We start from the raw sequence: 88,298 nt of genomic DNA, 5'->3' as shown, positions 1-88,298 counted from the left end.
GTGATAAAATCACTTAATTTGAGCCGGAAAAGCGCGATAAGTGCAAGTTTGACGGATTATAAGTGCAATCCTCTATAGGTATCGGGTGTGATCAGGCCACCGGCAATTTCTTCGAGCCCGTCAACACCATCTGTATCCCCGGCAATCGCATAGACCCCGGACAAACCATTAAGCGCAACCGCCAACCCCAGCAGGAATTCCACATTGCGCCCGCCGCGCCCGTTGCCCTTTACCGTGACGGTTGTTTCGCCACCGGACAATAACAGACAAGGGCGTGCAAACGGCTGCCCGCGCAGCACGATCTGACGTGCGATACCCGACAAGACCGTTCCGACGTCAGATGCTTCACCTTCGATCGCATCGCCAAGGATATGGGCGGCAATTCCCATATCACGCGCCTTTCGCGCGGCAGCTTCCAGCGCCATTTGCGGTGTTGCAATCAGAACGGCCTCACATTTTGCAATGCGCGGATCGTCATGCTTGATGCTTTCGGTTTCGCCATTTTCAAGCATGGCCCGCACTGCATCGGGAAGTGCGATGTCATAGCGGTCAATAATCGCCAGCGCGTCCGTACAGCTTGTCGGATCAGCAACAGTTGGCCCGGATGCCACATCCAGAAGACTGTCCCCCGGCACATCGGAAATCGCCAGGGTCACAACACGTGCCGGATGGCACATCGCGGCCAGACGACCGCCTTTGACGTTTGAAATATGCCTGCGCACACAATTCATCTCGTCAATTGCCGCACCGGATTTCAACAGGGCACGATTGATGTCGCGCAACCCGGCAAGATCCAGCGGCGCAACCGGATCAACCAGTAACGCCGATCCCCCGCCCGATATCAGACAAATGACCAGATCATCCGCGCGCAGATCACGCACAAGTTCTGTGATCTTCCGTGTTGCCGCCAGTCCCGCGGCATCGGGGACCGGGTGGGATGCTTCGATGATTTCGATATGCCGGGTTGGCACCGCGTGGCCATATCTTGTAACCACGCATCCCGATACCGGCCCGGACCAGTGGTGTTCGAGTGCGCGCGCCATCTTTGCCGATGCCTTGCCCGCACCGATCACAATCGTGCGTCCGTCTGGCGGCGCAGGCAGATGCGCTGGCACGCAGATATCTGGATCAGCAGCACGCACAGCCGTTTCAAAAAGCTCCGTCAGGAACCTTTTGATCGCCGTGCTATCGCCAATGCCAGACATCATGTCATCCCCTGTCATCTGCCTGCCCCACGATCAGACGTTATCGCCATGGATTGCCGCAATCACGGCATCGGTCACCTGACGGGTGGTGGCTTTGCCACCCAGATCGGGCGTGTGCAGGGACGGATCAGCGGTAACGCGTTCCACCGCACGCATCAAACGATCCGATGCCGCCTTTTCCCCCAGATGATCGAGCATCATCACCGCACTCCAGAATGTTGCGACCGGGTTGGCGATGCCTTTGCCCGTAATATCAAACGCGGACCCATGGATCGGTTCGAACATCGACGGGAAATTGCGTTCGGGATTAAGGTTGGCCGTCGGTGCAATGCCAAGCGATCCGGCAAGGGCAGCGGCAAGATCAGACAAAATGTCTGCATGCAGGTTGGTGGCAACGATGGTATCAATGGTTTCCGGACGCAGGGTCATGCGCATGGTCATTGCATCAACCAGCATTTTGTCCCATTCGACATCCGGATATTCGGCCGCCACTTCCTTGGCGATTTCATCCCACATCACCATGCCGTTGCGCTGGGCGTTGCTTTTGGTGACCACGGTCAGTTTCTTGCGCGGGCGTGACCGGGCAAGGTCAAAGGCAAACCGCATGATGCGCGTGACACCGGCACGGGTAAAAATCGAAACTTCGGTTGCGACTTCTTCGGGAAGACCGACATGCGATCGACCGCCCTGCCCGGCATATTCGCCTTCGGAGTTTTCGCGCACGATCACCCAGTCAAGTTCGCCCTGTTTGACATTGCGAAGCGGGCTTTCAATACCCGGCAAAATACGTGTCGGGCGCACATTGGCGTATTGATCAAACGGCTGACAAATCGCAAGACGCAACCCCCAAAGGGTCACATGATCGGGAACATCGGGCGCACCCACGGCACCGAAATAGATCGCATCATGATCCTTGATCTGATCGCGACCATCGGCCGGCATCATGATGCCGTGTTTTTTGTAGTAATCCGATCCCCAGTCAAAGCTGTCGAAGCTCATGGTGAAGCCACCATCCCGCTTTGCCAGGACATCAAGTACTTCTACACCGGCCGCAACAACCTCTTTACCAATTCCGTCACCCGGAATGGCAGCAATACGATAGTTCTTCATCACAAGTCTCTTCAGTTTGCAGATTAATTTTATACGGGTTTGACGCGTGTCCTAGAAAAGCGCGCCGGTTGGCATTCTGATCAGCAGCACTTCGGCCATCAGAAGATAAAGCCCCCCGACAATCACAAGCCCGCCGACCGCTTCGCCAAGGATGCGCTTGGCCGACATATGCTCGTAACAGGCAACGCGTCCCAAAATCAGGAAGGCCAGAATGGCAGCAATGCCAAAGCCGACCATCGGGATCACCGCCACCCAGACAATCATGGCAATGACCAAAGCAACCCGGCGTGCGTTTGAACTGTTGTCAGCAACGCCCCCTTGCTCCGGACCTGCCGGTTTACGCAAAATATTGAGCCCCAGAAGCATCAGTGACATGACAATGATCGCCACCGAAATCGTGCTGGGGAAGACCGACCCCATCGGGGTCATGGCAGATGTTTCCGCAAATGCCCAGACAGCCACACCAATCAGCAATACAGACAGGAACATGCCCGCATGATCACGTGGTTTTGCCAGCTGTTTTTTCAATCCTGCCAGGGGTGCAAAGCCGCTTTTTGCAACTGGTTCGACGTCACCCACGGTGGTTGATCCCTGACTGTCGGCATAGCTGCGTGCCGCATCAAGCGCGCGCTTCTTGGCGTTTTCCTTGCGCTTGGAAAAGACAAGCGGATAAAGCAGGGTAAAGGCGGCAAGGGCGACAATCGCCAGACTGATCGGACGCCCAAAGAACATACCGACAAGATTATGGGTCGCATTGCCGATCAGATAGGACTGCACAAATCCCTGTTCGGCGATCTGACCGAGCACCAGACCGAGCACAATCGGCGACGGCGCAAAACCGCACCGATTCAAAAGCCAGCCAATCACGCCAAGCGCCAGCATCATCTGCACATCATGCAGGTTGCTGTGGATGGCAAAGCTGCCGACAACGGTCAAAAAGGCAATGGTCGGAACAAGAAGGGTCTTGGGGATTGATGCAATCGACTTATAGGCATAGCGCCCGATCAGCAAACCGGCCGGCAACATCAGGGCCGTTGCAATCAAAAGACCAAAGATAAAGGTGTAAACAATATCGCCCTGCTGGGAAAACAGTGTCGGACCAATCTTGATCCCCTGTACCAGCAACGCGCCAAGAATGACCGCATCGGGTGGCGTACCGGGAATACCCAGAACAAGGGTCGGGATGAAACCGCCACCAACTGTTGCGTTATTGGCAGATTCCGTTGCGATAATGCCATCGGGGGCGCCATTGCCGAATGTTTCGGGCTTTTTCGATGACCGGCGTGCTTCGGAATAGGAAACCAGTCCGGCAATCGATCCACCCGCACCAGGCAAAACACCGATCACAGTCCCGATGATCGAGCTGCGCAGAACGTTGAATTTGCTTTCCCAGGCGATGCCGAATGCTTCGCGCAAGCGAATGCCGCGGTTGCCTTGCTCTACCTTCAAATGCGGGTCAGGCGTTGCAACCAGATCAATCAGAACCGGGATGCAATAAAGTCCGATCAGTGCCGATACGATATCAAACCCGCCCAGCAACATATGGGTGCCCATCGTAAAGCGGATATCACCGCCCACCACGGCAACGCCCACCATCGCCAGCATCAGACCAATACAGCCGCCCAGCAATCCCTTGATGGTATTGCCAACCGACAGGGCCGAAATCAAAGTCAGTCCGAAAATCGCCAACCAGAAATATTCCGGCGGGCCAAAGGCAAGTGCCACCTTGGCCAGCGGTGGTGACAGCAGCAACAGGAACACACCCCCGACGAGCCCGCCTACAACAGAAGCAAGCGTCGCCAGTGTTACTGCAAGACTGCCATCACCACGTTTGGCCATCGGGAAACCGTCAAAGGTCGTGGCGATCGCCGACGGGGTTCCCGGTGTGTTGACCAGAATGGCGGCAAAGGCACCGCCATAAATGGCGCCGGTATAGATCGCACCCAGTGCAATCAAACCGGTCGCCGGATCCATGGTAAAGGTAAACGGGACCAGAACGGCCACCGCCATGGTTGCCGAGAGTCCCGGCAAAGCACCGATTACAGTGCCCAGAATGACGCCACCAAGTGCCATAAGAATGTTTAGTGGCGTCAAGGCATTCACAAGATAACCCAAGAGCTCCATGACGATGGACCTTTCCAATCCCAATCTTTTTATTGTCGCAGTTTCAAATGTTTCAGACCGGGCACTTACCGGTTGGCAATGCCCAGTTTTTCTGCGATTTCGCGGTATTCTTCGGATTTGGCCGCGACAAAGTCATTGATGAAGTCATAGGAAATGTCGGTCAGAACAAAGCCCGCATCTTCCATTTTTTTCTGGAATTCCGGGTTGTTGTTCACATCGGTGATCAGCTGCGAAATCTTTTCGCGGATCGGTTCCGGGGTTGAGCTTGGAACGGCAACACCACGGAATGCACCACCGACAATGTTGTAACCCAGTTCCTTGAAGGTCGGAACATCCGGGAATGCCTTGACGCGCTGTTCGGACGCAACAGCAAGCATACGCATGCCATCACCATTATTCACACCGGACGTGACATAGTTGAAACCACCGGTGGTCTGGCTGCCAAGGATCGCGGTAACCGCCGGACCGGTGCCGCTGAACGGGACATAGGTGGTCGTGATACCGGCCAGTTCATCAAACTGAACCTGACCCAGATGGTTGGCCGAATTCGATCCCGAACCGCTCAGAGTGACAAGGCCCGGATTGGCTTTTGCATATTCCACAAGTTCGCCAAGCGACTGGAATTCACTGTCCTTTGGAACGAAGAGGGCGTTCGGGGTGTAATGGAAGAAGTTGATATAGGTAAGGTCCTTGGTTTCGTACCCAACGTCCTTTTCCATCGGCTGAAGGATCGTATGGGGCAGGTTGATGCCCATGATCGTATAGCCGTCACCTTCCATGCCGTTAAGCTGTGACCAGGCCTGTGCACCGCCGGCACCCGCCATGTACTGGATCACAAAGGACTGGCCAGCCAGTTCTTCCAGATAGGGCTGCTGGAAACGTGCGGAAACATCAGACTCGCCACCCGCGTTGAACGGAATGATGTAGTTGATCGTCTTTTCCGGATATTCGGCAAATGCCTGTGTTGAAACCAGGGTTGCAGCCATGGCTGCCGCGATTGCGAGCTTACGCATTGGTATTCCTCCCGTAGAATGAACAGCACCAACTTTGTTGGCACCGGCTGGTCACGAAGGGACGGCAAAGCACACCCGGCCCCGTCACCAGCTGTTTCCCTGATGTCATTGCGGGCTTTTGTGGCGCAGTAGGACACGCGTATTTGGCTTGAATCATTTGCCCGAATGACTCTTGCAGTGTAGATTTTTTAGTTATTCATTATAATTTCTGATTATTCATTTCATTGTGTCGCACAGGTTAAGAATGTCATCAGACAGTGATCTCGGATTTTTCGTTCTTCTGGTCCGCAAGGGCAGCCTGAGTGCAGCCGCCCAGGAGCTGAACCTGTCGCCGCCTGCAGTCAGCAAACGGCTGGCCAAACTTGAAGATCGACTTGGGGTGCGTTTATTGAACCGGACCACCCGCCGGATCAGCATGACCAGCGAAGGCGAGGCCTATTACCAAAGCGCAATCCAGATCATGCGTGAAATCGAAGAACTCGAAGAACGGGTTTCCCATGCCAGCGAAACCCCAAGCGGGCTCTTGCGCATCAATGCAACATTCGGGTTCGGGCGCGAATATGTGGCCCCGGTGATTTCGGAATTTTCCCACCTTTATCCCGAGGTCGAGGTCCAGCTTCTTTTGACCGATGCACCGATGAACATGGTCGAAGAAGGCATTGATCTTGGTATCCGGTTCGGGGGATTGCCCAATTCGCGCATCACAGCGCGCAAGCTGCTCGCCAACAGGCGGTTTTTATGTGCGGCCCCGTCCTATATCGAAAAGCACGGCATGCCGCGCAGTCTTTCGGACCTGATCAATCACAATTGCATCATCCTGCGTCAGGACAATGATGTTTATGATGTCTGGAAATTACAGCGTGGTCAGCATTCCGAAACGGTCAAGGTGCATGGCACACTCAGCAGCAATGATGGTGAAATTGCACTGGGCTGGGTGATGGACGGGCTTGGCATCATGTTGCGGTCCGAATGGGATATCGCCCGCCACGTCAAGGCAGGCCGCCTGCAGCTCGTGCTGCCGCAATATGCCCATGTCGATGCCGATATTTATGCCGTGTATCCGGAACGTCACAACCTGTCTGCCAAGGTGCGCATTTTCATCGATTTCCTGCATCGCAAATTGCGCAAGCACACCAGCGACAACACCTAGGAATAGGAACAGGCACCACAGCGATATTCTCGGGTGCCTGTTGACGTTCGGCGCAATCAGCTATGTGCGCCGGCACCAAGACGGCGGGAAATATCCTTTGTCACTGCGATCAGACGTTCACGGCATTCTTCGACCGATGCCACCGACGTTCCCGACAGGCGCTGGATAAACGGTACGGTCAATGCCGCCACGACCTTGCCCGAAAAATCAAAGATCGGCGCCGAAAGGTTCAAGACCCCCGCAATGGTCAAAGACTGTGATTCACAATATCCCGCTTCCTTGACCTTGGGCAGGTCATCAAGAAATGCCTGATACTTGTCTGCCGGTTCGGTCCCGACATCCTTCATCAGATTATCAAGCCCATCCTGATCCATCCACGCCGCCAGCACCCGACCCGATGCCGTGTCAAAAATATTGATCTGCGCACCCAGGCGAACAGCGGTGATGTTGTTGTCCTGACAATCGACCTGCGCAATCACAAGCACCTTGCCCGAATGAATGATCGCCAGATGCATCGACTGGTTCACTTCATTTGCAAGACGCTGCATCGCATCGCCCGCGATCGAAGTCAGACGACGGATCGGCGGATGGCGGTGTGCAACTTCAAACATCTTGGTCGTCAGTTGATAACGGTCGTCTTCTTCGCGCTGTTCGATATAGCCGCGCTGACACAACACCATCAGCATCCGGAAGATTTCCGATGTGTTGCGGTTCAGCTGCTTGGCAATGGCGATTTGCGACAATCCGTCCACTTCAGAGGCAAGCAGTTCAAGGATATCGAGCCCCTTTGACAATGCCGGGGCACGGTATTTTTCCTGATCAATCTGGTCGTCGGTCTTGCCGTTCATATGTCCTCGCAGGCGGATAAAAACCGGTTGATTTCGGTCGGCGGAGTATATGCGGGCCAGCCTCATTGTGGCAACTGACCCCGTGATGCGCAAATCATAATATCAAATATAAAACATTCTTTCATTTATAAATGTTCAGCATTAAACTGCGGCAAGGAGGAAATGCAAGAATGACTGAACACAAGAAAATCAGGGGCATGACCTGGTCCGATCCGCGGGGATATGACCCGCTTGTCGCGGCCAGCCAAACATTCCGCGACCGGCATCCCGATGCGGATATTGTCTGGGACAAACGATCGCTTCAGGGGTTTGAAAGCACACCGGTCGAAGAACTGGCAGAAACCTATGACCTGATCATCATCGACCATCCCCATGTCGGGGCTGTTGTTGAAAAAAACTGCCTGTTGCCGATCGACAGGTTTGCCGAAAAAACTGCGCTTGAACGTCTGTTTGCCGAAACCGTGGGCAAAAGCTATCAAAGCTATGCCTATGACGGTCATCAATGGGCCTTGCCGGTTGATGCCGCCTGCCAGGTGCAGGCCATCCGCCCGGACCTTGTTTCTGCCCCCGTCAAAACATTTTCCGATGTGATTGCGCTGGCCAAAGACGGCCGGGTCGTATGGCCGCTTCTGCCCCCCCATGTTCTGATGTCATTCTTCAGCTTGCTGGCAAATTCCGGCGCGCCTTTTCCGGTAACCCGTGGCACGGCAATCAATCACGCCGCCGCCCTTGATGTGATCGGGGCGATGGCAACGCTTGCTGATCTTGTCGATCCTGCCTGCCTGACAATGGATCCGATTGCCGCACTTGATGCCCTGTGTGAGGACAATACATTTGCCCTGTGCCCGTATGTCTATTTGTACGCGCCCTACGCACGGGTCAATTATCGGGCCAATCGCATTGCTTTCCACGATATGCCGTCGCTTGGCGCGTCCGGCCCGCTTGGCTCCGCCCTTGGTGGCACCGGGATTGCGGTGTCATCACAAACCAAACATCCCGATCTTTGCGTTGAATTCGCCCTTTGGGTTGCGTCGGCCGATATCCAGCGCGGCCTTTATGCCACCCATAACGGTCAACCGGGCAATGCGGTTGCCTGGGGGGATCCGGCGGTCAATGCGCCGGTCGGGTCCTGTTACAGCAATACCCGCATGACCCATGAAGCCGCTTGGCTGCGCCCGCGCCATGACGGCTATATGGCGTTTCAGGAAGACGCATCGCACATCCTTCTCGATGCGCTGACCGGAAAAACCGATCCTAAATCGGCCCTTTTGGCCCTTGAGACACGTTTTGACGAAAGCTTTGACCATGAATGACATGCTGCCGCTTAAGGGACTTAAGGTTCTTGATTTCTCGCAGTTTCTTGCCGGCCCCTATTGCGCGCTGAAACTGGCGGACCTTGGCGCGGATGTGGTCAAGGTCGAACGATCCGGCCTTGGCGATCTGTCACGTTATCTGTATCTGACCGACACCAGGATTGCCGGTGAAAGCACGATCTTTCACGCGATCAATCGCAACAAGCGTTCGGTTGCGGTGGACCTTAAATCCGATGATGACAAGGCCCGCCTGACCCAACTGGTCCGTGATGCCGACGTCATCTTGCAGAACTTCCGTCCCGGCGTGATGGAACGTCTTGGCTTTGGCTATGACGCGGTTAAAAAAATCAATCCCGCGGTCGTGTATGGCACCGTAACCGGTTATGGATCGGATGGCCCGTGGGTGGACCTTCCGGGGCAGGATTTGCTGGCACAGGCACGATCAGGGGTCATGTGGTTGTCCGGTGGTCGTGACCATGGCCCGGTTGCCATGGGCCTTCCAATTGCCGATGTGCTGGCCGGATCGGCCCTGGCACACGGGGTTCTGGCCCTTTTGTATCGCAAGGCGACGCAAAATATCGGCGGCTATGTCGAGACATCTTTGATCGAAGTTCTGGCCGATCTGCAGTTTGAATTGCTGACCACCTGGTTTAACGACGGCAACCGCACCCCGGAACGGTCAAAAAACAATCCGGCCCATGCCTATCTGGCAGCACCGTACGGAGTTTATGAAACTGCTGACGGGCATATCGCCATTGCGATGGGCAAGCTTGACCTTCTGGCAACGATCACCGGCCTTGCGCCTGAAATCGCCGGACTGGACGCCTTCAAACAGCGCGATGAAATCAAGGCCGGTCTTGCCGCACAGCTTAAAACCAGAACCAGCGCAAGCTGGATGGATGATTTCGTTGCCAATGATATCTGGGCGGCCCCGGTGATGGATTGGGACGGCGTGGTTGCAAGCGGCGTCTTGCAGACACTTGATATGGTTCAGAATATCGAACGCGGCGATGTTGCAATGAAAACCACCAAATTGCCGCTGCGTATTGATGGTGTGCGCCCGTCATCATCCCGTGCCGCACCGGAACTTGGTGATGCGAACGGGTTGCTTGAAACCGGCTGGTAAGGCAAAACCCACGAAACAAAAAAAAGCGCGGCATCATCACAATGCCGCGCTTTTTATTTGTCATACAATTGGATCAGTCGTCGTTCACACAGACCTGACGCTGGGTGCCCAGACCATCAATGCCCAGTTCGACCACATCACCGGCCTTAAGGTAACGCGGCGGGTTGAAACCAAGACCGACACCCGGGGGCGTACCCGTCGAAATGATGTCACCCGGATGCAGGGTAAAGAACTGAGACAAATAGGAAATCAGGTGCGGCACACGATAAACCATGGTCGCGGTCGAACCGTCCTGAACCCGTTCGCCGTTCACATCAAGCCACATGCCAAGATTGTCAAAATCGCCAACCTCGTCGGGGGTCACAAGCCACGGACCGGTCGGGCCGAAATTGTCTGATGATTTGCCTTTGGACCACTGGCCGGCACGTTCGATCTGATAGGCACGCTCGGAAACGTCATTGATCAGACAGAAACCGGCAACATGATCAAGTGCATCGGCTTCGGACACGTATTTGGCTTTTTTGCCAATAACGAAACCAAGTTCGACTTCCCAGTCGGTCTTTTCCGAGCCGCGCGGAATAATGATCGGATCATTCGGACCACAAATTGCCGAGGTATATTTGGCAAAAATCACCGGCTCCGGCGGGACTTCCATACCGGATTCTGCGGCGTGATCGGCATAGTTCAAACCGATGCAGATGAATTTGCCAGTCTGACCGACACAGGCACCAAGACGCGGATTGCCTTCGACAAGCGGCAGGCTTTCCGGATCGATTGATTTCAGATCATCAAGGCGGGTCAGAATGTCACCCGCGATATCATCGACATGGGCCGAAAGGTCGCGCAGATTGCCATTGGCATCGACCAGTGCGGGCTTTTCTGCACCGCGCTCTCCGTAACGTGCGAACTTCATATTACGTCCAATCCTTTGTTCAAATTCTGATCAGGCGGTCCAGCCACCATCAACAACATGCACAGCACCGGTGGTAAAGCCGCTTTCATCTGATGCGAGATACGCAACCAGTGCTGCAATTTCGTCCGGCTTGCCGATACGACCCATCGGCTGGCGCGCGATAAATGCCTTAAGCGCGCCTTCGTAATCCCCCGTCGCCCGCAGACGTTCATGCAGACTGGGGCTGTCCACGGTTCCCGGTGCAATCGCGTTGCACCGAATGCCCTGGGTAACGTGATCATTGGCAATTGCCTTGGTCATGCCCGTAACCGCCGCCTTTGACGCCGAATAGATAAGACGGTTGACCGGCCCTGTTACCGGCCCCGCAACCGAGGCCATATTGATAATCGAACCTTTGCCTTTTTCAAGCATACCGGGCAGGACCGCACGGATCATGCGGAACTGGGATTTGACATTCAATTCAAACGCAAAGTCCCATTCTTCTTCGGTTGCTTCAAGAATGGTGCCGTTGTGAACAATCCCGGCACAGTTAAACAGGACATCAACCGGACGAATGTCATTGATCAATGCCGTGATCGCATCCTTGTCGGTGACATCAAGTTTGCGGGCCTCGATGCCGTCAATGGCACCAAGTTCGGCAAGGGCAGCGTCATTGACGTCAGTTGCAATCACACGACCGCCTTCGGCCGCAAGCCTTTCGGCCGATGCCCGGCCAATGCCCTGACCGGCAGCGGTGACCAAACACAGTTTTCCTTCTAGTCTTTTCATAATTCCTCCTCAGACCGCTGGCAGGCACGACGGCCCGATCGGATCAAATGATTTGTAGGTCAGAATAAATTCCCGATGACCAAGGGCCTCGGATTTGGTTTGCGCACCCTTGGCGACATTAACGACCAGATCGCGGATTTCCTGTCCGACCTCGGCGATGGATCGTTTGCCTTCGATGATATCACCGGCATTGACATCCATGTCGCCTTCCAGGGCGCGATAGGTATCGGGGTTTGCGCAAATCTTGATGACCGGGGATATGGCCGATCCGACAACCGATCCACGCCCGGTGACAAACAGGGTCATATGTGCGCCACTTGCGATCATCTCGACGATTTCGGCATTGTCCGAAATATTGGGGAATCCAAACCGGACTTCGCCATCCGGCACCACATCCATCAGATAAAGCCCGCCGCGCGGCGGCACATCGCCCGGTTTGATCAGACCGGAAATCTGGCTGTCACCTGATTTGACATAGGCACCCAGACTTTTTTCCTCGATCGTGGAAAGGCCGCCTGCGGCATTGCCGGCCGCAAATGACCCATAGCCAAGCGTTGCGTAATACCGTTCGGCCTTTTGCACCGCTGCGCGAAGTTCTTCGCCCAGTTCCGGCGTTTTGGCACGTTCGGCCATGATGTCTTCGCAACTGATCAGTTCGCCGGTTTCTTCAAAGATACAAGCAGCCCCTTCGGCGATCAGAAGATCAAATGCCTTCCCCGCCGCCGGGTTACCGGAAATGCCAGACGTCCCGTCAGACCCGCCGCAAATCGTGCCAATGATCAATTCATCGACCCCCATCGGGGCACGTTCGACCTTGGCGACTTCATCAAGTGCGGAACGCACCCAGGCGCGACCGGTTTCAACTGTTTTGGCTGTGCCGCCGGATCGCTGAATGACAAGGGTTTCAACCGGGCGCCCGGTGCTTGCAACGGTTCCCTTTGCGCGCACCTTGTCAAAGCTTTCGCAGCCAAGCGACACGAACAGAACCGCACCGACATTGGGATGGGTGCAAAGCTGCCCCATCACACGGGCGGCATATTCATTGGGGAAACATCCGGGAAATCCGATCAGTTGCACGTCTTCATCATCAAAACCGGCAACGATTTTCGATGCGACGAAGTGCGCACATTCAACCAGATAGGCAACAACGACTGTATTGCGGATCCCTTTGCGCCCGTCAGAACGCAAATAGCCTTGGAATTTTTCTGTCATTTGGGCGTCTCCGGGCTCTGCCCATCTGCATCCTGAAGCGCATGGGTCGGGGTATAGGCAGAACGGATATTGTGGATGTGAACATGCGTGCCTGCGGCGATATCAGCCGTCGCAATACCGATCGGCATCCCGTATTTCAGGATGCGTTCACCCGCCGCGATATCGCGAAAGGCAATCTTGTGGGCAAGCGGGATGGTATGGGCAAGCGTAACCGTGCTGTCAGCCAGTTTGACTTCCGTTCCGGCCGGGGCAGATGCCCGGGCCACCAGCACATTGTCATCGGGATGAAGATGCAGGAAGGGCGCGGTCATGGCTTCATCTCCACCATATAGATGTGATCGGCCACAAGGGCTGTTTCACCATTCTGCTTGGTCACGGTCAAACGTTCGGTCACCCGTCCGTAACCCGCGCGTTTTTCCATCACTTCCTTGGCGATGATTTCGACCCGCGATTTGATCGTATCACCGATAAAGACAGGTTTGACGAACCGCATACGATCATAACCATATGAAAACGCCACAGGATTGATAATCGTCGCGGTCAGACCGACCCCGATGGTAAAGACCATCGTGCCATGGGCGATCCGTTGTCCGAACGGCAAGGTTTTGCAGAATTCCTCATCAAGATGATGCGGGAAAAAGTCCCCGGAATGACCGGCATGAACCACAAAGTCCGTTTCCGTGATCGTACGGCCAACCGTGTCTCGCCCTTCGCCGATTTCATAATCTTCGTAATATTTGGTTTGCTCAAGCATCGGGTGCCTCCTTGATCGGATGCATCGGAAGGGCCGAACTTTCATAAGCGGCCTCGACCAGTGCCATGGTATGCCATGCGTCCTCGGCCGAACCTTCAAGCGCATCATCCATCCCGGCCGCAAAACGCTGTACCTGGGCAAAGCGCCCGTGGAAGGCTTCGATGAACCAGTTGCCGACGAGATCAATCTGGCGCCATTCACCATCGGTGTTCAGCCACAGTTCGTCAGGCTCGCCTTTCGGGTAATCAAGGTTAACGCCCATTTTCATATAGGCCGCCCCCTTGGTGCCGCAGATCCGGAATTCGCAGGCCTGGAATTTGCGCCCAAAGGCATGATTGTGATTGATCGACAGGTTGCAGCGAACGTCATGACCGTAATCAAGCATGATCGCGCTTCGGGTATTGGAAACCGTTGATGACGGATGGCCAATGGTGCGCGCATGAACGCCCGCCGGATTGCCCAGAAAGTCGCGGACGAAATCCAGATAATGGATCGAATGCAACAGGATCTCGACCCGTGGCAAATCGGCAAGAAACGCCCAAAGATGCCACGGCGTATCAAGTGCCAGCCATGCATCAAAATCAACGATATCGCCAAGCAGACCCTTGGCTATGGCATCCTTGATCGCAAGCGAATTCGGCGCAAAGCGAAGCTGGAAATTGACCGCGGCCTTGATGTTTTTGCGACGCAGGACCGAGATGATCCGGTCCGCTTCCCCCAGATCGGAACCAAGCGGCTTCTGGATCACGGCAATCGCACCATCGGGCAATGCTTCGAGCAATTCCGGAATGGCTGAGGGCGGCACGGCAAGATCAAAGACGACACCAGCCTGACTTGCGGCCTGTTCAAGCGTTTCAAAGGCAATTGTGCCCCACGCGCCTGCAACTTTCTGTGCCTTGGCGAGATCGGGATCATAAATCCCGGCCACCGGCACCTTCAAATCGCGATAGGCCGGAAGATGGGCATCGGTGACGATGGACCCAGCCCCAAAGATCACAACCGGTGTAACTTTTGCGGGCATTTCGACGGTTTGGCGCAGATCAGTCATGGTGGAAGACCTCCGGCATTTCGGCCCACCATTCGCCTTCGGCTCGACTGTCCAGCGGACGCTGAAGCGGCATGCAATGAGACCACCACCGCTGGGTTTCCGGGTCGGCGGCCATTTTCGCCATGTCGGCTTCGAAATCAGTGCCGACATATTCGAAATAGGCAAACAGCAGGTTTTCCGGTTCTTTGAGGAAAATCGAATAATTGCGGATATTGCAATCAGTTATCTTGGCAAGCACGCCGGGCCATACATCGGCATGCAGCCGTTTATATTCGGCAATGGCGTCCGCGCCGATCCCGATCAATTGTCCATGACGGGTCATTGATGTGCCTCCGTAATTTCGAATGCGCTTCCTGCGACCGTTAATACGGCAAGTTTGTCGTGATCCCATTCGATCCCGAGGCCCGGCGTCATCGGCGCAAGCGCATTACCGCCTTCGCGTGCCATCGGGGCTGCGATGTCTTCAAGCTGGGGGATGTATTCAAGCCAGGGCGCATTGGGCACCGCGCAAACAAGGCTTACATGCAGTTCCATAAGGAAATGCGGGCAGATCGCGATGTTATGGGCTTCGGCCAGATGGGCGACCTTGAGCCATGGCGTAATCCCGCCAATCCGGGCCACATCGGCCTGCACAATCTCACAGGCATCCTGTGCGATATAATCGGCAAACTGACCGGGGCTATACATGCTTTCACCCACAGCAATCGGCACGCGTGACTGGGACTGCAACCGGGCATGGCCCGCAATATCATCAGCCGGAAGCGGTTCTTCAAACCATGCGATATTCAGGCGTTCAAGCATCGGCAAGCGACGCTTGGCCTCACCCGATGTCATCGACTGATTGGCATCGGTCATGATTTCATAATCATCACCAAGTGCGTTGCGGACCGCCTCCAGACGTTCGCAATCCTGTGCCACGGTCGGCTTGCCGATCTTTACCTTGGAGCCAAGAAAACCGGCTTCTTTTGAGGCAATGGCATCTTCAACCAGTGCATCGGGTGACAGATGAAGCCACCCGCCTTCGGTCGTATACATCGGCACCGATGATTTCGCCCCGCCCGCCAGAATATGAAGCGGCAAGCCGGTTTTAACCCCGCGCATGTCCCAAAGGGCCGTGTCAATTGCCGCAAGGGCAAGCGACATGATCGGTCCGACCGCCGTGGCATGCGAACAGAACAACAGATCCCGCCAGATGGCTTCGATCCGGTCAGCATCCTGCCCCATCAGGCGCGGCAACAGCGTTTCTTTCAACAGCGACAGGATCGCAGGTCCGCCATCACCGATGGTGTAGCTGTATCCCATGCCCTTGGCGCCATCCGCATCACGCAAAACAACAAAGATCGTTTCCTGTGAATTGAATGACTGAATCGCATCCGTGCGCACGACCTTGGGTTCAAGATCGACCATAAAGGCATTTGCAGATGTAATGCGCGCCATTGATCAACCTCACGTACGAAGGGTTGCGCCGGTTTCGGCATCAAACAGATGGCATTTGTCGAGCATGATCTGGAACGTCATGCGCTCGCCACTTTGGACCGGACGCGGATTTAGCATCTTGGCCTGAACTTCGGTTCCGGCAAGGGTCGCAAACAACAAGGTCTCGGTACCAAGCGGCTCTGTCAGATCGACTGCCATTTCGACCTCCGCCATATGTTCACCACGTGGCAGGGCATGACCAACCGGCATGATATTGTCGGCCCGCACGCCAAAGGTCACAGCCTGACCGTCCTGTATTGCATAACCCGGCGGAACCGGCAGACGGGTGCCGTCAGCAAATTCCAGTTCATTGCCTTTCACCACACCATCGAGAAGGTTCATCGGCGGGGAACCAATGAAAGTCCCGACAAAGGTGTTTACCGGGTTTTCAAAGACATCCAGTGGGGTCCCGACCTGTTCGATATGGCCATCGCGCATGATCACAATCCGGTCGGCCAGCGTCATGGCTTCGACCTGATCGTGGGTGACATAGATGATGGTGGATTTCAGTTTCTGATGAAGCTTTTTGATCTCGACGCGCATCTGGGTACGCAGCTTGGCATCAAGGTTTGAAAGCGGTTCATCAAACAGGAAGACTTCCGGGTGACGGACAATCGCACGCCCCATCGCCACACGCTGGCGCTGACCACCGGACAAGGCGCCCGGCTTGCGATCAAGCAACGGCGTCAGGGACAGGATTTCGGCGGCTTCGTCAACGGCCTTGTCGATTTCGGCCTGTGACTGTTTGGCAATCTTGAGCGAGAAACCAAGATTTTCACGCACCGTCATATGCGGATAGAGCGCGTAGTTCTGAAACACCATCGAGATGTTGCGTTCACGTGGTGGCAGATCGTTTACAACACGTCCGCCAATTTGCACTTCACCGCCGGAAATGCCTTCAAGACCGGCAACCATGCGCAGTGTCGTCGATTTGCCACAGCCCGACGGACCGACCAGCACGACAAATTCGCCATCCGCGATATCAAGATTGATGGAATGAACAACTTCAAGCGGGCCGTATTTTTTGACGACATCGCGAAGGTGGACCTGAGCCATTTTATTATCCTTTCACACCGCCAAAAGTAAGGCCGGCAATGAGATGTTTCTGCACGAGGAATGTCAGGATCAGCGCGGGGATAATCATCAACACCGCAAGCGCACACATCCCGCCCCAATTCAGGGTAAATTCAGACGTAAAATCGAGAAGCCCAACCGGCATGGTCTTTGACGTGGTCGAACGGGTCAGCTGGGATGCCAGCGCATATTCGTTCCACGATGTCAGGAAGGCAAAGATGCCCGCCGATGCAATACCGGCACGAGCCACCGGAAATTCGACACGCCAGAATGCCTGCCAACGGGTACAGCCATCGATCTCGGCGGCCTCGGCAAGTTCCGGCGGGACCTGACGGAAGAACCCGTCAATCAGCCAGATCGTGAACGGAATGTTCAATGCGACATACGCCAGGATCAGACCAAAATGGGTATCGATGATCCCGATCCGCGCAAACAGGATGAATAACGGCAGCGAAAGCGCCACACCGGGAACAGCCCGCGTTACCATCAGACCGACAAACATGCCGCCCTTGAAATTGAACTTGTAGCGCGCAAAGGCATAGCCGCCTGCCATCCCGATCAAAATGGCAATCACGGTTGAGGTAACCGAAATAACCAGCGAGTTGGCAAAATAGGTCAGAACCGGCACCCCGCCCTCGCCAATACCGCTGAACATGGCGCGGTAATGATCAAGGTTAAGCTCGTTGGGAATCCAGACCGGTGGTTTGGCCATGATTTCGACCGTCGGGCGGAAAGAATTCAGAACAATCCACAGGCCCGGCACGCACAGCACCATCATGGCACTGAAAAGGCCAAAGAAATGCAGGCCCTTAAGGGTATAGCGGCGCATGCGATGATTAAGGTTACTCGCCATGATTTACGCCCCCATCCCGAGTTCTTTGCGCGACTGCGTCAGTTTCTTGAAGAAATAGATGGTGAAGAAAATCGCCAGAAAGATCGAAATATAGCCCATGGCATTGGCATACCCCATGCGGGCATCGACATAGCCGGTCCGCCCGATCAGGGTCCAAAGCAGCTCGGTACGACGTGCCGGGCCCCCATTGGTCATGATCTGCACAATGTCATAGGCACGTGCGACATCAAGGGACCGGATCGCCATCGCGATATAGATAAAGGGCATCAGGAACGGCAGGGTCACATAACGGAACGACTGCCATGCGGTGCATCCATCGACCTTTGCGGCTTCCAGCGGATCACGCGGGATCGCATACAGACCGGCAAGAATAAGAATTCCAAAGACCGAAGTTGCGGTCCAGATCTCGGCAAAGATGATTGAAAACATCGCCAATTGCCCGTCAACCAGCCACGGGATCGCCTGATCGGTGATGCCAAGCGACTGAAGCGCGTTATTCACCAGACCGACATTGTCATTGAAGATGAATTTGAACTGAAAGCCGACCAGGATCGGCGAAAACATCATCGGGAACATCATCATGGTGCGCAAAAGACGTTGTCCCTGCGTCACCTTGGACACCATCAAAGCCAGTCCCAGACCAAACAGCATCTCAAGATTGAGTGCCACGGTCAGCAACAAAACTGTTCGCCCGAAAGCCGCCCAGAACTTCACATCCGTCAGGGCCTTTTCATAGTTGAAAAAGCCCACCCAGTTGAAAATGCTGTCAGGCCGGGTCAGCCGATACGAGGTGAAACTCGAATATAATGACAGGACGAGCGGAATCAGCACGACGGCCGATAGAATAATGATGGCTGGCAACAAAAGAACCAACCACGGTGGAAGCTTCAAGCGATTCATCGGGATGTCCCATTGATCGGCACGGACCTGTGCCCGCGCATTTGGGTCAGAGGATGGTCAGGCGGCGCAACACCCGAAATTGCGAATTGCGCCGCCACAAGTCTGGCTTAGTAGACGCCTTCTTCCTGCATCAGATCGTCAACGGCCTCGGACGCATCCGCAAGCGCATCATCAACCGATTTATCACCAAGAATGGCGGCCTGAAGTTCAGGATAGATCAGGTTGGTTGCCTCGATCCAAAGCGGGGTCGGCGGGACGGCAAATGCAGTTGCCGCAGTTTCCTTGAATGCCGCCAGCACTTCACGACGATACGGATCGTCTTTGGCCTGTTCGGAAATGTAATCCCAAACTGCGGTGCGGGTCGGAAGCGGTCCGGCCGCACTTTCAAGCTTCTGGCTGTCTTCGTTGGTCAGGAATTTGACCAGCGACGCTGCGGCTTCCTTGTTCGCGCAATCTTCGGTCACGGAAAAACCGTGGAAGCCCGACCAGCCGGTGCGCACACCTGCCGATCCTTTGGGTGCCGGTGCAACACCGACATTGCCAGCCACTTTCGAAGATGACGGATCGTTAAAGAAACCAGCCCAACCCGGCCAATCCAGGTTCAGCGCAATGGTGCCCGACGCAAAGCCGTTGCCCAGGTCATCCCAGAGATAGTTGGTCGTGCCGGCCGGAACGGCTTTGGCATTATAAAGATCGACAAACCACTGAAGGGCGCGCTTGCCTTCTTCGGAATCAAAAGCCGGCGAGAAATCGTCATTAAACAGTTTGCCGCCTTCGGCAACGACCATTTCATAGTAACGACCGACAATTGCCTCATCCTTGCCCGCATACTGGGTGCCATAGAAGTTCGGCGGATCGGCAAAGAAGGTCGCCTGATCCTTTACCTGTTCCCAGGTTTCCGGCACGGCAAGCGGATAGCCGAACTTGGCTTCGAATGCCTTGGCCTTTTCGGCATCGTCATACAGGTCTTTTTGATAATAAAGTGCCGACACATCGAACTGTGCACGCGGCAACATCACAAGTTTGCCGTCAAAGGTCGCGGCCTTGATATTGGCCTGCACGAACTCGGCCACCACACCCTTGTCCACCAGACCGGTCAGGTCGGTATAAAGCGTCGGGTACTGGGATGCAAAAGACGAATGGTTCGATCCGACGCACCAGTCGGTGGTTCCGGCTGCGATGTCGGATTTGAATTCCTTGTCCAGCTCGAAATGGTTCTTTTTCGAGATGATATTTACGTTGGCACCGGTGGCGGCTTCCCATTCGGGAATGCGGGCATAAAGCGCTTCATATTGCTGACCACCGATAAGCTTTGCCTCGATGGTTACGCCGTCAAATTCACCCGCCTGCGCGGTGCCGAATGCAGAAATTGCTGCCGTCAAAGATGCAGTCGCAAGCACGGCACGGGACGCACCGCTCAATAACGTTTTCATTCTATCCTCCCTGAAGGAACGGTCTTTCCCGACCGACTATCACTTCCGAGGTCATTCTTGCTGTGACTTTCATATTCGGAAGCATCTTTTATATTTAAACTTGACTTGATCGGTGAGTCAAGTTGAACTCCACAAGAAATCACCTTACAGCTGAAAAAACATAAGATCGCCGGGACGCAAGGTAGCACCACCTGTCGCGTGACAACCGGGAAACGCCGAACCAAAGAGGAAACGCCATGTTCATCGACACGCATCTTCACCTCGTTGCACGCGACCGGATCACCTATCCCTGGCTTAAGGATGTCGCTGCTTTGGATCGTGACTGGACGTTTCAGGATTATGAAACCACTGCACGCCGGATCGGGATCGAGGGCGTTTTGCATATGGAAGTCGATTGCGCGCCAACCGATATTGCCGCCGAAAACACCTTTGTCGGGGAATTGATGGCACAGCCCGGCAGCCTCATGCGCGGCGCAATTTCGTCTGCAAGACCGGAATCCGGGGATTGTGAAGCATTCCTCGATACGCTTGATCTTGATATCGTCAAGGGCATTCGCCGGGTGCTGCATGTCGTTCCCGACGACCTGTCACAAGGATCCCTGTTCCGCGAGAATGTCCGACGGATCGGCAAAAAGGGGCTTCCTTTTGATATATGTGTTCTGCAACGTCAGTTGCCTTTGGCCCGCGATCTTGTCGATGCCTGCCCTGATACGGTGTTTGTTCTTGATCATTGCGGTGTTCCCGATATTGCCGGGGACGGCTTTGCCGATTGGGCACAATCCATTTCGGCACTTGCAAAACGCCCGCATGTGAATGCAAAGATTTCCGGTATCACGGCCTATGCCAAACCCGACTGGACACTCGAAACCCTGCGTCCCTATGTCGAACATATCATTGAATGCTTTGGCTGGGAGCGCGTGGTGTGGGGATCAGACAGCCCGGTTTGCACCCTGAATTCATCACTGGATCAATGGATGGCGGTAACACAGGCCCTGATCGCCGATGCGTCAGAAACCGAACGCGCATCCCTGACCCACCGCAACGCCCAACGCATCTGGTCGATCTGAACCGATAAGATGCCGTGATGTGCGGCCCGCAACCGATGCGCTGTTAAGGCCGCACATCAAATAATCCACTGAAACAATTACCATAAACACGCATGGTGTAAGTTTTCTTACACATAGCGCAAGCAGTGACTACCTGTTCGCCCGGATCGGGCCTCGATAATGTTTATCCAACAAACAAGGGCAGCAAGCTCTTTGGATAACAATTTGACAGGCGAAGGGTAGTAACTCCATGCAAAGCAAGGTCGTAGCAAGTGCGGTCCAACACCAACCCGTAGAGTTGGGTGGTATTGATGAAAATCTTGCTTTCATCCTTAATCAGATGCAGCTCGAAGCATCGAACGGTAGCGATCTTGTCGTCTTTCCAGAAGCCAATCTGACCAGCTTTTTCAAACATGAAGAAGGCGGCTTGAAACGGCTTTGGAATGAGGGATCGGTTGATGTTGACGGCCCGGAACTCAATGCGATTGTCGAAGCGGCAAAGACCCTTGGAATCTATACCGTCGTCGGTTTCAACGAACGTTCGTCGATGGTTGGCACCATCTATAACAGCGCGGCCCTGATCGGTCCGGAAGGCATCGTTGGTGTCACCCGCAAATGCTTCTTCCCGGGCATTGAAAAGCTGTATTACACGCCGGACTACAATCGCACGACCTTTGACTGCGCACTGGGCAAAATCGGCATTGTGATCTGCTATGAGACCCTGTTCCCTGAAATTGCACTTGAGCATTTCAGACAGGGTGTAGAAATTCTTGCAGTCACCTCTTCATTCTGGTCTGGCGGCATCAAAGGCGGCGCTGGTGACCCGGTAACCAAAAAGAAATTCTGGGAAACTGTCCCGACCGTTACCGCAATTCAAAACCAGGCGTTTGTCGTGTCATGCAACGCTTGCGGCTTCCTTGACCTTGGCAAAAAAGTCGGGACCTGGGAACGCCTTGGCCTGAGCCAGATTGTTTCCCCAAACAGCGGCATTCTTGCCCAAGCCGGACAGTTCGCAGCTGAAACCATTCGGGCCGAACTGAATGTCGATGATCTCATCGAAGCCCGCACCAACTACCCCCTGATGGCAGATCGTCTTCGGGGTCGAAAACTGGTCGAACAACCAGCAACAATCAGATAATTACCATCAGTACGGAGGCATCAATGAACAGCAAGTTCAAATTTGCGGCATTAACTGCAATCGCTTTGGCCGGCTTCAACGGACCAGCCATGGCACAGGAATTCACCTTTACCTTCGGGCATGTTCTTATGGAAGACACGCCCAATGGCAAGGCAGCACGCGCATTCGAAAAAGAAGTCGAAGAAAAATCCAATGGCCGCATCGAGATCAATGTGATCCCGGCTGGTGGCCTTGGTGGTGATGTCGATATTATCGAGCAGCTGCAAAACGATCTGGTACAGATTGCAATTCCGCCGACCGCGACCCTGGGCAACTTCGAACCGAAGCTTCAGGTTCTTGATCTTCCTTTCATCCTTCCGAGCGAAGAAATGATGGTCAAGGTTCTTGACGGCGAAGTCGGTCGTTCGATCCTTGATACCCTTGATCAGCACGGCATGCATGGCGTCAACTTCTGGGGTGCCGGTTTCCGTAACATCACCAACAATGTGCGTGAAATCACCTCGGTCGAAGACCTTGCCGGCATCAAAATGCGCACCATGCAAGCGCCGGTCATCCTGACCCAGTACAATGAATGGGGTGCAAACCCGACCGCGATGGCCTTTGCCGAAGTTTACGGCGGCCTTCAGGCCGGTGTTGTTGACGGGCAGGAAAACCCGATCGCCAACATCGTTGCGATGAAGTTCTATGAAGTTCAGAAATACATGACCCTGTCGTCACATGCCTATCACGGCTATGCCGCAGTCATGAGCGAAAATGCCTGGAACTCGCTTCCGGATGATCTGCGCGCCATTGTTGTTACCGCATTCGACAATGCCCGTGATCTGGCCCGCGAACTCACCAATGAGTATGAGGCAGAAGAACTGGCAAAAATCAGCTCGGACATTGCCGTCCATCGCCTGACCGATGCTGAAAAAGAAGCCTTCATCAAAGGCAGTTTCGCTGTCCATGAAGCCTTCGCCGATGTAGTTACACCGGAACTGATCAATTCCATTTATGCAGTTACCGGCGCAGGCCCCAAGTAATCTGCACATTTTGAAATGATGGACCGACTTGCAGGAACGCATTCTTGCAAGTCGGTTTTTTGACAATGGGACGGCAACATGTTCGAAAAATTTGACAAGGCTCTTGCCCGGCTCGAAGACGGATCCATGATCTTTCTGATGGCCGTCGCAATTTGTCTGACATTTCTTCAGGTGGTCATGCGCTATGTCTTCAGCGCGCCGCTTTACTGGGCCGAAGAAGTTGTACTCTATTCGATCATCGTAATGAGCTTTGTCGGCATCAGTATCGGCATCCGGCTTGGCAGCCACATCTCGGTCGACCTTCTTGATGCGCTTGTTCCGGAAAAACACATCCCCGTTCTTCGAATGATTGCCATTGTTCTCGGAATACTTTTTGCCGGTGCACTGGTCTATTTCGGCGGGAAACTTTTCCTCAATACGCTTGATCGTGGCCAGCTGTCGCCTGCCTTGCGCATCCCGGTCGCAGCAATCTACGCAATCATTCCCGTTTCCGGGCTCCTGTCGCTGTTTCGCTATGGCTATGCGTTCATGCAGTTGCGGCAGGGCAAGCAGATCGCAGCATCAGAAGAAAACCTTCGCGCCATGTAAGCTGCTTTTCGCGAAGCTGATTCCCGGTTTTTAACAGGGCAAAAGAATAATGTTATCAGGACTATTGCTTTCATTCGGCGGCCTTTTGCTATTTGGGTTGCCAATCTTTGCGGCACTGGCCTTTGCCGTTGTTGTTGCCGTCGGTTTCTGGGGACCATTTGATCCGGTAATTGTTCCGATGCGCATGTTCGCAGGCATGAACAATTTCTCGTTGATGGCCATTCCGTTCTTCATTCTTGCATCCGAACTGATGCGCATTGGCGGCCTGTCACAACGACTGGTCGATCTTGCCACCGTTCTGGTTGGCTGGATCCCGGGCGGTATTGCTGCGGCAACCGTTCTGTCCTGCCTGTTTTTCGGGGCGATTTCGGGATCAAGTCCGGCAACGGTCATTGCCATTGGCAGCATCATGTTCCCGGCACTGGTGGCCGCGGGCTATGACCGCTTCTTTGCTATCGGCCTGATCACGGTGGCCGGAACGCTTGGCCCGATTGTTCCGCCAAGTATCGGCTTGATCATTTATGGCTCTGTTACCGGGGCATCGGTCGGCAAACTGTTTGCCGGCGGTGTTGGTCCGGCCCTTCTGATTGGCGCGCTTCTGATTGCAGCCTGTGTGATTTTTGCCATCCGTCGCGGCTATCCGCGCCAAGATTTCCCGACACGCGCGGCCTTCCTTCTGGCCATTCGTCGCTCGGCATGGGGTCTTGGTCTGCCCTTCCTGCTTTTGGGCGGCATTTATTCCGGTATTTTCACCCCCACGGAATCCGCGGCAGTTGCCTGCATGTATGGCTGGTTTGTCGGGGCCGTCATCTATAAGCAGATTGGCGTTGACGAGCTTAAAAGCATCCTGAAATCGTCGGGTGCCATTGCCGCAACATTGCTTTTGATCACGGCCGGGGCTTCGGCCTTTTCGTGGCTTCTGACGATCACCGGGGCGCCGGGGAACCTGTCATCACAGGTTTTGAGCAACACAAGCGATCCCTTCACCATCGCGGCCCTGTTCAATGTTGTCATGCTGGTGACCGGCTTTTTCCTTGATAGTGCATCGGCCATCATCGTTCTTGCCCCGTTGCTTCAGCCGATTGCCGCCCAGGTCGGTATTGATCCGGTGCATTTTGGCCTGATCACGGTTGTGAACTTCTCGGTCGGCATGCTGACACCGCCGGTCGGCCTGAACCTGTTTGTCGCGATGGGGGTATCAAAGATGTCGCTGCGCGATGTCTTGCGCGGCTGTCTGCCGTTTATCGCGATCATGATTGTTGCCCTGATCCTGATCACCTATGTGCCATGGATTACCTTGTGGCTTCCTGACCTGATCTACGCGCAATAAGGTAAAACGATCCGAACAGCTGGCGGGGCCGGAGAAATCCGGTCCCGCTAATTTCCTTCAAAGAACAGTCGCCGGTCTTTTTGACAGGTTTCGAGCAGAAATTTCCAAACGGACATCAAACCGGGAAACCGATGAAGGTCGCTCGACGAGGAAATCCAGTATTTGCGCTCGAATGCAATTTCCGGACAGACCCGCACCAGATCAAATTCCGAAATCAGATAGATCGGGAAAATCCCCAGTCCCAGCCCGGCAGCCGTGGCAAATAATTGCGACACCATGCTGGTTCCGCGGAACGCATATTTCAGATTTGGTGAAAGTTCTTCGTGATAATTCAGGGTCTGGGAGAAAATATGATCCCGGACATATCCGACCCACATATGGTCAAGAACATCCTGCGATCCCTTAAGCGGGCCGTGTTCGGCAATATAGCCTTCACTGGCATAGATACCCAATGTGTAGGGAGTGAGAACCTTTTTGATGATGTTTTCACCTTCGGGTTCTTCCAAGGTTACACAGATATCAGCTTCTCTGTTTGTGATCCGGGCCTGCTTGGGCAGTGAAACCAGTTCAAAATCAATATTCTGTCCACGAAGCCACCAGGAAATCTTTTCACCGAGATACCCGTTCCCGATGCCTTCTACAACACCGACGCGGATTTTCAGGCGCGGGGCTGCGGGACTGTTCTGCTGCGCAAAAGCAAGCCGTAATTGACGTTCACATTCAAGTGCATAGCTGGCCAGATCACGCCCGTCGCGGGTCAGTTTATAGCCGGTCTTGTCCTGTGAAAACAGACGCACCCCCATACTGTTTTCAAGGTTGGATATCCGCGCCTTGACCGTTACGCGCGACGTATCAAGAACCCTTGCTGCTGCAGACAGGGTGCCTTCGCGTGACAATACCAGAAGATGCTTTAAGTCATCCCAGTTCAGATCAAAATGGGGTTCTTGCAACCGTCAAAATTCCTGTGGATTTGCAAAGGTTAAATACACCTGCTGCCAAGCAGACCGGTCCTTCTTCTGACGTTTTGAGGATACCGTAAATGGCAGTTTGTTGAAACGACTTATGCCCGGTTTCAGCAGGAAAATCGCATTTGTTTACCCGCGCAATTGACCGAAGTTCATTACACGTTATGATTGCATTGTGGCGCGCAGTTGAAACAATCGGGCTAATTTCGGTTGTGATGTTTAAATCCTTCTCAACAAACACAATCTATAGGCGAAGCCACCCAAACAAAGTCGCCCACATAAGGTGACTTGAGGAACCAATGCATGCGCAGCTTCGTGACAGGGAATGTGAAGGATACATCTCGGTGGCTTTTGCCGATATGCATTTTGTGTTTGCTGAGCGCTGCTTCGGGCTTCATCTTCTTTTACGAAAAGTCGGTTGAACAGGAAGTCTTCAGCGACACCAATCAGGACCTGCAACAGCTTCTTGCGCAGGGACGTTCGGTTCTGTTCAACGATCTTTACAGGTTTCGCGACAATCTGAGCTTCCTGCACGCGACCCCGCCTGTCTCGGGACTGACGCGTGCGGAGAGCAATGGCGGCATTGACCCGTTTGATGGCACCAGTTTTGACCAGTGGAAGCTTCGTCTTGAGACGATTTTCATCGCGATGCTTCACAACAATGCATCGATCGATCAATTGCGGATCATTCGGACCAATGATGCCGGATCCGAACTTGTCCGGGTGAACCGCAGGGGCGGCAATATTTATGCCGTGCCTGATCAAATGCTTCAGGACAAGGGCACAACCGACTATTTCGCCCACTCCGCCGCCCTCAAACCGGACGAGCTGTTTGTTTCACGCATCAATTTGAACCAGGAATTCGGCCAGATTGAATATCCGATCCGGCCAACCTTGCGGTTGTCGCTGCCGATCTTTAACGAAGACGGCACGCGATTTGGCTTTCTGATCATGAATATCAACGCGCAGAACCTTCTGGCGCGTCTGCAAAAAGAAGTCACCGGCGATTTCGAAATCATCCTGACCGATGATGACGGATTTTATATTGCCCATCCGCTTGAAGAATACCGGTTCAGCCGGGATTTGCTGCCGGAACATCGCTGGGATAAAGATTACGACACCCGCGAGAACGAACAAACCGGCCTGATTACCGCGACTGAACTCAGTTCGAATCGCCGATTTTATATTCAGGCATCCACCATTCAGTTTGCATCAAACCCGGCATCGGTATTGCATCTGTATGCCGCAATTGCATCGCAACGGGTCGCCGACGTGATCTGGAAAAGGCGCCTGTCGACTTACGGGTTTGCGGCGGTTTCCATTATCATTATGACCATCACGCTTTTGCTTTTGCTGCGTGGATACAGAAACAGCATTCATCTTGCCGATGCTCGCGCAGAACACGAAGCAATCATCCGCAGTTCTTCTGACGGAGTGATCGGGCTCAAGCGATCCGGAACGGTTTCCAGCGTCAATGAAACCGCCGAAAAGATGTTTGGAATAAACCCGAATGCAGTAATAGGGCGCAATATCGCCGATCTGAACATCCTGCCGGATGTCGATTTTTCTGACAAAATCAAACAGGTTGCGACATCAAGAGTACCTTTGTCCTTTGATGCCACTTTTTCTTCCTCGTCGTCGGCGGAGAAGAAAGAACTGTTATTGACCTGCTCCCCGATCGTAAGCGACAGCCGCGGGATTACCGGCGTTGCGGTGATTGCCCGCGATGTGACCCAGGAAAGGGTTGCCGAACGCCAGATCCGTCGCGCCAATGCCGAGCTTGAAGAAAAAGTCGCCAAACGCACGGAAGAACTCGCCGAAGCCCATCAAAAGGCACTGCAAGTCAGTGATATGAAAAGTGCCTTTATCTCGAATGTCAGTCACGAAATGCGCACTCCGTTAAACGGCATGGTCGGCGCCCATAAACTGATCCAGCGCGAACCGCTAACGGAAAGTCAGCAAAAATATTTGCAAATGGCAGAAACCAGCTGTTCAACCCTGACGACGTTGATCAATGACATCCTTGATCTGTCCAAAATCGAGGCCGGAAAACTTGAATTTGAAAACAAACCGTTTAACACGCTGGAATTGTTTGAAGCGATCGCAAGCTCATCCGCCATCCGGTCGCGCGAAAAGGGTATTGAGCTGATTCTCGATACGGTCGACCTTGAGCATATAGAACTTTACGGCGACACCACGCGCCTCAAACAATTGCTGAATAACCTTGTAGGCAACGCCATTAAATTCACCGATAAAGGCTATGTCGGGATCTACGTCGCCAGCAGGTCTGACGGGGAACGTGTCCGTCTGGATGTTTCCATTGAAGATAGCGGCATTGGCATTCTGGATAAAAACAAGGAAAAACTATTCACTGCTTTCACCCAGGAAGACACATCCATTTCATCCGAATTTGGCGGCACTGGGCTTGGATTGTCGATCTGCCGTCAACTTTGCGAATTGATGGGTGGTGCCATCAATTTTGATTCCAGTAAAGGTAACGGAAGTCGCTTTTTCTTCCATGTATATTTCGATGCAAAAACAGCCAAGGAACGATTCGTTCCCAGACTTTTGAAAGACAAATATGTCTTGGTAGACCTGAGTCACGAACAAACCTTTATCGTAGTATCGCGCCAGATCAAAAGGCTTGGCGGCGATATAATCAACATGAAAACAGATACGGTATCAGGCCATATCCACCCAATAATCGATATTGCAATTACCGATCAAACCGATGGTGGACTTGAAAAATTCTGTTCGTTCTTGGAAAGTCTGTCCCTGAATGGCACACAACTGCCACATTTGCTAATCGTGCAGAATTTCCGGCGTAACCAGTTAAAATATAAGGGCAAAACAAATTGGCTGTCCGAACCGATCAACTATTCCGAACTGGTCGCCAATCTGGATCCGAAACAGCGCCAGCAGAACACACTGTCGATGTCAGCACAGAGGAAAAAGTCCCCACCGGACAAAGTCGGAAAAGCACAACAAAGTACTTCAGAAACCACTGCGCTTCTGGACAAGGTCGCGACCATTCTTATTGTCGATGACAATGCCATCAATATCGAAGTCGCCAAGGGATTGCTGTCGGGTATGGATTTCACCCTGCTGACCGCAACCAACGGCGCCGAGGCACTCGAAATCATGCGCTATGCTTCCGAACCGATTCACGCGGTCTTGATGGATTGTCAGATGCCGGGCATGGACGGGTTCGAAGCCACCAAACAGATCAGAAGCGGCATTCTTGGCCCTGTCATGTCAAACATTCCGATCATCGCTATGACCGCCAATGCAATGTCGGGTGAAAAAGAAAAATGCCTGGATGCCGGAATGAATGACTATATCACCAAGCCGATCGAACCCGACCGCCTGGTGAACAAGGTCATGCACTGGGTCCAGAAGCAGCTTGCCAAAAGCCAAGGCCCTGTCGATCATTGATCAGCTAAAAGACTATTCCGCCGACGAAGACGAAGGGTTCGAAGCATAGGCATAGCTGCCCCAATTCCGATAACTGCGGCACAGAAAATCGCTGCATCTGTTGGGCGTTCAATGAAAATCATGACTGTCGATTTTTAGGGTCGGGGCAGTTTGCGTCTTTGATGCAGGTGAGGAGCCCAAACCATCAAGCCCGCTTGCCCAACGCAGATTGCGCGGATGGGTATTGTTGCTGCGCGCAATTCTGTTGTTTTCGGTCAATCCTTGCAACATGGGGGTCAGATCAACCAGCTTGTCGGCGATGATATGGGTCACGCCGTCTTCACGCTGAAGCTTGCCGGTTACCCCCATCACCGTGGCGGTCATGACTTCGCGTCGGTATTTTTCCATCACCTTGTTCCAGACCACCAGATTGGTAATGCCTGTTTCATCCTCAAGCGTGATGAACACCACCCCCGATGCCGTACCCGGACGTTGACGCACAATGGCAAGACCGGCATGACTGATCCGGTCGCCGTCGCGAACCCGGGCCAGATCCGTCGCCTTGCTGATACCGGCCCCGCCAAGGGCATCACGCAACATGCTGATCGGATGCCCCTTAAGCGACAAGCGCAGGCTTGCATAATCCTCGATGATTTCTTCGCCCGGCTCCATAACCGGCAAATCCACCGGGGCTTCCGGCCCGAATTCGGCTGATACCCCCATATTGTGGTTGAAATTCTGGGCTGCTTCAAACAAGGGCAAGGCAGCGGGTGGTTTGCGCCCCTTGCCAAAGCGCCGGACGGCCCAAAGCGCTTCGCGCCGCGACAGACCAAGAGATCCAAACGCATCGGCCTCGGCCAGTTTTTCAAGGGCCGCAGGTGACAGACCGGTCTGACGCGCCATCAGATAGATATCCTGAAAGCCGCCAGCCGGACGATTGGCCATCAGGGCAAGGGCATCTAGTTCGCCAAATCCCTTGATCTGGCGAAAGCCCAACCGCACCGCGTGATAGCCGCTGGCCCGGCCCATTTCACGTTCAAGCCGGTTGTCCCAGAAACTGTGATTGATATCGATTTCAAGCACCCGCACCCCGTGATTGCGCGCATCATTGACCAATTGCGCCGGGGCATAAAACCCCATCGGCTGCGCGTTCAAAAGCGCACATAAAAACACATCCGGATGATGGCATTTCAGCCAGGATGACGCATAGGCCAGAATGGCAAAGCTTGCCGCATGGCTTTCGGGAAATCCGTAATCGGCAAAGCCTTCGATCTGTTTGAAACAGCGTTCGGCAAACTCGATGTCATAGCCGTTTTTGAGCATGCCATTGATGAATTTGGTGCGATGTTCGCCGATCGTACCGGTGCGTTTGAAGGTCGCCATGGCCCGGCGCAGGTTATCGGCTTCTCCGCCGGAATAGCCGGCGGCAACAATGGCGATCTGCATCGCCTGTTCCTGAAACAGCGGCACGCCGCAGGTTCGCTTCAAAACGGCTTCAAGCTGCTTGGACGGATATTCGACCTTTTCCCGGCCCATGCGCCGCTGCAAGAAGGGATGAACCATGCCGCCCTGAATGGGACCGGGGCGCACAATCGCCACCTGAATGGTCAGATCATAGATGCTTTTGGGTTTAAGACGGGGCAGCATGCTCATTTGTGCACGCGATTCCACCTGGAAAGTCCCGATACTGTCGGCCTTTTCAAGCATCCGGTAGGTTGCCCGGTCTTCCTTGGGCAGGGTCGCAAGGTCATAATCAATATTCTTGTGCGTGCGCAAATCATCCAGTGCCTTGCGAATGCAGGTCAACATCCCGAGGGCGAGGATATCGACCTTGAGAATGCCCAGCGCATCAATATCGTCCTTGTCCCATTCAATCGTCGTGCGATCGGCCATCGCCGCATTGGCAATCGGCGAAAGCTCACACAGCGGCCCGCGCGTAATGACAAACCCGCCGACATGTTGCGACAAATGGCGGGGAAATCCGGTGAGTTCGCCCGCCAGATCAAGCACGGCCTTCAGCCTTGGCTCATCGGGATGAATGCCCGATTGGCGCATCATGGTGTCATGCGCACCCTTGCTGCTTGACCCCCAGATGGTTTTGGTCAGTTTGACAATGGTGTCTTCGGACAGGCCGAACACCTTGCCGACATCACGAATGGCGCTGCGCGACCGGTATGAAATCACCGTCGCGGTCAATCCGGCACGTTCACGGCCATATCGTTCATAGATGAACTGAATGACTTCTTCGCGGCGTTCATGTTCAAAATCAACGTCGATATCGGGCGGTTCGTTGCGGGCATTGCTGATGAAGCGCGAAAACAGCAACTCCACCTTGTTGGGGTCAACCGATGTGACATGCAGGCAAAAACAAACCGATGAATTGGCCGCCGATCCACGCCCCTGGCACAAAATCCCCCTGGACCGGGCAAAGGCCACAATGTCATGCACCGTTAGGAAATAGGGGGCATAGCCCAGCTCGTCGATCAGTTTAAGCTCGGTCTCGATCAGGTTTCTGACCTTGTCGGGCACCCCTTCGGGATAGCGTTTTGCCGCCCCTTCCCAGGTCAAACGGATCAGACGTTCCTGTGTACCTTCGCCTGATCCGTCATTTTCATCGGGATATTCATAACGCAATTCATCAAGACTGAAGGTGCATTGATCGGCAATCTCGACCGTGCGGGCAAGCCAATGGGGATGATCGGGAAACAGACGCGCCATTTCACGCGGTGACTTGATATGGCGTTCCCCATTGGGGAATAACCGATAACCGGCCTCCTCGATCCGGCAATGATGGCGGATACAGGTCAGCACATCCTGCAGGGGTTTGCGCGACCGAAGATGCATATGAACATCATTGGTCACGACCGCAGGAATGCCAAGACGGGTTTCGATTTCCTCAGTAAAGGCAAGGCGTTCGCTGTCGAACCCGTCCATAAACCGCCCGACAGACAGCCACAATCGCCCCCCGAACCATGATTTGAGCCGCACCAGATCGCTGCGAAATGCATCGTCCGGCACCTGTGGTGGCACGGCAATGAACAGCAACCCGTCCTTGTGATCGACAATATCGGCAAGATAAATCTCGCACGCCCCCTTGGGCGCACGGCGCTTGCCAAGGGTAAGCAACCGGCACAATCGCGCATAGGATACCCGATCGGTCGGATAACACAGCAAGGATGGGCCATCCATCGGATCAAGCCGACAACCAACAATGTAATTTAACCGGTCGGCATAATTACGATGTGCGCTATGTCCACGCACGACACCGGCCAATGTGTTGCGATCCGTCAGCGCAATGGCATGCAATCCCTTGGTCGCCGCGGTCAAAACCAGTTCCTCGGCATGGGATGCCCCGCGCAAAAAGGAAAAATTGCTGCTGACCTGAAGTTCGGCATAGACCGGTTCATCGGTGCGAATGGCTTGCTGTGTCATGGCATCATCCCCCGAAAATCCCGTGGATTGACCAGATATCCTGCCCCGCATGTCCGGTGCGCAGCAGCCACAACATCCGGCCTTTCTGATCGCGGATCCGGAAATAGTCGCGTGTCATTCGCGACAGGGCGTAATGATCGTCATCAAGATGCCCCCACCATTCCGGACAGATGCGTTCAGGCCCCTCGGCGCAGGCGATATCCACAATCATTTTGCGCCAGCGCAGCCGCGTTGGCGCGCCATTGGTACTGCGTGCGATGACTTCCACCGGTTCGGGGGGCTCGAGCAATCTGACAGGACGTTTTGGCAAGGGGGCATCTGGCAGCCGTGACGGCCTTGCCCCGCCAACCGGAGATTGGCGAATGGCGGCCCGTTCGGGCATGTAGCTTGCGTGATGGGCCGGACGATAAAGAATGTCATTTGGTCCAAGATGATGACAGATCCGGTCAATCAACTGCCCCAATGCAAGCCCCTCACTGCTGTCATCCTGCTGATGGTCAAGGCGGGCCTGGCGAAAGGCGACATGTTCTACCCACGGCGCATGGACAATGATCTGCTCGATACCGAAACCGGTATCGACACCGGGCATCTTTTCGCCCAGCAATCGCAAAATATGCGGTGCAGACTGACACGGGGTCCCGGTTGTCGTGGTGATGGTATGAGCATGACCATCCACCCGGATCGAACGGACACATATCCGCCGCAGGCCCAGATTTTCAGCCGCAAGCATCTCGCACAGCTTGCCGGTCATGTCTTCGATCGCCAGTGCCAGATTGGCCGCATCGCCAAGCGGTTCGCCAAAGCTTTGTTTGATCAGCCAGGGAGTATCGGGCAATTTGAAGTTCAGATGTTCGGGCAAGCGCCCATAAAACTGATCAAGACGGCGCAACACATCGGGTCCCAGCCGGGTGGTGATATTGGCGCGCGGCAAGGGTGTAATATCGCCCAGTTGCTTAAGGCCAAGCCGCGACAACAGGGCGATGATGTCATCCGACAGACGCAGGGCCGAAACCGGAAATCCTGCCGCGATTTCATGATCGGCGGGCAAGGACAGGATATGCTCGGTCGGCGCACCGGGATGATGGCGCGCAGCGGCCCAGGCGGCCCCGGCCGTATCGGCAATGGCAATTCTGGCGCCATAGCCCCGGGATTTCACATCACGCAAGGTCTGACCGATCATGGCGCTTTCCCCGCCAAACAAATGACTGCCGCCGGTAATTTCCAGCCATAATCCGCCATCACCTTGCAGGCCGTGCGCATGCAACTCCCGATCCGGCGCGACCCAGGGGCTGTATCGATCCATCAAACGGATCAATCCCGCCAGATGCATGTCATAAAGCGCCTCATCCTCGGGGCTGTCGTGCAAACCGGGAAGGATACTGCGCGCATCGGACAGACGCATGCCCCCGTATAATCCGGCGGCCCGGGCCCGGGCATTCAGCCCGCATACCAGAACCCCTTTGTGATCGGCACGCGTGATGACATGTGGCCCGTCAGCATCATCTGCCGGTTCGGTGGGGTTGCTGTTTTCAGATGACACGTCCTGGTCCGCCTTGTGGCGGGTATCGGCCGTGGTCCTGCTGAGTTTCTGACAATCCGTCTTCCAGTGGGTCAACCACAGATAAAGAAAACGTTGATGCATCGGTTTTGACTTTCCAGCTTCCCGGTCGGACCCCGCGTCCCCCGATCAGGCTGAGATGATGAATATTCCCTGTCTTGGTGTCTGACGAGCTTGGGGCCGGTTCGATCTTCCAGCGTGTCAGTGCACTTGATGGCATCAACCGCCCGCCATGCGATGCCCGGCGCAAAACAATTATCCGGGTTCCACCCGCCTCACAGGCCAGTTGCAGACGCCTTGCCGATGTCAGGTCGTAATCGGTGGTTTCCAGAATAATCGATGCGACCTGTCCGGATTTGGCGGCCTCCTCACAGCTCCATAAGGCGATATCCTGCTGATCGACTGTCATCATCAAGGGCGGGGGATCCGTTGCCTGCCCGACCGGTAAGGCCAGATGATAAAACCCGCCCTGATCAATCGCCCGTCTTTGCCGAACCCAGAAAACAGACCGGTTTGACTGGGCATGGTCCTGTGCGCTGTTTTGCGGTTTTCCTTGCGATCTGTCTTGCTCGCAGCCTTGTAATTTTCCGTGTCCTGCCCTCTGCTCTTGCGGAGCAATCCGGGCCAGATACCAGGCCAAAATCGACGCCGCCCCACCATCATGGGCACAGATCACCTCATGCATACCAACCGGCACAAAACCGCCGATGCTGATATTGCGTGACAAGGCCATACCACCAAACAGGCAGCCGACCACACCGCCTGCCTTGCCGGGGAAACAGGATACATTTCCCCTCCAACTTTTTTCGGCCCGTGCCAAGACAGCCCGGGCATCCCTGATCCGTTCAGCAAGCATCTTACCCAAACACAACAAATGTTCTCTATTTGTTCTTATTTAGGAACGCCCGATATCAGAGTCAAATCAAAAGCTTTCAGGGGAGCTGGAGGGGGGAAAGAGGAAACCGAGTATCACATAAGATGACCTTGCCCTTTAAAAATGGACGACCAGAAACCTTGTCTGGCCGCCCATTTCCGGGTGGTATTTCCCTAATAGACCGGGATGAAGATTATACCAAACCACCATTGGGCTGAACAATCTGACCCGCGATCCACGATGATTTGTCAGAAGCAAGGAAAGCAACAACTTCGCCAATCTCCTTTGGATCACCAACGCGGTTGAACGGACTCATCGCAGCAGAGCGCTGAACAGCTGCTTCGTCTTTGCCCGAACGGAACAGATCGGTATCCACCGGCCCCGGTGCCACGCCATTAACCCGTACACCACGACCTGCCAGTTCCTTTTGCATAGAGCGCAGCAAACATTCGACCGCGGCCTTGGTGGCACTATACGGACCAAGGCCCGGTGCAGCAAAGCGGACCAAGGATGTGGTCAAACCAATGATCGTACCGCCATCTGCGATATTGGCTGACGCGGCTTTGAGGATGTTGTAAGCGCCAACAATATTGACTTCGACAAGGTCGCGGAACTTTTCGTTACTGAATTGCCCCAACGGTCCCGGAGGCACGTTGATACCGGCATTTGCAACAACACAATCCGCTGCACTGCCAAAATCTGCCGCCACCGCTTCAAAGATATCCGAGACCGATTTCGGGTCACGAATATCCACCTGATAGGCCTTGATGGTTGCATCTGCGATTTCTGGCATCTGGTTAGGCTGACTGCTGACATAGGTCAGCGCGACATTATAGCCGTCTTTGGCCAATGCTTCGACGATTGCTGCACCGATACCGCGGGAACCGCCGAATACGATTGCTGTTTTCTTTGACATGATAATCATCCGTTTGCGTTTGATTTATTGTGTGATCAGACCTTTCAGGCCGTGATCGAGACAACCCGTTCTTCAGTCAGTTCGTGCACGGCATAATGTGGCCCTTCGCGACCAAATCCGCTTTCCTTCGTACCGCCATACGGCATCAGATCGACGCGCGAACTGGACGTTTCGTTGATATGGACACCACCAACATCCAGACGGCGCACCGCCTCGAATGCATCGGACATCCGGTTGGTAAAGATGCCGCTGGCCAAACCATAAGGCGTTGAATTCACACGTTCGATAGCTTCATTGAGATCATCAAACGGGATGATTGACACAACCGGACCAAACACTTCCTGACATCCAACGCGCATATCACGCGACACATCAACAAGCAGGGTTGGCGGCACCACCGCACCTTCGCGTGCACCACCGACAAGCTGACAGGCACCTTTTGCAACGGCTTCCTTGATCCATTCTTCAACACGGATCGCAGCATCCACCGTGATCAAAGGCCCGGTGACCGTTTGGTCATCAGCCGGGTCCCCGTACGGGACTGCTTTGACCAGATCGGTCATACGCGCGACAACCTCGTCATAGACAGATCGCTGAACCATCAACATCTGCACGGATGTGCAGACCTGACCGGCTTTGCGGAAACCTGCCGAAACGACCTTGGGCAGGGCAACATCAAGATCGGCATCATCATTGATGATGGTAAAGGCAATCGACCCCAGTTCCATTTGGGTGCGGCGCAAATCCGCCTTTGACTGAATGGCACGGCCGACCTCGGTACTACCGGTAAAGGCAATGAACCGGATACGCTGATCCTCAAGGGCCTTGGACACAACCCGTGCCCCGCCGTGCAGAACCGACAGGAACCCTTGCGGGACCCCCGCCTGCATCAGGATTTTTGCCATTTTGCATGCGGTGATTGGTGTGTTGCTTGACGGTTTGAGGATAACCGCGTTGCCCGCTGCCAATGCCGGAGCAACCTTGTGCATGACAGTGTTTAGCGGTGAGTTAAAGGGTGTCACGGCCAGAACCACGCCCAGCGGTACCCGCATGGTAAAGGCGATGCGATGAGCCTGACCTGGCGCGCCCTGGATCGGCACAACATCCCCGCTCAGACGCCGGGCTTCCTCGGCAGACAAACGAAGAGTTTGCAAACAACGCGATACCTCACCATTGGCGTCAGAACGGGTAAAGCCGGCTTCGGCCTGAATGGTTTTCGCAAGGTCATCGCGATTTTGCTCGATCAGAACCGCCGCCCGGTCAAGGATTGCACCACGCTCGTAATTGTCCGGGGCACCACGTTTGAAGGCGGCGTAAGCAGCATCAATTGTCTCGACAATCTGTGCATCCGAGGCCGAATTGGCCACAGCAATCGGGTTTTGGGAATATTTGTCCAGAACCGTGACGGTATCTGCCGCACCTTCCACCCATTCGCCATTGATCAACAAGTGGCACGTTACCGATGAGCTGGCCTCAGTATTATTTACGCTTACTGTGCTCAATTTCTTATCCTTCCTCATCTCTACAACCACAGAACTTCTTTTCGGTATTCAAGATCATTCAAAAGTTTTTCCGCTTTGCATTCGTGGAAGACCGAGCCGTTTTCGAGTGCGAAAACCCGGTCGGCCAATGCAAGAACAAGATCAAGGTTATGTTCGACAATCAGGATCGGCAGATGCTCGCGCAGCTTGTCGAGAACGAGGAAAAGCTCCTCGACGACAGCCGGCGCCAATCCTTCGAACGGTTCATCAAGCAGGAGCAAACGGACATTGCCTGAAAGCGCGCGCGCAATCGCCAGCATCTGTTGTTCCCCCCCCGAGAGATAATCTGCATGGCTGGAGCGACGTTCCTTCAGACGCGGGAAAATCTCGTAGATTTTTTCAAGCGTCCAAACCGTCCCGTTGCTGCCATCGGTGTCCCGGGCCAGTCGACCAAGTGCGAGGTTTTCCTCGACGGTCATTCCTGCAAAAAGCCCCCGCCCTTGCGGCACATATCCGACGCCCATGCGGGCAACCATGTGGGCTTCCACCCCGACCAGTTCCTGCCCCTCGAAATCAATTGAACCGGACTTTGCCTGAACAAGGCCGCAAATGGTTTTCAGGAAGGTTGACTTGCCGGCACCATTTCGGCCCAGCAAAGCAACGATTTCGCTGTGTCCGATTTCAAGGCAGGCATCATTAAGGATGTGACTTTTGCCATAGAACGTATTGAGGTTTTCAACCTTCAAAACCGTGCCCGGTTTTGCCGGGAAGGTTGATTTCATCGCTGCAATCGCAGCGGCTCCCGATCCGGTATAGATTTCCTGAACATGTTCATTTGCACGAATTTCGGCCGGCTGTGCTGTCACAAGATGCTGGCCGTCATTCATCACCGTAACTTCATTGGCAAAGCCAAGAATACGATCAATGTCATGTTCCACAATCAGGATCGGAATGTTTTCGGCCATCGTCTGGATCAGTCGACCGACACGTTCACGTTCAGCCGCCGAAAGCCCCGCAAGCGGTTCGTCAAGCAGAAGGATTTGCGGACGACTTGCCAGCGCGATGCCAAGATCGACAAGACGTTGTCCGCCATAGGACAGATCACCGGCACGGATGTCCTCGATACCTTCAAGGCCAAGGAACTTCAGAAGTTCTGCCGTGTCCTTGTTGATGTCATCAAATTCATCGATGTTGCGCCAGAAATTGAACCGCGCTCCATGTTTGGCCTGTGCCGATAGGCGCAGGTTTTCTTCAATCGTCAAACCTTCGAACAGGTTCGTAATCTGGAAAGATCGCGCAAGGCCTGAATGGCAGATTTCGGCTGGGTCTTTGCCCTGAATTTCCTGACCAAGCAAGGTGACCTTGCCTTCGGTCTGGGTATGTTGCCCTGAAACAAGGTTAAACAGGGTGGTTTTGCCGGCTCCGTTCGGGCCAATCAACGCGTGGATCTCGCGCGGACGGACCTTCAGGCTGACATTCTGAACCGCTTTGATCCCGCCAAAATTCTTCGAAATCCCGTCAACGTCAAGAACCGTGTCGCTGGCCGGTTTCGGGCGCAGATATTCCGGCAAAGACAAACCTTCGTAAATCTTGCGTCGGCTCATTGCCGCGGTTTCTTCAGGCAGTGGCTTCCAGATGCGCAGAAGCTTTTCACCAAGCCCGACCAGACCACCAGGCAGATACATCACAAAGGCAACGAATGTCAGCCCGAACCAGAACAGCCAGTCAGACGACCATTCCGAAAACAGTTCGCGGAACAGGACATAGAAAACAACACCGACAGCCGGGCCAAGGATGTTGGCATGCATGCCGCCAATCACCACCATCGCCAACAACTCGCCAGACATCTCGATCGAGGTCGACTCAGCGGTCACAATGTAATGCTGGAACCCGGACAATCCGCCGGCAAGCGCCGTGACCATTGAAGACAGCACAAACACCGCAAGTTTGTATTTCTGGACGTCATATCCCTGGAAAGATGCCCGTTGCTGATTTTCGCGGATCGCCACCAGAACATGGCCGAATGGCGACTGGACAACACGCAGCAGGAAATAAAGGGCGGCAAATCCGATAACCGCAACGAACACATAATAGTTCAGGTTATCGGCTAGATCGATCGGGCCGATCGATCCACGCTCGATACCACCAAGACCATCCTCGCCCCCGGTAACCTCGGTCCAGCGAAACGCAATCGAAAATGTCAAAGCAGACAGAGCCAGCGTCATCAAGGCGAAATAAACACCGCGACGGCGTAGCATCAATGCACCAAGAACGGTTGCCATAACACCGACAAACAGCATGCCAAATATCAGGGGAAGGATGATCTGCCCATCAAACCAGTGACGCTGCGAAAGGGCCGCAGCATAAGCCCCAATACCAAACCATGCGGCATGCCCAAATGACACCAGACCGGTATAGCCCATCATCATATTCAGGCCGAGTGCGGCAATCGCGAATATCACAACCATGGTTGCAGCACTCAGCGTCAGGCCAATCATCGGCAGTATGACCGGCAGAATAACGAGGGCTGCCAATCCGACAATTAATGTACGTGATTTCAGGATCATTTTCTTATTACCGCTCAAACTTCTGGATGGCTTCGCCAAGCAGCCCACGCGGGCGCAACAGCAAGACAAGCAGCATCAGCACATACATTGATGCTTCGGATGCGGCGGGGAGGAAGTGCACGGTCACTCCGCGCAAAACACCGACCAACAGGGCCGCAACAATTACGCCCCAAAAGCTGCCAAGCCCCCCAATAACAACCACAACAAAGGCAATCGTGATGATTTCCGCGCCCATGGCCGGATGCACCATGGTGATCGGTGCAAACAGGGCGCCACCAAGGGCAGCCAAACCTACGCCAAGCATCACCACCGCGGTCATGTAAGGCTGCAATCGGATACCAAGTGCCGCGACCATATCGGGCTGCTCGATCCCGGCACGAACCACACGACCGAATGATGTCCGGTGCATCAGGAACCACAATCCGGTCAGAATCAGAGCCACAACCAGCAACATCAGAAGACGATATTTCGAGAACAGGAAATCACCGACAATCACCGAACCCTTGACCCATTGCGGCAACACCGCCGACAGCGGTGCTGCCCCCCAGATCATGCGGATCGCCTGTTCGGCGACCATCGCCAGACCAAAGGTAACCAAAAGGCTCAGGATCGGGTCTTCACGGTAAAAGCGGCGCAGGATAAAACGTTCAAACGCAATCCCGAGAAACGCCACAAGGATCGGTGAAATGACAACAGCCGGCCCAAACCCGAACATGTTGACCAGCGTCACCGAAAAATAGGCACCAAGCGCATAGAACGCGCCATGCGACAGGTTCACAATTCCGCCAACGCTGAAAATCAGCGATAGACCCAAAGCAATAAGCAAGTAGTAACCGCCTTGAACCAGGCCGTTTACGACCTGTTCAAGTAAGAAAACGTATTCCATCGGTTTTCCAGGGTTAAGGGCTGTGCACGCACAGCAGGAGCAATTCGAAAGTTGGTCGACCCCGCAAATCGCAGGGTCGACCAAACGTCGTCAGGCTTTACAGGTCGCCATATCAGTCGACGGATAGATCGCCTCAAGCGGTTCATTCGGACCCGGAACAGCAGCACCAAGCTGCATCATGTCATGGACGTCGCTATAGGAACCCGACGGCTTGACCGCGAACGGATAGGCTTCCTGAATCAGCTGATGATCAGCAGCGCGGAAGTAAGCCGGGCGATCTTTCAGAATGTCGAATTTCGCACCTGATTCAAAATAGCTGACCATGTCGGCTGTGTTGGCACCACCGGTTTCAGTCATGGCCTGTGCCGCAATCTTGAGCGCTATATATTCGATCCATGCATGGTTTTCCGGCGTCTTGCCGTATTTGGTCTGAAACGCCTTGACGAAAGCCTGCGAACCCGGGGTTTGAAGGGTGTCATACCAGACGGTCGGCCAGGTTCCGGCAAGGTTGCCAACACCGGCGGCCCAAGCATCAGCAGTATTCAAGTTGAAGCCAACGGTCGGGAATGGCAGACCAAATTCCGCATATTGCTTAACAAAGTTGGTCACCTGGTTACCGGCAAGGTTCAAGCAAACGACATCCGGGCGGGCCTGACGGATTTTCAGAATGAAGGCACTGAAATCAGTCACATCGGTTGCAACCAGTTCATCACCGATCAGTTCACCGCCATTGGCACTCAGGAAGTTCTTTGCCGCAGCCAGAAGGTCATGGCCAAAAACGTAATCCGAGGTGATGGTAAAGAACTTTTTGCCATCAACCATGCCATCACGTTTAAGCGCACTGCCCACCGCATTGACCATTACGGTATTGGGAATGTCCGTGCAGAACATGTAGGGGCTGCACCGTTCGCCGCGCAAAACATCCGAACGCGGCCCCAGTGCCATAAACAGCTTTTTGTTGCGCGTGGCGACTTCGGAAATGGCCAGTGCCGAAGCAGAGCTGATTTCCCCCATCAGGAAGTCAACCTTGTCCCGTTCAAGAAGGCGCTGTGCCTTGGTCGCTGCGGTTTCCGGGTTGATTGAGTCTTCAGAGCTTACTTCGAGCATGCGGCCTTTGATGCCGCCAGCCGCGTTGATTTCTTCGGCTGCCATTTGGATACCCTCGACCGCCCATTGGCCAAGTGTCCCCAGAAAGCCCGTCATCGGGGTCAGATGCCCGATACGGATCGGACCTTCCTGCGCACGCAAAATGGCCGGCATGCCAATCGCAGAAACAGCGGCAAGACCAACACCCATCTTCAGAGCTGAACGGCGTGATACCGCTCCAAAGCCCGACTTCGTCTTCACGTCATCGTTATTCATGGTTTCCTCCCTAATGCGGGCACAATCTTGTTTGCCGTCAATTCACATCCCGCGATTGACAAATCTTTCGCCCATGTAAATTCTTACCCACTGAGAGGAACCGGGAAAAATACCGATTAGTGAACCCTGTATAAGTTCACCTTATAACCAAGTAGCCCGGCCAGGGATTTCTATGGATATTCGCCAACTCCGATACTTCGTCAAGATCGTGGAAACCGGAAGCTTATCAAAGGCTTCCAGGCAATTGTTTGTGGCACAACCGGCTCTTAGCCAGCAGATTTCCAAGCTTGAGGAATATGTCGGAAAACCGCTTTTGATCCGCTCATCAAAGGGGGTAAAACCCAATCAGAATGGGCAGGCGCTTTATCATCATGCCCGCTTGGTGTTGCGTCAGTTCGATCAGGCGATTTCGATTGCAAAGGCGGAAAACGAAACCGTTCAGGGGATGGTTTCCATCGGACTTCCGGCAACAACTGTGGCCGCGGTCGGGCTGGATCTGATCAAGCGTTTGCGTGAAAAATACCCGGGAATTCTGATCAATGTGGTCGAGGCCATGAGTGGCCATATCGCCCAGCTTATTCATCAGAACCAGCTTGATCTGGCCGTTCTTTTCAATGACGAACATGATGATGAGTTGATCATTGAACCGCTGATGGTCGAAGAATTGTTTTTATTCCTGTCCGAAGACAGCAAGTTGCTGCCCCCCGATCAAACAACTGTCACCGTGGCCGAGGCCGCAGCATTGCCCTTGATTGTCCCCACCAGCAGTCACGGCCTGCGCCGCCGTATCGAAACCGAGTTTTCCAAATACGGATTGGGTGTGAATGTTGTCGCAGAAATTGATTCACTGGCCCTGTTGATGAACTGCGTCCATCAGGATATTGCAGCAACCATCAAGCCACGAGGAGCCATCATGCAAGAAGCCGACGGTGGCCGACAGTGGCGCTGCCTTGCCTTTTCTGATGCACATCTGAGACGCAGCAACTTCCTGTATTCCTTGCCCCCGGAATCCATGACACCGGCAACAAACATTGTCGCTGCCGAGCTCAAAGGTGCCGTTCAGGACCTGATTGATAATCCGGCAATCAAGGGGTTCGAGCCCTTTCCGAAACAGGCCAAACTCGGCAATGAGCGCGCAATAAAATGATTGGAAAATGTTCGTCAGCATCAGCATGACGAAGCGGAAACTCTGAAAATAACTGACGAATTCAGGATGCCGCACCAAGCGCATTTGAAAGCTTCACCGCCGCGGCTTTCAATTCTTCGATCCGTTGGGGAATGATGCCTTCTGACATGCGCCATACCGGACCGGAAACCCCCATTGCCGCCACACATCTCCCGGCGAAATCATAAACCGGAACCGCGATACAGCGCACATCGGGGTCAAATTCGCACCGGTCATGGGCGACATTGGTTTTTCTTATATCACTTAGTTCACGTCGAAGCTTGGTAGCAGTTGTCAGCGTATTTTCGGTATAGGCCCGAAAATCAATATCCGCCAAAAGACGTTCGATTTCGGCATCATTGCATTTGCTGAGCAACATTTTACCTATTGCTGTCGCATGGGCCGGACGTACAACACCTGTACGTTCCGACATTTGAAGCATCCCTTTGGCCGCCATGCGTGCAACCAGAACAATTTCGCTGTTTGATCGGACTGCAAGGTGGGAAGCCTCGCCTGTCTTGGCGCTGAGTGCAGCAAGAACAGGCGTGCCTTCAAGCAACAACGCGTTTTCATTCATCGCACCGGCAGCAAGCATGAATATCTTGCTGCCGATCAGATAACGTTTGCTATCACCTTTTTTGGTCAGAAAACCTACATTCTCAAGGGTACGGATCAGGTGAAAGGCCGTACTGCTATGCAGACCGGAACGCTCGCTTAGTTCCGTTAGTGGCATTCCGTCCGGCCCGGCTGAGGCCACCAGATCAAGTAGCATCGTGGCACGTTCAAGTGACTGGATGCCGCCTTTTTCCGCCGGTCTATCATCGGCATTCTTTTTGGTTTTCGTCGAAACCGCCATTCCTGATCCGCCTTGATCGGTTATTCGTCTTTGACCGGTGTTGTTACCACGATGAATGTCAGATCGCCTAGACCGCTATTGACGATCGAATGCCAGGTGCCTGGCGCAATGAAGATAACGTCATTTTTGCGCACAACGCGCTTTTCATCATCAATCTCCATCAAGCCTTCACCATCAAGGATATGATAAACCTGTTCCTGAACCTTATGGACATGGCGTTCGACATAGCCCATCGGCTGATAGGTCGAAATGCGGTAATCCATCAATTGTGATCCGGTTGTCTCGGGTGCTACCAGCGCCTTTGACAATGCGGAACCGAAATGTCCGGGATATTGTTGCCAGGGTTCTTCGGCAATGTTGCGAATACAGGTTTTGCGTTCCTTTGTCATGACTTCCTCCCAGGTTGTTTGTGTCTGATCACGGCTTCCAAGGTTCACCAAATATCGGTTCTTTCGGTTTCAGTGGTGGCAGTTCCCACGAACCGGTTGATGGCGGACGAATATTGGCATCCACATGCACATCGATCAGAGCCGGCTTATTCTGCTTCACGGCGTCTTCAAGGGTTGCTGCAAAATCCTGTGAACGGGTCACGGTATAGCCCGCAACACCTGATGCGCGCGCCCATGCGGCAAAGTCCGGGTTGTAGGGCGTTTTGTTTTCGCCCTCATAAAAGCCGGTGCCATATTCCCGGCCATCAAAATAGGCATATTGCAGATCGCGGATGGCACCCCATGCAAAGTTGTTCCAAACCACCCAAACGACCGGAATGTTGTATTCAACAGCAGTACACAGGACATGCGGAACCATCGTAAAGCCGCCATCACCCGATACCGAGACGCAGACCTTGTCCGGTGCCGCCAATTTCGCACCCAGGATCGAGCTCGGTCCAAAGCCCATCCCCGAATAGCCCCAGGTATTCAACATCGTCTGCGGCTGGCGAGCTTCCCAGAACTGCATGAACCAGTTGTGATGAATACCGGAATCAAGCGAAATGATCGCATCATCAGGAAGGACTTTTCGACAATCCGCCACAATGCGTTCCGGACGGATCGGGCTGGAGTGGGTCTCAAATCCCGGGGCGATAAACTTGTCCCACTGTGCTTTCCAGCCTGCAATGTCGGCATGCCATCCTGCCAGCCGGTCACCTTCGCTGACAGAGCGACGATCCAGTTCAGCCAAAACCTGTGTGATAAAGGCCTTTGCATCGGCAAGGATCGCCATATCGGGCAGATAGTTACGACCGATTTCGGCATGATCAACATCAACATGGATCAGTTTGGTTTTCGGGAAGTTCCACGAATACCCTTCGCGCCATGACGATGCAGAACGGTCATCAAAACGAACCCCGATCGCCAGAACCACATCGGAATGACGACCCGCCTGGTTCGCCTGATAGGCGCCGTTTCGACCGATAAAGCCAAGTGAAAGCGGATCGGACATATTCATGCAGCCCATGCCGTTCGGCGAGCTGATCACAGGAATGTTCAGACGCTTGGCAAGGGCTGCAAGTTCCGCAGATGCCTCGGACAGTGTCACACCGTGACCAATGAAAATCACCGGGCGTTCTGCGGCCAGCAAGGTATCGACAACCCTGGCGACATCCTCGTTGCTTGCTCCACTGCGGCGTTTGCCAAAACTGGATCCGGCGACTTCTTCGGTGACCTCGGCCTCCTCCTGAAACAGGTTATAGGGAATATCGAGATTGACCGGTCCGGGGCGACCCGTGGTCATGGTCATGGCCGCCTGACGCATGGCCAATGGCAACATTTCAACCCGACTTGGTTGGAAACTGCGCTTGACGACCGGCTTGATCACATTATTGAAGTCGGCCTGATGGTGCTGGTTTAGTTCCTGAAAAGGACCACGGTTGAATTGCGATGTCGGGACATTGGCTGTGATCGAATAGATCGCAGAGCTGTCAGTCTGGGCAACAGCAAGTGCCATGATCTGGTTGGCAGATCCCGGACCGGTCGAAGTCAGCGTTGCGGCTGGCTTGTGCGAAACACGGAAATAACCATCTGCCATATGCACCGCAGTCTGTTCGTGACGCGGGGATACAAGGCGTACTTCGTCACGCACATCATAAAGGCAATCAAGCAAACCGATATTGCCATGCCCGCAAATTCCGAAGACGTGATCAATTCCCTCTTTGATCAGCGATTCAGCAATAATCTCGCCACCCTTTTTCTTAACCATGTTCTTTAAGTCCTTCGTGGGTTTTCGCAAATTTCGTCAAACTTCCTGTCCTGCCGCGTGATGTGCCGCAATCCAGCCAAATGTCATTGCCTGACCCAGTTGCGCCCCGGCACCGGGATACTCCCCGCCAAAGACGGATTGCATATCGTTGCCACACGCGTACAGGCCATCAATCGGGTTACCAGCTTCATCAAGCACCCGGGATTGAGTATCGGTCGCCAGTCCACGACTGGTCCCCAATGGGGTTGGATAAAGTTTCACCGCATAGAACGGACCGCTTTCAATCACACCCAGACACGGGTTCGGGCCATGCGACGCATCGCCGTTGCTGCGGTCATAGATTGTTTCACCACGGCCAAAGTCGTGGTCTTTGCCGTTCTTTGCCATGGCATTAAAACGCACGACTGTCTGTTCAAGCCCTTCCACCGACATCCCGGTTTTATCGGCAAGTTCGGACAGTGACCGGCCTTCGATCAAATAGCCGGACTTTATGTATTTCCCGAGAAACGGCGTGCGCGGCCGGATAAGGCCAAGCCCGTATTTGGCAATGAAACTCCGACTACAAATCATCCATGCCGGAATGCAGGGTTCCGTCGCGTTGGCCCGATACATGCCGCGGACAAATTCGTGATAGGAAACGGCCTCGTTCACAAATCGATTGCCGCTTTGATTGACAATGATGCTTCCCGGTTTGGCACGATCCAGAACGATGTGGGGATAAACGGCTTGGCTGCCATCTTTGCGGGGCATGAGCGAACTCGGGAACCAAAGGGCGTTGTCAACGCCACTTGTTCCCAACACGGCACCGACCTTTTGGGCCAGTTCTATCGTGCTGCCGACACAACCTGGCGCAGCCGGGCTATATTCGGCAACAGGTTCTGGAAGCTCACGCTTGCGCCAGTCCGCACTGGACGGATAACCGCCACCGGCCATCACCACACCTTTATCGGCAATGATGAAGTGACCGGAATTGCCGATGGCAACGCCCGTCACCCGGCCATTTTCCTTGAGCAATCCCGAGACAGATACATCGCAAAAAAACGACACACCATTTTCAAGACAAGCCGCAAGCAAACGTGCAACCAGTGCATTGCCAAGGACAAGCCGCGTACCGCGTCGATATTTCATCCTGTCAGTTGCATAACGTCCGAGCAGACGCAGCCCAAGCCAGGCACTGGCAATTGATCGATCCACCTTCAGAAGGCTTTGCGCCTCTGCCCGCGTCACCATCAATTTGCCAAACAGCATCAATTCGGGGATCGGCAATGCAAGCTTTTCAAACATCGAACCAAGCTTGCGTCCGTCATATGGCAACGGTTCAAGCGGCCGCCATCCCGGTGCAGCACCTTCGATGTCCTGTCGGTAATCCGGGGCAGTTGTGAACGGACGAAATTCGATATTCGCGCGTTCTGCAAGATCTTGCTGCATACGCGGCGCGATTTTCAGAAACCGTCGGCACATCTGTTCCGCCCCACGGTTCCCCACCAGTGTCCCGACGTAACGTGCTGCCAGTTCAGCGTCATCAATCCCGGCTTCACGCATATACATATTCCCCGGCACCCATACTGTGCCGGATGACCGTGCACTTGTGCCACCAATCGCAGATGCATGTTCCAGCACGACACAGCGCAATCCCGCAAGCGACGCCGTCAGCGCTGCAGTAAGCCCAGCGGCACCACTTCCCAGAACGATCAGATCTGTTTTTGTTGGTAAAGCACTTCCGGGATTGGGCATCGACACCGAATCCTCCTCTATTTTTTGTAATTATGAAATCTATTTTCATAATGTCAAATTAAGTATGGATACTTTTCAAGCTGGCAGGCCTCAATTTCCCCGGAAACATTGCCATTGATGGATGAGGCGCGGGACGTGAAACCATGTAGAAAGTGACGACAGTAGCCGGAAGTCGGGAATTGGCGCGGCCACATGCGACTACAGCCCTGATTCTCAAGACATCAATCAGGCGGCGTCCTTATTCTCGCACACGCCGACAATCGCCCTGTGATCGTTCTTTTCGACCGCAAAGACCATCAACGCGACAAGGCGATAGAAGCCATGAACGAATTTGCCATAGGGCATGGACAGGAACAGGGTCATGACAACGCCCAGATGAATGCTGAGTGCCATACCGACAAAAGCTGTTTCCTTTACCAGCATCAATGCAAGGCCCGTCACGCTGGTCATCAAAAGCAAGAACAGGAAGCTGACATCCATGCCCTTGTTGGTTTTCCCGTTGGGCGCCGGGTCGGCCTTGGCTTTAAGCATCAAAAGACCAACCGGCCCGACAATCAGTCCGATACCGCCGAGAATACCAAACAGCTTGGGCAAGCTGACATATCCATAAGGTGCCGGAAGATTGAAACCGTAATGCATGACCGTACCAACCGAAGTTGCCGCAAAACACAGCATGAATCCCCAAAAGGTCATCTGATGGAACCAGCGACGCGCCATTGACGGCTTGTCGTCGGGATATGAACATCCCTGCCCATTGCCACCATCAAGGTATTTAAGACTAAGCGCGTCCTTGACCCCTTGCAGAACCCGCCCGTAATCAAGGCTGAACGGACCGGGCAGGCGCATGGTTTTCCAGAATCTGGTAACAGATGCCCCAATTGCGATCAGGACAAACAACCCGACCGCGCCAAAAGTTCCGGCAAGGACATTGTGGGAAATCACGCCGTAAAACGCGTTTTCATGCACAGCAAAGAAGTCCGCACCAGTCAGGATCGCGGTAAGAGCAAAGAACGCGGCAATAACAACAATCGAAAGCGCACTTACCCAAAGACCGTTATTGGCAAACAGCTTTCCCATGAAACCCGGCCATGCATAAACGCCATAATTTTCCTGACGAAGTTCCGCCATGGCAGCTGGCACATTGAGCGCAAATTCATGGGGCGGCGCATACTGGCAATTGTGATAGCACGCACCGCAGTTGTGACACAGGTTCGACAGGTAATCGACCGTATCGGCGTTGAATTCAAGCCGAAGCTCCATGGCCTGAAATACCGCGCAATGTCCCTCGCAATAGCGACAGGCATTGCAGATCGACATCACCCGTGCAGCTTCTGTTGTTTTATCGGTTGAGCGCATAATCCGCAGCCTCGCTTCCTGCAATTCGTCCAAATACATTTCCGATGGTCATGCCGATCCCGGCCAGATATCCCTGCCCCAGAACGTTGCCTGCCATGATTTCACCAGCAGCAAAGACATTCGGGCATTCCTGGCCCGATGCCATCTGGACCTGGGCCTTTTCACTGACTTCCACACCGAGATAGGTGAACGTGATCCCCGGACGCAGCGAATAGGCGCTGTAGGGCGGGTGATCGATTGTCCGTGCCCAGTTGGTTTTGTTTACGGCAAGGCCCTTGGTATGCAGACCATCAAGTTCGGTATGGTCAAAGCTGCCCGGCTGGACCGCGGCATTATATTCCGTGATGGTTTTTTCAAGCTGAACCGGATCAATGCCCACCTTCTCGGCCAGTTCCGGGATTGTGTCCGCGACAACGGCCGGAAAGACCGGCGGCATGAAGCCGCCCTTTGCCTTTTGATCGATGATCACATGGGCAACCTGATTGGGTTGATCGGCAACAAGACGCCCCCAAATCGCGTAGCGTTTCGGCCAGAAGTCTTCGCCTTCGTCATAAAAACGTTCGGCATTTTCATTTACCACGATCCCCAGAGACACACAGTCGACACGGGTACAAATGCCGCCATCAAATTTCGGTGCACGACCATCAATTGCCACTGCATGGCACTGATCAGGCTCCCCGATCTGCTGCACACCAGCATCAAGCAACATGCGCAGCAACGTTCCGCGATTATACGGGGTCCCGCGGATCAGGAAATTCTCGGCAACTTCGCCCCAGGCTTCTTTCAGCCATTCGATATTGGCCTCAAACCCGCCAGCAGCCGCGACAAAGGCCGTTGCCGTGATGGTTTGATCACCGACATTCAGGCTCCTGAACGCACCGTCTTCAAGCGTGATCCCGGTGACCATTGCATCATAATGGATTTCAACGCCCAGTCCCTCGGCGTGGCGATAAAGCGCATTCAAAAGCTGCTTTCCGCCGCCCATAAAGAAGGCGTTGGTCCGCCCCAGATGCAGGGTCCCACCCAAAGGCGGCTGGAACTGCACCCCCCGGCTTTCGAGCCAGTCAACAGCTTCTGTCGATTTGCGAAGTGTCATGCGGGCAAGCTTTTCATTGGTCTTGCCCTTGGTCACACGCAAAAGATCTTCCCAATATTCTTCTTCGTCATATGTACCGCTAAGTACTGACAACGGCCCAAGATGCATCGGGCGCAAGTTTCGTGTGTGGCGCGTATTGCCGCCCCGGTGCGTGCGCGGCGCACCTTCCAGAACACAAACCCGAGCCCCCTTTTCCGCCGCAACGATTGCCGCGATCAGCCCGGCCTGCCCGCCACCGGCAACAAGCACGTCGTAGTGGTCATGATGAGTTTTCACGTCGACGCTCCCCTCTCAGCTCTTATATTGCATACTTTTGCATACAATTTTTTTGCAAAATTGTACTCCAGTCGCTCGCCTGTCAACTCAAAGCGATTAACTGATCAAATTACTTTTTTCTCGATGTCGGTCGTCTGACGGGTGTATCGCCCCCGACACCTCCCTATCCGGATGCCTGACAAGCCCGAATAAAAGTGCCGATTTCCGCAGATGGACGCCCCCCACCAACCTGCCAAAGCAAATCAAGCAGGCCGCGCGCCTGACCAGGCGTCAAACACTCTTCGGCAAGCTCGACGAACTTGGACTCAAGCTGCTGATCGCTTAACGCAGCATCCGGATCGCCAATTCTGGTGGACTGGTAATGCTCAACCATCTGTCGATTCTTAAGACTGATGGAAACACGGGCTCCGCGTGCTTCGGGGAACGCTTCTTCCGCCTCCGGGTCACAAAACAGCTCGGTACTGTCGACCAATCGCTTGATCACCGGATCTGACAAATGATTCGCATCGAACGCATTCAGACGAACCGACCCGAAAACCAGAGCATGCGCGACGACATAACGTAAGTTGAATTTTCCTTCGAACGGCGTGGTATGGCGCGGGTTTCCGGTAACATTCAATGCGACCTGATATGTGCCGACACGAATGGAATCAATATCATCAACCGAAAATCCATGCAGATCACGCAGATACAATGCTCCGTCGATTGCCGCAAAGGTGTGACCACAGCATCCGTGATTTTTTACTGTCATCTGTGCGATGTTGTATTGGTCGCCCAAACCATCGGGCGCACGTTGCCAATCAACATCCGTACTCATAGCTGCGCCAAATCCGGCATCGCCTTCAAGCACATCCAAAGCACCCGTCACACCGAACCTTGCCGAAACAGCGGCAAGATAGCCACCCTCGGCAGCCCGTCCGGCATGCAAGGGCTTGCTCATGGCATCGGATCGAAACGCCTGTTGCAGTCCGGCGGCAAACGTCCCGGCAGTGGCAAGAGCGTGAGCAGCCTGGTTTGCATTCAGATCAAATGCAACTGCTACGGCGGCAGCTGCCCCGAACGTTCCAACAGTTCCGGTCGTATGCCAGTACCGGTAGTGGGATGGCTGTATGGCGGCGGCAATCCGCGTGGAAACTTCGTATCCAGCAATAATGGATCGAAGCAATGTATCCTGACTTGCCCCGACCTGTTCGCACGCAGCAATCGCGGCAGCAATCACCGGACATCCAGGATGATAAATGCCATCGCGAAAAATATCGTCAAATTCGACGATATGTGACGCAGTTCCGTTAATAAGAGCTGCTGCACGCGGCAAAGCTACCACGGAATGGCCTGTCACACTGCACCGTCCGATCCCGACTTCCTCGTCCAGCGCCTGGATCAGGTTGGTCGCAGGCTCCTTGTCCGCTCCGGCCAAAAGGGCTGCTATGTAGTCAATCAGAGCCCTTCTTGCTTGATGCAAAACAGGTTCGTCAATGTCCATTTGCCCGATATTTGCCAGATAGGTCGCAAATTCAGAAATCGGTGAAACCGTATGATGTGGTCTGGCTTCAACCATCAGAACTGCGTCCAGTATTGTTTCGGATCAATTCGTGCACCGATCACAAGCGGTGTGTTTGAGACCGGTCGAGACAATGCATCTGCCAGAGCCTGTTCTGTCTCGACCATGATGCCGTCGCACGCCATTGATTCTGCCATTTTGACGACATCGGTATCTTCAATAACCGTGCCGGTTGACGGATACTGACGTGCCATTTGCTTAAGCTCGATCCGGTTGAGAGAATTGTCGCAGAACACCACGACCTTAAGTCCCAAGCCAAGAGATGCGGCAAGGCGCAGTTCACTTTGCACCATTGCAAGCCCGCCATCGCCGGTAAAACAGATGACATTGCGATCCGGATTAAGGTATTTGGCAACCATCGCCGCCGGCAATGAAAAGCCCATCGACGACAGGCCATTGGAATTCAGGCAACTGCGCGGATTGTGCGTGGTCCAGCCCTGCCCGACCAAAAGCTTATGCGATCCGACATCGGCCGTCACAATCGTATCGGTCGGCGCATCGGCCTTGGCAACGCCGATCACATCGGACGGGTTAAGAACACCCGAGACGCGACCATCCTCATATGCTGCCATAAGTGCATCCCGATGCGCCTTGATTGCCTTGGCGCCAAATCCGTCGGCACTTTTAACATCTTCGACCAGTGATGCCAGAATATGACTGATCGACCCCACCATTTCGACCGGGCTTTCATAGATCTGATCCGTATTGGGGACATTATCGATATGCAATACCGGTGCGGGCACATCCCATGCCTTGATTAATTCAACACCATCAAACCCGGCCGCAATAATCAAATCGGCTGACCGCACCAAATCCCACATCTGGGCATTGCATGCCATGTCAAGCACGCCGGCAAACAACGGGTGTGTTTCAGCAACCGTGCCCTTTGCCATCGGCGACGACACCAATGCTGCACCGATTTTTTCGGCCAGTGCCGCGATCTCGGCCCCCGCGTTCCCCTGCATTGCGGAAATGCCATAAAGAACAACCGGGCGCTTGGCCCCGTTGATCAAACCAACCGGATCAGCATCCTCGCCGTAAACCACCACGCCATGACCAACACCATCAACCGGCGGCAGCTTGATTTCGTCATCAAGTGCCGCTGCACCGACATAATCGGCCGGTGTCGTCAAATGAACAGGACCTTTGCGCGGGGCCATGGCAATACGGTGAGCCTTTCGCATGACATGACCGACAGTATGAGGCGCGATTTCAGTCGCCCATTTTGATACCGGGGTAAAAAGACTGTGCTGATCAACCACCTGATGGGTAAAAGTCGGCAACCGTTTGGTATCAATCTGACCGGAAATCGCAATCATTGGCGTGCGATCAAGATAGGCGTTGGCAACCGCGTTCACCAGATTGGTTGACCCCGGGCCCAAGGTCGACAATGCAACACCGGGCTTGCCGGTCAGCATCCCGTATGCCTGGGCCATAAGACCCGCGGTGCCTTCACGACGACCAAGGATGAAATCCATGCCAACGTTCCGGCATCCTTCAAGGAGCTCCACACTCGGGTCTCCCGGATAGCCGAACATGACGTCAACACCGGCCGCACGAAGATAGCGGGCCATAACTTCGGACATATTCATGGATTGATCCTTCCGGTTTTCAATTTCTAAAGCTTCAAATTGCATACATTTGCATGCAATTACAAATCAAGATATTTCTTTCGAATTTCAAATAGCAACGAGATCAAAATGGTTTTCGCCAAACCGCTCATTTTAAGATCTTCTTCTTCAAGTCTAAAAAAATATTATTTATTTACAGATATTTATCATTACAACCACACAACCCATACGGGAAAACCATAACACCATCCAGGCCTTAATCACTGAAAATCAACAACCGCTATAGAAAAAATCAATAGATATGATTGCTTGTTCAATTTCCTATCCATCCAGCCTGTCCATAGCCTTGGGTTGAAGATTGACACACCGCCAATACGCATCTGGAAACCTTGTTGTCGACAGCACGACCCAAACCTGTCTTACCGCTATCTGTGATCAGGAACTTCCAGAGTAATCCGTTCAGGTCTCTAAGCCAGCGGTGCGTCAATCGCATGGAAAACAGCAATCAGGTTTCCGACGCCAAAAACAAAACCAACCAGCGTCGGATTTAACAGACCAGCAATGCCAATGGTCGGGATGCACATGCATCCGCCATTTGGCATCAAGAGAAATGGTCACGGAGGAACGAACATGAAAAAGCTGATGTCCGCAGCATTTGCCTGCGCACTTTTGCTTCCAACAGTGGCATCTGCTGCTGACTATACCGGCAAGACAATCGAATTCTGGGTGCCCTTCAAAGAAGGGGGCGGAACAGATACTTGGGCGCGCGCATTGCAGCCCTTCATCGCTGAAAAACTGCCGGGTAATCCGGATGTAATTATTGTCAATGAAACAACAGGCGGTGCTATCGGTGGCTCGAACGAATTCCATCGACGCATGAAACCGGGCGGCGAAATGATTTTTGGCACCACCGGATCTGTGCAATTCCCATTCCTGCTTGGCGACAAGCGTGTCCGTTATGACTATGCTGACTGGGCCCCTGTGCTGGCCTCACCGATTGGGGGGATGGTTTATCTGCGCGCAGACAGCGGCGTTAAAGGCGTTGACGATTTTGCCACGCTTAAGGATATGAAACTGGTCTTTGGCTCTCAGGCCATTTCGACACTTGATCTGGTACCGCTGCTTGCGTTTGAAATGCTTGGTCTTGATGTACAGGCCGTATTCGGCATGAAAAGCCGTGCTCTGACCCGTCAGGCGATCCAGCGCAACGAAGTCAATATCGACTACCAAACGACCCCGACCTACCTTAAGCACGTTGTGCCGCTGGTAGAAGAAGGCGAAATGGTCCCCTTCATGTCTCTTGGCGCCCTTCAGGCAGATGGCTCCATCGGTCGTGATCCAACTTTCCCTGACGTGCCAAGCTTCCCGGAAGTTTATGAAAAGGTTCACGGTAAAAAACCGTCCGGCCCGGCATGGGATAGCTGGAAAGCATTCTTTACCGCCGGATATGGCACCCAAAAATTTATCGTCCTTCCCAAATCAAGCGATCAGGACGTGATTGATACCTATCGTGCCGCAATGAAAGAAGTTGCAGCAGATCCGCGTGCGCAAAAGGTTCTGAAAGACGAGCTTGGCAACTATGAAATCATTGTTGGCGATCAGGTCGTCCAAGCAATGAAAGACGCCACCGAGGTTCCCGAAGAAGCCCAGGCGTGGATCACCAACTGGCTCAAAGAGAAATACAATTTCTCTAACTAAGCCAATTCAAAGCAGCTCTCTACCCGGTGCCACCATGTGGCGCCGGGCTTCCCGTATAGAATAAACCTTGGGGGCGGACGACACTTATGGTCGAGGCACTTGGCGGCGCGTTTCTGCAAATTTTCAGCGGAGCGTCGATACTTTATCTCGTTGGCGGCGTAATTATGGGGCTTGTGGTCGGGGTTCTTCCCGGCTTTGGCGGCACCGTCGGCCTCGCAATTCTTTTGCCCTTTGTCTACGGGCTTGATCCGGTTTCCGGTCTGGCCCTGATGATCGGTGTGATGGCTGTTATCTGTACGGCCGATACATTCCCGGCCGTCCTGATCGGCATACCGGGATCTGTCGGGTCACAGGCCACAGTTCTGGACGGCTATGAACTTGCCAAACAGGGACAAGCCGGACGTGCACTCGCGGCGGCCTTTACCGCATCCCTGTTCGGCGGATTAATCGGGGCTGTCATTCTGACCGCAATCATTCAAATTGCCCGCCCGGTTGTACTGTCATTTGGCACCGGCGAGATGCTGATGCTCGCAGCCCTTGGACTTTCGATGGTTGGATTGCTGGCAGGTCGCTCCTTTATCAAGGGGTTGATTGCGTCAATGCTCGGCCTCCTCCTGGGCATGGTCGGCATGACGCCGACATCCAATGAATACCGAATGGATTTCGACGTTCTGTATTTGTCTAACGGCATCCCGTTGATGGTGATTGCGATTTCCATCTTTGCCATCCCGGAAATTGTCGATCTTTTGCGCCGAGACACATCCGTGTCACAGGAAACCAAGCTGTCGGGCAGTTGGCTTACCGGGGTAAAAGATGCCCTACGCAACAAATTCCTGATCTTGCGCTGCGCTGGCATCGGATCGCTTGTCGGTATGTTGCCTGGCCTTGGCGCATCAGTTGTTGACTGGATCGCCTACGGTCATGCGGTGCAGAGTTCCAAGGACAAAGAGAACTTCGGCAAGGGCGATATTCGCGGCGTTCTGGCACCGGAATCCGCCAATAACGCCAAAGAAGGCGGATCGCTTGTTCCGACCCTTATTTTTGGTATACCCGGATCAGGGGCAACAGCCGTGCTCTTGGGTGGTATGATCCTGCTCGGTGTTGAGCCCGGTCTGAACATGATCAAGTACGAAATCGATACGGTTTACGTGATCATCTGGTCGCTTGCGATTGCCAACCTGATCGGGGCGGCCTTGTGTGTCATGCTGGCCCAACCGATTTCCCAACTCACCCGGGTCAATGTACGTCTTCTTGCACCGTTCCTGATCGTATTACTGATCTTCGCAACATATCAGTCCTCCCGCAGCTGGGGCGACCTGATTTTTGCGATGGCCATTGGTATCTTTGCCATCTATATGCGGCGTTTCGGATATCCACGCCCCGCTCTCATGATCGGCTTTGTATTGTCAAACGGGGTTGAAACCAACTTCTACCAAACTTCGCAATTCTATGGCTGGGCGGTCTTTGAACGTCCGATCTTCCTGATCTTGCTGGCGATCTGTGCCGTTACCCTGTTTGGTGGATTGCGTTTGTTGAAAAAACAGAATCTCGCAGCCCCCGACAACCCGATAACCAAGGCAAACCCGGCCCAATATCTGATGGCATTGACCATGGCAGGAATGGCCGCCTTTGCCCTGTTCTTCACCAAGGACCTGACCTGGCAGGGCAATATCTTTACCCAGGTTATCGCGGTTCCCATGCTGTTGCTGTCGATGATCCTGATCTGGCGGATATCGCGTGGCGGCCTGCGCAATCCCGATATGGAAGATATCGACCTCCCGACCGGTGACGGCGTTTCTGAATACAAGTCCGGGATCTGGCTGCATCTGGGCTGGATTACAGGATTGCTTCTTGCCGCAGCCTTGTTGGGATACTGGCTGGCAATCGGCGTTTTCCTGCTCGCCTTCCTTGCGCTGCGCTCCGGGCTTAGCTGGAAGCGGGCAGCACTGGTTGCCGGTGGCGTTCTCGCCGCTGTGTCGCTGATGTCCTATTTGCTGCATCTTTATTTTCCACGCGGCTTGATTCAGGAAATCTGGGATCTCCCGTTCCCGCTAGCATAGCGATATTCCGGGAACACCTGCCCCGCTACACAGCACAAGTAGCGGGGCATTTTTTATCCGCGATGACCGTCAAAGACCCTTTTTTCTTTGTCACAGGTGCCCGATGATCAAATTGCCCAGCAAACTACCCAATCTTCTTCTGACATTACTGATCGGAATTGTTGGTGGTATTGGCGCCGAACAACTTGCTGTGCCTCTGCCATGGTTGCTTGGCCCACTCGCGACCACTGCCATTACCAGTGTTGCTGGTATCAAGACATCAAGCAGCAAGCACGTTCTCGCCCCTGCCCGCACGTTTCTGGGCGTTGCCATCGGGGCATCCTTTACACCCGCCTTGCTGGAACGGATTGATGAAATGGCCTTCAGCCTCGCCTTCATTCCAATCTATCTCGCTGTGCTGGCGCTGATCGGCTTTCCGTTTTTTCATCGTATCTGCAAGTTTGACAAGTCAACGGCCTATTACTCCACCATGCCCGGCGGCCTTCCCGACATGATTGCCTTCGGGGCTGCTGCCGGCGCAGATGTCCGTGTTCTATCAATCGTCCAGGCCACCCGTGCCTTTGCGGTTGTCGTCATCTTGCCGCTATTTCTGAGCCTTGCACTCGGGATCGAATTTTCCCGCGGACAATCAGTTGGCAGCCACTGGGCAGACATACCGTTACGGGAGGAACTTCTGATCCTGACATGCGCATTTGGCGGCTGGTTTATCGCAGGTATACTGCGGATAAAGGGTGCAACGATCATCGGCCCGATGTTGGCCGCTGCTGTCATGAGTATGACCGGGCTAATTTCCCACCGCCCACCGGTTGAAATCATGATCATTGCACAGCTTATCGTCGGAATTTCAATCGGATGCCGTTACGCCGGTTCGGACAGGCGGACCATCATGATTGCGGCGGGGGCTGCTGTCGGTTTTTGCATTTTGATCTTCATGCTCGCCGCAACCTTTGCAGGGATGATTTCAGTCTTTGGCAATATCGATTTCCTCGACACCATTTTGGCTTATGCACCTGGTGGTCAGGCGGAAATGACGCTTTTGGCCATCATTGTTGGTGCCGATGCCGCCTTTGTATCGCTTCATCACGTTTGCCGGGTGTTCATTGTTGTGATCGGGGCGCCGATTGCCCAGCGATATCTATGATGCAATACCACCAGGATATCTTACTGTTCGAGGTCTGCCTGCAACCTGATGCGGGCACGATAGGCGTTGTTAATATGCGCACGTGCCGCCTTTTCCGCCGCATCCGGATCTCGCCGGGCGATCGAATTAACAATTTCCTGATGTTCATCAAGCGACTGGGCACCGCGGTTCGGGATGGCAAGCGTCGTCCCTGCCAGCAGCACCAGCGAAACCCGCATATTTTCAAGCAGATCATCAAGGAACCGGTTACGCGCCAAAAGATGAATTTGTCGGTGAAACAGCTTGTTGCGACGCATCAGCTCACCGGGATTGTCGGCAAACTCCCGGTCGGCCTCAACCATTTCGCGCAGGACATTGATTTCCACATCCGTGGCATGAAGGGCAGCCAGACGGGCTGCTGTTCCTTCCATCACCTCTCGGACAAGGTAAAGTTCCCCGACCTCGCGGTAATCAAGCACTGTAACAACGGCACCGTGATGGGGTTCATGCGTAACCAACCCCTGCTGTTCAAGCCGTTTAAGGGCTTCGCGCACCGGTGTGCGGCTAATCCCGAAGCGTTCGGCAATTTCCACTTCGCGCAAACGACTGCCCGGCGAAAGATCACCACAGTCAATCGCATCAAGCAGCATGTCATATGCGCTCGATCCGCTCGGCTTTCCCTGTTTCTTTCGCATCTTTCCGCCTTCGCATTGTGGTGGACATTCAAAACAACTCACAACTAGATACATTTGGACTCAACAGCATACAACCCGAATAAACCACTTTTCCGAGCTCAAAGGAGGAAATCTGAATGTCACTTCAAAGCAGGATTGCTCCGTCGGGAACAATTCGATTTGCAATCAATATCGGCAACAGCGTTTTGACCCGTGTCGATCCCAAAAGCGGCGAAGTCGGGGGAATAACGGTCAATCTCGCCCGTGACATCGCACGTGAACTTGACCTGCCTTACACGCTTGAGATTTTCAACTCTGCCCGCGCTGTCGTCGAAACAGCCTCGCAAGACGCATGGGACTTCGCCTTCGTCGCTCGGGATCCAAAACGTTCCGAAAGCATTACCTTTAGCAATCCCTATTTCCTGATCGAAGGCAGCTACCTTGTGCGCAAGGACTCCCCAATCAACTCAAATAAGGAAGTTGACCAAACAGGCGTGACTGTTGCCGTAGGAAAGGGTGCAGCCTATGACCTGTATCTGTCGCGAAATCTAAAAAATGCCAAAATTGTTCGAACTGTTGGCTCAAAACCAGTAGATGAAATGTTGATGAACAATACGATCGATGTTGCTGCCGGCATACGCCCGGCAATGGCAAAATATGTCACCCGCAACCCGGCCTTACGCATGCTGTCAGAACCCTTCATGTTCATCGAACAAGCCATCGGAACCCCGGTACAAAACCAGGACGGTGCACGCTTTATCGAAACATACCTGAAAGAAGCGCACAGTTCCGGGCGTATCGAAAAACTCTGCAAGACCCCTTAAGTCCCAACAAACCCATAATCACGCATGATGACAAATTACACAGTCTCTATATCAGGTAGATGCGCCTAGACGAAAAAAGGAATAGAGCAGTGAAACTGCAGCGGAAGAACCAATGTTAAGTTCCATAAATTCTGAGATTTCTCCTCTCCCCTAGAACCGCCTCGCACTCCGGGAATAAATAGTTGAGGCACGCCAACTGCTGAGTGCCTCCAGCCACCCGAAATCAATCTTTGTCTGCGCAGGAAGCGTTATCGCCAACCATGCTTTGTCAATTGGCATAACTTGTGTCTGGTATTGTGTGAAGGTCTTGTAGTTCAATCTGACCCCTGCCCCGACTTCCGATACTGAGGTCGGCTCATACAGTTTGGGCGGCACAGTCATACCTGTTGTCAGCACCTTGCCCAAGCTTTCGCGTGCACACCAAAGTATGGATGCAGCCTCATACTCATTCAGAGAAAGCTCGAAGAACTGCTGCCGCAAACTCGCGTCAACATCATTCAGAACGGGCACAATGTCGGCCTCCGCCAATTGCTCAACATCGACGCCGATCGGGTGACCTTTATGGTGAATAACGGCAACACAAATCTCGTCGGAGTGAGAAATCGACACACCAAGTTCACAACACCCGACAGATGTACCCAGAATAATAGGCTGGTGAAAAACACCGCTACCGATGGCGATATCATGTGGTGACACATCATCGAGATGACATTTCAAAGCAAGCTTCGCAGCCAACCGTCCGATTGTGAAACTGTCACGTCGCTGAGGAAACTCGAAAGACAGCCGTCTTTGCTGTTCGTGTGTATGTAAATATCTGCTCGCCAGACTTTCGATTTCCTGCGGACCAAGGCGTTGCCTGTCAATTATTGCAATGGTCGCTTTCAAAATATCCGGGGCACCAAAGCCTTCGAAGGATCCATCACGGGTTAATGCCAGCTTTTGCACGACGCAGCTTTCCGCAAACATGACGGTTAACCTCATACTTTTCAGACTGCTTCTGTATGGCCCGACGAAGATGGCTGCTTTCCCCAAGCTGTATTCAGGCAACCACACACATTCACCTTACACACGTGCAGGATGCAAATTTCATACACCCTGCACAACTAATTAATTGCGAATGAGTATTATTTTTGATAACTCCATAAAAACCCATCACCTTAGTCAGGTATGTGACTTGGCAATAACGGACCTCAAAAAACTCTTTCAGTCTCACCAAAGGGAATTGCAGATTTATCTGACACGCCTTTTGCGTGATGCAGATACAGCAATGGATCTGACACAAGAGACATTTTTGCGTGTGTCGGAACATGCCTGCCCCGATAAGGCAAACGAAGTCACCCATGTCCGTTCCTACCTGTACCGCGTCGCCCATAATCTTGCGATTGATCACGTTCGGGCACAAAAGCGAAACCCGGTTGCCGGTGCCGATGACATTCCCCTTGATGTCATTCCCAATAATTCACCCTCGCCAGAACAGATCGTCGGAGGGCAGTCTGAGCTTGAATATGTACGCCGCGCGCTTGATGAGCTGCCTGAAAAAACGCGCGAAATCTTTACTCTTGTGCGCGTTGAAGGGCTGACCTATCGCGAAACGGCTGAACAGCTCGGCATTTCTGACAGCTCCGTGCAGAAACATGTCGCGCGCGCTATTGCCCATGTGATGAAGCGCATGCGGGAAAGCCGGTCATGAAATTGCACAAAGTTTTTACGCATTTCTTGCAGTTTTATCGTCCAACAGATAAGGACGCTTTGTCCGGGTTGTCGGCAAGTGCGGGTTGGTAACGTGAGCCAGATGCAAGAAACACAGAAAAACATTGATCTGGCCGCGGCCGATTGGGTTGCGAAAATGATCAATGGCGACCTCAGCACATCTGAACATGAAGAGCTCCACATTTGGCTGAATGCCGCACCGGAAAACCAGCAAGCTTTCATTGAGGCCAACAACGCGCTTGCTGTAATGGATGAAGCAATTCGATCAAAAGATCGCACAACCGAAAGCCCTTCATCAAAGGTTGTCGAGCTTAAACATCCGGCAAAACAGTCATCCAAGGCCCCATCGGCAAAGAAACGCCGCTGGAGCTACGTCGCACTTGCCGCAAGCTTGCTGCTGGCGGTTGCTTCTACGCGCGTTATGTTTGGTGACCCGACCATTTTCCTCAGCGCTGATTATCACACTGCTGTCGGGGAAGTGCGGGCCATTACACTTGAGGATGGCAGTACCGTCACCTTGGGCCCCGATAGTGCAATCGCGGTTCAGTTTACCGATCAAATCCGAAACATCGCATTGATTAGCGGGCTTGCCGATTTTCAAGCTGTCCCCATGGAACGTGCGAACAAGCGTGTTTTCACCGTCACCTCGCCGCATGGCCAGGTGCAGGCGTTGGGCACCCGGTTTATCGTCAACAGCTTTGATGACCACACCAATGTTGCCGTGTTGGAACATCAGGTTGAAGTCAAGCCAAACTCGGCAACATCAGAACACATAGCGATCTTGGCGGAAAATCAGGCCGTCCGTTATAACCGCCATTCAATCAGCCCGGTGTCCACAATCAAACCCGACCGGGCGCTTAGTTGGCAAAAAGGCAAACTGATATTTGATCGCGTCACACTGCGCGAAGTTGTCTCGGAATTCTCGCGGTACCAGCGCGGCAAAATCATGATTGCGAACGAGACTGCGGCACGCAAGCTTGTCAGCGGTGTCTTTGACATGACCGATCCCCAGGCCGGACTGGAACTGATTGCACGGGAACTTGGGGTTCAGAATATCTCGATAACCCCGCTAATGACCGTTCTTTACTAAGGATTTCTGCATTCTGAGAGGCCCGTTTTTCTTGGGCTTCTGGTCTTTATCGACACAAAAATCAAAAAAACTGAAATTTATCTTACTGAGTCTGAACGCAAATCCCGTCTCATCCAATACAAGCAAATGACAATCATTTGCGTTACGGAAAAACTTTCGAGAATGGGGGGCTGCGTAATGCAGGTAATAAAAACCGGCAAAGCCGGATTGGTAAACGGGTTTGGCCATCGTCTGGCACATAGCGTCAGCTTGGTCGCATTGGCTGCGGGTATTGTTGTTGCCGGGGTATCGACGCCTGCAACCGCGCAGCAAAATACAGAAACGCAAAGTGACACATCATCCGCAATCGATTTTTCCATCCCGGCTCAGGACCTTAATCAGGCGCTTTTGACCTTCGCCAATCAGACCAATCTGCAACTCTTTTATGATGTCGATCGGGTTGCCGGATTGCAAAGCACGGCCCTTAACGGCACACACTCCCCTGCCGAGGCATTGAGAATCCTTCTTTCCGGCAGTGGCGTCAGCTATCGCTTTACTGGCAAGAATACGGTTTCCCTTACCAAGCTGGAAACATCAGACAGCAGCGGAGCAAACGTCATTGACCCGGTCTATGTCGAAGCAAACGCCCAGGACTCAGAGGACCTCGCACATGGCTATGTCGCCACGCGAAGCAGTGCAGGTACAAAAACCAGCAAAGCCCTGATTGAAACAGCAAAAAGTATTTCCGTCGTATCAGGCCAGGAAATCGAAGACCGCGCCGTTGCCAGCATCGAAGATGCAGTTGCTTATACCGCCGGGGTAGCAACCAACAATTACGGATATGATCCGCGCTTTGATCAGGTTTATGTTCGTGGCTACCCTGTGCATATTTATGGCGATTACCGCGACGGCCTGCGCCAGATGACAGGCGTCTATGCGACGTTTCGCACCGAACCCTACAGCCTTGAACAGCTTGAAATCGTAAAGGGTCCCACCGCGGCTCTTTACGGGCAATCAACACCGGGTGGCTTGCTCAACAGTGTTACCAAACGCCCCCACCTTGGTGCAAAAAACAATGTCTATGGCCGCTTCACCAACACCGACTCATACGAAGGCGGGTTTGATTACAATCTTGGCCTGACAGAAAACGGGACCTGGGCATCACGCTTTGTTGGCATGGCGCGTTTTGGCGAAACCAGCAACGAAATTCAGGATGATCGGCAAATGTTCGCGCCAACAATTCGTTGGCAACCCAACGCGGATACCGATCTGACCATCTATACCCTTTTCCAGCATGACGAAACGGATGCCTCGGCAACCCTTCTGAACCTTAATGGCGCGATCCTTGATTACCGGACCAGTGACGCGGATTACGACTACCAGAAGCAGGATCAGTTCCAGGTCGGCTATGACTTGACCCATGACCTGAACAACGCGCCTGTCACTTTGGCGCAGAAAGCGCGCTTCGGGTATTTCGATCTTGAGGCACGCTACCTGACCGGCGGCGTGACCGGCGGCGGCTGGAAGAACTCCAATACGGAATACCATCGCGCAGCACAGGCAGTTGAGGAAACCCTCTGGAGCGCGCAGGTCGACAACCAGGTCATCACGACTTTCGAGACCGCCGATGCCAAACACGAAGTCCTGACCGGTCTTGATCTGATGTATTCCAAGTCGGATTACCGTTTCGGTTCAAGCGGTGTACTCAGTGACTACATCTTCTATCTCAATGATCCCAACCGGTCGATTTCCGGCACGACACCAGCCTACACAACATTTGATGACGTAACCTACAATCAATCCGGCATCTATGTTCAGGACCAGATTGAACTTGGCAACTGGCATTTGAATGGTGGTGTGCGGTTTGACTATGCTGAACGCAAACGTATCAGTCGACTGACCAATAAAGGTTCGACCGACTACAACACGGCAACGACCTTTAACCTCAGTGCGCTTTATGCCTTTGATAACGGCATATCGCCCTATGTCAGTTGGGGTACGTCCTTTTTGCCTAGCACCAGTCAGAATTCCGAAGGCAAAATGCTCACCCCGACCGAGGGCGAGCAGTATGAGGCCGGAATCAAATTCGAACCGGTCGGGTTTGATGGCTTCTTCACGGTTTCCGCCTATCGCCTGACCGAGGACAATGTCGCACGCTATGCTGGCTATAGCGGGTCTATCGGTTCGTACTATGACTCAATCGGCAAACTGGAAACGCGTGGCCTTGAGCTCGAAGGCAGCGCCAATGTAACCGAGAACCTTAGCCTGGTCGGGAACCTTTCCTACAACAATGCCAAAATCGTCAAAGGTTCCTATCGCGGCAATACCCCGCTCGTAACACCGGAAAAAACAGCATCCACTTGGGCGAACTACACCTTCAATGAAGGCCCGCTTGATGGATGGGGCTTTGGTGCCGGTGTTCGCTACACCGACTCAAGCTATGCCAACTATACCAACACCAGCAAGAACAAGCCCTATACGCTGCTTGATGCTGCGATCCGCTATGACTTTGCCGCACTTAGTAACAAGCTTGAAGGCCTGACCCTTGCGATTAACGGCACCAACCTTGCCGATAACGATGCCAGTATCTGTAACAATGGTTACTGCTACCAGATCGAAGGACAGACCATCGCCGCAACTCTGAAATACGACTGGTAACCGAATATTCCGGGGCGCGCGATTGCGCCCCGGACCAAATCTCGCAATCCGCGTTCACCGCGGATTTTCTGCGTTTATCGAGAGCAAATTATGGCCATGGATATATCTGATCGTCCCGCTGTCCTTGGAATGCAAAAGGCCTGCTTTGAAACGGCCCAGGGTGTGACACTCCTTAACAACATATCCGTGACTTTTCGTGCAGGCTGCCTGACGGCGATTGTCGGACATAACGGGTCCGGAAAATCCACCGCACTTAAAATGCTCGCCGGACTGAACAAACCAACAAGTGGGTCTGTCACGCTTGACGGGAATGACGTGGAACAGTTTAGTGCGCGCGAATTTGCCAAAAGCGTTGCCTATCTTGCACAGGACCCGGGGCACGGCGCAGATTATACCGTCGAAGAGTTGATTGCGCTTGGACGTTACCCATGGCATGGACCGTTTGGCCGCCTGCGCGAACATGACAAACAAGCTATTGAACGCGCTATCCTTTTGACTGGACTAGGCCCGCTTCGCAAACGCGCGGTCAACACACTTTCAGGTGGCGAACGCCAAAGGGCCTGGATCGCGGTTACACTTGCACAGCAAGCCCCCTGTCTTTTGCTTGATGAGCCGATTTCCGCATTGGACCTTTCGCATCAATACGAAATCCTGCTTTTACTCGAACAGCTTTGCAAACAGGATGGCCTTTGCATTATTGCGGTCTTGCATGACATCAATCTGGCATCCCGATTTGCCGATCAGATTGTCGCTCTTAAAGGCGGTCATTTGATTGCAGATGCGCCGCCTTCAACAATCATGCAGTCAGAAATGCTTCGCACCATCTTTGGTATGGATATGCTGGTGCATCCCCACCCTGCCCACGGGCACCCGATTGCCCTTGCCAATGTGTGATGGGGACAATTTCAATGCATGAAAACCATCGCGCATACTCCAGACGGCTTTTTCTCAAGGGCATTACAGGTGCATACACCTTCGCAACGCTTGCGCCAATTCTGCCTGCAACCTTCGCACATCCTGCTATGGCGAACATTGTCAAACGGTTGGTCATCGCCGATGGGGCAATTGCTGAAACCGCGCTTGCCATGGGGATTGTTCCACTGGCCATGGCCGATGTGCCTGGCTATCGCGCCTGGGTTCAGAAGCCAGAAGTTCCGGAAAGCGTCATCAATCTTGGGGCACGCTTTCAACCAAGTCTGGAAAGATTGGCGCAACTTGAGCCTGACCTGATATTGACCAGCAGTTTCTATGCAAACCAATATGCCAGTCTTTCCGATCTGGCCCCGATTGAGAAAATCGACATTTACGACAGGAAGAAAACACCCTTCCTGAATGCGATGGCAGCGGCACGAAAAATTGCTGACGTTACTGGGCACCCGCATGCTGCCGATACACTGATTTCCAATACCCAAAGTAAGATAGATCAGGCGGCAAGCAGGCTGACCATGCCGCGGGCCGGCTCGGTGCTTGTCACCAGCATGCTTTCGCCGCGCCATATGCGCGTCTATGGGCAAAACAGCCTGATGCAGGATGTAATTGATCGACTTCCCATCAAAAATGCCTGGACAGGTCCCACCAATCACTGGGGTTTTGCCACCGTAACAATTGATCAGATCGCGCAATATTCAGACGCAGTTCTCATAGCGATCGAACCGGTTCCCGTCACTGTTGACCGTGCCATTCAATATAGCCCGATCCTATCGGAGCTCCCCTCCATCAAGCGCTTTGGACTGATCACGATGCCACCAGTTGCGACATTTGGCGGGCTCTATGCCGCCGGGCGGTTTGCAGACCTTCTTGCCAGCAGTCTGACAGCGCAAAGTGCAGATCATGGGGAATTCGCATCATGACAAGCCAAGCCATGCGAAGACACCCCATCCAACTAAATGCGGTTCCGGCTGTGCTGTGCATCCTTTCAGCTGTGTTAACCCTGCTGTCGCTCGACATTGAGGTCGGCAGCTTGAACCCGACCGAAATAATCGACCTTGCCAGCGGATCCGATACGCGATCATTGTTGCTCACTCAGGGCTGGGTCCCCCGCTTTTTGATTGCGCTTGTCGCGGGTGCCGGGCTTGCGATTGCCGGTGGACTGTTTCAGCACACGTTAAAGAACCCCTTGGCATCGCCGTCTACATTGGGGCTTGCGGGCGGCGCAAAGCTGGCGCTGACACTGGTGACCCTTTATGTGCCAGGCGCACTCGTGATTGGTCAGGATACGATCACACTGTTGGGCGCCCTCTGTGTCGGATTTCTGGTTTTTGCCTTGGCGCGTCGCAGTGGCTTTTCGCCGTTGATCGTCATCCTGACGGGCATGATCATCGCGCTCTATTGCGGGGCAGTGACAACTGCGCTGGCGATCATCCACCATGAATGGCTCAAAAGTCTTTTTATATGGGGGAGTGGCGACCTTACCCAAGACGGTTGGTATATCCTTGAACCACTGACCGTAAAGGTCATGGTGGGCGCCGCAATTGCAGTTACCCTGGCCCGCCCGCTTGAGATGCTTAATCTCAGTGATCATCAGGCAACCGTCCTTGGCGCATCGCCAACGCGACTGCGACTGCTATGTCTTTTGATCGGGTGTTGGCTAACGGCGACAATTGTTGCCGCAGTTGGCATCATCGGATTTGTCGGGCTGGCCGGTCCGGCCATCACACGTATGCTTGGCATCAGGCGATTACGAACAAAACTTATGATGTCTGCGGTTTTTGGCGCCTTGCTGTTATGTGCCGCAGACCAGGGTGTGCAGGTTTTATCGGGATATATCGGGACACTGGTACCAGCCGGTGCCCTGACGGGTATTCTGGGTGGCCCGCTTTTGATCATCCTGATCCGGCAACTTCGAAGTGACGCACAACCGCCACAAAACACGATCGCCGTCAGCACAGCTGACCGGGGTCACCTTCGAAACCATTTGCTTGTTCTGACTGGTGTGTTCGTGGTGGTGACGGGTGCGATCTTGATCGGTCGTGACGTTCACGGTGACTGGGAACTTCAATGGAATGGCGCGCTTGAAACCGTTTGGCCTTGGCGCGGTCCGCGTATTCTCGGTGCGATGGCAGCCGGGACCATGCTGGCGATTGCGGGTACCGTGCTACAACGCATGACGGCAAACCCGATGGCAAGTCCCGAAAGCCTTGGCGTCAGTGCAGGTGCAGCAATCGGGATGATCGCGATCGTGTTTTCGATGGATGCCCCAACGGCCTGGTTGCAAATAGCGGGCGCAACGATTGGCGCCTTTATCACCTTGGGGGCGATCTTTGCGCTCACCCGCAAGTCCGGCTATGCACCGGAACGAATTTTGATCGCAGGTATAGCGATTAGCGCATTGTTTGACGGATTTATCGCATTTCTGATGGCCGGTGGTGATCCCCGTGCAACACGCCTGCTGGCATGGAGCTCCGGGTCTACTTACGGCCTTGGATTTGACCGTGCGACGATACTGGCAAGCATCGCGGTTGCCTCCTTGCCCGTCCTGCCGGCCTTTGCCCGTTGGCTTAACCTGTTTCCATTGGGGCCGGTGACAACAAAGTCCCTTGGTGTCGATCTTTCACTCTCGCGCGGGGTGATGTTGCTGTTTGCATCGATCCTTACAGCGGCGGCAACTTTATTGGTCGGCCCCCTTAGCTTTGCGGGTCTGATTGCTCCACATCTGGCAAAACTGGCCGGATTGCGTCATGCATTGTCGCATATGGTCGGGGCAGCACTGATCGGGGCGGCCTTGATGATCGCTGCTGACTGGCTTGGACGGATGTTATTCTTCCCCTGGGAAATCCCGGCCGGACTGATGGCCGCCATCATCGCAGGACCAATCATGGTCTGGCTGCTTTTACGCATCGGAAGAGGTGCAACATGATGAACTCGCTTCCCCTCCAGAACGGTTCTGAAAACAACGCTTCTTCTTCCGTCGGCCATGCACCTATCACCCGCGCACTGTCGAATATCAAGACCGACCTGTTTCAGGGTCCCTATCAGGGGCTCGGTGACCGACATCATATTCTGGCCGCGCAAAGCAACGGAATTGACTGCTTCGCACTCCATGATCCTGAATGTCTCGCACCAATTCTTGATCACTATTGCCAGGCAAAATATCCGGATGATGATCGCCGGGCTGCCATTTCGATGTGGTCACAATGGTATTTCGGAATATTTTTATCCCCGATGCTGGTTGTGGCCGCAGCGGGCGAAGTCGTACTCCCATTTCAGCCCGGTTTCATCAGCCTGAAAACAGATGACAATCAATGCCCTACAGGCTTCGACATTCGAGATTGGCAATTGTCTGACATGAAAGACCAATCAGCTGCACCTGATCCTTGGACACATCTTGAAAGCCTGATTGACGGCCATCTTGAACCGATGGTTGCGTCACTGGCTGCATCGTCAAAGGTCTCACCAAAAGTGTTCTGGTCAAATATCGGTGTTGTTGTTTCTTACGTTGAGAAACATGTCTTGAAAAACACCCGGATATCGCTTTTGCCATTGATCAGCGATGCCAAGCGACCTGATGGCAATCGAAACCCGATGGCAAATCCATATAGCACCAAACAATCCGAGGATGGCAGTCCATCAAGACGCGTCTGTTGCCTTCGCTACCTGCTGACATCCGTCGACATTTGCCCGACCTGCCCGCTGGCAAAGCTTTAGACTTCCATTAGGTATCCTGCCTTCCTGTGGCATAGATCCGCACTGCAGAATTCCTTACTGAGTCTCTGCGAAAATCCCGTCATATGAACAACGGACGGATCTGATGTGCGTCAGATCCGTCCGAATGACAAATGGTGATCGACCCAGTGGAGAGTGCAAACCACGTCCCAGATTTGCAAGTGACTATTATTTTCACTAACGAGCAAACCAACGGAGACACATGGAAATGCATCAAGCGAACCAAACTGATCCACTTCCCAAAGGCCAACTTCAACGACAAGCCTTGCTAACCATTGCCAAAAATCAAGAAGGGAAATTGCGACGCGTGGCGCGATCTATCGTAAAATGCCCCCATCTGGCGGATGACATTGTTCAAGATACCTATGCCAAACTGCTAACAGCACAGATCGATGACGAGGTCACCACACCAAGTGCCTTCATTACGCGAATTACACGAAACATGGCAATCGACAAGGTCCGCCAAATTACGTTCGAACGCACTCTTTTCGCTGACAGTGACCAAACCGAATTTTGTCCGGCTGGAAACGCCAACTGCCCGGAGGCACGCCTAAGTGGTTGCCAAGCCCTTCGCATCATCGAAAACGCGTTGAAGGAACTTCCATCGCACGTGCGCACTGCATTTTACCGTCACCGCGTGGATGGTTTCGCACAAAACGTCATAGCAAAGGATATCGGTGTCTCCAAAGCATCTGTGTGCGCATATATCCATCAGGCCGATCAGCGATGCCGTCAGGCTCTTCATAATGTAGAACTGACACGTCCGGCATAAGGTTTCCCGATCTGCAGCCTGTTCCCAACGTCGAACAGGCTGCAGATTTCAGTTTGCAATCCCTAGCCCCACGCTTGCACGACGGCACCACCAGCCAGGTCACCACTTCCGGCAACCCAGTCAACAATCGGCGGATTTTGATCGAGATTGAAGACGTTCTTGCCTGTCAGTGCATTTACAATCTTGGCACTTCGCCAAGCCATCAAGCTTAATTGAGGCTCAAAGATCCCCAAATCGATCCTGCCGGCATTTTGAACAAAGATGTTGCGGTCCGATGGTCCATCCCATTGGGCACGGAAATCCGCATCCAGACGGTACGCACCAGACGCCCCTACTTCCAGGCGTGAACGCAGTGGCGCCATGAATTCCGGCAATGTTGTTTCATAACCGGTTGCCAAAATCAGCGCATCCGCATCAAAGAACTCGACATCCTGATTGAGCCCGTTCCGGGCCGCAATCCTCATTGCTTCGCCGTCTTGCTGAACCTGAAAAACTTCACGTTGCGGCAGAAGCCGGCCGGCAACATTGCCCTCCTGCAGGTAACGCTGCCGGTATAGTAGTTGATAAATCGACTTGAGCGTCGAAAGCGATGCACCATCACTGGCAAGCTTTTGCCGAGACATCAGATCCTGTTTGCAGGCATCCGGCAAACCTGCGAACACATCGGCATATCCGGGGGTGAAATATTCATTCACAAAAGGAGTATCATCAAGAGGTTCGAAATTGTCGCGCCGCGACAACCAGAGAACTTCTTCAACATCTTTGATGTTGCCGCCAAGCAGATACTCAACAAGTTCAGCACCACTCTGCCCTCCGCCAATGACGGCAATTCTCTTGCCGCGCAGCTTTGGCAAATTCGACTTTGCCTGACTTGTGTGGAAGCATTTATGCTTGGGCAGCTGGCGCGCCCAGGCAGGAACAAATGCAGGCTTGCCGACACCAATGGCAAGATTGTTCGCGACGTAACTTGCATGATCCGTGCGAACCTTAAAGTCCTGACCATCGAACGTGACTTCGCGCACTGAACTGTCAAAGGCCAAACCATCCAGATGGTCTGCAACCCATTTCAGATAAGCTGCGAATTCCCGCCTTGGCACAGCAGCGAAATCGGCGTTCATAAAATCAAGCATCCGTTTCTGGGCAACCATGTACGACAGGAACGACCATTTGCTGGTCGGATTGGTCAGCGTCACCAAATCTTTCAGAAATGACGTCTGAAGCTCGACACCGGGCAGCATCATATCCGGATGCCAGGCAAATTCTGAACGTTGCTCGAGAAAGATTGAAGACACATCAGCAACCCCGTCGAGCTGCGCAGCAAGACTAAGATTGAAAGGACCAATTCCGATCCCGACAAGATCCAATTTATCCATCGTTCAAGTCCTTCTATTTGCCTGAAAACTTACTATCGGCTGGTTGTGCGAAAGCGCTCGTCAAACGTTTGCCAAACCGCTTGTGGAATGCCGGATCACCGATGATGGTCAGATGATCCGTCCCGGGAATATGTTCAGGGGCCTCGGCAAGACGTGAAAGTGACTGCCAATCAATCAGATCAAGTTTTCGACTGACCGTATCGCCGGCAAGCCAAGAAGCGATCGGCACGTCATAGGGCCGAAGTTCGTGACGGCGGAAAACAAGGGCATTATCGATTAACACCCAGAACGTATGTTCGCGCGTGCCAATCCCCGGCCCGTCCGTGGGCAGCCCGAATTCGCTTTTCCCCACAAAATGAACAAACTGCGCATAGGCAAGGTCATCCATCAGCGCCAGAAGCCGTTCCCATTCTTCGCGCATCCTGGTTTTCTGTAACCAGGCCCGAATGCGCCCTTCAATCTCGGCCCGCTGCCCCGGCTGGAATTTTGGCCGTGCGTTCAGATCAAAATCATCGTCCATGTCACAGACATCGACCATCCCGATCACGCGCAAATCGATGTCGTTGCCCAGCATTCGCGCAGCTTCGTATGCAAGCAAACCACCCCAGGACCACCCCAGAAAGGCGCAGGTGCGTCCCTTCGCTTCCCGATAAACCAGCTCTGCATAACGCGAACTGATATCGGTGACCGAAACATCAAGTTCCTGATTGTCTGTAAGCGAGTGGCACATGAAGCCCACAGCGGACTGATCCTCGCCCAGGCTTTTCACCAGCTTCATATATTCGCGCGTGCTGACAAGCAGCCCGGGGAAGCAATAAAGAACCGGCTGATCGGACTTGCCTTGCTGCAAATGCACGATATCCGCGCCAGGCTTGCAGTCAGGCTCAGACAGCGCCAACAAAAAGCTTCGAATGGTCGGAAAGTTGAAAAGATCGGTAATTTCAGCGTTACGTTCAGGAAACCGATCACGAACTTTAGCCAATACACGCAGGGCAGTTATCGAATTCCCGCCGATCTCAAAGAAATTATCGGTCACGCCGATTTCATCAAGACCCAGCGCGGATTTCCAAATTTCCAGCAAAGCGGCCTCGTCGTCATTGGCTGGCTTGGTTATGGCCCCCTCGCGACGCGGCAGCGGCAGTTGTGATTTGTCGACCTTATGATTGGCATTAAGCGGCAACATCGTCATTTCGATGATGTAACCAGGCACCATGGCGCTTGGCAGCAGGTCCTGCAAACGCGCACGAACTGACCGCGTATCAACCGATGCTCCGGAACGCGGCACGACGTAGGCAATCAGTTCCAGCCGCGAAGCAATTTCAGCCGCGATGACGACACAGTTGGCAACATCGTCAAAGCCGCGCAAAATTGTTTCAATTTCTGCCGGCTCGATACGATGTCCACGAATTTTAACCTGATCATCCACCCGTCCGGCAAACTGGATCATGCCATCGGGAAGGAAGCGGCCCAAGTCACCGGTGCGATACATTCGTGCATGATCATTGAGCGCAAAATTATCGTGAATGAACAGATCGGCGGTCTTCTCAGGCAAGTTGTTATAGCCACGCGCAACACAATAGCCGCCAAGATGTATCTCACCGATTTCGCCGGGTGCGACCGCATTGCCATCCGCGTCAAGGATATAGGCCCAACGATCTCCGACCGGTCTTCCGATCGGGGCTGTAACGGTTTCACAAAGCCGGTCCTGATCGACACGCCACAACATGGGTGTCATCACGGTTTCCGTCGGACCGTAACCGTTGATCAGATAACGAGAATTGATGGCCTGCGCAATCCGGTTGAAGGTTTCCTTTGGCATCGCTTCACCGCCAAAGGAACAAAGTGTCAGATCAAGAGTCAGACCTTTCTCGCGAAGCCATCCTGCCAACTCATGGACATAGCTGGTCGGAAATGAAGCATGGGTCACGCCATGTTTGCGAATGGCGTTAACCGTGTCTTCCGGCGTCCAAAGCAATTGGTCAGGCAACAAAATACTGCCACCCGCCATCAACGGCACGATCCAGCGTTCATGACCGCCATCCGATGAAAATGGAAGAAACGGTAATTCTCGCGAATCTTCATCCATCAGATAGATCGGCCCGGTAGCATTCAGATGGTCAATCAACGGGCCGTGATCCACCATGACCCCTTTGGGCTTACCAGTCGAACCGGACGTGTAGATAATATAGGCAAGCTGATCGGCAAGCGGGGAGACGGCAAGGAAATCGGTTTCCGACATGTCGAGCTCATCGACAAGAACAACATCAAGCGCCTGCTGACCAAGAACCGTCAAATCCCTGCCGGTGGTAACAGCATAACGAGCAGCGCAATCTTTCAATACGTGCTGATTTCTGGTCTCGGGGTGCTGTGGGTCCACGGGAACAAAAGCCCCGCCCGCCTTCCAGACACCCAGAATGGCGGCAATCGCCATTGCCGATTTCGGAAGCGCCACAACAACAACATCACCACGCCCGACACCGTTGGCAATCAAGGCGCATGCAATCGCATCTGACGTTTGTTTCAGGCGCTTTCGTGACCAAACCTCATCTGTTGTCAGGATGACCGGGCGGTCGGGATCGTCGCTACAAAAACGGTCAATGACTTGATGCGGATATCCCGTCATTCCCCAGGGATCCACCGCCCATGGCAAACCAACAGCATCGTCTGAAATTGAACGAAAGCCGGGCTTTGACATCGGTTCGTTTGATGGGTTTAAGGACGCGGCATTTACCGCCTGAGAACCATTCATGGTCGTCTCCACGTTGGCAAAGCAAGTTTCAAGCATTTGCACCGAAGACGAACCGTCGCGCGCCAAGTTCAGAAGTTTCTGCATCTCGAACTGAAAAAATGCACCTGAACTTCGCATCCCCTCATCCGTCCGGACTACAGCGACTTAACGAACCCAACAAGGTTGGAAACTTCGACATCAGGAGATCCGGACATGAATGTCATTGCATTAGAAACGCCAACTCAAAACTCATCCCGAAAACTGGAAATTCCGCACTTTCAGAACGCGGGAAAATGGCGCTCATCCATCGAGAACGGACATATTCAGCTATGTGGTGAAAGTGAAAATCACGACTTCTATTTCACCCTGTCACCAAACCAGATCATCCTTGATGATGTCGCAAGCCTGACATTGAACGTTCTGGATGCCCAGGGTTTGGCTGCCTTGGGCGAGGCGCTTCTGATTGCACATCCTTCCCGGTCTGAAATCAAACTTCCCCCGCAACTGGACCCGGAATGGACAGCGAACATGGTTCGCAGCGGTTTGATCTCTCATTCAGATGACGGCCTTGTTGTCAGTTCACGCAATCTCTATCAATTGACGCTGAACTGGTTGGCCCATCCCGAACGCGACCCTCTTCCGTTGAGTTACACGTCAACCAACGGACGTCGTCATCCAGTCCGTCGTCCAAGTGCCTCGCACACACTTTATGCGCGTCACATCCCCTGGATTGACAAAACAATCCGGTTCGAACGCGCGGATGTCCGGCGTCATCTCGGGTGCTTCCATAAATGGATGAACGACCCGCGCGTCGACGTCTTCTGGGAAGAATCCGGTTCAGAGGAAAAGCACAAAGCTTTCATCCAAAGCCGACTGGATGACCCCAGAACCGAACCGCTTATCGGGTATTTCAACGACATCCCGTTCGGGTATTTCGAGCTCTACTGGGCACAGGAAGATCGCCTTGGCGAACATTATGATGCAGATGACTTTGACCGCGGCTGGCATGTTGCCATTGGTGAAGAAGCTTTTCGCGGCAAGGAATATCTGACCGCATGGCTGCCGTCTCTGATGCATTACATGTTCCTTGATGACCCAAGAACGCAGCGCATTGTTGGCGAACCTGATGCCGGCCACAATCAGCAAATCCGCAATCTTCTGCGTTCGGGCTTTGCCGGCATTAAACAGGTTCGCTTCCCCCACAAGACGTCCCTTCTTGTCATGTTGCTGCGCGAACGCTTCTTTGATGACCGGCTGTATGTTCCGGACTTTGTCCGCGATGAGGATGCTTCCTGATGCGAAAGCGTGCTCTTCCGAACCTGAATGATCCAGCGATCATGCGATTGATCCTGCGACTGGCCCTGCCATCTGTGGCAGGGCTTTCGATCAATGCCATCAATCAGGTCGTCGACGCCTTTTTTGTTTCCCAATATGCACTTAGTGCGATGGCGGGCGTAACTTTATCCATTCCTTGTTTCATGCTGGTCGGTGCAATCGGGCACGGATTGGGTTTGACGGCCTCAACCGAAATCGGTCGCGCTCTTGGCAGGGACAATGTCAATGATGCCGCAAGAAGCGCGTCCCTTGCCTTGGCTTTGGCCATTGGCTTTGGTGTTGCCGTTGCCATCCTGATCACATTGTTTAACGGCCCAATTCTGCATCTGCTTGGTGCGCGCAACGAGGTTTTCACCGAAGCTTCCATTTACATGCGAATTCTCGGGGCTTGCTCTGTGTTGGTGCTGTTGCAGATCGTCTGCGATTTCATTGCAATCGGCGAAGGTAACAGCCGGTTTTCGATGTATACCTTGCTCGGATCGTTTGGTCTGAACATGGTGCTGGACCCGATACTCATCTTCGGACTGGATTTGGGGGTCGCAGGGGCGGCTTTGGCAACGATCATCTCGCAGATCGCAGCCCTTTGTGCGTATGTCTATTACTTCAAAAAACGCCTTGGCCGAATACATCCCGATGTCGGGGCCCTTCGCACACTTTCTTGGCGCAAAGCCCTCATACCGTTTGGCAAGCTTGGCATTCCGGCGAGTACAACCACCATTCTGGCATCAATATGCTTTGCCGTTCTGATGCAGGCCGCCACCACGCATGGCACCGAAGAAGAACTGGCTGGATTGGCCATCTCGTTACGTATTGTGCTTCTTGCCATTCTTCCGATCATCGGATTTTGCCTGGGTGCGCAACCGATCCTGAGCTACGCTGCGGGTGCAGGTAATCAGGCACGGTTTGAGGCCGTGTTTAAGGGTATCCTTCTCTACTGCGCGGGCTTTTCGATGACCTGCGCAGTTATTGCCTTCCTGTTCGGGGACTGGTTGATTGCCGCCTTCGTCAGCAAAGCGGAATTGATCACCTTTGGTGCGCATCTGCTCGATATCCTTGCCATACAAATCGCGTTCGTTGGCATTTATCAACCAATGGTATCGCGGTTTCAGGCTGCTCATAATGCGCGGCGCGCAGCCATCGTCAGCATGGCACCACAGGGCTACATTCAAATACCGCTAGCTCTATTTTTGCCCATGGCATTTGGCCTGGACGGAATTGTCATGGCACCTGCGCTCGCGGCCGGGCTGACGGCACTCCTTGCTGTTTCTCTGACGTTTTCTGATCGCAAAACACTCTTGATCAAGGAGCTTTCATCATGAACGAGCTACCTTCAAAGCCACTTTCGCTGCAAGACCAGGAAACCGGGCATCACGGCGCATTTGATCCCAACTACGAGCGTCACTTCCGGGCGGTTTCCCAGCCGATCTATCAAACGTCATTATTTGCATTTCGCGACTTTGACGACATGGCGAATGCCTATGCCGGAAATCCTGGCGGCCCCATCTATGCGCGTGGTGACAACCCCACCGTAATGGCATTTGAACGGGAAATTGCAAGATTGGAAAACACCGAAGCATCCCGCGCCTTTGCAAGCGGGATGGGGGCAATCAGTGCAACTGTCATGGCACTTGTCGAGCCGGGAGACCGGATCGTTACCGTTCACAATGTCTATTCCGATGCATATCGACTTTTTGAAACCATGCTCAGACCAATGGGGGTCGCCATCGATTATGTCGATGGCACCAAGACAGATGCCGTAATTGACGTCATTTCAGGTGCAAAACTATTGTTCCTTGAAAGCCCGACGTCTCTGACATTTGAGCTCCAGGACCTGGAAAAACTGGCCCAAGCTGCAAAGCAGCAAAACGTGATCACCGTTATCGACAACTCGTGGGCCACACCGGTTTTTCAGCGCCCGGCCGACCACGGTATCGATCTTGTCATCCATGCCGCGTCGAAATTCCTGTCTGGTCACAGCGACACGGTTGCCGGCGTCGTCACCGGGCGAAAGGACTTGATCAACAAAATCAACGGTTCAACCTTCCCCTATCTCGGCGGAAAACTCGGTCCGTTTGAAGCATGGCTTTTGCTCCGCGGCCTCGACACACTTGAGCTGCGCATGCAACGACACGCTCAAACCGGCGAGTATTTGGCCACAAGCCTGACCCAGCACCCTAAGGTTTCCCAAGTGCTCTATACCGGGTTCAGTGACCATTCCGGGAAACGTACATTACATGGCCATTCGAGCCTGTTTTCCATCATTCTTGATAAGACGGTCGACATTCGGAATTTCAGCAACGCCCTTCGAACATTCAGGTTAGGCGTAAGTTGGGGGGGACCTGAAAGTCTGGTCGTTCCTGCGGCTGCTGTACTGCACCAGAAATATGAAATCAGTGCGTTTCGTCATTTCCAGCTGGATCCGCAACTTGTGCGCATTTACTGCGGGCTGGAAAACCCGTCTGACCTTCTCGCAGATTTAAAACAGGCAATCGATGCCGGGGTAACCAGTTAAGGCCACGGCCTTGGCCAACTCTCGTAACAATTAAAGGGCGCCAAACTGGCGCCCTTTTGCATTTCTGACTGTTGCGGCTTAACTGCCAACCGACACAACTCCCTGTCGCGAATTCGGCCTTGTCAGAACGGCCAAAATCAATTCAAGCGGTCCGCGTGATGCAAAGCGGAACCAAAACTTGGCAAAAACGATCCAGCCCAGATACATCACGACTGAAATCCACAAACAATCAGCCAGACGAACCTGATTGTGCATACCGGCACCGTAACCAAGGAACACCAACCCCATGGCCAATGACATCCCCAAATAGATTGTCAGCGACATGCGACCGGCCGGCGCAACGAATGCAACCAAACTGCGACAAGCCGTTGCACGAAAAGCCGAAAGACCATATGCGACAAGAATAATGGACAATGGCACCGCAAACAGCGGACGCAAAACCAATGTCATCATAAAGAATCGTTCTGGCTCAAATGCCGCGGGCAGCGATGCAAGCGCCCCATAAAAAAGGCTTCCAGCGATTCCCGGAAAGGCGGCAAACGCCGCAATAGTGCGTAATTTGCCAACAAGAGCATCAAAGCCGTTTTCATCACAAAACCGCGCGGCAGCAAGGCCCGAGACCATGGCAGCCGCAACAAGCAGATAGTTGCTCCAAAGACAATAAAGCTGGAAACCGGCCCAACTCTCAAGACGTACCGCCATTACATCGGCGAAACTGCCTGTGGCCAGAACCACCGAAACCGGTATTTCCGGCGCGACATAAGGCGACGGGTTCACTGTCAGGTTCACCCCGAAAAGCGCATTGCCAAGCACAGCCATCGCCCACAGAGCAACACCGCAAACCAAAAGCCCGCGAACAGACATATGCCGAACAATCAACAAAAGCAGCCCGATCACCGCATAGGGCAGCAAAATGTCTGCTTCGAAAAGGAATACCAGATTCACAACGCCGAACATTGCCAGCACACAAAGCCGCCGAACATAAAAACCGACCCCATATCGTTTGAACTGCTGTAACGCAGCAAACCCGAACAGGGCCGAGAAAATCAGGATGAATTTACTTTCAAACAATCCCTGGATCACGCTCGCGGCAAGCACATTCAACCAAAGCGGATCCCCGTCCTGCCATCCCCCGCCAGCAAAACCGAACGTAATCGCAAAGAAGGGCAAATTGACCACAAGTATCCCGAACAGGGCGAACGCGCGAAGGGCGTCAATTGATGACTCGCGTTGCTGAAGCATCTTACGTCTTTCCTCTTGATTGGAACTCTTATTGGAAAGACGTTTGGCAACTGATTTAGTTCAGGGGCAAGAAAGGCTTCTGCACAGCTTATCCACGCTGAACAAAAAATCCCATTCCCCCCGAATTATGACAAACCGTTGGCGGTACCGACGCATGTATGCGTCGGCTTCAGGCAGCATAAATTTTCGTGTCAGGTGCCACAAAAGCTGACATTCGACTTTCCGCGAAATCAATGTCTTAGCATTTCCGATTGCCAGATAAGTTGTCATCGATTGTCACAAAAGATGACAAAAACCTGCAGAATTGACAGAAAAGCTGACATTTTTCTCAAAGTACCTTTGCCAAGGAAATTGTTTGCGGACTTATTGCTCCAGATACGTTTGCTGGTTGGGTCTTGAACCTGTCCTCATTCATACTCTGCTCGCTGGTTGTTCGTCCCGCAATGAAACGAGTTCATTATTTGTCACGATTGGTTCAGAAACGACTTGAACCAATCTCAACATCTATAGGTCCTCTGCAATCGATTGACAGGCGAGCTTCTTCCCGCTTGACCAGTATCAAGGATCCAGAATCCACAATGAAATATGAGAAGCATTATGGAAAAAATGCTTCGCACATTTCTGGTATTTCTGATCGCACTTTCCCTGACCGGAACCGGTGTTGCTCAAGCGTTTTCCCACGTGACGAAGCACGCCACACCTACTGACCTTGTTCAAATCACGATCTGCTCCGCAGACCAAAATCCCGTGACAATATTGATCGACCGGAACGGCAACAAGGTTCCCGCTCCTGTCGAATGCGATTGCCCAAATTGTATGAATTGTCTGAACGGATCTGCGCTCGAACTTCCCAACAAGACTGATGCATTCGGGCATCCCCGCGCTGTCATCCGGGCGACGGTGCCCCTGTCATTTGACCACGCAGACACAGCCCCGACTGCGCCTGCAAGCGCACGCGCGCCTCCCTACAAGGTTTGAATTCATGAACACCCCATGTGTCCCGCTTCATCCTCAGACCAGACACCACGCCCCGCGCGCGATGACGCCCCTGCATTGGCTTCTGATTGTTGCTGTTGTTTGCCTTCTTTCTGTTGTGCTGTGTGCATCCCCGGCAACTGCGCAAACCAAACCTGTTCTGGCACAGTTTCTTGATAAGGTTCCCGCGGCATCCCTGGTCAAGGGTGCTGATGCTTATGGCCCGATTCAAAAAGACACGCCGGTAGCACCGGTTCTCAAGAACGGCGACCAAATCGGCTGGGCCTTTATTACCTCTGATTTTGTTGGCACCACCGGCTATTCCGGCAAACCAATCCATGTGATGGTTGCTGTTGACTCAAAGGCCCGGATCATCGGTGTCAAACTAGTAAAGCATTCCGAACCGATTGTTCTTATTGGCATTCCAGAAGAGCGGATCGCGTCACTCACCGAGGGATATGTCGGCTTTGACCTGGTTGCCGCAACAAAAGATGCAGACCATGAGCTGAATATTATTTCCGGTGCAACGGTCACCATTATGGTCATTGATGACTCGATCCTGCGTTCGGGCATCAAGGTTGCACGCATGCTCAAACTGGGTGGATTGAGTGCACCCGAACCGTCGAACACGCAACAACTTAAAATCAACACAGATGCAACCGCCCCGGAAGACTGGTTCACACTGGTTGGTGACGGGACTGTTCGTCGCATGTCACTTGATGTCGGTCAGGTCAATGACGCCTTTGCCGCGATGGACGATCCAAGAGCACTTGAGCGTCCGATCGAAGCCCCTGCTGAAGAAACCTTCATCGACATGTATGTCTCGCTCGTCAGTATCCCAGCCATCGGCAGGGCGGCACTTGGCGAGCGCGGCTACAACAACCTGAAGGCATGGCTCAAAGACGGAGAAGAAGCCATTCTTGTCACCGCGCGCGGACAGTATTCCTTCAAGGGGTCGGGATATGTGCGCGGCGGCTTATTTGACCGCATCCAGCTTATCCAGGGCGATATGTCGGTACGTTTCCGGGATCGCAACCATCGCCGTGTTGGAGACATCATGGCCGATGGCGCACCGGAATTCAAAGAGATGGATCTGTTCAAGATCCCGGCAAGCAGCAACTTTGACCCGACCCAGCCCTGGCGTCTGGAACTTCTTGTCCATCGCGATGTCGGTGCGATTGAACGTCTCTACACCACCTTTGACATCGGCTGGCAGCCGCCAGCCAACTACCTGACCAAAGTAGTTCCGCCAACGCCGGAGGCAGATAACGCAACCAAGGCTAGTTTCGCCACGGACGAGCAAGCAGCCAAAACAGCCCTTTGGCAACGGATTTGGCGTGACAAAACGGTCGAAATTGTTGTGCTCAGCATCATGTTGCTTGTTCTGACCGCAGCGTTCTTCTTCCAGGGCTTCCTGACACGTTCTGCCAGATTCACCTTCTGGTTCCGAATTTCGTTCCTGACGGTCACGCTGGTGTTCCTTGGCTGGTACGCTAATGCACAGCTTTCCGTCGTCAACCTCATGGCGCTGACCAACTCGCTTGTGACCGGCTTTACCTGGGAAGCATTCCTGCTTGATCCACTGACCTTTATCTTGTGGTTCTCAGTCGCTGCGGCATTGATCTTCTGGGGACGTGGTGCCTATTGCGGCTGGCTGTGCCCGTTCGGTGCTCTTCAGGAACTGACCAACCGGATCGCCAAATTTTTCCACGTCCCGCAGTGGACGCTTCCCTGGGGATTGCATGAACGGTTGTGGGCGGTGAAATACATCATCTTCCTTGGCCTCTTCGGTACCATGCTGGCCTCCATTGATCAGGCGGAAAAACTGGCCGAGGTAGAACCTTTCAAGACTGCCATCATCCTCAAATTTGATCGAGCATGGCCGTTTGTTCTTTATGCCCTTGTCCTTCTTGGCGCCGGGCTTTTCGTCGAACGGTTCTATTGCCGGTATCTGTGCCCTTTGGGGGCGGCCCTCGCTATTCCAGCGCGTATGCGCATGTTTGACTGGCTCAAACGCTACAAGGAATGCGGCAGTCCCTGCCAGAACTGCGCACATGAATGCATGGTTCAAGCCATTCACCCCACAGGAGAAATCAACCCCAACGAGTGCCACAACTGCCTTCACTGTCAGGTGCTGTATCAAAGCGAAAAAATCTGTCCGGTCGTGATCAAGAAACTCAAGCGGCAGGAAAGCCTCTTGGCGAGCACGGAAGGTGCGCAAAAAGCACTGAACCGGACCCGGACGACCAAGCAAAATCTCAAGGAGAAGTCATGATGTCTGACAAAACATCCAAACCCGGAATCACCCGACGTGATCTATTCGGCGTTGCTGCCGGTGGTGCTGCCTTTGCCGGTGCGGCAGGTGCCGCGCGCATCGCAGCAGTCGGTGGTGCAACCGGCGCTGCAACAGCCCTTTCGCTTGGCAGTGCGCAAGCGTCAACCGGAACTGAGGCAAGCCTCGCCCCCGGTCAGCTTGATGAATATTACGGTTTCTGGTCATCAGGTCAGACGGGCGAAATGCGCATTCTGGGTATCCCGTCCATGCGCGAGCTGATGCGTGTCCCTGTTTTCAACCGCTGTTCGGCAACCGGTTGGGGACAAACCAATGAAAGCCTGAATGTTCTTACCGAAAACATGCTGCCCAAAACCAAGGAGTTTCTCGCTGCCAACGGCAAGAAGATCCATGATAACGGCGACTTGCACCACGTTCATATGTCCTTCACCGACGGCAAATATGACGGCCGTTTCCTGTTCATGAATGACAAGGCGAATACGCGCGTCGCCCGCGTCCGTTGTGATGTTATGAAGGCGGACAAGATCCTTGAAATCCCGAACGCCAAGGCCATTCACGGCCTGCGTCCACAAAAATGGCCGCGGACCAACTACGTCTTTGCCAATGGCGAAGACGAAACCCCAATGGTCAATGACGGCAAGGTGCTCGATGATCCGTCGCAATACGTAAACTTCTACACTGCAATCGACGCAGATGAGATGCAGGTCGCCTGGCAGGTCATGGTATCGGGTAACCTAGATAACACTGATGCCGACTATGAAGGAAAATACGCCTTCTCGACCAGCTACAACTCGGAAATGGGGATGAACCTTGCGGAAATGACCGCATCCGAGCTTGATCACGTTGTTGTCTTTAACATCAAGGAAATCGAAAAAGGCATCGCTGCGGGTGATTACATCGAGCTCAATGGCGTCAAGGTCATCGACGGTCGGAAAGGCAAGAACAAGAACTACACCCGTTACATCCCAATCCCCAACAGCCCACATGGCTGCAACATGGCACCGGACAAGAAACACCTTTGCATCGCTGGCAAACTGTCGCCGACTGTATCGGTGATTGATGTCACCAAGCTGGATGACGTGTTCTACAACGGCGCAGAACCGCGTTCAGCCGTTGTTGCCGAACCGGAACTTGGGCTTGGTCCGCTACATACCGCGTTTGACGGCAAGGGCAACGCCCTGACCACCCTGTTCCTCGACAGTCAGGTGGTCAAATGGAACATCGAGAAAGCCGTGCGCGCCTATGCTGGTGAAAATGTCGATCCGATCATCAAAAAGGTCGATGTCCACTATCAACCGGGGCACAACTCCACCTCGATGGGGGAAACACTGGAAGCCGACGGGAAATGGTTCATTTCAATGAACAAATTCTCCAAGGACCGCTTCCTCAATGTCGGCCCGCTCAAGCCCGAGAATGAACAACTGTTTTCGATGCAGGGCGACGACCTTGTCCTGATGCATGATGGTCCGACATTTGCCGAGCCTCATGACTCAATCATTGTTCACCGTTCCGTGGTCAATCCGTTGAGTGTCTGGAACCGTCAGGACCCGATGTGGGCCAAAACCCGCGAACAGGCAGAGGCCGATGGCGTCGACATTGACGACTGGGCTGAAACCGTTGTCCGGGATGGCAACAAAGTCCGTGTCTATATGAGTTCTTCCGCCCCAACCTTTAGTCTTGAATCCTTCAAGGTCAAGGAAGGGGATGAAGTCACCGTCATCATCACCAACATGGACGACATCGATGACCTGACCCACGGCTTCACCATGGGTGATCATGGTGTGGCATTCGAAGTAGGCCCGCAGGCAACCGCGTCGGCAACCTTTGTCGCCTCCAAACCCGGTGTCTACTGGTACTACTGCCAGTGGTTCTGCCATGCCCTGCACATGGAAATGCGCGGCCGTATGTTCGTTGAACCACGGAGCTAACCTATGATGTTGCGCCCCGTCATGATGTTTCTGGGTCTGATTGCAATGCCGCTGCAGGTTTTCGCAGCAAGTCAATCTGTGCCGTCGATTGACGGGGCGCTGTTTGCGGCCATCGCCGGGGCTTCCCCCGGCGATGTGCTGTTGCTCGACCCGGGCCCACATCAGGGACCGATCACACTCGATAAACCCATAACAATTGATGGTCAGGGAAAGGCAAACGTCTATGGCAACAAAACCGGAAGCGTTATTACAGTAACCGGAACGGATATTGCCATCCGCGGCTTGAAAATTACCGGATCGGGATCGTCACACGAAACGATTGATTCGGGCATTCAACTGCACCGCACCGCCGCCCGTGTCCTGATCGAGAATAATCATATTCTTGGCAATCTTTACGGCATTGATATTCACGGTGCGAAGAACGTTACCGTTCTCGCCAATACAATTGTCGGTCGGCGTGATCATCGAATGAATTCACGTGGCAACGGCATATATGTCTGGAACGCACCCGGCACACTGGTTGAACGGAATGACATCCGGCTCGGTCGCGACGGCATTTTTGTCAATACTTCCAAACGCGGGATATTCCGCGGCAACCTGATGCGCGATCTGAGATTTGCCGTGCATTACATGTACGCCCATGACTCCGAAATTTCGGCAAACATTTCGGTCGGAAATCACCTTGGGTTTGCCTTGATGTATTCCGACCGGATTACCGTGCGCGACAATATGTCACTTGCCGACCGCGATCAGGGTTTGATGCTCAACTATACCAACAAGTCTGATCTGGTCGGAAATCTGGTTCGTGGAACCGGTGGCAAATGCCTTTTTATCTACAACGCCCATCGCAATCTGATCGGGGATAACCGGTTTGAAGGATGTGGGATCGGTATTCATTTCACTGCCGGCTCCGAAAGAAATGCCATGGTTGGAAACGCATTTATCGCCAACCAGACCCAGGTCAAATATGTCGGCACCCGTGATGTGGAATGGAGCTTCGATGGCCGGGGAAATTTCTGGTCGGATCATCCGGTGTTCGATCTTGATCGCAATGGTATTGCCGACAGCCGGTTCCGACCAAACGACCTTATGGACCATATTCTTTGGTCACAACCAGCAGCCGGAATGCTTTTGGGGTCACCCGCTGTTCAGTTGATCCGCTGGAGCCAGGCACACTTCCCCGCCACGTTGCCGGGTGGGGTCGTCGACAGCTTCCCGCTCATGAAACCGATCGAAATTCGGGTTCCCGAAGAAATCACTTCTCTTGAACTGGCTGCTCGCGCCAATCCTGTCTGGTTGCGTGAAAGGACTGAAAATGTGTCTGACCCTCTCGCAAGTCACTAAACGCTATGATGATCATACCGTTCTTGATGCGGTTGGCTTTGATGTTGCCGCAGGTGAACGTGTCGCCTTGCTCGGCCATAATGGCGCTGGCAAATCAACATTGATGAAAATCATCCTTGGCCTCATCACCGCCGACGGCGGGACGGTTTCCGTGCATGGCCTTGCGCCTGGCAGTTACCGGGCTCGCACCCAAACGGCCTATCTCGCCGAAAACGCGTCCTTTCACCCATCACTGACCGGAAAAGAACAGCTCCGATACTATCTTCGACTTCGCGATGAGGATCCGCGAAAGGCGATATCACTTCTCGAGCGGGTCGGATTGGGGGCGGCTGCAAACCGTCGGATTGGAACCTACTCCAAGGGGATGCGCCAACGAGTCGGCATGGCTCAGGCGCTCATTGGTGAACCAAAACTCCTTATCCTTGATGAACCCACCAGCGGACTGGACCCTGTATCCCGGCGCGAATTCTATGTCATTCTTGATGAACTGGCCGCGCAAGGAACTGCCATTCTTCTGTCGTCGCATGCCCTTACCGAGGTTGAGGCCAGAACCGACCGGATCGTCATTCTTTCGTCCGGCGTAATGGTGGCAAACGATACCCTGGCAAACC

The 88,298-nt window shown here is 53.6% G+C and carries 68 protein-coding genes (1 of these 68 cut by a window edge); 29 read left to right on the top strand and 39 right to left on the bottom strand.

The features are described from left to right. Positions 1 to 56 precede the first annotated feature (56 nt). From WA429_RS04720 to WA429_RS04705, 4 genes are all read right to left on the bottom strand, one after another. Positions 57 to 1,208, bottom strand: coding sequence for a glycerate kinase type-2 family protein (locus tag WA429_RS04720; protein WP_336107177.1), 1,152 nt, complete (start codon positions 1,206 to 1,208; stop codon positions 57 to 59). 30 nt (positions 1,209 to 1,238) lie between these two features. Then, on the bottom strand, positions 1,239 to 2,315 hold the full coding sequence (locus tag WA429_RS04715; RefSeq protein ID WP_068519455.1) for a tartrate dehydrogenase: 1,077 nt from the start codon (positions 2,313 to 2,315) through the stop codon (positions 1,239 to 1,241). Positions 2,316 to 2,366: 51 nt separating this feature from the next. After that, complete coding sequence (locus WA429_RS04710; protein ID WP_206926944.1) at positions 2,367 to 4,439, bottom strand: tripartite tricarboxylate transporter permease; 2,073 nt, start codon at positions 4,437 to 4,439, stop codon at positions 2,367 to 2,369. 65 nt (positions 4,440 to 4,504) lie between these two features. Further along, positions 4,505 to 5,452: a tripartite tricarboxylate transporter substrate binding protein gene (locus WA429_RS04705; protein WP_101245665.1), complete on the bottom strand. Its 948-nt coding sequence runs from the start codon at positions 5,450 to 5,452 to the stop codon at positions 4,505 to 4,507. Positions 5,453 to 5,696: 244 nt separating this feature from the next. Between WA429_RS04705 and WA429_RS04700 the strand changes: the two genes are divergently transcribed. Next, complete coding sequence (locus tag WA429_RS04700) at positions 5,697 to 6,602, top strand: LysR family transcriptional regulator (RefSeq protein ID WP_101245664.1); 906 nt, start codon at positions 5,697 to 5,699, stop codon at positions 6,600 to 6,602. Between the two features lie 56 nt (positions 6,603 to 6,658). Here the strand turns inward: WA429_RS04700 and WA429_RS04695 are convergent, their stop codons facing one another. Continuing rightward, positions 6,659 to 7,450, bottom strand: a complete 792-nt coding sequence (locus tag WA429_RS04695; protein WP_068519451.1) for an IclR family transcriptional regulator — start codon at positions 7,448 to 7,450, stop codon at positions 6,659 to 6,661. A 170-nt stretch (positions 7,451 to 7,620) separates the two neighbouring features. Between WA429_RS04695 and WA429_RS04690 the strand changes: the two genes are divergently transcribed. Together WA429_RS04690 and WA429_RS04685 are read left to right on the top strand one after the other, a co-directional pair. Then, on the top strand, positions 7,621 to 8,763 hold the full coding sequence (locus WA429_RS04690) for an ABC transporter substrate-binding protein (protein WP_287466168.1): 1,143 nt from the start codon (positions 7,621 to 7,623) through the stop codon (positions 8,761 to 8,763). After that, complete coding sequence (locus WA429_RS04685; protein ID WP_287466167.1) at positions 8,756 to 9,889, top strand: CaiB/BaiF CoA transferase family protein; 1,134 nt, start codon at positions 8,756 to 8,758, stop codon at positions 9,887 to 9,889. Before WA429_RS04690 ends, WA429_RS04685 begins: the two co-directional genes overlap by 8 nt. A gap of 73 nt (positions 9,890 to 9,962) precedes the next feature. On the opposite strand, the gene WA429_RS04680 is transcribed toward WA429_RS04685, so the two are convergent. The 12 genes from WA429_RS04680 to WA429_RS04625 form a co-directional block, all read right to left on the bottom strand. Next, positions 9,963 to 10,802, bottom strand: a complete 840-nt coding sequence (locus tag WA429_RS04680; RefSeq protein ID WP_068519449.1) for a fumarylacetoacetate hydrolase family protein — start codon at positions 10,800 to 10,802, stop codon at positions 9,963 to 9,965. A gap of 30 nt (positions 10,803 to 10,832) precedes the next feature. Further along, complete coding sequence (locus tag WA429_RS04675; RefSeq protein WP_287466164.1) at positions 10,833 to 11,570, bottom strand: SDR family oxidoreductase; 738 nt, start codon at positions 11,568 to 11,570, stop codon at positions 10,833 to 10,835. A 9-nt stretch (positions 11,571 to 11,579) separates the two neighbouring features. Then, positions 11,580 to 12,782, bottom strand: coding sequence for a UxaA family hydrolase (locus WA429_RS04670; protein WP_114099737.1), 1,203 nt, complete (start codon positions 12,780 to 12,782; stop codon positions 11,580 to 11,582). After that, the gene (locus WA429_RS04665; RefSeq protein ID WP_287466163.1) at positions 12,779 to 13,093 is read right to left on the bottom strand and encodes a UxaA family hydrolase; all 315 of its coding nucleotides are present in this window, start codon (positions 13,091 to 13,093) and stop codon (positions 12,779 to 12,781) included. The genes WA429_RS04670 and WA429_RS04665 overlap by 4 nt, the downstream gene beginning before the upstream one ends. Next, positions 13,090 to 13,536: a MaoC family dehydratase gene (locus WA429_RS04660; RefSeq protein ID WP_287466162.1), complete on the bottom strand. Its 447-nt coding sequence runs from the start codon at positions 13,534 to 13,536 to the stop codon at positions 13,090 to 13,092. Before WA429_RS04660 ends, WA429_RS04665 begins: the two co-directional genes overlap by 4 nt. Beyond that, positions 13,529 to 14,584 carry a Gfo/Idh/MocA family protein gene (locus WA429_RS04655; RefSeq protein WP_287466161.1) on the bottom strand — a complete coding sequence of 352 codons (1,056 nt, stop codon included), beginning with the start codon at positions 14,582 to 14,584 and terminating at the stop codon, positions 13,529 to 13,531. The genes WA429_RS04660 and WA429_RS04655 overlap by 8 nt, the downstream gene beginning before the upstream one ends. After that, positions 14,577 to 14,906: an L-rhamnose mutarotase gene (locus WA429_RS04650; RefSeq protein ID WP_068519443.1), complete on the bottom strand. Its 330-nt coding sequence runs from the start codon at positions 14,904 to 14,906 to the stop codon at positions 14,577 to 14,579. Before WA429_RS04650 ends, WA429_RS04655 begins: the two co-directional genes overlap by 8 nt. Beyond that, the gene (locus WA429_RS04645) at positions 14,903 to 16,021 is read right to left on the bottom strand and encodes a mandelate racemase/muconate lactonizing enzyme family protein (RefSeq protein WP_114113663.1); all 1,119 of its coding nucleotides are present in this window, start codon (positions 16,019 to 16,021) and stop codon (positions 14,903 to 14,905) included. The genes WA429_RS04650 and WA429_RS04645 overlap by 4 nt, the downstream gene beginning before the upstream one ends. A gap of 9 nt (positions 16,022 to 16,030) precedes the next feature. Next, positions 16,031 to 17,116, bottom strand: a complete 1,086-nt coding sequence (locus WA429_RS04640) for an ABC transporter ATP-binding protein (RefSeq protein ID WP_206926936.1) — start codon at positions 17,114 to 17,116, stop codon at positions 16,031 to 16,033. Positions 17,117 to 17,120: 4 nt separating this feature from the next. Beyond that, entirely contained in the window at positions 17,121 to 17,987 is an 867-nt protein-coding gene (locus WA429_RS04635; protein WP_101245654.1) for a carbohydrate ABC transporter permease, read from the bottom strand. A gap of 3 nt (positions 17,988 to 17,990) precedes the next feature. After that, positions 17,991 to 18,887 (bottom strand): carbohydrate ABC transporter permease, encoded by an 897-nt coding sequence (locus tag WA429_RS04630; RefSeq protein WP_068519439.1) that lies wholly within the window; start codon positions 18,885 to 18,887, stop codon positions 17,991 to 17,993. A gap of 107 nt (positions 18,888 to 18,994) precedes the next feature. Next, positions 18,995 to 20,320, bottom strand: a complete 1,326-nt coding sequence (locus WA429_RS04625; protein ID WP_287466158.1) for an ABC transporter substrate-binding protein — start codon at positions 20,318 to 20,320, stop codon at positions 18,995 to 18,997. Between the two features lie 236 nt (positions 20,321 to 20,556). On the opposite strand from WA429_RS04625, the gene WA429_RS04620 reads away from it, so the two are divergent. The 5 genes from WA429_RS04620 (at position 20,557) to WA429_RS04600 (ending at position 25,444) form a co-directional block, all read left to right on the top strand. Then, positions 20,557 to 21,387, top strand: coding sequence for an amidohydrolase family protein (locus tag WA429_RS04620; RefSeq protein WP_287466157.1), 831 nt, complete (start codon positions 20,557 to 20,559; stop codon positions 21,385 to 21,387). Positions 21,388 to 21,616: 229 nt separating this feature from the next. Next, on the top strand, positions 21,617 to 22,504 hold the full coding sequence (locus tag WA429_RS04615; RefSeq protein ID WP_082817846.1) for a carbon-nitrogen hydrolase family protein: 888 nt from the start codon (positions 21,617 to 21,619) through the stop codon (positions 22,502 to 22,504). A 23-nt stretch (positions 22,505 to 22,527) separates the two neighbouring features. Then, positions 22,528 to 23,526 carry a TRAP transporter substrate-binding protein gene (locus WA429_RS04610; protein WP_101245652.1) on the top strand — a complete coding sequence of 333 codons (999 nt, stop codon included), beginning with the start codon at positions 22,528 to 22,530 and terminating at the stop codon, positions 23,524 to 23,526. A 78-nt stretch (positions 23,527 to 23,604) separates the two neighbouring features. Then, positions 23,605 to 24,114 carry a TRAP transporter small permease gene (locus WA429_RS04605; protein ID WP_287466155.1) on the top strand — a complete coding sequence of 170 codons (510 nt, stop codon included), beginning with the start codon at positions 23,605 to 23,607 and terminating at the stop codon, positions 24,112 to 24,114. A gap of 49 nt (positions 24,115 to 24,163) precedes the next feature. Continuing rightward, a complete protein-coding gene (locus WA429_RS04600) occupies positions 24,164 to 25,444 on the top strand; it encodes a TRAP transporter large permease (protein WP_068519433.1) in 1,281 nt (426 codons plus the stop codon). Positions 25,445 to 25,491: 47 nt separating this feature from the next. Here WA429_RS04600 and WA429_RS04595 read toward each other — a convergent pair whose 3' ends face one another. Next, positions 25,492 to 26,394 (bottom strand): LysR family transcriptional regulator, encoded by a 903-nt coding sequence (locus WA429_RS04595; protein WP_068519432.1) that lies wholly within the window; start codon positions 26,392 to 26,394, stop codon positions 25,492 to 25,494. 381 nt (positions 26,395 to 26,775) lie between these two features. Here WA429_RS04595 and WA429_RS04590 point away from each other — a divergent pair, with 381 nt between their 5' ends. Next, the gene (locus WA429_RS04590) at positions 26,776 to 29,844 is read left to right on the top strand and encodes a hybrid sensor histidine kinase/response regulator (protein ID WP_336107176.1); all 3,069 of its coding nucleotides are present in this window, start codon (positions 26,776 to 26,778) and stop codon (positions 29,842 to 29,844) included. A gap of 108 nt (positions 29,845 to 29,952) precedes the next feature. Here the strand turns inward: WA429_RS04590 and WA429_RS04585 are convergent, their stop codons facing one another. The 8 genes from WA429_RS04585 to WA429_RS04550 all read right to left on the bottom strand — a co-directional run bounded on the left by WA429_RS04585 (position 29,953) and on the right by WA429_RS04550 (position 42,899). After that, positions 29,953 to 33,255, bottom strand: a complete 3,303-nt coding sequence (locus WA429_RS04585) for an error-prone DNA polymerase (RefSeq protein WP_336107175.1) — start codon at positions 33,253 to 33,255, stop codon at positions 29,953 to 29,955. Between the two features lie 4 nt (positions 33,256 to 33,259). Beyond that, complete coding sequence (locus tag WA429_RS04580; protein WP_336107174.1) at positions 33,260 to 34,795, bottom strand: Y-family DNA polymerase; 1,536 nt, start codon at positions 34,793 to 34,795, stop codon at positions 33,260 to 33,262. Continuing rightward, positions 34,785 to 35,225, bottom strand: a complete 441-nt coding sequence (locus tag WA429_RS04575) for an ImuA family protein (protein ID WP_287466712.1) — start codon at positions 35,223 to 35,225, stop codon at positions 34,785 to 34,787. Before WA429_RS04575 ends, WA429_RS04580 begins: the two co-directional genes overlap by 11 nt. Before the next feature lie 655 nt (positions 35,226 to 35,880). Continuing rightward, entirely contained in the window at positions 35,881 to 36,603 is a 723-nt protein-coding gene (locus WA429_RS04570; RefSeq protein ID WP_287466713.1) for an SDR family oxidoreductase, read from the bottom strand. A 44-nt stretch (positions 36,604 to 36,647) separates the two neighbouring features. Further along, positions 36,648 to 38,105: an aldehyde dehydrogenase family protein gene (locus tag WA429_RS04565; protein ID WP_287466714.1), complete on the bottom strand. Its 1,458-nt coding sequence runs from the start codon at positions 38,103 to 38,105 to the stop codon at positions 36,648 to 36,650. A gap of 20 nt (positions 38,106 to 38,125) precedes the next feature. After that, positions 38,126 to 40,651: a branched-chain amino acid ABC transporter ATP-binding protein/permease gene (locus WA429_RS04560; protein WP_287466715.1), complete on the bottom strand. Its 2,526-nt coding sequence runs from the start codon at positions 40,649 to 40,651 to the stop codon at positions 38,126 to 38,128. Between the two features lie 7 nt (positions 40,652 to 40,658). Further along, entirely contained in the window at positions 40,659 to 41,537 is an 879-nt protein-coding gene (locus WA429_RS04555; RefSeq protein WP_068518780.1) for a branched-chain amino acid ABC transporter permease, read from the bottom strand. A gap of 90 nt (positions 41,538 to 41,627) precedes the next feature. After that, positions 41,628 to 42,899 (bottom strand): ABC transporter substrate-binding protein, encoded by a 1,272-nt coding sequence (locus tag WA429_RS04550; protein WP_287466716.1) that lies wholly within the window; start codon positions 42,897 to 42,899, stop codon positions 41,628 to 41,630. A gap of 172 nt (positions 42,900 to 43,071) precedes the next feature. Here WA429_RS04550 and WA429_RS04545 point away from each other — a divergent pair, with 172 nt between their 5' ends. Next, positions 43,072 to 44,046, top strand: coding sequence for a LysR substrate-binding domain-containing protein (locus WA429_RS04545; protein WP_287466717.1), 975 nt, complete (start codon positions 43,072 to 43,074; stop codon positions 44,044 to 44,046). A gap of 61 nt (positions 44,047 to 44,107) precedes the next feature. Here WA429_RS04545 and WA429_RS04540 read toward each other — a convergent pair whose 3' ends face one another. From WA429_RS04540 to WA429_RS04505, 8 genes are all read right to left on the bottom strand, one after another. Continuing rightward, on the bottom strand, positions 44,108 to 44,920 hold the full coding sequence (locus WA429_RS04540) for an IclR family transcriptional regulator (RefSeq protein ID WP_287466718.1): 813 nt from the start codon (positions 44,918 to 44,920) through the stop codon (positions 44,108 to 44,110). A gap of 20 nt (positions 44,921 to 44,940) precedes the next feature. Next, positions 44,941 to 45,309 carry a cupin domain-containing protein gene (locus WA429_RS04535; protein WP_228196301.1) on the bottom strand — a complete coding sequence of 123 codons (369 nt, stop codon included), beginning with the start codon at positions 45,307 to 45,309 and terminating at the stop codon, positions 44,941 to 44,943. A 28-nt stretch (positions 45,310 to 45,337) separates the two neighbouring features. Then, entirely contained in the window at positions 45,338 to 47,116 is a 1,779-nt protein-coding gene (locus WA429_RS04530) for a thiamine pyrophosphate-binding protein (RefSeq protein ID WP_287466719.1), read from the bottom strand. Positions 47,117 to 47,152: 36 nt separating this feature from the next. After that, complete coding sequence (locus tag WA429_RS04525) at positions 47,153 to 48,850, bottom strand: FAD-dependent oxidoreductase (RefSeq protein ID WP_287466749.1); 1,698 nt, start codon at positions 48,848 to 48,850, stop codon at positions 47,153 to 47,155. Between the two features lie 225 nt (positions 48,851 to 49,075). After that, complete coding sequence (tcuB, locus tag WA429_RS04520) at positions 49,076 to 50,206, bottom strand: tricarballylate utilization 4Fe-4S protein TcuB (RefSeq protein ID WP_287466720.1); 1,131 nt, start codon at positions 50,204 to 50,206, stop codon at positions 49,076 to 49,078. Continuing rightward, positions 50,190 to 51,578, bottom strand: a complete 1,389-nt coding sequence (tcuA, locus tag WA429_RS04515; RefSeq protein WP_287466721.1) for an FAD-dependent tricarballylate dehydrogenase TcuA — start codon at positions 51,576 to 51,578, stop codon at positions 50,190 to 50,192. The genes tcuB and tcuA overlap by 17 nt, the downstream gene beginning before the upstream one ends. Before the next feature lie 163 nt (positions 51,579 to 51,741). Further along, on the bottom strand, positions 51,742 to 53,136 hold the full coding sequence (locus WA429_RS04510) for an MmgE/PrpD family protein (RefSeq protein WP_287466722.1): 1,395 nt from the start codon (positions 53,134 to 53,136) through the stop codon (positions 51,742 to 51,744). Beyond that, positions 53,136 to 54,731 (bottom strand): thiamine pyrophosphate-binding protein, encoded by a 1,596-nt coding sequence (locus WA429_RS04505; protein ID WP_287466723.1) that lies wholly within the window; start codon positions 54,729 to 54,731, stop codon positions 53,136 to 53,138. The genes WA429_RS04510 and WA429_RS04505 overlap by 1 nt, the downstream gene beginning before the upstream one ends. 609 nt (positions 54,732 to 55,340) lie before the next feature. Here WA429_RS04505 and WA429_RS04500 point away from each other — a divergent pair. The 3 genes from WA429_RS04500 to WA429_RS04490 all read left to right on the top strand — a co-directional run bounded on the left by WA429_RS04500 (position 55,341) and on the right by WA429_RS04490 (position 59,609). Further along, positions 55,341 to 56,408 carry a Bug family tripartite tricarboxylate transporter substrate binding protein gene (locus tag WA429_RS04500; protein ID WP_082817811.1) on the top strand — a complete coding sequence of 356 codons (1,068 nt, stop codon included), beginning with the start codon at positions 55,341 to 55,343 and terminating at the stop codon, positions 56,406 to 56,408. 86 nt (positions 56,409 to 56,494) lie between these two features. Beyond that, on the top strand, positions 56,495 to 58,468 hold the full coding sequence (locus WA429_RS04495) for a tripartite tricarboxylate transporter permease (protein ID WP_287466724.1): 1,974 nt from the start codon (positions 56,495 to 56,497) through the stop codon (positions 58,466 to 58,468). Positions 58,469 to 58,580: 112 nt separating this feature from the next. After that, entirely contained in the window at positions 58,581 to 59,609 is a 1,029-nt protein-coding gene (locus WA429_RS04490; RefSeq protein WP_287466725.1) for an AbrB family transcriptional regulator, read from the top strand. Between the two features lie 20 nt (positions 59,610 to 59,629). Here WA429_RS04490 and WA429_RS04485 read toward each other — a convergent pair whose 3' ends face one another. Beyond that, a complete protein-coding gene (locus WA429_RS04485) occupies positions 59,630 to 60,283 on the bottom strand; it encodes a GntR family transcriptional regulator (RefSeq protein ID WP_287466726.1) in 654 nt (217 codons plus the stop codon). 116 nt (positions 60,284 to 60,399) lie between these two features. On the opposite strand from WA429_RS04485, the gene WA429_RS04480 reads away from it, so the two are divergent. Further along, positions 60,400 to 61,086: a transporter substrate-binding domain-containing protein gene (locus WA429_RS04480; RefSeq protein ID WP_228196292.1), complete on the top strand. Its 687-nt coding sequence runs from the start codon at positions 60,400 to 60,402 to the stop codon at positions 61,084 to 61,086. 150 nt (positions 61,087 to 61,236) lie between these two features. Here WA429_RS04480 and WA429_RS04475 read toward each other — a convergent pair whose 3' ends face one another. Further along, positions 61,237 to 62,052: a 4'-phosphopantetheinyl transferase family protein gene (locus tag WA429_RS04475; protein WP_287466727.1), complete on the bottom strand. Its 816-nt coding sequence runs from the start codon at positions 62,050 to 62,052 to the stop codon at positions 61,237 to 61,239. A gap of 151 nt (positions 62,053 to 62,203) precedes the next feature. On the opposite strand from WA429_RS04475, the gene WA429_RS04470 reads away from it, so the two are divergent. The 8 genes from WA429_RS04470 (at position 62,204) to WA429_RS04435 (ending at position 71,957) form a co-directional block, all read left to right on the top strand. Next, entirely contained in the window at positions 62,204 to 62,776 is a 573-nt protein-coding gene (locus WA429_RS04470; protein WP_336107172.1) for an RNA polymerase sigma factor, read from the top strand. A 102-nt stretch (positions 62,777 to 62,878) separates the two neighbouring features. Continuing rightward, complete coding sequence (locus WA429_RS04465) at positions 62,879 to 63,886, top strand: FecR family protein (protein WP_287466750.1); 1,008 nt, start codon at positions 62,879 to 62,881, stop codon at positions 63,884 to 63,886. Between the two features lie 177 nt (positions 63,887 to 64,063). Beyond that, a complete protein-coding gene (locus WA429_RS04460) occupies positions 64,064 to 66,523 on the top strand; it encodes a TonB-dependent siderophore receptor (protein ID WP_287466729.1) in 2,460 nt (819 codons plus the stop codon). A gap of 90 nt (positions 66,524 to 66,613) precedes the next feature. After that, positions 66,614 to 67,417 (top strand): ABC transporter ATP-binding protein, encoded by an 804-nt coding sequence (locus WA429_RS04455; protein WP_324788354.1) that lies wholly within the window; start codon positions 66,614 to 66,616, stop codon positions 67,415 to 67,417. 14 nt (positions 67,418 to 67,431) lie between these two features. After that, positions 67,432 to 68,373, top strand: coding sequence for an ABC transporter substrate-binding protein (locus tag WA429_RS04450; RefSeq protein ID WP_287466730.1), 942 nt, complete (start codon positions 67,432 to 67,434; stop codon positions 68,371 to 68,373). After that, on the top strand, positions 68,370 to 70,379 hold the full coding sequence (gene fhuB, locus WA429_RS04445) for a Fe(3+)-hydroxamate ABC transporter permease FhuB (RefSeq protein ID WP_336107170.1): 2,010 nt from the start codon (positions 68,370 to 68,372) through the stop codon (positions 70,377 to 70,379). Before WA429_RS04450 ends, fhuB begins: the two co-directional genes overlap by 4 nt. Beyond that, a complete protein-coding gene (gene fhuF, locus WA429_RS04440; protein WP_287466731.1) occupies positions 70,379 to 71,167 on the top strand; it encodes a siderophore-iron reductase FhuF in 789 nt (262 codons plus the stop codon). The genes fhuB and fhuF overlap by 1 nt, the downstream gene beginning before the upstream one ends. Before the next feature lie 226 nt (positions 71,168 to 71,393). Then, a complete protein-coding gene (locus WA429_RS04435; RefSeq protein WP_206926917.1) occupies positions 71,394 to 71,957 on the top strand; it encodes a sigma-70 family RNA polymerase sigma factor in 564 nt (187 codons plus the stop codon). A gap of 62 nt (positions 71,958 to 72,019) precedes the next feature. Here the strand turns inward: WA429_RS04435 and WA429_RS04430 are convergent, their stop codons facing one another. Next, positions 72,020 to 73,330, bottom strand: a complete 1,311-nt coding sequence (locus WA429_RS04430; RefSeq protein ID WP_287466732.1) for a lysine N(6)-hydroxylase/L-ornithine N(5)-oxygenase family protein — start codon at positions 73,328 to 73,330, stop codon at positions 72,020 to 72,022. Positions 73,331 to 73,343: 13 nt separating this feature from the next. Continuing rightward, positions 73,344 to 75,953, bottom strand: coding sequence for an amino acid adenylation domain-containing protein (locus tag WA429_RS04425; protein ID WP_287466733.1), 2,610 nt, complete (start codon positions 75,951 to 75,953; stop codon positions 73,344 to 73,346). A 318-nt stretch (positions 75,954 to 76,271) separates the two neighbouring features. Here WA429_RS04425 and WA429_RS04420 point away from each other — a divergent pair, with 318 nt between their 5' ends. Genes WA429_RS04420 through WA429_RS04410 form a run of 3 tightly spaced genes read left to right on the top strand, consistent with a single transcriptional unit; the run spans position 76,272 to position 79,905 of the window. Further along, positions 76,272 to 77,354 (top strand): GNAT family N-acetyltransferase, encoded by a 1,083-nt coding sequence (locus WA429_RS04420; protein ID WP_287466734.1) that lies wholly within the window; start codon positions 76,272 to 76,274, stop codon positions 77,352 to 77,354. After that, positions 77,354 to 78,712, top strand: a complete 1,359-nt coding sequence (locus tag WA429_RS04415) for an MATE family efflux transporter (RefSeq protein ID WP_336107169.1) — start codon at positions 77,354 to 77,356, stop codon at positions 78,710 to 78,712. Before WA429_RS04420 ends, WA429_RS04415 begins: the two co-directional genes overlap by 1 nt. Continuing rightward, entirely contained in the window at positions 78,709 to 79,905 is a 1,197-nt protein-coding gene (locus WA429_RS04410; protein ID WP_287466735.1) for an aminotransferase class I/II-fold pyridoxal phosphate-dependent enzyme, read from the top strand. Before WA429_RS04415 ends, WA429_RS04410 begins: the two co-directional genes overlap by 4 nt. Before the next feature lie 78 nt (positions 79,906 to 79,983). Here WA429_RS04410 and WA429_RS04405 read toward each other — a convergent pair whose 3' ends face one another. Next, positions 79,984 to 81,147 (bottom strand): DUF418 domain-containing protein, encoded by a 1,164-nt coding sequence (locus WA429_RS04405; RefSeq protein WP_287466736.1) that lies wholly within the window; start codon positions 81,145 to 81,147, stop codon positions 79,984 to 79,986. Between the two features lie 982 nt (positions 81,148 to 82,129). Here WA429_RS04405 and WA429_RS04400 point away from each other — a divergent pair. The 4 genes in view from WA429_RS04400 to WA429_RS04385 are tightly spaced (at most 3 nt apart) and all read left to right on the top strand, a layout consistent with a single transcriptional unit that may run on beyond the window. Continuing rightward, positions 82,130 to 84,397 carry a NosR/NirI family protein gene (locus tag WA429_RS04400; RefSeq protein WP_287466737.1) on the top strand — a complete coding sequence of 756 codons (2,268 nt, stop codon included), beginning with the start codon at positions 82,130 to 82,132 and terminating at the stop codon, positions 84,395 to 84,397. Then, positions 84,397 to 86,343 (top strand): TAT-dependent nitrous-oxide reductase, encoded by a 1,947-nt coding sequence (gene nosZ / locus WA429_RS04395; RefSeq protein ID WP_101245900.1) that lies wholly within the window; start codon positions 84,397 to 84,399, stop codon positions 86,341 to 86,343. Before WA429_RS04400 ends, nosZ begins: the two co-directional genes overlap by 1 nt. 3 nt (positions 86,344 to 86,346) lie before the next feature. Continuing rightward, positions 86,347 to 87,687 (top strand): nitrous oxide reductase family maturation protein NosD, encoded by a 1,341-nt coding sequence (locus WA429_RS04390; RefSeq protein ID WP_206926909.1) that lies wholly within the window; start codon positions 86,347 to 86,349, stop codon positions 87,685 to 87,687. Beyond that, positions 87,659 to 88,298 carry the 5' portion of an ABC transporter ATP-binding protein gene (locus WA429_RS04385; protein WP_044827772.1) on the top strand. 251 nt of this gene lie beyond the right edge of the window, so 640 of the gene's 891 nt are visible here — the first part of the coding sequence; its start codon is at positions 87,659 to 87,661; its stop codon lies off the right edge, out of view. Before WA429_RS04390 ends, WA429_RS04385 begins: the two co-directional genes overlap by 29 nt.

Origin of the sequence: Thalassospira sp. CH_XMU1420-2, from assembly GCF_037029325.1 — a bacterium.
In the GTDB taxonomy this organism is placed as follows: domain Bacteria; phylum Pseudomonadota; class Alphaproteobacteria; order Rhodospirillales; family Thalassospiraceae; genus Thalassospira; species Thalassospira povalilytica.
This window is presented reverse-complemented; position numbering and strand designations above follow the sequence as displayed.

Excerpts from the sequence above, each read along its gene's own strand:
- WA429_RS04655 (WP_287466161.1), bottom strand. The coding sequence starts at position 14,584 with ATGACTGATCTGCGCCAAACCGTCGAAATGCCCGCAAAAGTTACACCG.
- WA429_RS04485 (WP_287466726.1), bottom strand. The coding sequence starts at position 60,283 with ATGCGAAAGAAACAGGGAAAGCCGAGCGGATCGAGCGCATATGACATG.
- WA429_RS04665 (WP_287466163.1), bottom strand. The coding sequence starts at position 13,093 with ATGACCGCGCCCTTCCTGCATCTTCATCCCGATGACAATGTGCTGGTG.
- WA429_RS04495 (WP_287466724.1), top strand. The coding sequence starts at position 56,495 with ATGGTCGAGGCACTTGGCGGCGCGTTTCTGCAAATTTTCAGCGGAGCG.
- WA429_RS04685 (WP_287466167.1), top strand. The coding sequence starts at position 8,756 with ATGAATGACATGCTGCCGCTTAAGGGACTTAAGGTTCTTGATTTCTCG.
- WA429_RS04425 (WP_287466733.1), bottom strand. The coding sequence starts at position 75,953 with ATGACGGGATATCCGCATCAAGTCATTGACCGTTTTTGTAGCGACGAT.
- WA429_RS04455 (WP_324788354.1), top strand. The coding sequence starts at position 66,614 with ATGGCCATGGATATATCTGATCGTCCCGCTGTCCTTGGAATGCAAAAG.
- WA429_RS04675 (WP_287466164.1), bottom strand. The coding sequence starts at position 11,570 with ATGAAAAGACTAGAAGGAAAACTGTGTTTGGTCACCGCTGCCGGTCAG.
- WA429_RS04480 (WP_228196292.1), top strand. The coding sequence starts at position 60,400 with ATGTCACTTCAAAGCAGGATTGCTCCGTCGGGAACAATTCGATTTGCA.
- WA429_RS04400 (WP_287466737.1), top strand. The coding sequence starts at position 82,130 with ATGAACACCCCATGTGTCCCGCTTCATCCTCAGACCAGACACCACGCC.
- WA429_RS04605 (WP_287466155.1), top strand. The coding sequence starts at position 23,605 with ATGTTCGAAAAATTTGACAAGGCTCTTGCCCGGCTCGAAGACGGATCC.
- WA429_RS04430 (WP_287466732.1), bottom strand. The coding sequence starts at position 73,330 with ATGGATAAATTGGATCTTGTCGGGATCGGAATTGGTCCTTTCAATCTT.
- WA429_RS04525 (WP_287466749.1), bottom strand. The coding sequence starts at position 48,850 with ATGCCCAATCCCGGAAGTGCTTTACCAACAAAAACAGATCTGATCGTT.
- WA429_RS04705 (WP_101245665.1), bottom strand. The coding sequence starts at position 5,452 with ATGCGTAAGCTCGCAATCGCGGCAGCCATGGCTGCAACCCTGGTTTCA.
- WA429_RS04610 (WP_101245652.1), top strand. The coding sequence starts at position 22,528 with ATGAACAGCAAGTTCAAATTTGCGGCATTAACTGCAATCGCTTTGGCC.
- WA429_RS04700 (WP_101245664.1), top strand. The coding sequence starts at position 5,697 with ATGTCATCAGACAGTGATCTCGGATTTTTCGTTCTTCTGGTCCGCAAG.
- tcuB (WP_287466720.1), bottom strand. The coding sequence starts at position 50,206 with ATGCGCTCAACCGATAAAACAACAGAAGCTGCACGGGTGATGTCGATC.
- WA429_RS04615 (WP_082817846.1), top strand. The coding sequence starts at position 21,617 with ATGCAAAGCAAGGTCGTAGCAAGTGCGGTCCAACACCAACCCGTAGAG.
- WA429_RS04570 (WP_287466713.1), bottom strand. The coding sequence starts at position 36,603 with ATGTCAAAGAAAACAGCAATCGTATTCGGCGGTTCCCGCGGTATCGGT.
- WA429_RS04625 (WP_287466158.1), bottom strand. The coding sequence starts at position 20,320 with ATGAAAACGTTATTGAGCGGTGCGTCCCGTGCCGTGCTTGCGACTGCA.
- WA429_RS04560 (WP_287466715.1), bottom strand. The coding sequence starts at position 40,651 with ATGATCCTGAAATCACGTACATTAATTGTCGGATTGGCAGCCCTCGTT.
- WA429_RS04715 (WP_068519455.1), bottom strand. The coding sequence starts at position 2,315 with ATGAAGAACTATCGTATTGCTGCCATTCCGGGTGACGGAATTGGTAAA.
- fhuF (WP_287466731.1), top strand. The coding sequence starts at position 70,379 with ATGAACTCGCTTCCCCTCCAGAACGGTTCTGAAAACAACGCTTCTTCT.
- WA429_RS04660 (WP_287466162.1), bottom strand. The coding sequence starts at position 13,536 with ATGCTTGAGCAAACCAAATATTACGAAGATTATGAAATCGGCGAAGGG.
- WA429_RS04645 (WP_114113663.1), bottom strand. The coding sequence starts at position 16,021 with ATGGCGCGCATTACATCTGCAAATGCCTTTATGGTCGATCTTGAACCC.
- WA429_RS04720 (WP_336107177.1), bottom strand. The coding sequence starts at position 1,208 with ATGATGTCTGGCATTGGCGATAGCACGGCGATCAAAAGGTTCCTGACG.
- WA429_RS04630 (WP_068519439.1), bottom strand. The coding sequence starts at position 18,887 with ATGAATCGCTTGAAGCTTCCACCGTGGTTGGTTCTTTTGTTGCCAGCC.
- WA429_RS04465 (WP_287466750.1), top strand. The coding sequence starts at position 62,879 with ATGCAAGAAACACAGAAAAACATTGATCTGGCCGCGGCCGATTGGGTT.
- WA429_RS04505 (WP_287466723.1), bottom strand. The coding sequence starts at position 54,731 with ATGAATATGTCCGAAGTTATGGCCCGCTATCTTCGTGCGGCCGGTGTT.
- WA429_RS04390 (WP_206926909.1), top strand. The coding sequence starts at position 86,347 with ATGATGTTGCGCCCCGTCATGATGTTTCTGGGTCTGATTGCAATGCCG.
- WA429_RS04555 (WP_068518780.1), bottom strand. The coding sequence starts at position 41,537 with ATGGAATACGTTTTCTTACTTGAACAGGTCGTAAACGGCCTGGTTCAA.
- WA429_RS04550 (WP_287466716.1), bottom strand. The coding sequence starts at position 42,899 with ATGAATAACGATGACGTGAAGACGAAGTCGGGCTTTGGAGCGGTATCA.
- WA429_RS04435 (WP_206926917.1), top strand. The coding sequence starts at position 71,394 with ATGCATCAAGCGAACCAAACTGATCCACTTCCCAAAGGCCAACTTCAA.
- WA429_RS04585 (WP_336107175.1), bottom strand. The coding sequence starts at position 33,255 with ATGACACAGCAAGCCATTCGCACCGATGAACCGGTCTATGCCGAACTT.
- WA429_RS04410 (WP_287466735.1), top strand. The coding sequence starts at position 78,709 with ATGAACGAGCTACCTTCAAAGCCACTTTCGCTGCAAGACCAGGAAACC.
- WA429_RS04510 (WP_287466722.1), bottom strand. The coding sequence starts at position 53,136 with ATGGTTGAAGCCAGACCACATCATACGGTTTCACCGATTTCTGAATTT.
- WA429_RS04420 (WP_287466734.1), top strand. The coding sequence starts at position 76,272 with ATGAATGTCATTGCATTAGAAACGCCAACTCAAAACTCATCCCGAAAA.
- WA429_RS04680 (WP_068519449.1), bottom strand. The coding sequence starts at position 10,802 with ATGAAGTTCGCACGTTACGGAGAGCGCGGTGCAGAAAAGCCCGCACTG.
- fhuB (WP_336107170.1), top strand. The coding sequence starts at position 68,370 with ATGACAAGCCAAGCCATGCGAAGACACCCCATCCAACTAAATGCGGTT.
- WA429_RS04640 (WP_206926936.1), bottom strand. The coding sequence starts at position 17,116 with ATGGCTCAGGTCCACCTTCGCGATGTCGTCAAAAAATACGGCCCGCTT.
- WA429_RS04450 (WP_287466730.1), top strand. The coding sequence starts at position 67,432 with ATGCATGAAAACCATCGCGCATACTCCAGACGGCTTTTTCTCAAGGGC.
- WA429_RS04530 (WP_287466719.1), bottom strand. The coding sequence starts at position 47,116 with ATGGTTAAGAAAAAGGGTGGCGAGATTATTGCTGAATCGCTGATCAAA.
- WA429_RS04690 (WP_287466168.1), top strand. The coding sequence starts at position 7,621 with ATGACTGAACACAAGAAAATCAGGGGCATGACCTGGTCCGATCCGCGG.
- WA429_RS04475 (WP_287466727.1), bottom strand. The coding sequence starts at position 62,052 with ATGTTTGCGGAAAGCTGCGTCGTGCAAAAGCTGGCATTAACCCGTGAT.
- WA429_RS04635 (WP_101245654.1), bottom strand. The coding sequence starts at position 17,987 with ATGGCGAGTAACCTTAATCATCGCATGCGCCGCTATACCCTTAAGGGC.
- WA429_RS04540 (WP_287466718.1), bottom strand. The coding sequence starts at position 44,920 with ATGGCGGTTTCGACGAAAACCAAAAAGAATGCCGATGATAGACCGGCG.
- WA429_RS04650 (WP_068519443.1), bottom strand. The coding sequence starts at position 14,906 with ATGACCCGTCATGGACAATTGATCGGGATCGGCGCGGACGCCATTGCC.
- WA429_RS04470 (WP_336107172.1), top strand. The coding sequence starts at position 62,204 with ATGAGTATTATTTTTGATAACTCCATAAAAACCCATCACCTTAGTCAG.
- WA429_RS04695 (WP_068519451.1), bottom strand. The coding sequence starts at position 7,450 with ATGAACGGCAAGACCGACGACCAGATTGATCAGGAAAAATACCGTGCC.
- WA429_RS04405 (WP_287466736.1), bottom strand. The coding sequence starts at position 81,147 with ATGCTTCAGCAACGCGAGTCATCAATTGACGCCCTTCGCGCGTTCGCC.
- WA429_RS04620 (WP_287466157.1), top strand. The coding sequence starts at position 20,557 with ATGTTCATCGACACGCATCTTCACCTCGTTGCACGCGACCGGATCACC.
- WA429_RS04545 (WP_287466717.1), top strand. The coding sequence starts at position 43,072 with ATGGATATTCGCCAACTCCGATACTTCGTCAAGATCGTGGAAACCGGA.
- WA429_RS04600 (WP_068519433.1), top strand. The coding sequence starts at position 24,164 with ATGTTATCAGGACTATTGCTTTCATTCGGCGGCCTTTTGCTATTTGGG.
- nosZ (WP_101245900.1), top strand. The coding sequence starts at position 84,397 with ATGTCTGACAAAACATCCAAACCCGGAATCACCCGACGTGATCTATTC.
- WA429_RS04670 (WP_114099737.1), bottom strand. The coding sequence starts at position 12,782 with ATGACAGAAAAATTCCAAGGCTATTTGCGTTCTGACGGGCGCAAAGGG.
- WA429_RS04535 (WP_228196301.1), bottom strand. The coding sequence starts at position 45,309 with ATGACAAAGGAACGCAAAACCTGTATTCGCAACATTGCCGAAGAACCC.
- WA429_RS04460 (WP_287466729.1), top strand. The coding sequence starts at position 64,064 with ATGCAGGTAATAAAAACCGGCAAAGCCGGATTGGTAAACGGGTTTGGC.
- WA429_RS04500 (WP_082817811.1), top strand. The coding sequence starts at position 55,341 with ATGAAAAAGCTGATGTCCGCAGCATTTGCCTGCGCACTTTTGCTTCCA.
- WA429_RS04575 (WP_287466712.1), bottom strand. The coding sequence starts at position 35,225 with ATGATGACAGTCGATCAGCAGGATATCGCCTTATGGAGCTGTGAGGAG.
- WA429_RS04710 (WP_206926944.1), bottom strand. The coding sequence starts at position 4,439 with ATGGAGCTCTTGGGTTATCTTGTGAATGCCTTGACGCCACTAAACATT.
- WA429_RS04415 (WP_336107169.1), top strand. The coding sequence starts at position 77,354 with ATGCGAAAGCGTGCTCTTCCGAACCTGAATGATCCAGCGATCATGCGA.